Below are 108,766 nucleotides of genomic sequence, written 5' to 3'. Positions count from 1 at the left end.
GGCTCCCCCGCGGCGGCCCGGGCGCTGGGGGGTGGCCGGTGCGGGGGGGGGGGGCCCCCCCCGGCGGGGGGGGCCCCCCGCCCCCCCGGGGGGGCGCCCCCCCCCCCCCCCGCTCCGGGTTTGACCACTCTGTACCATGAAAGCCCAACCGCACCACGAGGAGTCGTCCTTGCCCGACGAGGTTGTGCCCCCGGCGCCCGCCGCGCCCAAGCCATCGGCCACCGGCGGCATGCGGGCCCGCCTCGCCCGCCTCGGCGGTCAGCGCTCCACCGTGCTCAATCCGGTGCTGGAGCCGCTGTTCCGGACCATCCGGGCGCAGGACCCGAAGGCCGACCCGGCGCTGCTGCGCGACATCGAGCGCGCCTACGCGGTGGCCGAGAAGTGGCACCGCGGCCAGAAGCGCAAGAGCGGCGACCCGTACATCACCCACCCGCTCGCGGTGGCCACCATCCTGGCCGAACTCGGGATGGACGCGCCCACCCTGATGGCGGGTCTGCTGCACGACACCGTCGAGGACACCGACTACGGCCTGGAGACCCTGCGCCGGGACTTCGGCGACTCGGTGGCCCTGCTGGTGGACGGCGTCACCAAGCTGGACCGGGTGAAGTTCGGCGAGGCCGCGCAGGCCGAGACGGTCCGCAAGATGGTGGTCGCGATGGCCAAGGACCCCCGGGTCCTGGTGATCAAGCTGGCCGACCGGCTGCACAACATGCGGACCATGCGCTACCTCAAGCGGGAGAAGCAGGAGAAGAAGGCCCGCGAGACGCTGGAGATCTACGCCCCGCTGGCGCACCGGCTGGGCATGAACACCATCAAGTGGGAGCTGGAGGACCTCGCCTTCGCGATCCTCTACCCCAAGATGTACGACGAGATCGTCCGGCTGGTGGCCGAGCGGGCGCCCAAGCGGGACGAGTACCTGGCGACCGTGATCGACCAGGTCCAGGGCGACCTGCGGAGCGCCCGGATCACCGCGCAGGTGACGGGCCGTCCGAAGCACTACTACTCGGTCTACCAGAAGATGATCGTGCGCGGCCGCGACTTCGCCGAGATCTACGACCTGGTCGGCATCCGGGTCCTGGTGGACACCGTCCGCGACTGCTACGCGGCGCTCGGCACCATCCACGCGCGGTGGAACCCGGTCCCCGGCCGGTTCAAGGACTACATCGCGATGCCGAAGTTCAACATGTACCAGTCGCTGCACACCACGGTGATCGGTCCGGGCGGCAAGCCGGTCGAGCTGCAGATCCGCACCTTCGACATGCACCGGCGGGCCGAGTACGGCATCGCCGCGCACTGGAAGTACAAGCAGCGCGCGGTGGCCGGCGCCTCCAAGGTGCGCACCGACACGCCGACCCAGGTCCGCAAGGACGACAAGGCCGGGGCCGTCAACGAGATGGCCTGGCTGCGGCAGCTGCTGGACTGGCAGAAGGAGACCGAGGACCCGAGCGAGTTCCTGGAGTCGCTGCGCTTCGACCTCTCCAACAACGAGACCTTCGTCTTCACCCCCAAGGGTGACGTGATAGCGCTGCCGGCCGGGGCCACCCCGGTGGACTTCGCCTTCGCGGTGCACACCGAGGTCGGGTACCGCTGCATAGGAGCACGGGTCAACGGCCGGCTGGTGCCGCTGGAGTCGACGCTGGAGAACGGCGACACCGTGGAGGTCTTCACCTCCAAGGCGGAGAACGCCGGCCCGTCCCGGGACTGGCTCGGCTTCGTCAAGTCTCCGCGCGCCCGGAACAAGATCAAGGCCTGGTTCTCCAAGGAGCGCCGCGAGGAGGCGATCGAGCAGGGCAAGGAGGCGATCGTCCGGGCGATGCGCAAGCAGGGCCTGCCGATCCAGCGGATCCTGACCGGCGACTCGCTGGTGACGCTGGCGCACGAGATGCGCTACCCGGACATCTCCTCGTTCTACGCGGCGATCGGCGAGGGCCACGTCGCGGCGCAGAACATCGTCCAGAAGCTGGTCCAGGCGCTCGGCGGCGAGGAGGGCGCGACCGACGACCTGGCCGAGACCGCCACTCCGACGGCCCATCAGAACCGGGCCACCCGGCGCCGGGCCAAGGGCGACCCGGGGATCATCGTCAAGGGCGTGGACGACGTCTGGGTGAAGCTGTCCCGCTGCTGCACCCCGGTGCCGGGCGACCCGATCGTCGGCTTCGTCACCCGGGGCAACGGCGTCTCGGTGCACCGGGCGGACTGCGTCAACGTGGACGCGCTCAACCAGCAGCCCGAGCGGATGATCGAGGTCGAGTGGGCCGCGACCCAGTCCTCGGTCTTCCTGGTGGCCATCCAGGTGGAGGCGCTGGACCGCTCCCGCCTGCTCTCGGACGTCACCCGGGTGCTCTCCGACCAGCACGTCAACATCCTGTCGGCGGCGGTGCAGACCTCCCGGGACCGGGTGGCGATGAGCCGCTTCACCTTCGAGATGGGCGACCCGAAGCACCTCGGGCACGTGCTCAAGGCGGTGCGCGGCGTGGAGGGCGTCTACGACGTCTACCGGGTCACCTCGGCCCGCCGGTAGCAGCCGGCCGGAGCGACGGGAAGGGCCCCACCGCCTCGGCGGTGGGGCCCTTCCCGTCGTGCGCGGTTCGGCGGGATCAGCCGCTGAACTCCTCCAGGCTCTTCTGGGCCTGGTCGAGCAGGGCCTGACGGCCCGCCAGCTCGTTCTCCAGCTTGGTGACCTTGGATGCGTTGCCGGCCGCGCGGGCCTTGTCCAGGTCGGCCTGCAGCTTGTCCACGGCGGCCTGCAGCAGGGTGGTCATGCCGGTGGCCCGGGCCTTGGCCTCCGGGTTGGAGCGCTGCCACTCGGCGTCCTCGGCCTCGCGGACCGCGCGCTCGACCGTGTTCAGCCGGGCGTCCAGGCGCGGCTTGGCGTCGCGCGGGACGTGGCCGATCGCCTCCCAGCGCTCGGAGACCTCGCGCAGCGCGGCCTTGGCGGCCTTCAGGTCGGTGATCGGCAGGATCGCCTCGGCCTCGACCAGCAGGGCCTCCTTGAGCTTCTGGTTCTCGCCCTGCTCGGCGTCCCGCTCGCTGAAGGTGGCCGAACGCGCCTGGAAGAACACGTCCTGGGCGCCCCGGAAGCGCGCCCACAGCTCCTCCTCGGCGTCCCGCTGGGCCCGGCCGGCCGCCTTCCAACGGGCCATCAGGTCCCGGTAGGCGGCGGCGGTGTCGCCCCAGTCGGTGGAGTTGGAGAGCGCCTCGGCCTCGGCGACCAGGCGCTCCTTGACCGCCTTGGCCTGGTCGCGCTCGGCGTCCAGGGTGGCGAAGTGCGCCTTGCGGTGCTTGGAGAACACCGAGCGGGCGTGCGAGAAGCGGTGCCACAGCTCGTCGTCGCTCTTGCGGTCCAGCCGGGGCAGCGCCTTCCAGCTGTCCACCAGGGCGCGCAGCCGGTCACCGGCCTCCCGCCACTGGGTGGACTCGGCGAGCTGCTCGGCCTCGGTGACCAGCTTCTCCTTGGCCGCCCGGGTCTCCTCCTGGGCCTTGGCCTTGGCGGCCCTGCGCTCGCCCTGACGGGTCTCGATCTCCCCGGCCAGGGTCTCCAGCCGCTGGCCGAGCGCCGCCAGGTCGCCGACCGCGTGCGCCTCGGCGACCTGCTCGCGCAGGTGGTCCAGGGTGGTCTGGGCGTCCTTGGCGGCCAGGTCGGTCTTGCGGACCCGGTGCTCCAGCAGGCCGATCTCGGCCGACAGGCCCTGGTACTTGCGCTCGAAGTAGGCGAGGGCCTCCTCGGGGGAGCCCGCCTGCCAGGAGCCGACGACGCGCTCGCCCTCGGCCGTCCTGACGTAGACGGTCCCCTGCTCGTCGACACGGCCCCACGGGTCGCTGCTCACGGCGCGCCTCCTCCACATGACGCCGCACCCCTTCCGGGGGCGGTACGTCGTCCACAGTTGATGTGCGGCGGACCGATGGAGTCCGCCGTCCGGACCGTCGTGGTTCTCGGTGCCGAGGGTGACGGCCGACGGTCAGGGCACCCTATACAACAAGCAAGATAGGCGACCAGCACCGGCGTTGTCCGTCATCCGGGCCGGGTGCCTCGTACGGGTGCCGCACCCGGTGGCCGGGGGCAGCACCCGAGGGGGGCTCAGGACTTGACGGTGGTCACCGAGTTGAGCACCACGTTCGCGTTCGGCGGGCCGTCGGGAAGGCCGCCCTGCGCACCGCCGGCGGCGATGTTGGTGAGCACGTCCAGGCCACCGGTGATCTTCCCGAACGGGGTGTAGTTCGGGCCGAGCTGGGTGTCCTTGTAGACCAGGAAGAACTGGCTGCCGTTGGTGTTCGGGCCGGAGTTGGCCATCGCCAGGGTGCCGGCCGGGTAGGTGGCGCCGGTGAGGTTCTCGTCCTCGAACTTGTAGCCCGGGCCGCCGCTGCCGGTGCCGGTCGGGTCGCCGCACTGGAGCACGAAGATGCCGTCGGTGGTGAGGCGGTGGCACGTCACGTGGTCGAAGAACTGCTCGTTCGACAGGAAGGCGAAGGAGTTGACGGTCTTCGGTGCCTTGGCGGCGTCGAGGGCGACCGTCACGTCACCGCAGCTGGTCTTCAGCGTGGCGGTGTAGGCGGCCTTGGTGTCGATCGACATGGCCGGCGCGGCCTGCCACTGCTTGCCGTTCGGCTTGCCCTCGGCCGGCGGGGTGCAGCCCTTGACCTCCACCGGGGTGGGCGTCGGCTTGGCGCTGGGCGCGGCCTGCGCGGAGGGCTCCTTCTTCGGGTCGGAGTCGAAGAGGCCGCCGGCCCAGGCACCGCCGGCCGCGATCAGCACGACGGCCAGCGAGCCGCCGATGACCGCGTTGCGCTGACGGGCCTTCTTCTGGGCCTCGGCCCGACGCTCCGCCTGGCGCTCGTACTTCTCGCGGGCGAGCTGCCGCCGCCGCTGTTCGCTGGTGACCACCGGGCGTGTCTCCTGAGGAATGGACGTCATGGTTCGGATGCCGGAACGGATCATCGCATCCACTGGCGGCCAAGTGTAGGGACCTCGTGTGTAAGTACGAGATCAGCCGTGAAAGCGGCGGGTCACGATTTCACCGTCGAGGCACCGGGGGGACTCGCGAGAACCGGTTAGGAACCCGTGGCGCCGCGCCGGTAGGCTGCGCGTGGAAACGTCCATGCACCACCTGCCGACCGAAACCCGATGGAGAGGAATCACGTTGTTCGTCGCCGGATTTCCCGCCGGAGCCTGGGGCACCAATTGCTACCTGGTCGCACCGGCTGCCGGTGAGGAGTGCGTGATCGTCGACCCCGGGCACGAGGCGGCGCAGGGGGTCGAGGACCTGATCCGGGAGCACCGGCTGAAGCCCGTCGCCGTGCTGCTCACCCACGGGCACATCGACCACATCGCCTCGGTGGTGCCGGTCTGCGGCGCGCGCGACGTGCCCGCCTGGATCCACCCCGAGGACCGCTACATGATGACCGACCCGGCGCGCGGCCTGGGCCGCGCGCTCGGGCAGCAGATCATGGGCTCGATCACGGTCGGCGAGCCGGACGACGTCCGGGAGTTGACCGACGGCGCGCTCCTGGAGCTGGCCGGGCTCCAGCTGACGGTCGATCATGCGCCCGGGCATACCAAGGGGTCGGTGACCTTCCGGACGCCCTCGACCGAAGACGTGCCGCCGGTGCTCTTCTCGGGTGACCTGCTGTTCGCCGGCTCGGTAGGGCGTACCGACCTCCCGGGGGGAGACGGCGAGGCGATCATGCGCTCGCTGGCCCGGGTGTGCCTGCCCCTCGACGACTCCACCGTGGTCCTCTCCGGCCACGGCGGCCAGACCACCATCGGTCGTGAGCGCGCGACGAACCCCTACCTCAGGCAGGCGGCGGGAGCGCACGACGCTCCGGCCTTCCCGCGACGAGGAATGTGACGGAAGAGAAGTTGAGCACCTTCACCGCCCCCAAGGGCACCTACGACCTGCTGCCGGGCACCAACTCCGCCCAGTACCTGGCGATCCGCGAGCAGTTGAGCGCGCCGCTGCGCCGGGCCGGCTACGGCTACGTCGAGACCCCGGTCTTCGAGGACATCAAGCTGTTCTCCCGGGGCGTCGGCGAGTCGACCGACATCGTCTCCAAGGAGATGTACACCCTCACCACCAAGGGCGGCGACGAGCTCGGGCTGCGCCCCGAGGGCACCGCCTCGGTGGTCCGTGCCACCCTCCAGGCCAACCTGCACAAGCTGGGCAACCTGCCGGTCAAGCTCTGGTACTCCGGCAACTTCTACCGCTACGAGCGGGCCCAGAAGGGCCGCTACCGCCAGTTCTCGCAGATCGGCGCCGAGGCGATCGGGGCCGAGGACCCGGCGCTGGACGCCGAGCTGATCATCCTGGCCGACGACGCCTTCAAGGCGCTCGGGCTGAGCAACTACGAGCTGCTGATCAACTCGCTCGGCGACAAGCAGTGCCGCCCGGTCTACCGCGCCGCGCTGGTGGACTTCCTGTCCGGGCTCGACCTGGACGAGGAGACCCGCCGCCGCGCCGAGATCAACCCGCTCCGGGTGCTCGACGACAAGCGCGAGTCCGTGCAGGCCCAGCTGACCGGTGCGCCGATGCTCCGCGACTACCTGTGCGAGGACTGCACGTCCTACGACGAGCAGGTCCGCGCGCTGCTGACCGCAGCCGGCGTCGCGTACGTCCAGGACCCCAAGCTGGTCCGCGGCCTGGACTACTACACCCGCACCACCTTCGAGTTCGTGCACTCCGGCCTCGGCGCGCAGTCCGCGATCGGCGGCGGCGGCCGGTACGACGGCCTCTCCGAGATGCTCGGCGGCCCGGCCCTGCCGTCCGTCGGCTGGGGCCTCGGCGTCGACCGCACCTACCTGGCGCTGGAGGCCGAGGGCCTGACCCTCGACCTGCCGGTGACCACCGAGGTGTACGCCGTGGCGCTCGGCGAGGAGGCCAAGGCCGTGCTGTTCGGCAAGGTCGTCGAGCTGCGCCGGGCGGGCGTCGCCACCGACCTCGCCTTCGGTGTGAAGAGCATCAAGAACGCCATGAAGTCCGCCGACCGTAGCGGCGCCCGCTTCGCCCTGGTCGCCGGGGACCGCGATCTCGCCGAGGGCGTCGTCCAGTTGAAGGACATGACCTCGGGCGAGCAGACCCCCGTCGCCCTCGAAGCACTCGTCACCACCCTGAAGGAGAAGCAGCTGTGATCCGCACGCATGACGCGGGCACGCTCCGCGCGGAGCACGCCGGCACCACCGTCACCCTGGCCGGCTGGGTCGCCCGCCGCCGCGACCACGGCGGTGTGGCCTTCATCGACCTCCGCGACGCCTCCGGCACCGTGCAGATCGTGGCCCGCGACCTGGAGGCGATCGGGGACCTGCGCTCCGAGTACTGCGTCAAGGTGGTCGGTGAGGTCCGGGTCCGCCCGGAGGGCAACGAGAACCCGGAGATCCCGACCGGCGGGATCGAGGTCGTGGTCGGCGCCCTGGAGGTGCTCTCCGAGGCCGCCGCGCTGCCGTTCCAGGTCGCCGAGTACGAGCCCGGCACGGTCAACGAGGAGGTCCGCCTCCGCTACCGCTACCTGGACCTGCGCCGCGAGGGCCCGGCCCGCGCGCTGCGGCTGCGCTCGAAGGTCAACCACATCATCCGCACGGTGATGGAGGAGAACGACTTCCTCGACATCGAGACCCCGTACCTGACCCGCTCCACCCCGGAGGGCGCCCGCGACTTCCTGGTGCCCGTCCGGCTCCAGCCGGGTCACTGGTACGCCCTGCCGCAGTCGCCGCAGCTCTTCAAGCAGCTGCTGATGGTGGCCGGCATGGAGCGGTACTACCAGATCGCCCGCTGCTTCCGGGACGAGGACTTCCGCGCCGACCGCCAGCCGGAGTTCACCCAGCTGGACATCGAGGCCTCGTTCGTCGACCAGGAGGACATCCTGGCCCTCGGCGAGAAGGTCGTCTCCCGGATCTGGTCCGAGGTGCACGGCTACGAGCTCCCGAACCCGCTGCCCCGGATGACCTACGCCGACGCGATGAACCGCTACGGCTCGGACAAGCCGGACGTCCGCTTCGGCCAGGAGCTCACCGACCTCACCGAGTACTTCGCGGGCACCGAGTTCCGGGTCTTCCAGGCCCCGTACGTCGGCGCCGTGGTGATGCCCGGTGGCGCCTCCCAGCCGCGCAAGCAGCTGGACGCCTGGCAGGACTGGGCCAAGGCGCGCGGCGCCCGCGGCCTGGCCTACGTGCTGGTGGACGCCGAGACCGGCGAGCTGCGCGGCCCGGTGGCCAAGAACCTGTCCGAGGAGCACCTGGCCGGTCTGGCCGCCGCGGCCGGCGCCAAGCCGGGCGACGCGGTGTTCTTCGCGGCCGGCAAGAAGACCGCCTCGCAGGAGCTGCTCGGCGCGGCCCGGCTGGAGATCGGCCGCCGCTGCGAGCTGATCGACGAGTCGCAGTGGGCCTTCCTCTGGGTGGTCGACTTCCCGATGTTCGAGCCGATCGAGGACGACAAGGGCGAGTTCCAGGGCTGGCACGCGGTGCACCACCCCTTCACCGCGCCGACCGCCGAGTCGCTGGCCACCTTCGACACCGACCCGGGCTCGGCGCTCTCCAACGCCTACGACCTGGTGCTCAACGGCTCGGAGCTGGGCGGCGGTTCGATCCGTATCCACCAGCGGGACGTGCAGAAGCGCGCGTTCGACGCGATCGGCCTCAGCGAGGAGGAGGCCCAGTCGCAGTTCGGCTTCCTGCTGGACGCCTTCAACTACGGCCCGCCGCCGCACGGTGGTGTCGCCTTCGGCCTGGACCGTATCGTCACCCTGCTCGGTGGGTACGACACCATCCGTGACGTCATCGCCTTCCCGAAGACCTCGACCGGCGGTGACCCGCTGACCGGCGCCCCGACCCCGATCACCCCGGCCCAGCGCCGGGAGGCCGGTGTCGACGCCAAGCCGAAGTCCGAGGTCGCCGCCGCGGCCGCCGCCAAGTCGGAGGCCCCGAAGGAGTCCTGACGAGGCTTCAGTAGCATCGTGGCCCCGGTGGATGCGAGATCGTCGCAACCGCCGGGGCCGCTCTCTCGTCCACCAAGGCGTGGGTCCACAAAGGCGTGGAAGGAACAACGATGACCGTCAGCACCAGAGTCGAGCTCCCCGAGGACGCCCCCGCGACCAGACGGGTGCACATGGCCGCCTTCCCGGGCCCGGACGAGGCCGACCTGGTCGACGCGCTGCGCCGGGACCGGTGTTGGCTGCCGGACCTCTCGGTGGTGGCGGTGGACGAGCGCAACCTGGTGGTCGGGCACGCGTTGCTCACCCGGCTGGAGGTCGGCGAGGGCGCGGCGCTCGCGCTGGCCCCGGTGGCGGTCGCGCCCGAGTGGCAGCGGCAGGGGGTCGGGCAGCAGCTGGTGCAGGCCGTGCTGGACGCCGCCACAGCCGCGGGGGAGCAGCTGGTGGTGGTGCTCGGGGACCCGGAGTACTACGGTCAGTTCGGCTTCACGCCGGCCACCGAGCACCAGGTGACCGGGCCCTTCGAGGTGCCCGACGGATACTTCCAGGCGCTCCGCCTCCCGGGCGCCAACGGCTCCACCCCGACCGGTCACTGCCGCTACCCGGAGCCGTTCGGCGCGCTCTGACGCCGGGCCCGGGTGGCCCCGCGCCGCGCGGGCCGGGGCCCGGCCGGTCCCGCTCCGAGCAAGCCCGGCGCGGCGGCCGTCAGCCCGAGCGCGGTCTCGGGAAGGACCAGCGCCAGCAGCAGGAGCAGCGGCACCGTCCACCCTCCGGTGGCGCCGTGCAGCAGACCCACCGTCAGCGGGCCGAGCGCGGCCAGCCCGTAGCCCGCCGACTGGGCCAGTGCGGAGAGCCGGGCGGCGGTGGCCGGGTCCGGGGTGCGCAGGCCCAGCAGCGTGACGGCGAGCGGGAAGCCGAGACCGTTGGCCACCCCGAGCAGCACCACCCAGAGCCAGGCCGCCTGCGGCACCAGCAGCAGCCCGGCCAGCCCGAGGCCGGTGGCGGCCCCGACGGCCGCCGCCAGCGGGCGCTGGTCCGGCAGCCGGGCGGCGAGGACGGGGGTGCCCAGGCCCAGCGGGATGCCGACCAGTAGGAAGACCGAGACCATCAGCCCGGCCCGGGCCGGGTCGTGGCCCTGATCCCGCATCAGCTGCGGCAGCCAGGCGGTCAGCACGTAGAACACCAGGGAGACCAGCCCGAGGAAGCCGGCGACGGCGAGGGCGAGCGGCTCGCGGAGCAGGGACGGCGCGGCGTCGGCGGTCTGCTCGGTGGCGCTGCCCTTCGGTCGGACCGGTGCTCGGTGGCGGCTGCCCGATCTTCCGGCCGGGAGGTCCGCCGCCCGTCCGGTGGCAGGGCTGCCGCCCGTCCGGCCCGGTGCGGTGGCGCCGCCGGGGTGGTGCCCGGTGCCCTCGTCCGGTGACCGGGTGCGGGCGCTCGGGAACAGCGCGGCCGCCAGGGCCGGGGCGGCCCAGAGGGCGAGGGCCGGGCCGGGGCCGGCGGCGTGGGCGAGCGGGACGCTCAGGGCGGCGGCCAGCGCGGCGGTGGCGGTCATCGCGGTCATCGCGAGGCCGGTGGCGGGGCCGGTCCGGGCGGGGAAGCGCTGCTTGACCACGGCGGGCAGCAGCACGTTGCCGATCGCGATGCCCGCGCCCGCCAGGGCGGTGCCGGCGTACAGCGCCGGGGCCCCGGGGGCGGCCCGCAGGAGCTGGCCGGCCGTCAGGAGCGCCATCGCCCCGGTGAGGGCGGAGCCGGTGCCGAAGCGGTCGGCCAGCGGGACGGCGCAGGGGGCGAGCAGGGCCAGGCAGAGCACCGGCAGGGTGGTCAGGACGCTCGCGGCGGCCCCGGTCACGCCGAGGTCGGGCAGCAGCGGCGGCAGGACGGTGACGGCCGCGCGGAGGTTGGCCGCGAGCAGGGCCAGGGCGGCGGCGGCCGCCCACGGGTTCATGCGGCCCGGCCCCGGTACGGGCAGGAGAGCTGCTCCAGGATGGTGTCGGAGAGCAGGTCCTGCCGGCCCTTGAGGGCGTCGGCGACCGCCTGGTCGACCGGGAAGACCAGCTCGGCCGCCACGTTGTCCTGGACGATCCTGGCCAGGTTGTCCAGCGCGGTGGCGACCGGATCGGCGGGCAGCTGTGCGGTCGGCACGTCCAGCAGGTGGGTGGCGACCTGGGCCGGGTCCATGAAGCGGCGGATGATGATCGTGTTCTGGTTGAGCACGGCGGTGGTCCAGATCGACAGCACCACCACGTACAGGTCGGACCACTCCCGCTCGCCGATCCGCCGCCGCCAGCGGGGCAGCAGCTCGCCGACCCCGGCGATCTGGGCCCGGGCGGCGTGCGTCATGTTGGTGCGGATGTCGGTGTACACCGAGCCGCTGAAGTCGGTGAAGGACGCGACGGTGAAGCCGCCCGCCGCCACCGAGCGATCGGCGAAGGCCAGGGCCGCGTCCAGGATCCGCCCCGAGGAGGCCGCCAACTCGGCGGGCAGGCCCGCCTGGTGGAGCTCGCGGCGGGCGGTGGCGAGGGTCTCCGCGTACCCCCGCAGCGGGGCCGCCCAGGCATCGGTGCCGGCCGCGCCGGTCAGGTAGGGGGCGAGCAGCGAGAACAGGCCGAGCGGCACGTGCGCGACGGACTTGGCCAGCGCGAACTCCTCGGCCACCGGGTGCAGGCTCTCCCGCTCGTCCCGGTGCACCAGGGTGTAGCGCCCGCCCCGGGCGTCGTTCTCCACCACGATCACCGGGCCGAGCCGTGGGGTCAGCTCGGCCTTGAGGGCTGCGTAGCCGCTCCGCATGCCCGAGTTGACGGCGAGCAGGCAGTCGCGGGCCCGGCGGGCGGGGTCGGAGCGGAAGGCGACCATCGCCAGGTCGTGCGGGTCGACGTCCGTGCCGTGGTCGTTGGTGGTGGGCGGGGCGGCGGTCATGGTGATCCTCCGTCAGCTTCGGATGCCCCCACCCTGGCCGTCCCGAGGTCCCACCCGGCAGGGCCCGCTGTCCCGTCCACGTCCCGGACCCCTGGGCGAACCGGCGGGGCCGCTTGGGCAAGTGGGCCACCAGGCAGCGACGCAGGGCGCGGGGAACTGCGCGCAGTGGGGGCGACTTCCCGATTGCCGGGTGCGAACGCTCACTTGCAGGTGGTTGTCCGTGCCCGGCACACGGGTCGCCGTCTTCCGCTTCGCGCAGTTCCTCGCGCCCCTGGGCACCTGCCTGGTTCCGTTGGCGCGAAGCGCCGGGGCCCGCGCGACTACAGCGCGAAGGTGCTGCGGCAGCTCTCGACGAAGGCGGCCATCGCCGGTGTGCACGGCCGCTCGCGCAGCCAGTACAGCCCGACGTGGCTCGGTGCGAGGCCGTCGACGTCGCGGTAGACCACGTCGGGGCGCGGGGCCAGCCGCCGCATCGCCTCGGGGGCGAGGCCGATGCCCTGCCCGCAGGCCACGGCCGCCAGCCACTCGTCGGCGTTGTGCACGACGGCGCCGATCCGGGCCGGGTGGCCGGCCCGTTCGGGGGCGCCGAGCCAGTAGTCGCGCCAGAAGCCGGCCTCGGCGGGGATGGCGACGAAGGGGTCGTCGAAGAGCTCGGTGACGTCGATCCGCTCGCGCCCGGCCAGCGGGTGGGCGGCGGACAGGACCGCGATCCGGGGCGAGACGCCGAGCAGCTCGCCGGTGAACTCGGGGGCGAGCTCGGCGGGGGCGTGCCAGAGGGCGAGGTCGATCTCGCCGCCGGCCAGGCCGGAGCTGACGTCGAACCAGTTGTTCTGCCGCATCCGGGCCTGCCAGCCGGGCATCCGCCGTTCGAACTCGGTCATGGTGGCCAGCCCGACCAGGTTGACGGTGGCGCCCTCGAAGCCGACCCGGAGCAGCCCCTCCGCCTCGGTGGCCGCGTGCCGGACGCCCCGGACGGCGGCGTCCCAGTCGCCCAGCAGGCCGGGGGCGCGGCGGGCCAGCTCCCGGCCGGCCGGGGTGGGCGTGACGCCGGTCCGGGTGCGCTCGAAGAGCCGGACGCCCAGCAGGGCCTCCAACTGGCGGACCTGCTTGGTCAGGGCGGGCTGCGAGATCAGCAGCCGGGAGGCGGCGGCGGTGAGCTGCCCCTCCTCGTGGACCACGGCGAAGGAGCGGAGCAGCCGGGTGTCGATGTCCATGCCACCAGGTTATGGAGGCGGGAATTGGACCGGTGCCCGGGGGCTGGTGCAGAGTGGGCCACCCGTCGCGGGGCCCGGTACCGGCAGCACAGGGGACGGCCGGTCCCCGGCACCCGCGACGCGCCCGCCTCCCGCCCCGGCCGACCTGCGGCCCCGCCTGATCCGCCGTAACGTGAGTGCCCATCAGCACCCGTGAGCGGAGGGCCGGATGGCGCCGAAGTCCCCCAAGCCGAAGAGCACGACGAGGCTCCCCAAGAAGCCGTACGAGCGCGAGCTGCTCCACCTCCAGGGCGAGCTGGTGAAGCTCCAGGAGTGGGTGCGGGCCGAGGGCGTCCGGCTGGTGGTGGTCTTCGAGGGGCGGGACGCGGCCGGCAAGGGCGGCGCGATCAAGCGGGTCACCGAGTACCTGAACCCCCGGGTGGCCCGGATCGCCGCCCTGCCGGCGCCGACCGAGCGCCAGCGCAGCCAGTGGTACTTCCAGCGGTACGTGGAGCAGCTGCCGGCCGCCGGGGAGATCGTGCTGTTCGACCGGAGCTGGTACAACCGGGCCGGGGTGGAGAAGGTGATGGGCTTCTGCACGCCGGAGGAGTACTGGCAGTTCCTGCACCAGTGCCCGACCTTCGAGCGGATGCTGATCGAGGCCGGGATCATGCTGCGCAAGTACTGGTTCTCGGTCAGCGACACCGAGCAGGAGAAGCGCTTCCGGGACCGGCTGGAGGACCCGATGCGGCGCTGGAAGCTCTCGCCGATGGACACCGAGTCGATCTCCCGCTGGGAGGAGTACTCCCGGGCCAAGGACGAGATGTTCGTCTACACCGACATCCCGGAGTCCCCCTGGCACGTGGTGGAGAGCGACGACAAGCGCCGGGCCCGGATCAACATGATCGCCCACCTGCTCTCCACCGTCCCGTACCACGAGGTCAGCCCGCCGTCCGTGCAGCTGCCGCCCCGCCCGCCGGGCCAGGGGTACCAGCGGCCTCCGCGCGACCTGCAGAAGTACGTGCCCGACCACGCCGCCAAGCTGACCGACTGAACTGTCCGCCGGCTGGCATACGCTTCACAGCGTGGAACCGGACCTCTTCACCGCCGCCGCCGAGGAACGCCAGGCCCAGGAGCCCGGCCGGGCCCCGCTCGCCGTGCGGATGCGCCCGCGCACCATCGACGAGGTGGCCGGCCAGCGGCAGCTGCTCAGGGACGGCTCCCCGCTGCGCCGCCTGGTGGCCAACTCGCGCGGCCCGGCGGCCACCAGCTCGGTGATCCTCTGGGGCCCGCCCGGCACCGGCAAGACCACCCTGGCGCACGTGATCAGCCAGGCGGTGGAGGGCCGGTTCGTCGAGCTCTCGGCGATCACCGCGGGGGTCAAGGAGGTCCGGGCGGTGATCGACGGCGCCCGGCGCGCGGTCGGGATGTCCGGCCGGGAGACGGTGCTCTTCCTGGACGAGATCCACCGCTTCTCCAAGGCCCAGCAGGACTCGCTGCTCCCGGCGGTGGAGAACCGCTGGGTCACCCTGATCGCCGCCACCACCGAGAACCCGTACTTCTCGGTGATCTCCCCGCTGCTCTCCCGCTCGCTGCTGCTCACCCTGGAGTCGCTGACCGACGAGGACGTCCGGGCGCTGCTGCGCCGGGCGGTGACGGACGAGCGCGGCCTGGGCGGCGAGGTGACGCTCGGTCAGGAGGCCGAGGACCACCTGGTCCGGCTGGCCGGGGGAGACGCCCGGCGGGCGCTGACCACCTTGGAGGCGGCGGCCGGGGCGGCGCTGGAGAAGGGCGAGGCCGAGATCACCCTGGCCACCACCGAGACGGCGGTGAACCAGGCGGCGGTCCGCTACGACAAGGACGGCGACCAGCACTACGACGTGGCCAGCGCCCTGATCAAGTCGATCCGGGGCAGCGACGTGGACGCCACCCTGCACTACCTGGCCCGGATGATCGAGGCCGGCGAGGACCCGCGCTTCATCGCCCGGCGGCTGATGATCTCGGCCAGCGAGGACGTCGGCCTGGCCGACCCGACCGCGCTCCAGACCGCCGTCGCGGCGGCCCAGGCGGTGGCCCTGATCGGCTTCCCGGAGGCCCGGATCATCCTCAGCCAGGCCGCCATCGCGCTGGCCCTGGCCCCCAAGTCGAACGCGGCCTACCTGGCCATCGACGCGGCACTGGCCGACGTGCGGGCCGGTCTGGCCGGCGCGGTGCCGCCGCACCTGCGGGACGGCCACTACAAGGGGGCGGCCAAGCTCGGCCACGCCCAGGGGTACACCTACCCGCACGACCGGCCCGAGGGCATCGCCAGGCAGCAGTACGCACCGGACGCGGTGCACGGCAAGGAGTACTACCAGCCCACCAGGCGCGGTGGCGAGGCCCGCTACGCGGACACCGTGGAGTGGACCCGGGCCCGGCTCAGGGGCGATCAGTAGTCCTGTACAGTTACCCGGAGTGCCCTGTCCCGGGCCCGGCGGTGAGCTCCGGCTGACCGACCGGCCGCACCAGCGGGACGGTGGCCCGGAGTCCCTCGTGGACTCCCAGGAGCGTTGCGCACCGGTTTCGGTGTCGCGGGTGGCCCATCATCTTCCCGGCGGTGGGCCGAACGTGTGCAAGCACAGTAGTGCCCGGCTGCGGAGAGCGGCTGACCGTCCGTCACGCGGGCGGTTTTTCTCCGGGTCGCGAGGAGCAACCTCCGTCAACACCTGGTGAAGCCGTATTCGCACACTGAAAGAGGTAATGGTCGCCATGGCGAACCAGAAGCGTCCCAAGGTCAAGATCGCGCGTGCCCTTGGCATCCCGCTGACCCCGAAGTCCGTCAAGTACTTCGAGGCTCGTCCGTACCCGCCCGGCCAGCACGGCCGTGGCCGCAAGCAGAACTCTGACTACAAGGTCCGTCTGACCGAGAAGCAGCGTCTGCGCGCCCAGTACGACCTGAGCGAGAAGCAGATGGCCCGGGCGTTCGACCGTGCCAAGAAGACCGAGGGCAAGACCGGTGAGGCGCTGATCGCCGAGCTCGAGACCCGTCTCGACTCGCTGGTCCTGCGTTCGGGCATCGCCCGCACCATCTACCAGGCCCGTCAGATGGTCGTCCACGGCCACATCGAGGTCAACGGTGGCAAGGTCAACAAGCCGTCGTTCCAGCTGAAGCCGGGCTACGTCGTCACCGTGCGTGACCGTAGCAAGGAGAAGACCCCGTTCGTCGTCGCCCGTGAGGGTGGCAACGCGGGTGAGGGTCAGACCCCGAAGTACCTCGAGGTCAACCTCCGCGCCCTGGCCTTCCGCCTGGACCGCGCCCCGCAGCGTCGTGAGGTCCCCGTGATCTGCGACGAGCAGCTGGTCGTCGAGTACTACTCGCGCTGACCTGCCGCAGGCAGAGCCGAGCCCCGCAGCCTTCCGGCTGCGGGGCTCGGCCCGTTCCCGGCCCGGCGGGCGGTGCGGCGGGCGGCCACCCGGGCCGCCGCCCGGTCGAGGTCGAGGGCCGCGCCCAGCTCGAACGCCCCGGTGAACTCCTGCTCGGTCAGGGCGGCCCGGGCCCGCTCCAGGCCGGTGCGGTGCGGGGTGTTGAAGGTGACGGAGCCGCAGAACGGCTTGCCCACCGCCCGCCAGGTCCGGTGCGCCGCGCCGAGCAGCACGGCGGCCTCGTACGGGTCCGGGTCCGGGCCCTCGGTCTCCAGCACCGCCAGCACGTCCAGCGCCAGCACCACGCCGAGCAGGTCGCGGAACAGGTGGTTCAGCCGGACGCACTCACGGGCGTGCGCCCGCGCCTGCCGCAGGTCGCCGGCGAGCCAGGCCGCGTAGGCCATCGCGTAGCGGCCGTAGGCGTAGGCCCACTGCTCGCCGTACTCCTCGCAGACCTCCCGGACCTTCTCCAGCCAGATGGTGCCGCGCTCGGTCTCGCCCTGGAAGAGGTGGGCCACGCCGAGCTCGAACATCGCCATCAGCACGTTGCTGTTCAGCTCGCCGATCGTCTCGTAGTGCCACAGCGCCTCCTCGAACAGCTCGGTGGCGCGGGCGAGTTCGTCACCGATCAGGGCGGCGCAGCCCTGCCGGTGGACCGCGTAGGCGAGCGCCCGGTCGTCCCCGGTCTCCACCGCCTGGCGGTGGCACTCGGCCAGCGCCGGGCGGGCCCGGTGCAGATCGCCCTGGAGGGTGGCCAGGTAGCCCGTCACCCAGAGCGCCTTGGCCCGGGCCTCGGTCGGCTCGGGGGCCAGCGCCAGGGCGCGGTCCAGCCAGTGCCGGCCCTCGCCCAGGTGGCCGGAGCCGACCCAGTAGAACCACAGGGTGCCGGCCAGCAGCAGGGCGAGCTGCTCCTCGCCCGGCTCGGAGAGGCAGAACTCCAGCGCGCCGCGGAGGTTGGAGTGGGCCGCCCTGGTCCGCTCGGCGGTCTCCGGCTGCCGGGGGCCGAACCACTCCAGCTCGCCCCAGGTGGCCACCCCGAGGTACCAGTCCCGGTGGCGGCGGCGCAGCCGCTGCTCCTCGCCGCTGGCCCGCAGCCACTGGGCGCCGTACTCGCGCAGGGTGTCCAGCAGCCGGTACCGGACGCCGAGCGGGCCGTGCTCCCGCAACAGCACCGACTTGGCGATCAACTCGCCGACCAGGTCCAGGAGTTCGTCACCCACCAGGCCCTCCCCGGCGCACACGTACTCCACCGCCTCCAGGTCGAAGCCGCCGGTGAAGACGGAGAGCCGGGCCCAGAGCAAACGTTCCTGCGAGGAGCAGAGTTCATGGCTCCAGCCGATCGTGGTGCGCAGCGTCCGGTGCCGCTCCGGGCCGGAGCGCGAACCGCCGACCAGCAGCTTGAAGCGGTCGTCCAGCCGGGTGGTGATCTGCTCCACCGAGAGCGCCCGCAGCCGACCGGCGGCCAGCTCCACCGCCAGCGGGATGCCGTCCAGCCGGCGGCAGAGCCGGGCCACCTCGGCGAGGTTGCGGTCGTCCACCTCGAAACCCGGCACCACCGCGCCGGCCCGGTCGGCGAACAGCCGCACCGCCGCCGGGAGCCGGCCCGGACCCTCGTGACCGTCCCGTCCGTCCAGCACCGGCAGCGGGGCCAGCGGGTGGAGCCGCTCGCCCGCCACCCCGAGCACCTCCCGGCCGGTGGCCAGCACCCGCAGGCCGGGCGCGGCCCGCAGCAGGCGGTCGGTCAGCGCCGCGCAGGCCTCGACCAGGTGCTCGCAGCCGTCCAGCACCAGCAGCAGCTCGCGGTCGGCCAGCTCCTCGGCCAGCACGTCCTCCGGGGCGCGGGTGGTGGAGTCCGGCAGCCGCAGCGCCTCCAGCACCGCGTGGCCGAGCAGCTGCGGGCCGCGCACCCCGGCCAGCTCCACCAGCCGCACGCCGTCGGCGTACCGGTGGGACGCGGCTGCCGCCGCGCGCAGCGCCAGCCGGGTCTTGCCCACCCCGCCCGGGCCGGTCACGGTGACCAGCCGGGCGTGCGTCAGCAGCTCGGCCAGCTCGGCGAGTTCGGCCTCCCGGCCGACGAAGCTGGTCAGCTCGGCGGGCAGCCGGTGGCCGGGTGAGTCACTGCACGTCGATCCGGTGCGCACCGCGCCGCCCCCGTGGCCAGGTCAAGGCCCGCACCCTGCGGACCACCCGCTCAACGAGGTGACGGGGTGACGGGTTACTGGCCCGTGGACCCGGGCCGGGCCCGGGTCGAGCCCAGGTCGGGCCCGGGTCGAGCCGGGTGCCGCAGGCAATCCGTCCGGCGAATCGCGGTAGGGTTCAACCCGGAGAAGTGGGGCTGACGGCGAGGGAGCGCGCAAGGTGTCCGTGGGAGAGCTGGTCGGCTTGCTGGTCGCCGTGTTCTGGGCGGTCCTGGTCACCCTGCTCGCGGTCGTCCTGGTACGGCTCTCCAAGGTGCTCCGGGAGGCGACCGTACTGGTGGCCGCCGTCACCGAGCAGGCCGTGCCCCTGCTGACCGACGCCGGCACCGCCGTGCGCAGCGCCAACGAGCAGCTGGAGCGGGTGGACGAGATCACCGCCAACGTGCAGGACGCCGCCGCCAACGCCAACGCGCTCTCCTCCACGGTGGCCGCCACCCTCGGCGGCCCGCTGGTGAAGATGGCCGCCTTCTCCTACGGCGTGCGCAAGGCGGTCTCCCGCCAGCAGGCCGGCCTGACGGTGCCCCAGCAGTCCGGCGAGCGCGAGGAGCTGGCCCGGCTGATCCGGGCCGAGGTCCGGGCCGCCACCGCCCCCCGCCGGGGCGGGCTGGTCGGCCGGCTGCGCCGCGCGGTGAAGGGCTGACGGCGATGGTGCGACGGATCTTCTGGATGGCGGTCGGCGCGGGCGCCACCGTCTGGGCGATGAACAAGGCCAACGAGGCCGTGCACCGGATGACCCCGGACAGCCTCTCCGGCACCGCTGCCCGTGGCGCGCTCCAACTCGGCGACGCCGCCAAGCAGTTCGCCGCCGACGTGCGGGCCGGCATGACCGAGCGGGAGCGGCAGCTCCGCGACGACCTGGGCCTGGACGGCACCGCCGTGGTCGAGCCCCCGCGCCGCCGGGCGCTGCGCGGCGCGGCGGCGGACCCGGCGATCGGCGCGGCGCGAGCTATCAAGGCGGCACCGGGCTCCCCGGCCGCCGCCCAGCGCCCCCGTCCCGGCAGTGCCCGCACCACCCCCTCAGACATGGATTCGACGCCGCGTCAGCTCCCGGAGCTGCCCGGCGGCCCCAACCGGAAGGACCAATGATGGAGTCGGCAGAGATCCGCCGCCGGTGGCTGCGCTTCTTCGAGGAGCGCGGCCACACCGTCGTGCCGTCGGCCTCCCTGGTCGCCGACGACCCCACCCTGCTGCTGGTCCCGGCCGGCATGGTGCCGTTCAAGCCCTACTTCCTCGGCGAGGTCAAGCCGCCCTTCCCGCGCGCCACCAGCGTGCAGAAGTGCGTCCGGACCCCGGACATCGAGGAGGTCGGCAAGACCACCCGGCACGGCACCTTCTTCCAGATGTGCGGCAACTTCTCCTTCGGCGACTACTTCAAGGAGGGGGCCATCAGCTACGCGTGGGAGCTGCTGACCACCTCCGTCGCCGACGGCGGCTACGGCCTGGAGCCGGAGAAGCTCTGGATCACCGTCTACCAGGACGACGACGAGGCCGAGGCGATCTGGCGGGACAAGATCGGCGTCCCGGCCGAGCGCATCCAGCGCCTGGGCAAGGCCGACAACTTCTGGTCGATGGGCGTCCCCGGCCCGTGCGGCCCGTGCTCGGAGATCAACTACGACCGCGGCCCCGCCTACGGCGAGGAGGGCGGCCCGGCGGTCAACGGCGAGCGCTACATGGAGATCTGGAACCTGGTCTTCATGCAGTACGAGCGCGGCGCCGGCTCGGGCAAGGACGACTTCCCGATCCTCGGTGACCTGCCCAGCCAGAACATCGACACCGGCCTCGGCCTGGAGCGCCTGGCCACCATCCTGCAGGGCGTCGACAACCTCTTCGAGATCGACACCACCCGGCACATCCTGGACCGCGCCGCCGAGCTGACCGGCCACACCTACGGTGCGGCCGAGCGCTCCGACGTCTCGCTCCGGGTGGTCGCCGACCACATCCGCACCTCGGTGATGCTGGTCTCCGACGGCGTGACCCCGGGCAACGAGGGCCGCGGCTACGTGCTGCGCCGCATCCTGCGCCGCGCGATCCGCAACATGCGCCTGCTCGGTGCCACCGACCCGGTCGCCAAGCGCCTGACCGACGTCACCATCGAGGCGATGGCCCCGCAGTACCCGGAGCTGGAGAAGGAGCGCGAGCGGATCACCACCGTGATCGTCGCCGAGGAGGTCTCCTTCCTCCAGACGCTGCGCTCGGGCACCACGATCCTGGACGGCGCGGTCGCCGAGACCAAGTCGGCCGGCTCCGCCGTGCTCTCCGGTGACAAGGCCTTCCAGCTGCACGACACCTACGGCTTCCCGATCGACCTCACCCTGGAGATGGCCGCCGAGCAGGGCCTCTCGGTGGACGAGGACGGCTTCCGCCGCCTGATGAAGGAGCAGCGGGACCGGGCCAAGGCCGACGCCAAGGCGAAGAAGCACGGCCACGCCGACGTCTCCGCCTACCGCGAGGTGGCCGACCGCTCCGGCGCGACCGTCTTCACCGGCTACACCGACTCGCACGGCGAGTCGACCGTGGTCGGCCTGCTGGTCGACGGCGTCTCCGCGCCGGCCGCGCACGAGGGCGACGAGGTCGAGGTCGTGCTCGACCGCACCCCGTTCTACGCCGAGGGCGGTGGCCAGCTGGCCGACCAGGGCCGGATCCGGCTGGACTCCGGCGCGGTGATCGAGGTCCGCGACGTGCAGGCCCCGGTGCCGGGCGTCACGGTGCACAAGGGCACGGTCGTGGTCGGCGAGGTGGTGCTCGGCGCCGCCGCGTACACCCAGATCGACCTGGACCGCCGCCGGGCCATCGCCCGCGCGCACTCGGCCACCCACCTGACCCACCAGGCGCTGCGCGACGCGCTCGGCCCGACCGCCGCGCAGGCCGGTTCGGAGAACGCCCCGGGCCGCTTCCGCTTCGACTTCGGCTCGCCGGCCGCCGTGCCGGGCTCGGTGCTGGTGGACGTCGAGCAGAAGATCAACGACGTGCTGACCCGGGAACTCGAGGTCACCGCCGAGGTCATGACGATGGACCAGGCCCGCAAGGCCGGCGCCATCGCGATGTTCGGCGAGAAGTACGGCGACTCGGTGCGCGTGGTCACCATCGGGGACTTCTCCAAGGAGCTCTGCGGTGGCACCCACGTCGGCAACACCGCCCAGCTGGGCCTGGTGAAGCTGCTCGGCGAGTCCTCGATCGGTGCGGGTGTCCGCCGGGTCGAGGCGCTGGTCGGCGCCGACGCGTACAAGTTCCTGGCCAAGGAGCACACCGTGGTGGCCCAGCTCACCGAGCTGGTCAAGGGCCGCCCGGAGGAGCTGCCGGAGAAGATCTCCGGGATGCTCGCCAAGCTCAAGGACGCCGAGAAGGAGATCGAGCGCTTCCGCGCCGAGAAGGTGCTGGCGCTGGCCGCCGGCCTCGCCTCGGGCGCCGAGGACGTGCAGGGCGTCTCGGTGGTCGCGGCCCGGGTGGCCGACGGCACCGGCGCCGACGACCTGCGCAAGCTGGTCCTGGACGTCCGGGCCCGGCTCGGCGCCCGCCCGGCCGTGGTCGCCGCCTTCACGGTGGCCAACGACCGCCCGCTGACCGTGATCGCCACCAACGAGGACGCCCGCTCGCGCGGCGTCAAGGCCGGTGAGCTGGTCAAGGTCGCCGCCAAGACCCTCGGCGGCGGCGGTGGCGGCAAGGACGACGTCGCCCAGGGCGGTGGCACCAACCCGGCCGCCCTGGACGAGGCGATCGCCGCCGTCAAGGGCCTGGTCGCGGAGCGCGCCCGCTGATGGAGCCTCAGGAGGAGAAGGTCTTCCGCCGGGGCCGTCGGATCGCCGTGGACGTGGGGGACGCCCGGATCGGGGTCGCGAGCTGCGACCCGGACGGGCTGATCGCCACCCCGGTGGAGACGGTCCCGGCGGGGGGCCGGTCCCAGGCCAGGCTGAAGGCGATCGTGGACGAGTACGACGCCATCGAGGTGGTGGTCGGCCTGCCGCGCTCGCTGAGCGGCAAGGAGGGCCCGGCCGCCGCCAAGGTCCGCGAGTACGCGGACCGGCTGGCCGTGCTGGTCTACCCGGTGACGGTCCGTCTGGTGGACGAGCGGATGACCACCGTCACCGCCGCCCAGGGCCTGCGGGCCTCCGGCCGGAACTCCAAGAAGGGCCGCTCGGTGATCGACCAGGCAGCCGCCGTGGTGATCCTGCAGAACGCCCTGGAGACCGAACGGGTGAGCGGCCGGCCCCCTGGTGAGAGCGTCGTGCCGGTCGGCTGATGATCGTGCAATAGCGTCCCGGACGGGGCACCCGCAGTACGCCGCGGGTGTCCCGTTCCGCATTTGCCGGGGACCAGCCGGAGGGGACGAGGCCGTGACCGATCCGTACACCGCGCCGGGCCTGACGGGCGGTCTGACGCCCGGTCACCTGGGCGCGCCGGTGCAGGAGCCCGAGGGCGGGGTGCCGGGCCCCGGGCCCGGCGGGGAGCCGTACGACCCGCGCCGGCTGCGCTCCGGCCTGGCCTGCTGCCTGAGCGTGCTGGCGCTGGCGGGGGTGCTCGGCGCGGCCGTGCTGGCCGGCTACCTGTGGTGGCCCCGGAACGAACCCGTCCGGGCGGCCGACTTCGGCGGCTCCGGCAGCGGGAGCGTCCAGGTCTCGGTGGTGCAGGGCGCCACCCTGACCCAGATCGGCCAGGTGCTGGTGAAGCAGGGCGTGGTGGCCAGCACCCGGGCCTTCACCGAGGCGGCCGCCAAGAGCCCGGCGGGCAACACCATCCAGCCCGGCACCTACACCCTGCGCCAACGGCTGCCGGCCGCCTCCGCACTGAACGTGCTGCTGGACCCGGGCAACGCCAACGCGCTGACCATCCCCGAGGGCTGGCGGGCCGAGCGGATCTACACCGCGGTGGACCAGAAGCTCAACCTCGCCGAGGGGACGACCCGGGGGGTGGCCGAGCAGCAGGCCGGTGAGCTGGGCCTGCCGCCCGAGGCCAAGGGGAACCCGGAGGGCTACCTCTTCCCCTCCACCTACCCCGTCACCGGGGAGACCGGTGCGCTCGGCCTGCTCCAGCAGATGGTCCGGCAGGCCGCCAAGGCCCAGCAGGCGGACGAGCTGGAGACGGTGGCCGGTGCGCTCGGGCGCAGCCCGTACGAGCTGGTCACCATCGCCAGCCTGGTGCAGGGCGAGGCGGACAACGCGGAGGACATGGCCAAGGTCGCGCGGGTGGTGCTCAACCGGCTGGCGAAGCAGATGCCGCTGCAGTTCGACTCGACCATCAACTACGCGCTGGGCCGATCCACCCTGACCACCACCGCCACCGACACCAAGCTGGACTCGCCCTTCAACACCTACCTGCACCAGGGCCTGCCGCCGACCCCGATCGCCAACCCCGGCCGGGACGGCCTCCAGGCGGCCGTCCAGCCCGCCGAGGGGGACTGGCTCTACTTCGTCACGGTGGCCAAGGGGGACACCCGCTTCACCGACAGCTTCGAGCAGCACCAGCGCAACGTCGCGGAGTTCAACACCCGTCAGGCGGCGCGCGCCGCCGACCGGTCTCCGGCCGCCGGGGGCGGTTGAGGGGGAGCCGGGCCAATCGGGACGTACTCTGCGGTACGGTAACGTCTCCCTCCGGGCGTGCCGCTAGCACGCCGGTTCGAGAGACTTGCCGGATCGGCTTAAGGGGATCGATGACTGACCTGGGCGGGGGCTACCAGCCCCAGGGCGCGCAGCCGTGGCAGCCGGGTGACCCCGGGTACGACGGCTACGCCCAGGGCCAGCAGGGTTATCCGCAGCAGCAGATGCCCCAGCAGGTGCAGTACGGCCAGCAGCCGCAGCCCCAGCAGGTCCAGCCGCAACAGCCGCAGCAGGCCGGCGGGTACGGCTACGCCCAGGGTCAGCAGGGCTATCCGCAGCAGCAGATGCCGCAGCAGGTGCAGTACGGCCAGCCGCGGCAGCCCCAGCAGATGCAGCCCCAGCAGATGCAGTACGGGCAGCAGCCGTACCAGCAGCAGCCCGGCCAGGGCCAGCCGTTCCAGCAGCAGGGCCACCCGCAGCAGCAGGGCTTCCAGCAGCAGGTCCCGTACCAGCAGCAGCCGTTCCAGCAGCAGGCGCCGCCGCCCCAGCAGCAGATGCCCCAGCAGCAGATGCCGCAGCAGGTGCCGCCGCCGCAGGGCGGGCAGCCCCAGCCGCCGGTGAACCGCCGCCGCCGGTCGGAGCCGGTCTCAGGCCCCGGGCCGGACGGCATCGACTGGGAGGCCGAGGCGGCCGCGCTGGAGTCACCGGCCGCGGCCGAGTCGGTGGCCGAGCCGGAGCCCGAGGAGTGGACCGAGGACCGGTACGAGGAGTCGGACGAGGAGGCCGAGTCCTTCTTCGGCGAGCCGGACGACTCCCGGTCGGCCGAGAAGCGCCGCAAGGAGAAGGGCAAGAAGGCCGGCCGCAAGAACAGCGGCGCCTGCCTGGTGGTCGCCCTGGTGCTGCTCGGTGCCACGGGTGGCGCGGGCTGGTGGGGCTACGGCTTCTACCAGAAGCACTTCGGCCCGCCGCCGGACTTCACCGGCGACGGCAAGGGCACCGTCCAGGTCGAGATCAAGCCCGGTCCGGGCGAGGCTATGGGCAAGACGCTCAAGGACGCCGGCGTGGTGAAGAGCATCGACGCCTTCACCGCCGCCTTCAACAAGAACCCGAAGGCCGGCGGCATCCAGCCCGGCTTCTTCACCATGCACCACGAGATGTCCGGCGAGGCCGCCGTCAAGATGCTGGTGGAGTCCCTCGGCGGCGCGGCGATCATCTTCCCCGAGGGCCGCAAGGCCACCGACACCTACAAGCTGATCGACGAGAAGCTGAAGCAGGCGCCCGGCACCACCGCCGGGGTGGCCCAGAGCAAGCTCGGCGAGCTGGGCCTGCCCGCCTACGCCAACAACAACCTCGAAGGCTTCCTCTGGCCGACGAAGTACCCGATCAGCGAGGGCATGAAGCCCGAGGACCTGCTCAAGCAGATGGTGAAGACGGCCGCCGACAAGTACCAGGAGCTCGGCCTGGACGCGAGCGCCCAGAAGGCCGGCTACAAGAACGGCTACGAGGTCGTCATCGCGGCCAGCATCCTGCAGGCCGAGGGCAACAACTCGGCCGACTTCGGCAAGATCGCCCGGGTGATCAGCAACCGCCTGAACACCCCCGCCACCCAGGGCAAGCTCCAGCTCGACACCACCCTGCAGTACAAGCTCGGCCGCACCAAGTTCACCAAGGCGGAGAAGGACGGCGACAAGAGCCCGTACAACACGTACGTGAACAAGGGCCTGCCGCCGGCCCCGATCTCCAACCCGGGCGAGGACGCCATCAAGGCGGTGCTCGACCCGACGCCGGGCGACTGGGTCTACTTCGTCGCGCTCACCCCGCAGGAGACCCGGTTCGCGGCGACCTTCGACGCCTTCAAGAAGGACGTGAAGGAGTACTGCAAGATCAACGGCCAGGGCTTCAACGAGACCGAGGGCATGTGCGCCTGAGTCGACGGGTGCTCGGCACTTGACGGCCGCCGCCGGGGGCGGCGGCCGGGGGCGTTAGGGTGGCCGCGTCGTCCAGCCTCCAGGAAGGTGCCTCCTCGTGACCACCCAGCACCGGGCCGCCGTGCTCGGCTCGCCGATCGCCCACTCGCTCTCCCCGGTGCTGCACCGGGCCGGGTACGAGGCGCTGGGGCTCGCCCGGTGGAGCTACGGGCGGCACGAGGTGGACGAGGCCGGACTGGCCTCCTTCGTCGCCGGGCTGGACCGGGCGGAGTGGGCCGGGCTGTCGCTCACCATGCCGCTGAAGCGGGCGGTCATGCCGCTGCTGGACGGGATCAGCGCGACCGCGCTCGCGGTGGACGCGGTGAACACCGTGGTGTTCGGCCCGGACGGCGACCTGCGCGGCGACAACACCGACGTCCCGGGGCTGGTGAACGCGCTGCGCGAGCGCGGCGTCGAGCGGGTCGAGGCCGCCTCGGTGCTGGGCGCCGGGGCCACCGCCTCGTCCGCGCTGGCCGCGCTGGCCCAGGTCTGCGACGGCCCGGTGACGGTCTACGTGCGCAGCCCGGAGCGGGCCGCCGAGATGCGGGAGCTGGGCGAGCGGCTCGGCCTGACGCTCCGTACGGCGCCCTGGGCGGACGGGGCCGCCGCGCTGGAGGCCCCGCTGACCGTCTCCACCACCCCGGCCGGGGCCACCGACGGCTTCGCGGCCGCGGTGCCCCCCGCGCCCGGGGCGCTGTTCGACGTGCTGTACCACCCGTGGCCGACGGCCCTGGTGGCGGCGGTGGCGGAGCGCGGGGCGACGGTGCTGGGCGGCCTGGACCTGTTGGTGCATCAGGCGGTGCTGCAGTTCGAGCAGTTCACCGGGACGGCCGCCGGACCGCTGGACGCGATGCGCGTCGCGGGGGAGAAGGCGCTGGCCGCGGGGGCTCCGGGGAACTGACAAGGTTCGGACCGTTCCTGTCCGCAACGCGGACCGTGCGTCCGGGAGCTTTCCCGGCATGAAAGGATCGAGGGGAACGAAGACCCGGCCCCCGGGCCGCTGACGAAGGAGCTCCGTTGGGTACGTTGCGCTGGCTGACGGCGGGGGAGTCGCACGGTCCCGCACTGGTCGCGACGCTGGAGGGCCTGCCGGCCGGGGTGCCGGTCACCACCGAGCTGGTGGCCGACGCGCTGGCCCGCCGTCGGCTCGGCTACGGCCGGGGCGCCCGGATGAAGTTCGAGCAGGACGTGGTGACCTTCCTCGGCGGCGTCCGGCACGGCGAGACCATGGGCAGCCCGGTGGCGATCATGGTCGGCAACACCGAGTGGCCCAAGTGGGAGCAGGTCATGTCGGCCGACCCCATCGACCCGGAGGTCCTCGCGGGCCTGGCCCGGAACGAGCCGCTGACCCGGCCCCGCCCCGGCCACGCCGACCTGGCCGGCATGCAGAAGTACTCGATCGAGGAGGCCCGGCCGATCCTGGAGCGCGCCTCCGCCCGGGAGACCGCCGCCCGGGTCGCGCTCGGCGCCGTGGCCCGCTCCTACCTCAAGGCCACCTGCGGCATCGAGATCGTCTCGCACGTGGTCGAGCTGGCCGCCGCCAAGGCCCCGGCCGGCGTGCTCCCGCTGCCCTCCGACGAGGCCCGCCTGGACGAGGACCCGGTGCGCTGCCTGGACGCCGACGCGTCCAAGGCGATGGTGGCCGAGATCGACCAGGCCCACAAGGACGGCGACACCCTGGGCGGTGTGGTCGAGGTGCTGGCCTACGGGGTGCCGGTCGGGCTCGGCTCGCACGTGCACTGGGACCGTCGCCTGGACGCCCGCCTCGCCGCCGCCCTGATGGGCATTCAGGCCATCAAGGGCGTCGAGGTCGGCGACGGCTTCGACCTGGCCCGGGTGCCCGGCTCCAAGGCGCACGACGAGATCGTGCCGACCCCCGAGGGCGTCAAGCGCACCTCCGGCCGCTCCGGCGGCACCGAGGGCGGCCTGTCCACCGGTGAGCTGCTGCGCGTGCGCGCCGCGATGAAGCCGATCGCCACCGTGCCGCGCGCGCTCCAGACCCTGGACGTGCGCACCGGCGAGCCGGCCAAGGCGCACCACCAGCGCTCCGACGTCTGCGCCGTCCCGGCGGCCGGCATCGTCGCCGAGGCGATGGTCGCGCTGGTGCTGGCCGACGCGGTGGCGGAGAAGTTCGGCGGCGACAACGTCTCCGAGACCCGCCGCAACGTGCAGGGCTACCTCGACAACCTGATCGTCCGGTGACCGCACCGGTGGTGGTGCTGGTCGGCCCGCCCGGGGCCGGCAAGAGCACCGTGGGGCGGCTGCTGGCCGAGCGGCTCGGGGTCACCTTCCGGGACACCGACGCCGACGTCGAGCGGACGGCCGGCAAGCCGATCCCGGAGATCTTCGTGGACGAGGGCGAGCCGCACTTCCGCGCCCTGGAGGCGGCGGCCGTCGAGGCCGCCGCCACCGGGCACCCCGGAGTGCTCTCGCTCGGCGGCGGCGCGGTGATGGCGGACGCCAGCCGCGCGCTGCTGCGCGAGCTCCCGGTGGTCTTCCTGGAGGTGGCGCTCGGCGACGCGGTCAAGCGGGTCGGCCTGGACGCCCCCCGCCCGCTGCTGGCGATCAACCCCCGGGCCCGCTGGCGCGAGCTGATGGAGGCCCGCCGCCCGCTGTACCTGGAGGTGGCGACGGCCGTGGTGGACACCGAGGGCCGCACCCCCGAGCAGGTCGCGGACGCCGTACTGGAAGCACTGGAGTTGAAGGCATGAGCGACACCGTCACCATCCACGTGGGCGGCAGCGCCGGCCACGACCCGTACGACGTGCTGATCGGGCATCAGCTGCTGGGCGAGCTGAGCGGCCTGATCGGCACCAGGGCCAAGCGGGTCGCGATCATCCACCCGGAGGCCCTGGAAGCCACCGGCGAGGCGATCCGCGAGGACCTGGCGGCCGAGGGCTACGAGGCGATCGCCCTCCAGGTGCCGAACGCCGAGGAGGCCAAGAGCGCCGAGGTGGCCGCGTACTGCTGGTCGGTGCTGGGCCAGACCGGCTTCACCCGCAGCGACGTGATCGTCGGCCTCGGCGGCGGTGCCACCACCGACCTGGCCGGCTTCGTGGCGGCCACCTGGCTGCGCGGGGTGCGCTGGGTCTCGATGCCCACCACGCTGCTCGGCATGGTGGACGCGGCGGTCGGCGGTAAGACCGGGATCAACATCGCCGAGGGCAAGAACATGGTCGGCGCCTTCCACCCGCCGGTGGGCGTGCTGGCCGACCTGGCCACCCTGGAGACGGTACCCAGGCACGACTACGTCTCCGGCCTGGCCGAGGTGATCAAGTGCGGCTTCATCGCCGACCCGGCCATCCTCGACCTGATCGAGGCCGACCCGGAGGGCGCCAAGACCCCGGCCGGCCCGCACACCGTGGAGCTGATCCGGCGCGCCATCCAGGTCAAGGCCGACGTGGTCTCCGGCGACCTCAAGGAGTCGGGCCTGCGGGAGATCCTGAACTACGGCCACACCCTCGGCCACGCCATCGAGCGGAACGAGCGGTACAAGTGGCGGCACGGCGCCGCGATCTCCATCGGCATGGTCTTCGCTGCCGAACTCGCCCGGCTGGCCGGGCGGTTGGACGACGAGACGGCCGACCGGCACCGCTCGGTGCTGGCCTCCGTCGGCCTGCCGCTGAGCTACCGTGCGGACGCCTGGCCGAAGCTGCTGGACGCCATGCGGATCGACAAGAAGTCGCGCGGCGACCTGCTGCGCTTCATCGTGCTGGACGGCCTGGGCAAGACCTCCGTGCTGGAGGGCCCGGACCCGCAGGTGCTGGTCGCCGCCTACGCGGAGGTCTCCTCGTGACGAAGGTGCTGGTGCTCAACGGCCCCAACCTCGGCCGCCTCGGCAGCCGGGAGCCGGACGTCTACGGCGCCACCTCCTACGCGGGCCTGGTCGAGCGCTGCACCGCGCTCGGCAAGGAGCTCGGCCTGGAGGTCGAGGTCCGGGAGACCAACTCCGAGCAGCAGATGATCGAGTGGCTGCACGGGGCGGCGGACCGGAAGACCCCCGTGGTGATCAACCCGGGCGCCTTCACCCACTACTCGTACGGCATGCGGGACGCCGCCGCGCAGCGGACCGCGCCGCTGATCGAGGTGCACATCTCCAACCCGTACGCCCGGGAGACCTTCCGGCACACCTCGGTGATCGCCGCGGTGGCCTCCGGCACGGTGGCGGGCTTCGGCATCGGCTCCTACGAGCTGGCGCTGCGCGCGCTCGCCGACCAGCTGGTCACCAAGTGACCGCGTACTGACGGACGATCAGTTGCCTGGTGGCGGGCTTGTGCCCGCCACCAGGGCGCCGTGTAGTCTCCCGGACGGGAGGTGCAAGTGACGCAGTACGCAGGGGCTTCGGGGGGCCAGGTGCCGCCACCGGGTCACCCGTTCGCGGCGCAGGCCGGGCGGCCGCCGTACCCGGTGGCGCCGCCCCCACCGGCGCGCCCGCCGTACCCCGTGGCGCCGCCCCCGCAGACCGGCCACTTCCCGATGCCGCACCCGCAGCCGCACGGACCGCAGCCCCATCCCCAGCAGCCGCACGCCCAGCCGCATGCCCAGCCCCATCCGGGCCCGGTGCCCCCGCACCCGGCACAGCCCACCCTGGCGGTGCTGCTGATCGGCCCGGCCGGGGCCGGCAAGACCACGGTGGCCCGGTACTGGGCCGAGCGCCGCCCCACCCCGACCGCGCACATCTCGCTGGACGACGTCCGCGAGTGGGTGCAGGCGGGCTTCGCCGACCCGCAGTCCGGGTGGAACGACGCCTCCGAGGCGCAGTACCGGCTGGCCCGCCGCACCTGCGGCTTCGCCTGCCGCAACTACCTGGCCAACGGCATCTCCTGCATCATCGACGACGCCGTCTTCCCCGATCAGCCCGCCGTCGGCCTGGGCGGCTGGAAGCGGCACATCGGCCCCGGCATGATCCCGGTGGTGCTGCTCCCCGGGCTGGACTCGGTGCTGGCCCGCAACGCCCGCCGCAGCGGGAACCGCCGGCTCTCCGACGAGGAGGTGGCCCGGATCCACGGCCGGATGGCCGGCTGGTACAGCACCGGACTGCCGATCATCGACAACTCCCAGCTGGACGTGCCGAGCACGGCCGCCGCGCTGGACCGCGTGATAGCGGCCCGGCTGGCCGCCCTCGCGGGCGGCCGGCCGGGCCACTGACGGGCCGTCAGCCTTCGGCCCGGGTCCTTCGGCGGGCCGTCACGCTCAGGCCGGGTTGCCGACCAGCTGGACCGGGCCGTTCAGCACGTTCGGAGTGCAGCCGGGGGCGGTCAGGGTGAGCTTGTCCTTGGTGTACAGCACGCTCAGCGGGCCGGTCAGCACGGTGCCGCAGAGCTGCACGGTGCCGGCCGAGACGGCCTGCACCGGGCCGGTGATGTCGGAGCCCCGGACCACCAGGCTCGCGCCCGGACGGACCACCACGGGGCCGAACTGCTGGGCACCGGTCAGGCAGGTGGTGCCGGAGTTGACCACCAGCGGGCCGGTCTGACGGCCGGTCAGGGTGGTGGTGCAGGCCGGGCCGGTCGGCACCTTGGCGCGGAAGTCCAGCGCGTAGGCGATCTTGCCGGGCTTGGCGTCGGTGATCGGGGCGCTGAGCTTGCCGAACTCGCCGCCGGTGGGCTTCTTGCCGTTGTTCCAGGAGGCCATCCGGCCGAGCTGGTCGGCGGTCCGGCCGTCCGGGGTGACCACGGTGGAGCCGGGCACGGCGGTCATCGCCTGCGAGGCGGTGCGCACCGCGTTCAGGTACGAGGCGGAGTCACGCGGGTCGTAGGAGCCGGGCAGCCCGACGCCCTGGCCGCGCAGCCAGTCGCCCCAGGCGAACTCCAGGTACTCGGCCGCGTCGTCCGGCACCGCGTAGCCGATGTCCCGGGTGAAGTAGACCAGGCTGCGGTACGGGTCGTCCTGGAAGCCGGCCAGGCCGAGGCGGGCGGGCAGCCGGTCGACGGTGATCGCCTTGTTGTCCGCGTCCAGCAGGCGGACCCACTTCTGCTCCTGCATCTTCTGCCAGAAGGCGGCCGGCGAGAGCTTGCTGTAGTTGGCCTGCACGATCAGCCGGATGTGCAGCTTCGGACCGCCGTCCGGGGCCTCCAGGAAGGAGGTCAGGGTGTGGTGGCCGTCCGTCAGGTAGAGGGCGCCGCCCGGGCCCACCACCACGGTCTTCATCTCGGTGCGGCTCTCCTCGGTCTCCTGCCCCACGGCTATGGTGCAGGTGAAGGAGGCCGGGTCGGAGATCCGCGCGCCGGGCTGCACGGTGGCCGCCACGCCCTGGCCGTTGGTCTCGCACCAGTCGTCGAAGCGCTTGTTGAGGTTGCCGTTGGCCTCGTCCTTGGTGGCGGTGTAGCGGCCGAGCTTGTAGTAGACCTCGTCGTAGCCGATGGCCGGCTGGGTCGGCTTCAGCTGGTCCAGCGTCACGTCCAGCAGGTCGCCCGGCTGGGCCTTGAGCGCGGGGTTCGGCGCGGCCGAGGCGGGGGAGGCGACGGTGGCCAGGCCGGTGACCGCGAGCAGACCGGCGGCGGCGAGGGCGGTGCGGCGGCGGCCGGGGCGCTGCGGGGCGGCGGGGGCGGGGCTCATGGGGCGACTCCTGCGGTGGGTGGCCGATGTGCGACGGGTGCTGGCGGATATCCACCCACTGACGACGGCTCAACCGGTGGCCGCAGGGTGGTGCCCGGGTGACGGGCAAGTGAACCCTGTGCCACGCACCCCTGGGAAGTGCCTGGGTACGGGCCCTGCGGCCCGTCCGGGGTGTCGGTCCCGAGTGGGAGAATGGGGCCATCGCCGCCACCGTCCGAGGGGGACAGCCTTGCCCGAAGGCCACATCATCCACCGTCTCGCCACCGAGCACGCCAAGGGTTTCGCGCACCGCCCGGTCGCCGTCAGCAGCCCGCAGGGCCGCTTCGCGGAGGGTGCCCGGCTGATCGACGGTCAGGTCCTGACGGAGGCCCAGGCCCACGGGAAGCACCTGTTCCTCGGCTTCTCCGGGGACCGCTGGCTGCACGTCCACCTCGGCCTGTACGGGGAGTTCACCTTCGGGCCGGCCCCCGCGCCCGCCCCGGTCGGCCTGGTCCGGCTGCGGCTGGAGAACGACGAGCTCTTCTCCGACCTGCGCGGGCCGAACACCTGCGAGCTGCTCACCGGGGCCGAGAAGGCCGCCGTGCACGCCCGGCTCGGCCCCGATCCGCTGCGCCCCGGGGCCTCCTCCGAGGACGCCTGGCGGTACGTCACCCGCAGCCGGACCACCATCGCCGCGCTGCTGATGGACCAGAAGGTGCTGGCGGGGGTCGGGAACGTCTACCGGGCCGAGGTGCTGTTCCGGCTCGGCATCGACCCGCACCGCGCCGGCCGGGACGTCACCCGGGAGGAGTGGGACGCGATCTGGGCCGACCTGGTGGTGCTGATGGCCGACGGCGCCCTGATCGGCCGGATCGACACCGTCCGCCCCGAGCACACCCCCGAGGCGATGGGGCGGCCCCCGCGGGTGGACGACCACGGCGGCGAGGTCTACGTCTACCGGCGGGCCGGGATGCCCTGCCTGGTCTGCGGCACCGAGGTCCGGACGGAGGCGCACGCGGCGCGCAACCTGTTCTGGTGCCCGGCCTGCCAGCGCGGCTGAGCGCCCCCCGGTCGGGTGAATCCGGACGGCCCGTCGGTGATCCGGCGGGCCGTTCTGGCACGATCCTTCCAAGTACTCGTCAGTGGAGGGGTCCTGATGCACCGGAAGTTCACCCGAGCCCTGACCGCCGTGGCCGTGGGCGCCGTGCTCGCCCTGGCGCCCGCCGCCGGGGCGGCGGCCGAGGCCACGCCCCGGAGCTGGTCGTCCTGTCCCGACGGCTGGATCTGCTTCTTCTCCGAGCGGGACGGCGGCGGCCAGCTCTGCAAGTGGTCGCAGAACTCGACCGACACCCGCTCGCAGTGCTCCTGGATGCGCGCGGGCACCAACACCCGCTCGGTCTGGAACCGCACCTCCAAGCGCTACCACTACTACCACCGCACCTCCTACGTCGACCGGATCGGCTCCACCACGGCGGGGGACCGGGGGAACCTGGCCGGCACCTACACCATCGGCTCCCTCTGCGGCGGCAGCTGCCCCGGCTGACCCGCCGGCCCGCCCGCACCCGAGCCGTCTCCCCGCCATCGCCCTCCGGGCTCTCCGGCGCTCCCGGCTCTCCGGCTCTCCCGGCCCGTCCGTCCGCCTCCGTGGCCTCCCGGTGATTGACAGGTTCATCTCACCAGCGGAAGGATGCCCGGTGCCTTGACGATCCGTCAGCACCGTCCGCCCGGAGGCCGCCTTGCCCGCACCCTCGACCCTCCGCCGCCGCGCGGCCCGCGCGTTCGGCGCCGCCGTGCTGGCCCTGGCCGCCGTCCTGACCGGCGGCGGCCCCGCGCACGCCGACTTCGGCGACGACTACCACGACCCGTTCACGGCGGCGAAGCCGCTGACCCGACCGGACACCCGCTCGTGCACCGTGGAGGTGATGCACGAGCGGGCCTTCCGCGCGGGCTACGGCAATCCGCCGGACACCCCGTACACCGCCACCCTCACCGTGCCGCCCGCCTGTGCCGGACCCTGGTCGATGGTGGTGCTGGACCTGCACGGCAGCGTGGCCGGGCGGCAGTACGACCGGCTGTTCACCGTCCGGGTGGGCGGGGTCGAGGTGCTGCTCTCCTCCACCCCCGAGCCCTCCAAGCAGGGCATCGAGTGGAGCCTGGCGCGCGACCTCACCCGCTACGCCCCGGTGCTGACGGGCACCCAGCCGTTCGAGTTCGACCTGGCCAACGTCACCGACGAGACCTACACCGGCGTCTTCGTGATCTCCGCCTCGGTCACCTTCTACACCCCCTCGGCGGCCTGGCCGGCCGCCCGCACCGCCGACCGGGTGCTCACCTCCGGCCCGTTCGCGCTGGACCGGAGCCGGCTGACCGCCGCCCGCGAGTACAGCTTCCCGCCGAACCTGGAGGCGCTCACCGCCGAGCTGTACGTGCGCGGCGGCGGGGCCTGTGAGGAGTTCGCCTACGCCTCCGCCCCCGAGGAGTTCGTCCGGGCCAACCCGGGCCGGGGGTACTGCGGGCAGGGCCCGTTCCGTGAGCTCCGGCTCGCGGTGGACGGCCGGGTGGCGGGCGCGGTCTGGCCCTACCCCGTGATCTACACCGGCGGCTGGGACCCGCTGCTCTGGCGGCCCACCCCGGGCCTGTTCGCCTTCGAGCTGCCCGCCTACCGGCTGGACCTCACCCCGTACGTCGGCCTGCTGCTGGACGGCCGCCCGCACACCGTCTCGATCACCCTCAACCAGGCCGAGCAGCAGAGCAACGACTCCTGGACCGGCCAGCTCAACCTCTTCGCCGACCTGGACGAGGGGAGCGCCCGCACCACCGGCGCCCTGACCCGCCACCAGGTGGCCGCCGCCGTCGAGCCGGTGACGGCGCTGACCGACCTCGGCGGCGGCAGCGGCGACTGGACCGTGACGGCCCGGCGGCAGGACCTCGCCGAGGGCTGGGTGCAGACTTCGCACGGGCGGGTCCGCACCGAGGTGAGCAGCAGTCAGGACTTCCGCTCCACCCAGCGGTTGCGGGAGGAGGGTGCCGCGCTGAAGCTGGCGAACCAACTGTCGCAGAGCTGGACCACCCACCGCCGGGGCGGCGGTCCGCAGCGGGTGGAGACGGTGACCGAGAGCGTGCCGCTGACGGTCGACTACCGGTACGGCACCGACGGCCAGCGCACCGCGATGGTGATGGGCCGGCACCGCACCGAGACCCTGGACGGTGTCCGCCGCACCCTCGACCACACCTACGCCCCGACCGCCCGGCGCAGCGACGGCGCCACCCCGGTCCGCACCGCCACGGCCGTCGAGACCTACCGCTCCACCGGCCCGGAGGGCCCGTACTCCCGCACCGTCAGCACCCGCGACGGCTGGCCGCTCTGACGGTCCCTCGAACCGCTGCCCGCCCGGAGGCCTGCACCCCCGGGCGGGCAGCACCAGCCGGAGCCCCGGCCGACCGCGCTCCGTCCTGCCGGGCGGGGCGAGCCGTCAGAAGGTCAGCGTCCGGCCCTCCTGCTTGGCCTGCTTGGCGGTGTACGAGACGCCGTGCACCTTCAGCCCCGCCGGGTCGAGCAGGGTGATCGCCCCGCCCTTGTTGTCCAGCTCGAAGCCGCCGCTGCCCCCCGGCACCGCCAGGCTCGCGCCGGCCTCCAGCCGCTGCGCGGGCAGCGGCAGCCGCCGCTTGGCACGGTCGAGCAACTGCCAGCCCGTCAGGTCGACCGGGGCGGCCGAGGTGTTGAGCACGGTGACCTTCTCCCGGCCCCGGTCCGGGCCGACCGGGTTGACCAGGGCGGAGACGATCCGCAGGCCGGCCGGGGTGTGCTCGTCCGGGCGGCCGGGGGTGCCGGGCAGCGGGTGGCCGGTGGCGTCGTCGGTGTGCCAGGCCTGCGACTGGAAGGCCAGGAAGACCGCGATCCAGCGGTCCTCGGCGGGCAGGTGTACCAGCAGGGCGCCGTCCTGGTAGACCCCGTTGTCGTCCTTGAACCGGCCGCTGTTGCCCTGGTTCATGTGGACGTCGTGCACCCCGTTGCCCGGTTCGAAGCCGAAGACCTTGTCGGGCTTCCCCGGCTCGGGGCCGAACCGCTCGCCGACCACGTGCAGCAGCGCCGCCGGATCGGCGATCGCCCGCAGTACGAAGTGGTCCAGCAGGTCGGCCAGGTCGTTGTCCACGCCCGGCAGGTCCGGCGGCAGGGTGCGCAGCACCGCCGGGTCGAACAGGTTGCCCCGGATGAAGTCGACGGCGGCGGTGCCGGGCGCGGAGCGCAGCGGTGTCCAGCCGGTGCCGGTGGCCGGCAGCAGGGCGGTGAGCGGGTGCCGGAAGTCGTCCACCACCGCGTAGAGCAGCTCCGAAGGGGCCTGCTGGGACAGGACGTTGACGGCCGCCCGGTAGTCGGTGCCGTGGGTGTCGCGCAGGTGGATCTGGTAGTGCGGGGTGTCGGTGGCGCCCTCGCGGCGGCGGGCGACGGCGCGGGCGGAGAGCACGCCGTAGTTCTTCAGCGGCATGGTGACGGGTCCTTCGAGGGTGTGGACGGGCGACGGGCCTGGACGGGCACCGTTATCCCGCAGTGCGACGTCGGGTGTGCGGGTTATCACCACCTGTTCACCCGATGGTGGCCGTCCCGATCCGGGCGTGGATCACCCTTCCGGGTAAGCGAGTTGGCCCGGCGCCCGGTAGCCGGTGTCAGCGCCGCCGGTGCCGGAGGATCGAGTGCACCGTGAAGGCCACCAGGCCGAGGGTGAGCAGGCCGGCCACCCAGAGCGAGAACGGGTCGGGGCCGCTGGCGGCGGCCGGGGCGGTGACCGGCGCGGTCAGCGGGGTGGCGGTGGGGGAGGGGGCCTGGCCGGTGGGGGTGGTGGACGGCCGGGCGCTGGGGGTGGCCGGGGCGGAGCTGCGGCCGGAGCGGCTGGGGGAGGGGCTCGGGGTGGGCGGGCCGTAGTGGAAGGCGGCCTGGGCCGGCTGCTGGTCGTCGTCCTCCAGGCCGCCACCGGCCAGGTCCTCGCCGACGCTGATCAGCCGGGGGCTCTCCACCCCGCTGCTGCTGACGCGGTAACCGCCCTTGGCGGCCTTGGCGTTGAGGGTGATCCTGGCCCGCACGGTGAGCGTCCCGCGCGGCTGGATGGTGACGGCTCCGGGCGCCTCCAGCAGGTGCCAGCGGCCACCCGGGTCCACCCGGTCGGAGGGGCGCCAGCTGCCGTTCGCCGGGTCCTGCCAGAGCACCGTGATGCCGTCGGTGGGGGTGCCGGTGGTCCGGGCGTCGTTGGTCAGGGCGAGCGCGAACCCGCCGGGCTGGACGCGGTGCGGGGAGGTCGAGGTGAGGGTCATCGACAGCTCGAAGGTGCCGCCCACGGCGAGGGTGGCGGGCAGCCCGGTCAGGGTGGTGCTGATCTTGCCGTTGCGCGGCTCGGCGGCCCGTGCGGCTCCGGCGCCGAAGCCGACCTGAACGGCCGTCAGCAGCACCAGCACGGCCGGCAGTGCGCCGACCGGCGGACGACGTGCCATTCCTGCCCCCTCCGAGGAACCCGGCCGAGCTGCGCCGGAGACCGGATGCTAGCAACCGGGCCCGGTACCCCCGTCGACCGGCCCGCAGCTGTTGACGTGCCGTGCAGCTCGGGTGGTTCCCGGCACGGCGGGGCGGGTGGGGTCGGGCGGGGGCGGAGACGATCGGCCGGGGGCGGAGGAGCGCGGTCGGGGGCGGGCGGGGCGCATCGCGGTGCGCCCCGCCGGGGTCAGCGCTCCTCGCGGAAGAGCACGTGCTCGCGCGCCACCGGGTCGAACTTCCGCAGGGTCATCCGGTCCGGGTCGTTCCGCCGGCTCTTCCTGGTCACGTAGGTGTAGCCCGTCCCGGCCGTGGACTTCAGCTTCACGATCGGGCGCAGCTCGCTGCTCGCCATCTTGTCCTCCTCGGTGCGGGGCTCCCGGCCTCTGCTGACTGGAAACCGTTTTCATCGGGCCTCAACGCGGCCCCACCCCGGTCCATTCCCCCGCCGCCGGCAGCGCGGTGCCCGGCCCGGCCCGCTGCGCCGAGAGCGCGGCCAGCTCGCGGCGCAGCGCGCGGACCTCGTCGGTGAGTTCGAGGATCGCCTGGTGGTTGACCCGGTCCAGCCGCTCCTCGGCGTCGAAGCGGGAGATGAACCAGGCGGCGATGTTCGCCGTCACCACACCGAGCAGCGCGATGCCGGAGAGCATCAGCCCGACCGCCAGCAGCCGGCCCAGCCCGGTGGTCGGGGTGTGGTCGCCGTACCCGACCGTGGTCATGGTGGTGAAGGACCACCAGAGCGCGTCGTCCAGGGTGCGGATGTTGGCCGTCGGGGAGGAGCGTTCGATGTCCAGCACCGCCAGCGAGCCGAACACCAGCAGCCCGACCACCGCACCCACCACGTAGGTGGTCAGCCGCACCTGCGCGGCCATCCGCACCCGCTGGCCGGCCAGCAGCACGGTGGAGACCAGCCGCAGCAGCCGCAGCGGCTGGGCCAGCGGCAGCACCACGGCCAGCAGCGAGAGCGGCTGGGAGCGGATGAACTGCCAGCGCCGCTCCGCCAGGTGGAGCCGGGCGAGGTAGTCGGCCGTGAAGGCGGCCCACACCACCCACTCGGTCCACCACGCGGCGTGCAGCACCGGCGGTGCTGCCTCGGGGTGCAGGATCGGCACGGCGTACGCGACCGCGAAGACCACCGAGAGGACGATCAGCGGAAGCTGGGTGAGGCGCTCCCAGCGTTCGAGGCGGGTCATCCGCGGCTACCTCCAGGACGGTGCGGGGCGGCATGACCATCTCACACCCGGCCGGCCCGCCAACCCGCTCCGACGGGGTCCGTCAACTCCCGCTGACGACGCCGCGTGGTGCCGCCGGGGCCGTCCGGAGCTGACGCGGGCTCAGGCGCCTTCGAGCGCCCCGGTCCCCGCACCGGCCGCCGCCGGCTGCGGGGACCGGGAGCGGAGGGGGCGGGTGGAGGCCAGCAGGACGGCCGCGCCCGCGAGGGTGCCGGCCACCGCGCAGACCGGCCACAGCAGGCCGGGGGCCGCGTCGTAGAGCGCGCCGCCGAGGGCCGGGGCGAGCACCGAGCCGCTGATCGAGGCCCCGGCGTAGAGGCTCTGGAAGCGGCCCTGGAGGTGGAGCGGCGCGCAGTCGGCGACGTAGGCGGTGGCCGGGGTCTTGTAGAGGATCTCGCCCAGGGTCAGCAGGGCCATGGTGGCGACCGCGAGCCGGACCGAGGCGCCGAGCACCAGCAGCCCGTAGCCGAGGCCCACCAGCACCAGCCCGGCGCCGATGATCCGGAGCGGGGAGCGCTCGCGCAGGGCCAGCGCGGCGGGCAGTTCGAGACAGAGGATCAGCCCGCCGTTGACCGCCATCAGCGCGCCGTAGACCTCGGTGCCGATGCCGTGGTCGCCGAGGAAGACCGGCAGGGTGCCGTACTGCTGGCGGTAGACGGTGTCGATCACCACGATGGCCGGCAGCAGCACCAGCAGGGCGGGCCGGGCCCGCAGCGCGCGCCACAGCGGCTCGCCCCCGGCGGCCACGGCGGCCCGCTCGGCCCGGCCGGGATCGGCGGTGAGCACCCGGGCGGCGTACCCGGCGAACAGCAGCGAGCCGATCCCGTCGGCCAGGAAGAGCCAGCCGTACGAGACCTGAGTCGCGATCAGCCCGCCGAGCGGTGCGCCCACGGCCAGGCCCGCGTTCGAGGCGAACCGCATCACCGCGACCCCCTGCCGCCGGGCGCCCGCCGGGACGGCGGCGGTGACCAGGGTGGCGTTGGCCGCCCGGGCCGCGCCGGAGGCGTACATCGACAGCGGCAGGACCACCAGCAGCCCGGCCGCCGGCAGCACCGGCAGCGCGATCAGCCCCGCGCCGGAGACCGCCGAACTGGCCAGCAGCACCCGACGGTGCCCGAAGTGGTCACCGAACCAGCCCCCGGTGAAGTTCCCCGCCACCGAGCCGATCCCGCCCGCACCCGCGATCAGGCCGGCCCCGGCGACGCCGATGCCGCGCTCGGTGGTCAGGAAGAGGAACAGGTAGACGAAGGTGAAGGCGGTCACGGTGTTGACGAAGATCCCCGCCGACAGCAGCCAGACGGCCTTCGGTACTGCTCGCACGTGCTTGCCCCCGTAGTGAGTTCCTTTAGGGAACGGACTATGCCAGCATGGCAGGGTGGGGGTCAACGGCGATGTGGTGGAGGAGGTCGGGTGCCCAGACGAGGCGGGCCGGGCGACGAGAACTGCGCCGTCGCGCAGTCCCTGGACGTGGTCGGCGACGCGTGGACGCTGCTGATCGTCCGGGACGTGGCGCGCGGCCAGTACCGCTTCGACGGCCTCCAGCACGAACTCGGGCTGTCCCGCAAGGTCCTGACGGAGCGTCTGGCCCTGCTGGTGGACGCCGGGGTGCTCAGCCGCGAGCCCTACCAGAGCCGCCCGCCCCGGTACGAGTACCGCCTCACCGACCGGGGCCGGGGCCTGCTGCCGGTGCTGGTCGCCCTCCAGGACTGGGGCGACACCTGGCTGCTCGGCGAGGGCGCGTACACCGCCACCGCCGAGGAGCACTCCCGGGAGGCCGAGCGGGTGCACGCCCTGCTCGGCACCACCGTCCCCGAGCTGAGCCTCCCCGCCGGGGACGCCCGGCTCGATCCGGTCGACGGCCTCACCGTGCTCTACTGCTTCCCCGGCGCCTTCGCCCGTCCCGAGCTCTACCCGCCCGGCTGGGGCACCGTCCCCGGCGCGGCCGGCTGCACCCTGGAGTCCCGGGGCTACCAGGCCCGGCTGCCCGAGTTCACCGCCGCCGGGGCCACCGTGCACGGCGTCTCCACCCAGCGCACCGACGAGCAGCGCGCCTTCGCCGAGGCGGAGGGCCTGGCCTTCCCGCTGCTCTCCGACGCCGGCCTGGAGCTGGCCGCCGCGCTGCGCCTGCCCACCCTCCGGGCCGGCGGCACCACCCGGCTCAAGCGCCTCACCCTGGTGATCGGCCCGGACCGGACGATCCGTCAGGTCCAGTACCCGGTCACCGACATCGCCGAGAGCATCGAGGCGGCCCTGCGCGGCGTGACCACCGGCTGACCGGCCCCCGCTGCTGCGGGAACGTCACGGGCGTGTTGCCCCTGATGGCCTTTCCGGTCCGACCCTTGATCACCCGACCGCCCCCGTGTGAGTGTGGCCGGGCGCCCGGTGACCGGCCGGGCCCCGCCAGCCGAACCGCGCCGCACCCGTCCGGCCCGTCGCGGAGATACGGAGGACCCCGGTGCCCTCGCCTTCGCAGCCCCTCCGCAAGCTGGGCTTCCTGACCATCGGACTGTTCGACCCGGCCGACCCCGCGAAGGGGCACGAGTCGACGCTGCAGATCATCGAGCTCGGCGAGCAGCTGGGCTTCGACGGCGCCTGGGTGCGCCACCGCCACCTCCAGCACGGCATCTCCTCGCCCGTCGCCGTCCTCGCGGCGGCCACCCAGCGCACCCGGCGGATCGAGCTGGGCACCGCCGTCATCCCGCTCGGCTGGGAGAACCCGCTCCGCCTGGCCGAGGACCTGGCCACCGTCGACCTGCTCTCCGGCGGCCGGCTCAACCCCGGCCTCAGCGTCGGCCGCCCCGGCCACTGGGACCGGATCGCCCCCGCGCTCTACCCGGACACCGCCGAGGCCGAGGACTTCGACTACCGGCGGGTCTCGCGCCTGCTGGGCTTCCTCAAGGGCGAGCCCGCCACCGACTTCAGCGGCGTCGAGGGCATCGAGGTCTACTCCGACCGCGTCCAGCCCGTCGCACCCGGCCTGGCCGACCGCGTCTGGTACGGCGGCGGGAGCCTGCGCTCGGCCCGCTGGGCGGGCGGCCAGGGCCTCAACCTGCTGACCAGCAACGTGGTGCGGGCGGAGGAGTCCGAGGACTTCGCCTCGATCCAGCGCTCGCAGATCGACGCCTTCCGCGCCCACCACCCCGAGGGCCCGCGCGCCCGGGTCTCCCAGGGCCTGGTGGTCGTCCCCACCGACAGCGCCTCGCCCGCGCAGCGCGCCAAGTACGGCGAGTACGCCCGCGCCCGGCTGCCCCGCACGGCCACCCCGCAGGGGCCGGCCCGGATGATGTTCGCCCCGGACCTGGTGGGGACCTCCGCCGAGATCGCCGAGCGGCTGTACGCGCACGCCGGGTTCCAGGCGGTCGACGAGGTGGTCTTCGCCCTGCCCTTCAGCTTCGACCACCAGGACTACGTACAGATCCTCACCGACATCGCCACCCACCTCGCCCCCACCCTCGGCTGGCGGCCCACCCCCTGACCCCACCACCCTCGGACCGCCCTCCGGACCGCCCTCGCACCACCCTCCGGACCGCCTGCGGACCGCCCGGAGGGCGGTCAGGGGCGCGAGGAACTGCGCGAGACGGAAGACGAAGACCCGCCTGCCGGGTACGGAGAACCACCTGCACGTGAGCGTCCGTACCCGGCACACGGGTCGTTGCGTCCCCCTTCGCGCCGGGGCTGCCCGCAGGGCGGTCAGGGGCGCGGGGAACTGCGCGAGGCGGAAGACAGAGACCCGTCTGCCGGGTACGGAGAACCACCTGCACGTGAGCGTCCGTACCCGGCAGACGGCTCAGTGCGTTCCCCCGCGCGCAGTTCCTCGCGCCCCTGGGTCGCTGCATGGCTCAGGCCCTGCGGGAGCGTGGGGGAGCTGCGTGGTTCAGGCCCTGCGGGAGCGTGCGGGAGCTGCGTGGTCCTGGCCTCCGGGCGGTAGGGCGGCAGCCCACCTTCGGCGGCGCTCGGCGGGCGGGGGTGGGCCGGGGTTCTTAGGCTCGGGGCATGGTTGACGCACACGCGGCCCGGCGGGAACGGCTCAGGCAGCACTGCAGCGCCTCCGGCGCCGACGCGGCGCTGATCACCCGGCCGGCCAACGTCCGCTACCTCACCGGCTGCGCCCCCTGCGGCGCCAGCCTGCTGCTCACCCGGGACCGGGCCCTGCTCGCGCTGCCCGACGACCTGCCCCCGGACGACAGCGGCGAGCACCTGGTGCCGGACGACCCGGAGCTGTCGCTGGTGCCCGTCCCCGCCGAGCGGGACACCGCGCTGGCCGTGGCCGAGGACGCGGCCCGGCTGAGGGTGCGTGACCTGGCCGTGGAGGAGCACGACCTGACGGTCAGCCGGCACCGTGCGGTGGCCGGGCTGGCCAAGGGGGTCAACCTGCTGGACCTGGCCCGTGCGGTGGAGCGCCAGCGGGTGGTCAAGGACGAGCACGAGATCGCCGACCTGCGGATCGCCGCCGAGATCGCCGACCAGGCGCTCGGCGAGCTGCTGGAGTCGATCCTGGTCGGCCGCACCGAGCGCCACCTCGCCATGGAGCTGGAGCGCCGGATGATCGACCACGGCGCGGACCGGGCCGCCTTCCCGGTCTCGGTCGGCACCGGCAGCCACTCCGGCCAGGAGGCCCACCTGCCCACCGACCGCCGGGTGGAGGAGGGCGACTTCCTCACCGTGGTGCTCGGCGCCCAGTACCGGGGCTACCGGATCTCCACCGCCCGGACCTTCGTGATCGGTGCCGCCCCGGCGCCCTGGCAGGTCGAGCTGCACCGGCTGGTCTTCCGCGCCCAGCGGGCCGGCCGGGAGGCCCTCGGCCCCGGCGTCCCGGAGCACGCGCCGGACCTGGCGGCCCGCGAGATCCTCCGCACCGGGGGCCACGTCGGCAGCACTGCGCACCCGCTCGGTCACGGCATCGGACTCGAGATCCGGGAGGCGCCGCGTCTCGGCCCCTCGGACATGGGTAAACTGGACAATCGCGTGCCGGTCACCGTCGGCCCCGGGGTGCACATCCCCGGTAAGGGCGGGGTCCGGATCGAGGACACGCTCGTCGTACGCCCCCTTGAAGAGGGCGGGCCCGAGCTGCTCACCATCACCACCAAGGAGCTCCTCGCGCTGTAGCCGCCCCGGCGGCTGCGGAACGCGCAATCCCTTGGTTCCTTGACAGCTATATCCAGGAGTAAGTGCGCCCGTGGCTTCCACGAACGATCTCAAGAACGGCATGGTCCTCAACATCGACGGCAAGCTGTGGTCCGTCGTCGAGTTCCAGCACGTGAAGCCCGGCAAGGGCCCGGCCTTCGTGCGCACCAAGCTCAAGGAGGTCCTGAGCGGCAAGGTCGTCGACAAGACCTTCAACGCCGGCGTGAAGGTGGAGACCGCCAACGTCGACAAGCGCACGATGCAGTTCTCGTACAAGGACGGGGACAACTTCGTGTTCATGGACATGGACACCTACGACCAGCTCACCATCGAGCCGTCGGTCGTCGGCGACGCCGCCAAGTACCTGCTCGAGGGCTTCGAGGCCCTGGTCGCGCAGAACGAGGGCTCCCCGCTGTACGTCGAGCTCCCGGCCGCCGTCGAGCTCGTGATCGCCGAGACCGAGCCGGGCGTCCAGGGCGACCGCTCCACCGGTGGCACCAAGCCGGCCACCCTGGAGACCGGCACCGAGATCCAGGTGCCGCTCTTCGTCACCACCGGCGAGAAGGTCAAGGTCGACACCCGCGACGGCAGCTACCTGGGCCGGGTCAAGTAACCGTGTCCGCTGCGCGCACCAAGGCCCGCACCCGGGCGTTCCAGATCCTCTTCGAGGCCGATCACCGCGGCGTCGACCCGCAGCGGGTGCTTGCCGACTGGATCGCGCGGGCGCGCGACCCCAAGCCGGACGAGGGCATTCCGCAGGTCGGCGAGTACACCATGCAGCTGATCGAGGGGTACGTCCAGCACGCCCGCAAGATCGACGAGCTGATCTCGACCTACGCCGTGGGCTGGACCCTCGACCGGATGCCGATCGCGGACCGCAACGTCCTGCGGCTCGGTGCCTACGAGCTGATCTGGGAGGACGGCGTCCCGGACGCGGTCGTCCTGGACGAGGCCGTCGAGATCGCCAAGGAGTACTCCACGGACGACTCCCCGGCCTTCGTCAACGGCCTGCTCGCCCGCTTCCTGGAGCTCAAGCCGACCCTGCGTCGCGACTGAGCCCCACCCGCGGAGCCGCCTGACCCCCTCGGGGTCCGGCGGCTCTGTTCGTTCCGGGGGCGGCTGCCGTATGTTGGCTACCGACGGGTAACTCCTCAGTGAAGGCGGCTCCACCGATGACCACCGCGATCCGCAGCGAGTTCGACCAGGGCATCGCCCTAGCCCCCGACGGCCCCGGGCGGTACGCGGCCGAGCTGGGCGAGGGCTGGCAGATCGGCGGCGGGGTGAACGGCGGGTTGCTGCTCGCGGTGGCCGGGCACGCGCTCTCGCTGGAGCACCCCGAGCACCCGGACCCGGTCTCGATCAGCGGGTACTACCTGTCCGCCTCGGTGCCGGGCGCGGCCGAGGTGCGGACCGAGTCGGTGCGGCGGGGGCGCTCGCTCTCCACCGGGACGGCCGTGCTGAGCCAGGGCGGCGAGGAGCGGCTGCGGGTGCTGGCCACCTACGGGGACCTGAGCACTCATCAGGGGGAGGTGCGGACCACCGCCACGCCGCCGCAGCTGCCGCCGGTGGAGCAGTGCATCGGGGTCGAGCACGCGCCGCCGCAGCTGATCTCCCAGGCCGCGCTGCTGGAGCGGTTCGACCTGCGGCTGGACCCGGCCAGTGTCGGCTGGGCGCTCGGGCAGCCGGCCGGGCGGGGGCTGATCCAGGGCTGGTTCAGGCTGGCGGACGGCCGGGAGCCGGATCCGCTGGCGCTGCTGCTGGTGGCGGACGCGCTGCCGCCGGTCACCTTCGACCTCGGGATGCCGGGTTGGGCGCCCACCATCGAGCTGACGGTCCATCTGCGGGCCCGGCCGGTGCCCGGCTGGCTGCGGGTGGTGCACTCCACCCGCAACCTGGCGGCCGGCCACTTCGAGGAGGACTGCGAGGTCTGGGACGCCTCGGGCCGCCTGGTGGCCCAGTCCCGGCAGCTCGCCAGGGCGCCGCGCCCGGCCGCCTGACGGTCGGTCAGACCACCACCCACCAGAGCAGCAGCAGGGTGGTGGCGGTGGCCAGGGCGCCGCGCACGGCAGGGCCCTGGCGGCCTGGTAGGGCGATGGCGGCGGGCAGGGCGTAGGCGGTGGCTCCGAGCAGGAACAGCAGGGCGAACCAGGCGGCCGGCGGCGGTGCCAGCCGGTTGATCGTGTCGAGTCCGGCCCAGGCCAGCACCGGGGCGGGCACCGCCACCCGCCAGGCGGGCCGGAGGTCCAGCCGGTGCAGGGCGCGCCAGCTCAGGACGGCGTATCCGACCGCCAGTGCCGCGCCGCCGAAGAAGATCCAGACGAACCCCGCCATGCCGCGCCCGACCTGGGCGGCGAAGAGCAGCCACAGCGAGGCGAGCAGTGCGCCGGTGGCTGCCAACCCGACCGCTCCCGCCCGTAGTACCGGTGAACCGAACACGTTCCCACCCCCAGGGTCCGCCGGCCGGGCCGGCGCGGCGCCGGGGATGCCTACCCACGGCGCCCTCCGGTAGTCGGCCCGGTCGGTGGCGGTCAGGTCACGGACGGTTACAGGCTTGTGACGTGCGGTACGTGTGCGCAGTCCGAGGAGGGGGAGGTAAGGGGGCAGCGGCACACCGCCGCTGACGAACCATCAGGAGCCTCCGATGAGCCGTAACGGTCGCCCGGCCCGCAGCCCCCGTTGCACCTCCCAGCACGCCGCCCGCCACGAGGAGCAGGCGTTCGTGACCGGCATCCTGGCCGGTCCGGAGGACTTCGAGCGGGTGCGCGAGTGGCGGCTGACCGAGGCCCGGGACTACGAGGCCTACCTGCTGGACACCGCGGTGCTGCTGGAGGAGGCGCGGCGCAGCTTCGGGGTGGTGCAGGCGCGGGTGTTCCACCCGCAGGACTTCGCCGAGTTCTGCCTGCTGCACGGGCTGGACCCGGCCGAGCCCGCCTCCCGGGACCGCTACCTGGTGCACCCGCCGCTGCAGACCCAGCTGCTGGCCTACCAGGGCGAGGAGCTGACTGGGGACTTCCTGCCGCGCCTGGTCCGGGCCCGGGAGAACGGGCTGACGCTCCGCCACGCGGACCTGCTGGTGGACGGCGGGCTGTACGCGGCCGAGGAGGACGCCGACCCGGCGGTGCGGCGGGCCTACCAGGCGGGGGCCGAGGTGTTCCGCCGGATGCTGGTGGGGGCCGGGCCGGGGACGTACGAGTTCCGCTGCGTGGTGCGGGCGCCGGACGGGCCGCTGCCGGCCGAGGCGCGGATCCTGCACTGGGAGGACGGCGTGGTGCGGATCAACGACGAGGACCTGGACCTGGTCTGCGCGGTGCTGTGCGCCGGCCTGCACCGGGAGCTGCCGGGGGAGGCGGTGCTGCGCGGCACCCAGGGCTCGGGCTGCGGGGAGTACCGGCAGGTGGCCTGGGGCTGGCGGAGCGAGGGGTACGGGTACGCACCGGCCGCGCTGGAGCCGGACGGCGTGGCGGCGGTGCCGGGCTTCAGCCTGGGGACGGTGTGCTGACCGGGGCCGGCGGACGTGCGAACGGCGGAGCGACCCCGGGAGGGGTCGCTCCGCCGTGACGTTTCTGCGCCTGGAATCAGGTCAGTTCGCGTCCTCTTCCCGCACCGCGCGGCGCGCGTCCGGGTTGAGCACGCCCCAGCTGATCAGCTTCTCGGTGAGGATCGAGGGGGACTGGTCGTAGATCACGGCGAGGGTGCGCAGGTCGTCCTGACGGATCGACAGCACCTTCCCGTTGTAGTCGCCGCGCTGGCTCTGGATGGTGGCCGCGTAGCGCTGCAGCGGGCCGGCGTTCTCCGACGGCACCTGGGTCAGTCTCTCCAGGTCGAGCACCAGGCGCGGCGGCGGCTCGGCCGCGCCGCCGGGCGTGCCGCCGGGCAGCAGCTCCTGCACCGGGACGCCGTAGAACTCCGCCAGCTCGGCGAGGCGCTGCACCGTCACCGCGCGGTCGCCGCGCTCGTACGAGCCGACCACGACGGCCTTCCAGCGCCCCTGGGACTTCTCCTCGACGCCGTGCAGGGAGAGCCCCTGCTGAGTGCGGATCGCCCGGAGCTTGGCCCCGAGCTGCTTCGCGTAGTCGCTGGACATTGGTCTCCCCGGACGAGATTGCTTCGCGTTGAAGGGTGAGCACGAGCGGGCTGGTGGTTCGGCCGCCTGACCCGGCTGCGTTACCGGTGGGTTCGGCGGCCGTCTCGTAACTCACTGTGAGGTTACGTAGAGTGAGGTAGTTGCGTCAAGCCGAATGGTGCACTCGTGCGATTGCGGTCCCGGCGCGGCCCCGCCGCGGCTGCGGTGGAGCTCCGAGGGGGCCCTGACCAGGCAGACATGATCGCCCTGTTACGATGGCGGCGGCTTCCGGCGCAGCCCGGAGCCGTTCCACAGACATCCTTTAAAGCCCGTCCTGTGAGGCGGGGAAGGAGGTCGGCTTCGGCATGACCGCACGCACTGACACAGCGCGTCCACCGCACCAGGTGCTGGACGCCACCGACGTGGCCCGGGTGATCACCCGGATCGCACACGAGATCGTCGAGCGCGCCAAGGGCGCGGAGGACGTCGTGCTGCTCGGCATCCACACCCGCGGGGTGCACCTCGCCCGCCGTCTGCAGGCCAGGCTCGCGCAGATCACCGGCCGCGAGATACCGATGGGCACCCTGGACATCACCATGTACCGGGACGACCTGCGGCTGAAGCCGGCCCGGGCCGCCGAGCACACCGAGGTCCCGGCCGACGGGATCGAGGGCAAGCTGGTCATCCTGGTGGACGACGTCCTGTTCTCCGGCCGCACCATCCGCGCCGCGCTCGACGCGCTCAGCGACATCGGCCGCCCGCGCGCCGTGCAGCTGGCCGTGCTGGTCGACCGGGGCCACCGCGAACTGCCGATCCGCGCCGACTACGTGGGCAAGAACCTGCCGACCTCGCTGCGCGAGGCGGTCCAGGTGCGGCTGGCCGACGTGGACGGCCTGGACGCCGTGCTGGTCGGCGACCGCGACTACGCGGCCCGCTCCTCGCAGGCCATCGCCGCCCAGCCCTCCGGGGAGTAGCGGCCGGGCGGTGCCCCGCACCGCCGCGCGCCGCTCCGCCTCGTACCCCCGTACCGCAACCCCCGGAGCTCAGCCATGACCACCTACCTGATCCGCAACGCCCAGATCCTGGGCGGCACCCCGCAGGACCTGTACCTCGCCGAGGGCGTCATCCAGCAGATCGGCACCGACCTGGCGGTCGCGGCGGACGTCGAGATCGACGCCCGCGGCCTGCTGGTGCTGCCCGGCCTGGTCGACCTGCACACCCACCTGCGCCAGCCCGGCAAGGAGGAGGCCGAGACCGTCCTGACGGGCACTCAGGCCGCCGCCATGGGCGGCTTCACCGCCGTGCACGCGATGGCCAACACCACCCCGACCGCCGACACCGCCGAGGTGGTCGAGCAGGTGCACCGCCTCGCGCTGGAGGCCGGCTACTGCGACGTGCACCCCGTCGGCGCCGTCACCGTCGGTCTGGACGGCAAGGAGAAGGCCGACTGGGAGGGCATGCACCGCTCGGCCGCCGCCGTCCGGGTCTTCTCCGACGACGGCAAGTGCGTGGACGACGCCGTGATGATGCGGGCCGCGCTGGAGTACGCCAAGTCGATCGACGGCGTGGTGGCCCAGCACGCCCAGGAGCCGCGCCTCACCGAGGGCGCCCAGATGAACGAGGGCCTCGTCTCGGCCGAGCTGGGCCTGCCCGGCTGGCCCGCCGTCGCGGAGGAGGCGATCATCGCCCGCGACGTGGCGCTGGCCGCCTCGACCGGTGGCCGGCTGCACGTCTGCCACCTCTCCACCAAGGGCTCGGTGGAGATCGTCCGCTGGGCCAAGGCCCGCGGCCTGGACGTGACCGCCGAGGTGACGCCGCACCACCTGCTGCTCACCGACGAGCTGGTCCGCACCGGCGACGCGGTCTACAAGGTGAACCCGCCGCTGCGCACCGAGGAGGACGTGCACGCGCTGCGCGCCGCGCTGGCCGACGGCACCATCGACGCGGTCGGCACCGACCACGCGCCGCACCCCGAGGCGGACAAGACCTGCGCCTGGGCGGTGGCCGCGATGGGCATGGTCGGCCTGGAGACCGCGCTCTCGGTGGTCCAGCAGACCATGGTGGACACCGGCCTGATGAACTGGCAGGGCGTGGCCGACCGGATGTCGCACCGCCCGGCCCGGATCGGCCGGCTGACCGGCCAGGGCCGCCCGGTCTCGGTCGGTGAGCCCGCGAACCTGGTGCTGTTCGATCCCGCGTACCGTGGGACCGTGACCCCCGACGCCTTCGCCACCCGCAGCCGGAACACCCCCTTCAAGGGCCTCGACCTGCCCGGGAAGGTGCACGCCACCTTCCTGCGCGGCACCGCCACCGTGCTGGCCGGCGCCCTGACCGAGCTGGGGGCGGCCTCGTGACGACCCCTCAGCTCGCCCAGGCCGCGCAGCTCGCCCAGGAGAAGGCGAAGGTCGGCGACTGGACCCCGTACCTGGGGTGGATGGGCGGCCTGGCCGTCCTGGTCGGCCTCGTCTACTGGCTGATGCGCCAGGGCTGGAACTGGCGCCGCACGCTCCAGTCCGACCTGGCCGCGCTGCCGGAGGTGCCCGCCGACCCGGGCACCCCGCTGCTGGAGACCAAGGGCCGCTACCACGGCTCGACCACCGCCGGGAACTGGCTGGACCGGGTCGTCGCGCACGGCCTCGGCACCCGCAGCCTGGCCGAACTCACGCTCACCGAGCGGGGCCTGCTGGTCCGCCGGCCCGGTGACGTGGACCTCTGGATCCCTGCGGGCAGCCTGCGGGCCGCCCGGACGGACTCCGGGATCGCGGGCAAGGTCGTGCCCGCCGGAATCCTCGTGGTGACCTGGGACAACCAGGGTGTCGCGCTGGATTCCGGCTTCCGGGCCGACCACCCTGAGGAGCACGCCGCCTGGGTCGAGGCGGTCGAGGCCCTCGTGACACCACGTACGACGAAGAAGACGGAAGAAGAGGCCGCCAAATGACCGCACCTGCCCCCACCACCACGCGCCACAGGCGGGAGCGCATCCCCGCCGTGCTCGTCCTGGAGGACGGCCGGGTGTTCCGCGGCCAGGCCTACGGCGCGGTCGGCGAGACCTTCGGCGAGGCGGTCTTCAACACCGGCATGTCCGGCTACCAGGAGACCCTGACCGACCCGTCCTACCACCGCCAGGTGGTGGTCATGACGGCCCCTCAGATCGGCAACACCGGCTGGAACGACGAGGACGACGAGTCCTCGCGGATCTGGGTGGCCGGCTACGTGGTCCGCGACCCCTCCCGGGTCACCTCCAACTGGCGCTCGGAGCGCTCGCTGGACGAGGAGCTGGTCCGCCAGGGCATCGTCGGGATCTCCGGCGTGGACACCCGGGCGCTCACCCGCCACCTGCGCGAGCGCGGGGCGATGCGGGTCGGCATCTTCTCCGGCGAGGCGCTGGCCGACGAGGCCGAGCTGCTGGCCCGGGTCGGCCGCGCGCCCGAGATGAAGGGCGCCGACCTGTGCGCCGAGGTCGCCACCAAGGAGACCTACGTCGTCCCGGCGATCGGCGAGAAGAAGTACACCGTCGCCGCGCTGGACCTCGGCATCAAGGGCATGACCCCGCACCGGATGGCCGAGCGCGGCATCGAGGTGCACGTCTTCCCGGCCAACTCCACCGCCGAGGAGCTGTACGCGGTGGACCCGGACGGCGTGTTCTTCTCGAACGGCCCCGGTGACCCGGCCACCGCCGACCACCAGGTCGCGGTCGCCCGCGAGGTGCTGGCGAGGAAGACCCCGTTCTTCGGCATCTGCTTCGGCAACCAGATCCTCGGCCGGGCACTCGGCTTCGGCACCTACAAGCTGAAGTACGGCCACCGCGGCATCAACCAGCCGGTGCAGGACCGCACCACCGGCAAGGTCGAGGTCACCGCGCACAACCACGGCTTCGCCGTGCAGGCGCCGCTGGACCAGGTGAGCGACACCCCGTTCGGCCGCGCCGAGGTCTCCCACGTCTGCCTGAACGACGACGTGGTCGAGGGCCTCCAGTGCCTGGACACCCCGGCCTTCTCGGTCCAGTACCACCCCGAAGCGGCAGCGGGCCCGCACGACGCGGCCTACCTCTTCGATCGCTTTGTCGACCTGATGGCCGGTGCACCGGCCCGCACCACCGCAGGGAGCTGACCCGTGCCGAAGCGCACTGACATCAAGTCCGTCCTGGTGATCGGCTCCGGCCCGATCGTCATCGGCCAGGCCGCCGAGTTCGACTACTCCGGCACCCAGGCCTGCCGGGTGCTCCGCTCGGAGGGCCTGCGGGTCGTCCTGGTGAACTCCAACCCGGCGACCATCATGACCGACCCGGAGATCGCCGACGCGACCTACGTCGAGCCGATCACCCCGGAGTTCGTCGAGAAGATCATCGCCAAGGAGCGCCCCGACGTGCTCCTGCCGACCCTCGGCGGGCAGACCGCGCTGAACACCGCGATCTCGCTGCACGAGAACGGCACGCTGGCCAAGTACGGCGTGGAGCTGATCGGCGCCAACGTCGAGGCGATCCACAAGGGCGAGGACCGCCAGCTCTTCAAGGGCGTGGTCGAGGCGGTCAACGCCAAGATCGGCCACGGCGAGTCGGCCCGCTCGGTGATCTGCCACTCGATGGACGACGTCATCAAGGGCGTGGACACGCTCGGCGGCTACCCCGTCGTCGTGCGTCCCTCCTTCACCATGGGCGGGGCCGGCTCCGGCTTCGCGCACGACGAGGAGGACCTGCGCCGGATCGCCGGCCAGGGCCTGGCCCTCTCGCCGACCACCGAGGTGCTCCTGGAGGAGTCCATCCTCGGCTGGAAGGAGTACGAGCTGGAGCTGATGCGCGACAAGAACGACAACGTCGTGGTGGTCTGCTCGATCGAGAACTTCGACCCGATGGGCGTGCACACCGGTGACTCGATCACCGTCGCCCCGGCGATGACCCTCACCGACCGTGAGTACCAGACGCTGCGCGACATCGGCATCGCGATCATCCGCGAGGTCGGCGTCGACACCGGCGGCTGCAACATCCAGTTCGCGATCAACCCGGTGGACGGCCGGGTCATCGTGATCGAGATGAACCCGCGGGTCTCCCGCTCCTCGGCGCTGGCCTCCAAGGCCACCGGCTTCCCGATCGCCAAGATCGCGGCCAAGCTGGCGGTCGGCTACACCCTGGACGAGATCCCGAACGACATCACCGAGAAGACCCCGGCCTCCTTCGAGCCCTCGCTCGACTACGTCGTGGTCAAGGTGCCCCGGTTCGCGTTCGAGAAGTTCCCGAGCGCCGACGCCACGCTGACCACGACCATGAAGTCGGTCGGCGAGGCCATGGCGATGGGCCGCAACTTCCCCGAGGCGCTGAACAAGGCGCTGCGCTCGCTGGAGAAGAAGGGCTCGCAGTTCTCCTGGACCGGCGAGCCCGGCGACAAGGCCGAGCTGCTGACGAAGAGCCAGGTCCCGACCGACGGCCGGATCAACACGGTCATGGACGCCATCCGGGCCGGTGCCACCCCCGAGGAGGTCTTCGACAACACGAAGATCGACCCGTGGTTCGTCGACCAGCTGTTCCTGATCAACGAGATCGCGGTGGAGCTCGCCGAGGCCGAGAAGCTCGACCCCGAGCTGCTCCGGCACGCCAAGCGGCACGGCTTCTCCGACCAGCAGATCGGCGAGATCCGCGGCCTGCGCACCGACGTGGTCCGCGAGGTCCGGCACGCGCTCGGCATCCGCCCGGTCTTCAAGACCGTGGACACCTGCGCCGCCGAGTTCGCCGCCAGGACCCCGTACTTCTACTCCTCGTATGACGAGGAGACCGAGGTCGCCCCGCGCACCAAGCCCGCCGTGATCATCCTGGGCTCCGGCCCGAACCGGATCGGCCAGGGCATCGAGTTCGACTACTCCTGCGTGCACGCCTCCTTCGCGCTCAGCGAGGCCGGCTTCGAGACCGTCATGGTCAACTGCAACCCGGAGACCGTCTCCACCGACTACGACACCTCCGACCGGCTCTACTTCGAGCCGCTCACCCTGGAGGACGTGCTGGAGATCGTGCACGCCGAGCAGCAGGCCGGCCCGGTGGCCGGGGTACTGGTCCAGCTCGGCGGGCAGACCCCGCTCGGCCTGGCCCAGGCGCTCAAGGACAACGGCGTGCCGATCGTCGGCACCCAGCCCGAGGCCATCGACCTGGCCGAGGAGCGCGGCGCCTTCGGCCGGGTGCTGCGCGACGCGGGCCTGCCGGCCCCCAAGCACGGCACCGCCTTCTCCTTCGACGAGGCCAAGGCGATCGCCGACGAGATCGGCTACCCCGTGCTGGCCCGCCCGTCCTACGTGCTCGGCGGCCGGGGCATGGAGATCGTCTACGACGAGCCCTCGCTGGCCTCCTACCTGGAGCGGCACGCCGGTCTGATCTCCGAGCACCCGGTGCTGATCGACCGCTTCCTGGACGACGCGGTCGAGATCGACGTGGACGCGCTCTACGACGGCCAGGAGCTCTACCTCGGCGGCGTGATGGAGCACATCGAGGAGGCCGGCATCCACTCCGGCGACTCGGCGTGCGCGCTGCCCCCGATCACCCTCGGCGGCTACGACATCAAGCGCCTGCGGGTCTCCACCGAGGCCATCGCCAAGGGCGTCGGCGTGCGCGGCCTGATCAACATCCAGTTCGCGCTGGCCGGCGACATCCTCTACGTCCTGGAGGCCAACCCGCGCGCCTCCCGCACCGTGCCGTTCACCTCCAAGGCCACTGCGGTGCCGCTGGCCAAGGCGGCGGCCCGGATCTCGCTCGGCGCCACCATCGCCGAGCTGCGCAAGGAGGGTCTGCTGCCGGCCGAGGGCGACGGCGGCACGCTGCCGGCCGACTGCCCGATCTCGGTCAAGGAGGCCGTGATGCCGTGGAGCCGCTTCCGCGACATCCACGGCCGGGGCGTGGACACCGTGCTCGGCCCGGAGATGCGCTCCACCGGCGAGGTCATGGGCATCGACCGGGTCTTCGGCACCGCCTACGCCAAGGCCCAGGCCGGCGCCTACGGCGCGCTGCCGACCAAGGGCAAGGTCTTCGTCTCGGTCGCCAACCGCGACAAGCGCAACCTGGTCTTCCCGGCCCGCGCGCTGGTCGAGCTGGGCTTCGAGGTGCTCGCCACCTCCGGCACCGCCGAGGTGCTCCAGCGCGGCGGCATCCCGTCCACCGTGGTGCGCAAGCACAGCGAGGGCGAGGGCCCGAACGGCGAGAAGACCATCGTCCAGCTGATCCACGACGGTGAGGTGGACCTCATCATCAACACCCCGTACGGCACCGGTGGCCGCCTCGACGGCTACGAGATCCGCACCGCCGCCGTGTCGCGCGGCGTCCCGTGCCTGACCACCGTCCAGGCGATGGGCGCGGCGGTGCAGGGCAGCGCGGCGCTGGTGCGCGGCGACATCGGCGTGATGTCGCTCCAGGAGCACGCGGCCCTGATCAACGCCGGCCGTCAGTAGCCCGTCCCGTGGGGGGCACGCCGCAGGTTGGGGTGCCCCCCACACCCATGTCCGAACCCGACACCCAGAAGGGCGCAACCCCGCCGTGTACAAGCTCCTGTTCGACCTGGTCTTCAAGAAGATGGATCCGGAGAAGGCGCACCACCTGGCGTTCTTCTGGATCCGCCTGGCGGCCTCGGTCCCGGGGCTGCGGCAGCTGGTGAAGCTGGTGCTGGCGCCGCGTCAGGCCGCGCTGCGGACCACGGCGCTGGGCCTCGACCTGCCGGGCCCGTTCGGGCTGGGGGCCGGCTTCGACAAGAACGGGATCGGGATCGACGGGCTGTCGATGCTCGGCTTCGACTACGTCGAGATCGGCACCGTGACCGGCGAGCCGCAGCCGGGCAACCCGGCGCCGAGGCTGTTCCGCCTGGTCGAGGACCGGGCGCTGATCAACCGGATGGGCTTCAACAACCAGGGCTCGGCCCGGGTCGCGGCGCGGCTGGCGGGGCGGCCCCGGACCGGGCTGACCCCGGTGGTCGGGGTGAACATCGGCAAGACCAAGCTGGTCGAGGAGGCCGACGCCACCGCCGACTACGTGAAGAGCACCGAGCGGCTCGCGGAGCACGCCGACTACCTGGTGGTCAACGTGAGTTCGCCGAACACGCCGGGCCTGCGCAACCTCCAGACGGTCTCCACCCTGGCCCCGCTGCTGGTGGACGTGCGGCGGGCGGCCGACCGCTCGGTGCCGCACCACGTGCCGCTGCTGGTGAAGATCGCGCCCGACCTGGCCGACGAGGACATCGACGCGATCGCCGACATGGCGATGGAGATCGGCCTGGACGGCATCATCGCGACCAACACCACGATCGGGCGGGACGGGCTGAAGGAGCCGGCCGCCCGGGTGGAGGAGATCGGGATGGGCGGGCTCTCCGGCGCCCCGCTGAAGGAGCGCTCGCTGGAGGTGCTGGCCCGGCTGCGGGCCCGGACCGAGGGCCGGCTGGTGCTGATCGCGGTGGGCGGCATCGAGACCGCCGACGACGCGTGGGAGCGGATCACCCACGGGGCCGACCTGGTGCAGGGGTACAGCGCCTTCATCTACCAGGGGCCGTTCTGGATGCGCCGGATGCACAAGGGGCTGGCGGCGCGGCTGAAGGCGAGCGGGTACCGGTCGATCGCCGAGGCGGTCGGCACGGCGAAGGCCTGAGCCCGGGGCCGGCTGCGCGCGGCGGAGCACGCCAACTGCCGTGCTCCCTCGCGCAGTTCCCCGCGCCCCCGGCCGGGCGCGTCCTCCGGCCCGCCGCGGTCGTTCTAGCTTCGTTGGCGAGGACGTCCTGACGAAGGTGAGATCTGATGGCCCATCCAGTGGTGACCGAGGCCGAGGTGGTGGAGTCCGCCCCCGCCGGGGCGTACCGGCGGCTGGTGCTGCGGGCGCCGGAGGTGGCGCGGCGGATGAGCCCCGGGCACTTCGCCACCGTCGGGCCGGGTGGGGAGCGGGTGCTGCGCCGGGCGTTCTGGCTGCACCGGGCGGACCCGGCGGCGGGCACCGTCGAGCTGGTGGTGGCCGAACGGGGGCCGGGGACACGGGAGTTGGTGCACAGCTTGGTGGGGGAGCGGCTGAGCCTGATCGCTCCGCTCGGCACGCCGTTCCCGCTGCCGGAGGGCCCGGTGAGCGCGCTGCTGGTGGCAGAGGGGCACGGGAGCGCGGCGCTGTTCGGGCTGGCGGAGGAGATCCGGCGGCGCGGCGGGCAGGTCGGCTTCATCCTCGGGGCGGCGAGCGCGGCCGGGCTGTTCGGGGAGGCGGCCGCCCGGGAGCTGACCCCGGACGTGCTGGTGGTGACGGCGGACGGCTCGGCCGGGCTGGCCGGGACGGTGACCGAGGTGGTGGCGCAGGCGGTGCGGGCGATCGACGCGACCGTGGTCTACGCCTGCGGCCCGGCCCCGGTGCTGGCCGCCGTGGCGGCGACCGCCGTGGAGCTGGCGGCCCGGTGCTGGACGGCGGTGGAGGAGCCGATGGCCTGCGGGACGGGCATCTGCCGCGGCTGCGTGCTGCCGGTGGCCGGGGCGGACGGGGTGGTCCGCGAGGTCCGGTGCTGCGTGGAGGGGCCGGTCTTCGACGGCTCCCGGGTGCGCTGGGCCGAGCCGGTGGTGAGCGTCTGATGCGCCCGCAGGAGGTGGACCTGACCGCGCCGCTGGGCGGCCGTACGGTGCCCAACCCGCTGTCCACGGCGGCCGGTTGCGCAGGGTACGGGCGGGAGCTGGCCGCCTACGTGCCGCTGGACGCGCTGGGCACGCTCACCACCCGGACGGTCGGACCGGCGCCGCGGCCGGCCGGCCCCGGGCCGAGGATCGCCGAGACCCCGTCCGGGATGCTGAGCGCGATCGGCCGGGCGGGCGACGGCGTGGCCCGGTTCGTCCGCGAGGAGCTGCCCTGGCTGGCCGAGCGCGGGGCCCGGGTCCTGGTCTCGGTCGCGGGGGAGCGGCTGGAGGAGTACGCCGAGGTCGCGGCGGAGCTGGACGGACGGCCCGGGGTGGCCGGTCTGGAGCTCGACCTCTCCGGGCCGAACGCCGCCGACCGGGGCCGGCCCTTCGCCCACAACCCCGCCACCTCGTACGACGTGGTCCGGGCGGTCCGGCACGCGGTCGGCGCCGAACTCCCGGTCTACCCGAAGCTCTCCCCGGACCTCGCCGCCGTCACCGGGGTCGCCGCCGCCTGCGTGCAGGCCGGCGCCGACGGACTGTCGATGATCAGCGCCCCGCTCGGGATGGCCGTCGACCCGGTCACCCTGCGCCCCGCCCTGGCCGCGGGGATCGGCGGCCTGTCCGGCCCGGCGATCCGGCCGCTGGCCGTGCGCTGCGTGTACCAGGTGCACGCCGAGATGCTGGCCGGGCGCATCCCGAGGGTGCCGATCCTCGCCATGGGCGGGCTCAGGACCGGCCTGGACGCCCTGGAGTTCACCCTGGCCGGCGCCTCCGGCGTCGCCGTCGGCAGCACACTGTTCCATGACCCGACCGCCCCGCTGCGCATCCTCGACGAGCTGCGCACCGAGCTGGCGGCCCGGGGTTTCGCCCGGTACACCGACGCGGTGGGATACGCCCACCGCGCTGTCCCCACCTGAAAGGCCGTCATGACGCTCGCTCCCTTCGGTACCCGCCTCGCCGCCGCCCTGGACGCCCGGGGCCGGCTCTGCGTGGGCATCGACCCGCACGCCGCGCTGCTCACCGCCTGGGGCCTGAATGACGACCTCGCGGGCCTGGAGACCTTCAGCCGCACCGTGGTCGAGGCGCTGGCCGGCGAGGTGGCGGTGCTCAAGCCGCAGGCCGCGTTCTTCGAGCGGTTCGGCTCCCGGGGCATCGCGGTGCTGGAGCGGACCGTCACCGAGGCCCGCCAGGCCGGTGCGCTGGTGCTGATGGACGCCAAGCGCGGCGACATCGGCTCCACCATGGCCGCCTACGCGGAGAGCTTCCTCTCCCCGGACCGGGCGCTGTTCTCGGACGCGCTGACCGTCTCGCCGTACCTGGGCTTCGGCTCCCTCCAGCCGGCCGTGGACCTGGCGAAGGCCAACGGCTGCGGCCTGTTCGCCCTGGCGCTGACCTCGAACCCGGAGGGTCACGAGGTGCAGCGCGCGATCGGTGCGGACGGTCTGACGGTGGCTCAGGGGGTGCTGAACCGCCTGAAGGCGGAGAACGGCGACGCCGAGCCGCTCGGCTCCTTCGGCGCGGTGGTCGGCGCCACCCTGGCCGAGGCCGGCGCGGACCTGGCGATCAACGGCGCGCTGCTGGCCCCCGGGGTCGGCGCCCAGGGCGCCACTGCGGCCGACCTGCCCCGGGTGTTCGGCGACTCGGTGGGCCACGTGCTGCCCAGCGTGAGCCGGGACGTGCTCAAGCACGGCCCCTCGGTGGCGGCCCTGCGGGCGGCCTCGGAGCGCTTCGTCGAGGAGATCGCGGCCGTGGTGAAGTGACCCGCCAGGTGACGGGCCTGCTGTGAGGCGCGTCACAGCGGCCCGGCGGACGGGCCGCCGGTGCGGATGATTTGCCCGGAAAAGTCCTGGTCGACCTTGGCTGACCAGGACTTTTCGTGTTCTTTTCCTGACGCGCGGCCCCAAGTTGGGTAGTGTCCGGCGAGAGGTCACCGAGGGGCGGCGGAACCGTTGCTCTCGCAGGTCAGAGCCGTCAGGTTCTGCGTTTCGGTGCGCTTCGAAGGCACCACCCAGTCATAGCTCATTTCCTTCCATCTACACCTGAGGTGAACGGCGTGGCTCTTCCGCCCCTGACCCCTGAACAGCGCACCGCCGCGCTCGCGAAGGCTGCCGAAGCCCGTCGGAAGCGCGCCGATGTCAAGAACAAGCTGAAGCACTCCGGTGCCTCGCTGCACGACGTGATCAAGGCGGGCAAGGCCGATGACGAGGTCATCGGCAAGATGAAGGTCTCCGCACTGCTGGAGTCCATGCCCGGCGTCGGCAAGGTCCGCGCCAAGCAGATCATGGAGCGCCTGGGGATCTCCGAGAGCCGCCGCGTGCGCGGGCTCGGGACGAACCAGATCGCGTCCCTGGAGCGGGAGTTCGGTTCCACCGCCTCCTGACCTCGGCCAGCAGCCGACCCGGTGGTCCCCGGATCGTCCGCGATCCGGGATAATCGGGGCATGAGTGAACGTCCGCGGCTGACCGTGCTCTCCGGCCCTTCGGGGGTCGGCAAGAGCACGGTCGTCGCTCATCTGAGGAAGCAGCACCCCGAGCTCTGGCTCTCGGTGTCGGTCACCACCCGGCACCCGAGGCCCGGCGAGAAGAACGGGGTCCACTACTACTTCGTCGACAACGACGAGTTCGAGAAGCTGGTCGCCAACGGCGAACTGCTGGAGTGGGCCGTGTTCGCCGGGAACCGCTACGGCACCCCGCGCGCGGCCGTGCTGGAGAAGCTGGAGAGCGGCAAGCCGGTGCTGCTGGAGATCGACCTCCAGGGCGCCCGGCAGGTCCGGGAGTCGATGCCCGAGGCGCAGCTGGTCTTCCTCGGCCCGCCGAGCTGGGAGGAGCTGGTCCGCCGGCTCACCGGCCGGGGCACCGAGCCGCAGGACGTGATCGACCGCCGGCTGGAGGCCGCCAAGGTGGAGCTCGCGGCCGAGCCGGAGTTCGACACCACGCTGGTCAACCACTCCGTCGAGCAGGTGTCCGCCGAACTGCTAAGGTTGCTCGGTGTAGCCTGAGCGGATATTTCCGCTCAGGATTTGTTTCTTCTTTCGGAAGGTTTTCGCGTGTCCTCTTCCATGACCGCGCCCGAGGGCATCATCAACCCGCCGATCGACGAGCTGCTCGAGGCGACCGACTCGAAGTACAGCCTGGTCATCTACGCCGCCAAGCGCGCGCGTCAGATCAACGCGTACTACTCGCAGCTCGGTGAGGGCCTGCTGGAGTACGTCGGCCCGCTCGTCGACACCCACGTGCACGAGAAGCCGCTGTCGATCGCGCTGCGCGAGATCAACGCCGGCATGCTGACGGCCGAGGCCGTCGAGGCCGCCTGAGTCTCCCGGTACGTGACCGCAGGGCCCGTCCGAGCATCCGCTCGGACGGGCCCTGCGGCGTTCCCGGAGGCGGCCGGCGGTGTGTCGCGGGCCATGGTGCGACGGCCGACTGACGGGTCGTAGGGTGGGGCTCGTCCCGACCGCCCGGCAGAGAGAGCCACCGCGATGAACGCCAGCCCGCCCAATGTCGTCCTCGGCGTGAGCGGCGGCATCGCCGCGTACAAGGCGTGCGAGCTGCTGCGCCGGCTCACCGAGTCCGGGCACGCGGTCACCGTGGTGCCGACCGCCGCCGCGCTGCACTTCGTCGGCGAGGCGACCTGGGCCGCGCTCTCCGGCCGGCCGGCCGCCACCGAGACCTGGGAGCGGGTGCACGAGGTCCCGCACGTGCGGATCGGGCAGCAGGCCGACCTGGTGGTGGTCGCCCCGGCCACCGCGGACCTGATGGCCAAGGCGGCCCACGGGCTGGCCGACGACCTGCTCACCAACACCCTGCTCACCGCCCGCTGTCCGGTGGTGCTGGCCCCGGCCATGCACACCGAGATGTGGGAGCACCCGGCCACCCGGGAGAACGTGGCCACCCTGCGCCGCCGGGGCGTGATCGTGCTGGAGCCCGCCGTCGGGCGGCTGACCGGCAAGGACACCGGCAAGGGCCGGCTGCCCGAGCCCGGCGCGATCTTCGAGGCCTGCCGCCGGGTGCTGGAGCGCGGCGGCCTGGACGCCGACCTGACCGGCCGTCACGTGGTGGTCTCGGCCGGCGGCACCCGCGAGCCGCTGGACCCGGTGCGCTACCTGGGCAACCTCTCCTCCGGCAAGCAGGGCTACGCGCTGGCCACCACCGCCGCCGCGCGCGGGGCCCGGGTCACCCTGCTCTCGGCCAACGCCACCCTGCCGGACCCGGCCGGGGTGGACGTGGTGCACGTCTCCACCGCGCTGGAGCTGCGGGAGGCCGCGCTGACGGCGGTGGCGGACGCGGACGCGGTGGTGATGGCGGCCGCGGTGGCCGACTTCCGCCCGGCCGAGTACGCCACCGGGAAGATCAAGAAGGTGGACGGGCAGGACCCGGCCCCGGTCGCCCTGGTGCGCAACCCCGACATCCTGGCCGAGCTCTCCGCGCACCGGGCCCGGCCCGGCCAGCTGGTGGTGGGCTTCGCCGCCGAGACCGACGACGTGCTCGCCAACGGCCGGGCCAAGCTGGCCCGGAAGGGCTGCGATCTGCTGGTCGTCAACGAGGTGGGCGGCGGTAAGGCTTTCGGGCGGGACACCAATGCGGCGGTGCTGCTGAGCGCCGACGGCGGCGAGACCGAGATCGCCGACGGCCCCAAGGAATCGCTGGCAGACGCGATCTGGGACGCGGTGGCGAGCCGTCTCGGCTGAGGTCGGGGAGCGGTGCATTCCGTCTCGAACTTCGAGGGGGGATTCCCCCGGCCTGGTAGCCGACCGTTACACTCGCGGAATCAAAGTCTTTCCGGATGCCCGGATCGCCGGGCATTCAGTCAGCAGCCGCTGCAACCCCAGGGAGCGCTGTGTCTCGCCGCCTGTTCACCTCGGAGTCCGTCACCGAGGGGCACCCCGACAAGATCGCTGACCAGATCAGCGACACCATCCTGGACGCGCTCCTCGCGGCCGACCCCACCTCGCGGGTCGCCGTCGAGACGCTGATCACCACCGGCCTCGTGCACATCGCCGGTGAGGTCACCACCAAGGCGTACGCGCCGATCGCGCAGCTGGTCCGGGAGAAGATCCTGGAGATCGGCTACGACTCCTCGAAGAAGGGCTTCGACGGCGCGTCCTGCGGCGTCTCGGTCTCGATCGGGGCGCAGTCGCCCGACATCGCGCAGGGCGTCGACACCGCCTACGAGGCCCGGGTCGAGGGTGACGAGGACGACCTCGACAAGCAGGGCGCCGGCGACCAGGGTCTGATGTTCGGTTACGCGAGCGACGAGACCCCCGAGCTGATGCCGCTGCCGATCACCCTGGCGCACCGCCTCTCCAAGCGGCTGTCCGAGGTCCGCAAGAACGGCCAGATCCCGTACCTGCGCCCCGACGGCAAGACCCAGGTCACCATCGAGTACGACGGTGACAAGGCCGTCCGCCTGGACACCGTGGTGGTCTCCTCGCAGCACGCCAGCGACATCGACCTGGACTCGCTGCTCACCCCGGACATCCGCGAGTTCGTCGTCGAGCCGGAGCTCAAGCGCCTCGCCGACGACGGCATCAAGCTGGTGACCGAGGGCTACCGCCTGCTGGTGAACCCGACCGGGCGCTTCGAGATCGGCGGCCCGATGGGCGACGCCGGCCTCACCGGCCGCAAGATCATCATCGACACCTACGGCGGCATGGCCCGTCACGGTGGCGGCGCCTTCTCCGGCAAGGACCCGTCCAAGGTGGACCGCTCGGCCGCCTACGCGATGCGCTGGGTGGCCAAGAACATCGTCGCCGCGGGCCTGGCCTCGCGCGCCGAGGTGCAGGTCGCGTACGCGATCGGCAAGGCCGAGCCGGTCGGCCTGTTCGTGGAGACCTTCGGCACCGAGACCGTCCCGGTGCTGAAGATCCAGGCCGCGGTCTCCGAGGTCTTCGACCTCCGCCCGGCCGCGATCATCCGCGACCTCGACCTGCTCCGCCCGATCTACGCGAAGACCGCCGCGTACGGCCACTTCGGCCGCGACGACGCGGACTTCACCTGGGAGCGGACCGACCGCACCGAGCAGCTGAAGAAGGCCGTCCAGGCCTGAGCGTCCTGACGGAGCGGCGGTCACCCCTCGGGGGTGGCCGCCGCTTCGTCGTGTCGTCGGTGCCGTCTGGTAGATGTGGGGAGCGATGAGCAGCACAGACGACGGCGGTACGGCCGACACCGGGGAACAGCTGGCCTTCATCCGGGACACGGTCCGCCGGGCCAAGCCCCGGACCTGGCGCGGCGCGCAGCTGGCCGAGCAGCTGCCGGTGGCCCGGGTGGTGGTGGACAAGGGGCTGCTCAGCCTGGACAAGTTCTTCGACTACGCGGTGCCCGCCAATCTCGCGGACGAGGCCCAGCCCGGCGTCCGGGTCCGGGTGCGGTTCGGCGCCCGGGTCGGCACCAACGGGCGGCGCGAGGGCGGCGAGCTGCACGACGGCTTCGTGGTGGCCCGGCTGGAGCACTCCGACTTCCCCGGGGTGCTGGCCCCGCTGGCCCAGGTGCTGTCCCCGGAGCGGGTGCTGACGCCCCCTCTGCTGCGGCTGTGCCGCACCGTCGCCGACCGGTACGCGGGCTCGCTGGCCGACGTGCTCCAGCTGGCCGTGCCGCCGCGGCACGCCCAGGCCGAGGCGGAGCCCTCGCCCGAGCCGCTGCCGGCGCCGGCCTTCCCCGAGGCCGGCAGCTGGACCCGCTACGAGCAGGGGCCCGCGTACCTGACGGCCCTTCGGGACGGGCTGGCGCCGCGCGCGGTCTGGACGGCGCTGCCCGGACCTGACTGGCCGTCGGAGATCGCCCGCGCGGTGGCCGCCACCCTGGCGGGCGGGCGGGGTGCGCTGGTGGTGCTGCCGGAGGGACGCTCGGTGGGCCGGCTCGACGAGGCGCTGACCGGGCTGCTCGGCGAGGGGCGGCACGTCGCGCTGGCCGCCGACCTCGGACCGCGCGAGCGGTACCGGCGCTGGCTGTCGGTCAGCCGGGGCTCGGTGCGGGCGGTGATCGGCACCCGGGCCGCGATGTTCGCCCCCGTCCGGGACCTCGGGCTGGTGGTGGTCTGGAACGACGGGGACGGCAGCCACAGCGACCCGCGCGCCCCGCACCCGCACGTGCGCGAGGTGGCGCTGCTGCGGGCGGCCGAGGAGAAGGCCGGGGTGCTGCTCGGCGGCCTGTCCATGACGGTGGAGGCGGCGCAGCTGCTCTCCACCGGCTGGGCCCGGCCACTGGCCGCGCCCCGCGCGGTGGTCCGGGCGGTGGCCCCCCGGGTCCGCACCGTGACCGACCAGGACCAGGGGCGGGACGAGGCCGCGCAGTACGCCAGGCTGCCCCGGCCGGCCTGGGAGGCGGCCCGGGACGCGCTGGCCACCGGACCGGTGCTGATCCAGGTGCCCCGGCGCGGCTACGTGCCGAGGCTGGCCTGCGGCCGGTGCCGGACTCCGGCGCGCTGCCGGACGTGTGAGGGACCGTTGGCCTCCGGCGCGGCCGGATCGGTGCTGAGCTGCGCCTGGTGCGGGCGGGAGGAGCCGGACTGGCACTGCGTGGAGTGCGGCTCGTTCCGGCTGCGGGCCCAGGTGGTGGGGGCCCGGCGGACGGCGGAGGAGCTGGGCAAGGCCTTCCCCCGGGTGCCGGTGCGCACCTCGGGGCGGGAGTCGGTGCTCTCGGTGGTGTCGGGCGAGCCGGCGTTGGTGATCTCCACGCCGGGTGCCGAGCCGGTGGCCGAGGGCGGCTACGCGGCGGCGCTGCTGCTGGACGGCTGGGCGCTGCTGGGCCGGCCCGACCTGCGGGCCGGTGAGGAGGCGCTGCGGCTGTGGATGGCGGCGGCCGGGCTGGTGCGGCCGGCCGAGCAGGGCGGCACGGTGGTGGTGGTCGCCGAGCCGACCGCCCGGCCGGTGCAGGCGCTGGTGCGCTGGGATCCGGCCGGGCACGCCGGGCTGGAGCTGTCGGAGCGGGCCCAGCTGCACTTCCCGCCGGTCTCCCGGATGGCCTCGGTGACCGGCTCGGCGCAGGCGGTCGAGGACCTGCTCGGGCTGATCCGGCTGCCGGAGGGGGCCGACGTGCTGGGCCCGGTGCCGGCCTCCGGCGGGCGCGGGGTCGAGCTGGAGCGGGCGCTGCTGCGGGTGGCGCCCGGTCAGGGGGCGGCACTGGCGGCGTCCCTGAAGGCGGCTCAGATCGCCCGGGTGGCGCTCCGGCCACCGGATTCGGTGAAGATCCGGGTCGATCCGCTGGACATCGGCTGACCGGTCGTCAGCGGTCCGGGGCCGGAGGGCTTCGCGGCGACGTCACCGGGGCTGGCGGGGGCCGGGCCTGACGAGGACGAGCTCGCCATCACCGCCGAGACGGTCGGGCCCGATCAACTCGCCTACCGGCGCGCCGACTTGCTGCGTTCGGGCCCGCCGTCGGACCCGTTCCACCTGGGCGGCCGGCGCATGCGCAGGGACCGCGACCGTCGAGTCCGAGGACGCCTTCCGGGGCCTTCGCTCGGGTCCTTCGGGAGCACGGCCGGGGCGCGGTCGGCGACGTGGCGTGGGCCTGGGCGGTGTTCGGCGCGTTCGTGCAGCTGCTCCCGCCCGGCCCGGTCTCAACGGGTCGAGGGGGAGCGGGGCTTGCCGAACTCGGCGATCAGGCGGCGGTAGGTGGCGAAGGCCGGCTTGGGGGTGTGGTCGTCGCGCAGGAGGCCGAAGTGGTGGAACAGCCCGTCGGCCGAGCTGTCGGCGTCCCGGAGGCCGAAGTAGGAGTAGCCGTCGATGGTGAGTTCGCCGGCCAGGGCGGTGACGGTCCGGACCACGGTGTCGAGGACGGCGGCCTGCCGCTGCCCGCTCCGGCCCGGGGGAGTGGGCCAGCCGTTCTCGCAGACCCGGATCGGGACGGTGGCGGGGATGCCGGCCTGCGGCAGGCTGGTGCGACGGAAGGCGGTGAGGACGGCGGCGACGGCGTCCGCCAGCTGCTCCCCGGGGATCGGCCGGAAGACGTCGGGGAAGAAGTCCAGGCCCACGTAGTCCAGGCTCTGACGGAACGTCGGCCCGGCCAGGGCGCCGAGGTCGGCCCAGAAGGTGTCGGCCGGGTCGAAGACCGGGACGGCGTTGAAGCCGACGGCGACGTCGAGGCCGAGGGTGCTGGCCTCCTGCTTGGCGGCGATGACGCCTTGGACGAGCGCGTGCAGGACGTTGGGGGTGCTGCCGTCGACGGCGGGGAGGTCGAGGTTGGGCTCCTCGCAGATCTGCACCGAGGCGAGCCGGGGCCCGCCGGTCCGGACGGCCTCCCGGACGAAGTCGGTCCATCCCGTCAACTCGCCCGACGGCTCGCGGAACTGGAGCACCAGGTCCAGGGTGCGGCCCCGTCGCAGGTACGCGTGCGGGTCGGCGGGGGTGGGAGGGGTGTGGGGTGTCGCGACGCGGGCGAAGGAGCGGTAGGCACGGACCGCCAGGGTGCCCGCTTCGCCCTGGAGCGCGTCCAGTGCCTCGTTGGCGCGGTCCGGGTCGTCCGGGCTGACCGGGTGGATGATCCCCCGGTCGTCGCCGAGGATGCCGCCGGGATAGATGCCGAAGGTGAAGGTCATGGCCGCCCCTGAAATCTTGGTGTCACACCAAAGTTTCACTGACACTATCATTCGCCGCATGGGCCTTCGAGAGACCAAGAAGCAGCAGACCCGCACCGCGATCGCCGATGCGGCCCTGCGGCTCTTCCTGGAGCACGGCTTCGACCGGGTCACGGTGGCGGAGGTGGCCCGGCACGCGGGCGTCTCCACCAACACGGTGTTCAACTACTTCCCGGCGAAGGAGGACCTGTTCTTCGACCGCCAGGCGGAGGTGGAGGGGCACCTCGCGGCGGTGGTCCGGGGTCGGGCGGCGGGTGCCTGCCCCGTCGAGGCCGTCCGGGACGACCTGCTGACCGCACTGCGGCAGGACCACCCGATGCTCGGGCTCCAGCCGGGGGCACCGGCGTTCTGGCGGGTTATCGACGACAGTCCCGCACTGCGGGCGCGCGAGCGGGAGATCGGCGAACGGATCGAGGCCGCACTGGCGGTCGCCCTGACGGAGGATCAGCCGGGGGAGGCGCCGTTCGGGGAGCTGCTGGCGGGGGCGATCGTGGGGGTGCACCGGGCGGCGCTGCGGGAGCTGCGGCGCCGGATCACGGCGGGGGAGCCGCCCGGGCCGGTTCGGGACGCCGTCGCCCCGGCGGCCGGCCGGGCCTTCGGCCTGCTCTGCGCCGGGCTGCACGCGGGTGCCGGGCGGTTCAGGGATTCAGGTCGATGACTCGGACGGCTTCTCCCTTCCAGCGGGACGGGTCGATGGTGGCGATCACCGCACCGTCGGGCCGGTCCGGGGTGGGAGCGGCGGCGTAGCGGGTGTGGGCCTGGGCCCAGGTGGTGTCCCGGGCGATGGCCAGGGCTGCGGGAAGGTCGAGTTCGAGCACGGTGACGGCGGGCAGGGCGGCGAGGTGCTCGGCGGTACCGGGGCGCTCGCGATCGGCCTCGACCAAGGCACAAGCAGGGGCGTAGAGGTACCAGCCGGGTTCGGTGTGGGCCCGGTAGATGAGCCGCGACGCGAGGAGATTGCCGCGTCCGGCCGCGACCATGGCTGAGTCGTCGAGGACGACGTGCAGCCCGGTCACCGAGGCTCGGCCTGTGCCAGGCGGCGGTCGAGCTCGGCGTCCAGGGCCTTGTTGTCGACTGCGTCCGGGTCGTAGCCGTTCCAGGCGCTGAGTTGCCGGCGAGCCTGCTCGGCGCGTTCGGCCCGCTCGCTCGGTGTCAGGACGGTCTCGGCCAAGCGGGCCAGGTAGGCGCGCAGGGAGAGGTGTTCGGCTGCCGCGACCTCGGCGAGCCGGTCGCGGGCCTCGGCGGGGATGCGGACGTTGGCGTCGGCCACGGGACCTCCTGGTGGTTGGGGCGGTGCGGTGATGCGGCCCCTGCCTGGAGGCATTCTAGCGAATGAGGGTACGGATGCGTACCCGTACCCGTACCGGTGGTGTCAGGTGATCGCGTACGCCGCGTAGCGGACCGCGTCCGGGGTGCGGGTGGCGGTGGCGACGGCGAGGGTGTGGGTGAGCCACTGGTAGCGCGGGTCGCCGGACTCGAAGCGGCAGAAGAGGCGGAAGTAGTAGGCGCTGGAGGGGACTTGACGGCCGGCGGCGAGGTCGCGGAGGACCTCGGGCGGGCCGTGGCGCAGGCCGGTGGTGGTGAGGTGCAGGTGGGCGTCGTCGGCGGTGCGCAGGGTGTAGCGGGTGTCGATGGCGATGGTGCCGTCGGGGTGGAGCACCTGCCAGTCGGCGCCGCCGGGGAGGACGGTGCCGGAGAGGCGGGGGCCGCTGAAGTGGCCGCCGGTGACCGGGACGATGCGGCGGTGGCCCTGGGGGGAGGGGCCGAGGTCGAGCGGGTCGCCGACCTCGATGCTGAAGTCGGCGAGGGGTTCGAGGTTCACGGTGGGGTGCTCCGGGATCGGCGCGGACGGGACTCGAGGTGGTCTCAGCGCGGGACGGACCAGGACGGGCGGGAGTTGAGCACGGCCGGGTCGAAGCCGGCGGTGCGCTTGTAGGCCTCGGCGATGGCGGTGCGTTCGGCGAGCGGCACGACGGCTTCGATGTCGGTGAAGCCGAGCGGGGCGCGTTCGTGGGCGAGCCGCATGACGACCTCGGGGCCCTGCTGCCGGTTGGCGAGTTGCAGGGCGGTGGTGGCGGGGCGGCGGCTCTCCTCGTACGCGGCGGTGGCGCCGGTGGTGGCCAGGGAGTGGGCGAGGGCGCGGGCGTCCAGGATGGCCTGCGAGGCGCCGTTGGAGCCGACGGGGTACATCGCGTGGGCGGCGTCGCCGAGCAGCACGACGCCGTCGGCGCTCCAGCAGGAGAGCGGCTCGCGGTCGACCATCGGGTACTCGTAGACCGCCTCGGCGGCGGTGATCAGGCCGGGCACGTCCAACCAGTCGTACCGCCAGTCGGCGAAGTGCGCGGCGACGGCGGCCGGTTCGGCGGGACGGTTCCAGTTGCCGCAGTCCGGGGCCTCGCCGGGGAGGGGCTGCTCGGCGATCCAGTTGATCCGGGTGCCGTCGCCGATCGGGTAGGCGACGAACTTCCGGGTGCCGTCGCCCGCCATGATCATCGAACGGCCGGTCAGGAACGGCGGGGCGACGGTGGTGCCGCGCCAGAGCACCAGGCCGTTCCACGGCGGTGCGCCCTCGCCGGGGTGGAGGGCGGCCCGGACGGCGGAGTGGATGCCGTCGGCGCCGATCAGCAGCTCGCCGTCGTGGTCGAGGCCGGTGATCCGGCTCCCGGTGCGGACGGCCTGGGGGCCGAGCCGTTCCAGGACGGCTTCCAGCAGCAGGAGTTGGAGCTCGCCCCGGTGCACGGAATACTGCGGCCAGCGGTAGCCGGCCGCCAGGCCGCGCGGCTCGGACCAGATGGGCTGGCCGAAGCGGTTGAAGTAGGCGAGCTCGGCGGTGGGGACCGCGATCGCGGCGAGGCGGTCGGCGAGGCCCAGCTCGGTCAGCTCACGGACCGCGTGCGGCAGGAGGTTGATGCCGACGCCGAGCGGGCGGATCTCGGGGGCGGCCTCGTGGACGGTGAGGTCGGTGAGGCCGGCGGCGTGCAGGCTGAGGGCGGTGGCGAGGCCGCCGATGCCGGCGCCGGCGATGGTGATGCGCATGGGGCGCCTCCTAGGGAAAATGTTATGGCCGTAACAATCTCCTGTCGGGGTCGCTTGCGCAAGACCCTTCGGGACAGCGGGAGGGGTGGGGTGCCCGGCGGGGGTGTCGGACCGGCCGTGCATGATCGGGTGAGGAGGTGGTGGCCGGTGGACGACGCTGGTGAGGGGCTGATCGCGGACGGGCTGGCGGTGTTGCGGGCGTTCGAGCGGGTGCTGGGCCGGCGGTACTCCGACCGGACGCCGGACTGGGCGCAGCTGGGCTTCCCGGTGGTCGACCGGGGCCGGTACGCGATCTTCCCGCTCGGGGTGCTGCCGCTGGTGGAGGGCGGTGGGCCCGGGGCGGTGCTGCGGTTGGCGGAGCCGAGGCACGCGCTGCAGCGCGCCTGTGTCCACTTCTACGGCGGTGACGACTTCCACGGGGAGCTGGAGCTCGACCGCGACGAGGGGTACGGGCGGCGGCTGGCCGAGGCCGGCGCGATCGCGGCTGGGCCGTGCCTGTGGCGCATCGAGCAGTTCGGGGTGGTGCTGGCGCACTCGGTCGACCGGTCGGCCGGGGTGGAGTCGCTGGCGCTGCACCTCGTCCCCGGTGACTGGGTGCACTACCGTCCGGTCAACGCCGGGACCAAGCGCGAGGCGTCACGGTACCGACGGATCGTCAGGGAGCGTGACGCCGCCGATGTGGTGTGGTCGTGGCCGATCCCGGCCGCGGGCTGAACGAGGACGAGCAGGACGAGCAGGACGACGAGGACGAGGGCGACGATGAGAGCACTGATCTTCAGCGACGACCGGGGCACCGTGCTGGAGTGGCACCCCGGTGACCCCGGGTCGGTCAACGAGGCGTGCCGGGAGTTCCTGGAGTCGAGGCGGGAGACCGGCAGTGCCACGCTCCGCATCGAGGACGCGGAGACCGGGGAGGCGCTGGTCTTCCTGTTCGAGGACGGGCTGGTCAGCCGGGTCGGGGGCGGAGCGGACCCCAGGACCCAGTACGGGCTGGCCGGTCAGGACGGCAAGCACCTGATCCGCGCGATGAACTTCGCCCGCGGCGGCTTCACCGCCCTGGAGCGCCACGGCCCTTGGCACCCCGACCTGGCCTCGGTGGGGCGGGCGCGCCTGCGGACCGAGTTCGACGGATCGGTCCTGCGGCGGACCCACCCGCGTGAGCTGCGCCGCCGCCTGGAGGTCCTGACCCGGGTGGACGGCCGCGAGCCGGTGACGGTCGGCGGGGTCACCCACCTCGGCTACGTCGACGGCGCCGGACGGACCGTCAACGCCTGGCTGACCGCCGGGGGTCGGGGCCTGCTGGTGACCTTCGAAGGGGAGGCGGACCCGGACCCCCGGGCTCGGGCGGCGCGGTACGACGGCGTGCCCGAGGACCTGCTCGCCCTGGTGCGGGACCTGCCCGCCACCGGGACCACCGCCAACGTCCCGCACCCCGACGGCGGGACGCTGGTGGCCGCCACCGGCGTGTTCCACCTCTCCGGCCCCTGGGCGCCGGCGGACGGCCTGGTGGTCCGGCTGGAGCAGGACGGGGCCGGTATCGAGGCCACGGGGGTGGACCGGCTGCTGGCGGGCTTCCTCGACCCGGCGGACCTCACACCCGCCGTGGTCGCCGAGGCGGCGCCGTGGTGGAGCGGAGAGCAGATCGCGCGCGGGTTCGCGGCGAGTGCCGGGCCCGGGGCTGAGCCGGCCGAGGGCGAGCCGCTCGACCCGGCGGCGGTGGACCGCTTCTGCCGGATCTGGGCCGACTCCGGCTACAACGACCCCTGGGACGTGCACTACGTCCTCTTCGACGGTGACACGGTGGCGGACGCGGGGGAGGCCCGGGGTCAACTCCTGGAGGCGGTGCGGACCTTGGGTCTGGTGCTGGTCGACTCCCCGCCGGGAGCGCCGGACGGTGAGGTGTGGGTGCGCACCGACCCCCGGATCGACGCCGAGCTCGACCGGTGGGCGTGACCGGCCGTCGGGGTGCACCGGAGGCGGGCGGGATGGGCGAGACTCTCGGGGTGGAGAGCAGCGCAGACCGTCCGGACCTCAGGTACGCCGAGTACGCCCGGGACAGGGTGGCGGCCATGCCGTCGCCGGCCGACCCGGAGGCGTTCGCCCTGGCGCACCACCTGTTGCACCTGTCGTACCTGGTGGTGGCCGATCTGGAGAGCCGCATCCACCGGCCGCGCGGCTGGACGCTGCCCGGCTTCCGGCTGATGTTCAAGCTCTGGCTGCTCGGGCCCACCCAGCCGGCCCGGCTGGCCGAGCTGTCGGCGATGTCACGCTCGGCGGTCACCAACGCCGTCAACACCCTGGAGCGGGACGGCCTGGTGGAGCGCCGGCCCCTGCCGGAGGACCGGCGGGCGGTGGCGGTGGCGCTGACGGAGGCCGGGGAGGCGGCGGTGCGGGAGGCGTTCGCGGAGCAGACCCGGCGGGAGCAGCAGTGGTTCGCCGGGCTGGACGGGGAGGAACGGGCGGTGCTGACGGGGCTGTTGGGCCGCATCCTGGCCGCCCGTCCGGAGGGGGCCTGAGGCAGCGTCACCAGTCGCGGACGGACTCCGCGCCCGCGAGCAGTGCCGTGCGGGCGGTCGAGAGGTCGCGGCCGAGGGCGGTGCGGATCTCGTCGTGTCACCCGGTCAGCGGTCGAGGAGTTCGGCCCGGCGGGCCAGGGCCCAGGTGCGTTCGGCCTCGATGTCCGGGACGAACGCGCGGTGCAGGAAGGTGGCCCAGGGGTCGGCGCCGGTGGGGCCGAGGCGGGTGATGCGGTCGGTCTCCTCGCGCTGGAGGGCGGCCAGGGTGTCGAGGACGGTGGCCGGGTCGGCGCCGTAGGCGGTGCAGAGCAGGTGGAGGCGGCGGGCCAGCGGGGCGCCGGAGGGGCCGAAGCCGGCGCGGAGTTGGCGCTCTGGGTAGCGCAACGGGACGGCGTACCAAGCCAGTTGGGCAAGGTCCTGGAGCGGGGTGCCCGGGATGGCGAGGTCCCAGTCGATGACGCCGGCGAGGTGGTCGTCGGCCCAGACCGTGTTCCACGGGGTGAGGTCGCCGTGCCGGATGATCAGACCAGGGCGCCAGTGCGCGTCCGGGTCGCACCAGAGCGCGTCCGCCGGTGGGCGGAAGTCGCGGACGGCCTCGTGGTAGCGGCGCAGCCAGCGCCCGAGGGCGGTGACGCCGTGGTCGGAGCGGAGGGCCGACGGCCAGCGGCCGAGGCCGACCTCGCCGGGGAGCAGTGAGAGCACCTCCTCGCCGGAGGCCGCGCTGCCGCCGAGCACCCGGGGCACGCCGGTCAGGCCGGCCCGCTCCAGCTGGCGCAGCAGCCCGTGCACGGCCGGGGTCCAACTCCGCCAGGGGCGGCGGATGGTGTCGCCCTCGCGGCGGACCAGGGAGAGGCCGCCCTGCATCGACTCGCCGTCCTGGATCATGGTGCGATCGTACGGGGGCGCGCGTGCTCGGGTGCGCGTGCTCGGGTGCGCGGACCCGGGGTCGGTGGTGCGGGCGTGCCGGGCCCGGCCGCTGACGGACGCGGTGTCATCTCCCGTGCTCCGTGGCCGGGTTCGTATGATCGTGCAGTGCAGACCTGGACGGAGCGCCCCGCCGAGCAGGACGTCGAAGCCGTCGTCCGCCGGTACTTCGGCCTGCTCCGGGCCGGGCGCCTTCCCGAGGCGGTGCAGCTCGTCGACCATCATCCGGTCCGTCACGTGCTCAAGGCGCTGTGGACCGCGTCCGTCGGAGCGGGCTCCGACGGTACGGAGCAGGGCGGAGGGTGCACGGCCGAGGCCCTGGAGCAGGATCTCCGCTGGCTCGGTGAGCTGGATCTCGCGGACTTCCGCTGGGGCCACACCGGCGACACCTTCCAGGTGGACGTCACCCACCGGACGCGGTTGACGGAGTTGGCGCTGGGGTTCTGGCTCAGGCCCACCGAGGACGGCCTGGTCCTCACGGGGCCGGCCACGTACTGGTAGCGGCGACGCCCCGCCCGATCCGTGCGCGGCGCCGGTCGGTTCCGGTCGACTGACGGGGCGGCCGTCGGCCCGGCCGGCCGTCGGGGATGCGGGTCGCCGTGCCGGAGTGCCGGAGTGCCGGGCCGGGGCGAACCGGCCGGATCGCGGTGTGAGCGTACGGGCGCGCGGAACCGGGATCGGTGGTGCGGGCGTCTCCGGGCGCAGCGGGTGATCTTGGTCGGAGTGGGCAACGGGGAGCGGAGCGTCATGGCGAGCGTGGTGGCGGAGCGGGTGGCCGGCGGCGCGGAGGCGACTCCGGGTGAGCGGCGGCGCGCGGTGTGGTGGCGGGTCGGGTACGTGGTGGCGGGGCTGGCCGTGGTGCCGGCCCTGGTGCTCGCGGTGGTGCGGGTCGGCGGGTTCGACGACGGCACCCTCTGGGCTGTGCCGATCGCCACGCTGCCGTACGCCGCGCTGGGTGCGCTGCTGGGAGCGGCCGGGCTGCTGGCGCTGCGGGCCTGGCGCACCGCGCTGCCGGCGGTGCTGCTGGTGGCGGTGCACCTGGCCTGGCTGCTGCCGAGGGTGGTGGCGGATGCCGGTGCGGTGCCGGCCGAAGCGCCCCGGCTCCGGGTGGCGGTCAGCAACGCGTACATGGGCCAGGTGCAGCCGGCCGCGCTGGTGGCTCTGGTGCGGGAGCAGCGGGTGGACGTGCTGGCGGCGGTGGAGCTGTACCCCGCGGCGGCCCGGCGCCTGGAGGCGGCCGGGCTGGCCGAGCTGATGCCCCATCGGATCGCCACCGGGGACACCGTGCTGTACTCCCGGACGCCGCTGGCGCCGGTCGGGGTCGGGACCACCGCCGGAGCGGCGGCGGCCGGAGAGGTGACGGTGGGCGGGAAGACCGTCCGGGTGGTGCCGGTGCACACCTTCTACCCGGTCGGTGACGCGGCCGAGTGGGCGGACGGCATGCGGGAGTTGACGTCCGAGGCGGCGCGCTCTCCCCGGAACACGGTGATGCTGGGAGACTTCAACGCGACCCTGGACCACGCGCCGATGCGCGAGCTGCTCGGTGCCGGACTGGCCGACACCCACGAGGAGTTGGGCCGGGGCCTGGTGCCGACCTGGCCGGAGGGCTACCACGACCTGCCCTGGCTGCCGCCGGTGATCCAGATCGACCACGTGCTGCACGGGGAGGCGCTGCGGCCGGTGGCGGTCTCCGAGCACGAGCTGACCGGGACGGATCACCGGGCGGTGGTGGCGGAGCTGGCCCTGACGGGCTGAGGAGGGGCCGGGGAGAGGACGGAGAACACTCTTCTGGCCACTACCAACTTATAGCGTGAGGGGGGCCTTGCCGCAAGGCCCCCCTGATGCCGCACAATCGCAGGCCGACGTCAGTACCTGCGCAATTGGGAGATTCGCGAGTTGCACACCTCTATGTCCGCATCCGCTCCGCGCGCCACCCAGAGCGCCTTCGACCTGCCGGCCCGGCTGGCGGCCAAGGCCGACCCGGCCCTGATCTCCGACGACGAGCGGCACTTCGCGGCCATCGCCCGCAGTCTGGAGCTCACCGTCGCCGATCTGACCGAGCAGTTGGACACCGCCCGCAAGGCACCCGGCGGGGCCGGCCGGGCCGCCATGGACCGCGACATCGAGGTGCACCGGCTGGCCGGGCGGCTGCGCGCGCTGGGCCGCTTCGGCATCGACCTCTGCCTCGGCCACGTGGTGGACGCGGCCAGCGGCGAGCGGGTCCACATCGGCCGTCTCGGCCTGACCGACGCCGACGGCACCCGGCTGCTGGTGGACTGGCGCTCGCCCGCCGCCGAGCCGTTCTTCGCCGCCACCCACGCGCAGCCGATGGGCCTGGCCAGCCGCCGCCGCTACCGCTGGACCCGGGGCCGGATCACCGACTACTGGGACGAGGTCTTCACCCCCGACGGCCTGGAGGGGCGGGCCGCGCTGGACGACCAGTCGGCCTTCATCGCCAGCCTCGGCAGCAGCCGCTCGCCGAAGATGCGGGACGTGCTGGCCACCATCCAGTCCGACCAGGACGCGGTGATCCGGGCCGGCTCGCGCGGCGCCCTGGTGGTGGACGGCGGCCCCGGCACCGGCAAGACCGTGGTCGCCCTGCACCGCGCCGCCTACCTGCTGTACGCCGACCCGAGGCTCGGCCACCGCCGGGGCGGGGTGCTGTTCGTCGGCCCGCACCAGCCCTACCTGAACTACGTCGCGGACGTGCTGCCCAGCCTGGGCGAGGAGGGCGTGCGGACCTGCACCCTGCGCGACCTGGTGCCCGAGGGCGCCGCCGCGCCGGCCGAGCGGGACCCGGAGGTGGCCCGGCTGAAGTCCTCGGTGGAGATGGTCGGCGCGATCGAGTCGGCCGTCCGGATCTACGAGGAGCCGCCCACCGAGGGCATCAAGGTCACCACCGAGTGGGGCGACTTCGGGCTGAACGCGCGGGACTGGGCGCAGGCCTTCGAGGCGGTCGAGCCGGGCACTGCGCACAACGAGGCGCGCGGGCAGATCTGGGACGAGCTGGTCGCCATCGTGCACGAGCAGCTCGACGAGGAGGCCGGGATCACGGTCGAGCTGCTCTCCCGCTCGATGCGCCGGGACACCGAGCTGGTCGCGGCCTTCCGCAAGGCCTGGCCGCTGATCGAGGCGACCGACCTGGTCGGCGACCTCTGGGAGGTGCCGGCCTACCTGCGGCTGTGCGCGCCGTGGCTGACCCCGGAGGAGGTCCGGACGCTCCGCCGGGCCGACCCGGGGGCCTGGACCACCGCCGACCTGCCGCTGCTGGACGCCGCCCGGCACCGGCTGGGGGACCCGCAGTCCGAGCGGCTGAAGCAGCGTCAGAAGGCCGCCGTGGCGAGCGAGCGGGCCCGGATGGACGACGTGATCCGGGAGATGGCCGGGGCCGACGACGACGGCGAGGGCGCCGTCACCATGCTGATGGGCCGTGACCTCCAGGACTCGCTGCTGGATGCGGGCGCGGTGCCGACGGCGGCCGCCGAGCCGCTGGCCGGCCCGTTCGCCCACGTGGTGGTGGACGAGGCGCAGGAGCTCACCGACGCGGAGTGGCACATGCTGCTGCTGCGCTGCCCGTCCCGCAGCTTCACCGTGGTCGGCGACCGGGCCCAGGCCCGGAACGGCTTCGCCGAGAGCTGGCAGGAGCGGCTGGACCGGATCGGCCTGGACCGTGCCACGGTCACCTCACTGACCGTCAACTACCGCACCCCGGAAGAGGTGATGGCCGAGGCCGAGCCGCAGATCCGGGCCGCCCTGCCGGACGCCAACGTGCCGGTCTCGATCCGCAGCAGCGGGGTGCCGGTCCGGCGCGGGGCGGTGGCCGAACTGGACGGCATCCTGGCCGAGTGGCTGGACGAGCACGAGGAGGGCACCGCCTGCGTGATCGGTGCACCGCGCTACCGGCCGGAGGACCCCCGGGTCCGCTCGCTCACCCCGTCGCTGGCCAAGGGTCTGGAGTTCGACCTGGTGGTGGTGGTCGACCCGGCCTCGTTCGGGGCCGGGGTCGAGGGTGCGGTGGACCGCTACGTGGCGATGACCCGGGCGACCCGGGAGCTGGTGGTGCTGGGCGGCTGACGCCCGGGGCCCGCAGGTCGGTCGGGCCCGTGGGCCGGTGGGCCGGTGAGGTCTGTGCGGGGCCGGTGCCCCGCACAGACCCGGTGGGTCGGACGGCCCCCTCGGACGCCCCCCTCGGACGCCCCCCTCGGACGCCCCCTGAGCGGTCGTCAGCGGCCGTCGGTGCTGCTGGTCCGGAGCCGGCGCTCCGGGTGGTTCGGTGGTCAGCCGCGCAGCGGGACGCCCGGGTGCTCGGGGTGCCGGGCGGGCGGGATGGCGGGCGGCAGGCTCCGGGTGGCCGGGACGCCGTCGGCGGGGCGCGCGGGGCGGGGCACCGGGAGCTCGTCGGCCGGACGCTCCGCGCGAGTCATCGACAACTCCTCGGCGGGGCGGCTCGGGGCCGGCACGGAGGGCGGGAGCAGCTCGCCGTTCGGCCGCCGCATGCCGTAACGGCGGTGCACCGCCTGCTTGGTGACCCCGAGGGCGGAGCCGACCGAATCCCAGGAGAAGCCCAGCGCGCGGTCGAACTCGACGGCCGCCGCGACCAGCGTCTCGACACTCTCGCGCAGCTCCTGCGCCAGCCGGACGGTCGGTGCGGGCGCCCGTCCGTAGACCACGAACCCGGCCGAGGTGGAGGGCCGCCGGGGGCGGTAGACGTTGCCCAGCTGGGCGGTGAGGGTGCGCAGCGCGTCCACCTGGCGCCGGACCCGTTCGATGTCCCGCACCAGCAGGTGCAGGCTGGCCCGCGCTCGGGCATCGTGGTTGATCTGCTCGGCCATGGCCTCTGCTGCCACCTCTCCGTACGTGCCGCTTACGGCTGTTGTCCGGGTGCTGGTCCCGGCCCGGGCTTTTCGGTGGCCCGGTCAATCCCACTTGACCAACGCCCGAGGGCTCCGCTGGTCACGCGACCGGTGCAGACGGGATATGCCAGAAACGCCGCTGAACGGGTGCTCCGCGATTGCATAGACTGGCCGCTGCCCCCGTACGGAAAGGCTTCACCCGCATGCGCCTCGTCTTCGCCGGCACCCCCGAGGTCGCCGTCCCCGCCCTGGACGCCCTGATCGCCTCGGACCGCCACGAGGTGGTCGCCGTGGTCACCCGTCCGGACGCGGTCTCCGGGCGCGGGCGCAAGCTGGTCGCCAGCCCGGTCGCGCAGCGGGCCGAGGAGGCGGGCATCGAGGTGCTCAAGCCGGCCAAGCCGAGTGACCCGGACTTCCTGGCCCGGCTGGCCGAACTCGCCCCGGACTGCTGCCCGGTGGTGGCCTACGGCGCACTGATCCGCCCCGGCGCGCTGGAGCTCCCCAAGCACGGCTGGGTCAACCTGCACTTCTCGCTGCTGCCCGCCTGGCGCGGCGCCGCGCCCGTCCAGCACGCGGTGCTGGCCGGTGACGAGGTGACCGGTGCCTCCACCTTCCTGATCGAGCAGGGCCTCGACTCCGGCCCGGTCTACGGCGTGCTGACCGAGGAGATCCGCCCGTCCGACACCAGCGGCGAGCTGCTCGGCCGGCTCGCGGTCTCCGGCGCCCGCCTGCTGGTCGCCACCATGGACGGCCTGGAGGACGGCACCCTGCACGGCGTGCCGCAGCCCGCCGAGGGCGTCACCCTGGCCCCCAAGATCAACGTCGAGGACGCCCGGATCGAGTGGACCCACCCCGCCCTGCGGGTCGACCGCCTGGTCCGCGGCTGCGCCCCCAACCCCGGCGCCTGGACCACCTTCCGGGGCGAGCGCCTGAAGCTCTCCGGCCCGGTCAGGCTCCTGACGGACAGTACGGAGCTGGCCCCCGGCGAGATCGCCGCCGTCGGCAAGAACTCCGTCCGGGTCGGCACCGGCTCGCATGACATCGAGCTCGGCGAGGTCCAGCCGCAGGGCAAGAAGCCGATGCGCGGCGCCGACTGGGCACGCGGCGTCCGCCTGGAGCCGGGCGAGCGCCTCGGGCTCTGAGCCTCGGGCTCTCAGCCCCGGGCTCGGGGACTCGGGAGGACCGGCTCCGACATCCGATGGAGGCCGGCCGCCGGCCCGGGGCATGATCCGGTTCGTGGACAGGGTCGTGGATCTCGACGAGGTGGCTGCGGAGGTGGCCGGCCGGGTCGCCGGGTGGCGGGCGGCCGGGCTGACGGTGGGTCCGCTGACCTGGCGGGACCACGTGCTCCGGTGGCCGCAGGTGCTGGAGACGGACCGGGCGCGGGTGGACGATCCCGATGCGGCGGGTGTGGTCCTTCGCGCCGGGACGGAGGCGGAGCTGTCGGTGGTGATGTTCCGGGGCGGGTGGGCGGACGTGGACCACTTCGACGGCCTGGACGCGTGCCGGGCCCTCCCGGCCTCCGGTATCGCCTCCGCTGCGGATTTCGGCTCTCGCCTGGACGGGTGGGTGAGCCTGCTCCTCGGGGGCCCGGCGGTCCGCCCGGAGGCCTGAGCCGGCGGGCACTTGCGTTCGGAGGCCGATGCCTGGTCGGATGACCGATCGTGTCCTCGAACGGTCTCCGGCCCCTGCCCGCCCGCCGCTCCGCCGTACCCGCCCGACGGTCCGCCTGGCAGCGGTTCCTGCGGCCCGGGGTGGATTCGGGGTGGGTGCCGCTGTCGGCGCACTTCGGGCTGTTCCTCTTCCTGGCGCTGCGCGCGTTCGTCGGGGTGCTGCAGGGGTCGGGGCTGTTCGGCCTGCTGGCCCTGGGCTTCGCCGGGGTGGCCGCGCGGACCGGGTACCTGCTGTGGCGGCTCGCCGGGCGGGGCCGGACCGGCACGTAGACTGGCCGCTCTGAGATCCGCAGCACCTTGAGAGGCCCGCACGTGAGCACCCCCGCACCCGGCGCCAAGCGCCCCCCGCGTCCGCACCGCCGTCCGAAGAAGGACCCGGCCCGGATCGTCGCCTTCAAGGCGCTGCGGGCGGTGGACGAGCGGGACGCGTACGCCAACCTGATCCTGCCCTCGCTGCTGCGCGAGGCGGAGCAGAAGGGGATGGACCGCCGGGACGCCGCGCTGGCCACCGAGCTGGTCTACGGGACGCTGCGGATGCAGGGCACCTACGACGCGGTGATCTCGGCCTGCATCGACCGGCCGCTGCGCGAGGTGGACCCGCCGGTGCTGGACGTGCTCTCGCTGGGCGCGCACCAGCTGCTGACGACCCGCATCCCCAGCCACGCCGCCGTCTCGGCGACGGTGGAGCTGGCCCGGGTGGTGCTCGGCGACGGGCGGGCGAAGTTCGTCAACGCGGTGCTGCGGAAGATCAGCGCGCAGGACCTGGACGCCTGGGTCGGGCAGATCGCGCCGCCCTACGAGGAGGACGCCGAGGACCACCTCGCGGTGGTGCACTCGCACCCGCGCTGGGTGGTCTCGGCGCTCTGGGACTCGCTCGGGCGCTGGCAGCCGCAGGCGAGTGGCCGGGCGGCGGTGGAGGAGCTGCTGGCGGCGGACAATGTCCGCCCCGCGGTGACCCTGGTGGCCCGGCCCGGCCGGTCCACGGCGGCCGAACTCCGGGACGCCAGGCCGGAGTCGGAGGCCGGCCGGTGGTCGCCGTACGCGGTCCGGCTGGCCGAGGGCGGCGAGCCGGGTGGCATCGAGGCGGTCCGCGAGGGCCGGGCCGGGGTGCAGGACGAGGGCAGCCAGCTGGTCGCGTTGGCATTGGCCGCCGCGCCGGTCGAGGGCCGGGACGCGCTCTGGCTGGACGGCTGCGCCGGCCCCGGCGGCAAGGCCGCGCTGCTGGGCGCGCTGGCCGCCGAGCGCGGGGCCGCGCTGGTGGCCTCCGAGAAGCAGCCGCACCGGGCCCGCCTGGTGGCCCGCGCGCTGGACGGGAACCCCGGCCCGTACAGCGTGATCGTCGCGGACGGCACCCGGGCCGCCTGGGGCGAGGGCAGCTTCGACCGGGTGCTGGTGGACGTGCCGTGCTCCGGTCTGGGCGCGCTGCGCCGCCGTCCGGAGGCGCGCTGGCGCCGCCGTCCGGAGGACATCGCGGGCTTCGGCCCGCTCCAGCGGGACCTGCTGCGCGGGGCGATCCGGGCCACCCGTCCCGGCGGTGTGGTCGGCTACGCGACCTGCTCGCCGCACCTGGCGGAGACCCGTGCGGTGGTGGACGACGTGCTCCGCGAGGGCCTGGGCGTGGAGTGGATCGACGCCCGCCCGCTGCTGCCGGAGATGCCGGGCCTGGGCGAGGGCCCGGACGTCCAGCTCTGGCCGCACCTGCACGGCACGGACGCGATGTACCTGGCGCTGTTCCGCAGGACCGGCTGACGCCGGAGCCGGCCGGATCACCCGTTGGTGGGGCGGAGTTGACGCTTCGCCGGTTTCGGCCGGAAAGAGCTGGACAGCGGTGGCGGCCGGGCTGGAGGGTGGCCGGTATGGAGTACACCCAGCTCGGCCGCACCGGCCTGTCCGTCTCCCGCCTCTGCCTCGGCACGATGAACTTCGGCCCGCACACCACGGAGCCGGACTCGCACGCGATCATGGACACCGCCCACGAGGTGGGCATCAACTTCTTCGACACCGCGAACGTCTACGGTGGCCCGGGCCACCGGGGCCGCACCGAGGAGATCCTCGGCAGCTGGTTCGCCCAGGGCGGTGGCCGCCGGGAGAAGACCGTGCTGGCCACCAAGCTCTACGGCCAGACCGGCGACTGGCCGAACGAGGGCCGGCTCTCCGCGCTGCACGTGCGGCGCGCGGTGGAGGACAGCCTGCGGCGGCTCGGCACCGACCACATCGACCTCTACCAGATGCACCACGTGGACCGGGCCACGCCGTGGGAGGAGATCTGGCAGGCGATGGAGGTGCTGGTCGCCCAGGGCAAGGTGCTCTACGTGGGCTCCAGCAACTTCGGCGGCTGGCACCTGGCGCAGGCCCAGGAGGCGGCCAGGGCCCGGCACTTCCTCGGCCTGGTCAGCGAGCAGTCCATCTACAACCTCGCGGTGCGCAGCGTGGAGCTGGAGGTGGCCCCGGCCGCCGAGCACTACGGCATCGGCCTGATCCCGTGGTCGCCGCTGTTCAGCGGCATCCTGGGTGGGGTGCTGCGCAAGGAGCGCGAGGGGGTGCGGCGGCTCGCCGACGGCTGGGTGGCCGAGGAGGTGGCCAAGCGGCGCGAGCAGCTGGAGGCGTACGAGGACTTCGCGGCCGAGCTGGGCGAGGAGCCCGGCGACATCGCGCTGGCCTGGCTGCTCAGCCGCCCGGCGGTCACCGCGCCGATCGTCGGCCCGCGCACCCTGGAGCAGCTGCACGCGGCGGTCCGGGCGCTGGACCTGACGCTGGACCAGAAGTCGCTGGACCGGCTGGACGAGATCTTCCCGGGCTTCAAGCCCGCCCCGGAGGCCTACGCCTGGTGACCTGCGGTCGCCCGTCGGGTCCGGCCCGCCCCCCCGTCGGGTCCGGCCTGACCGGCCGTCACCCCGGTGGGTGGCGGCCGGTCGGCGGCTCACTGCTTGGGGCAGCGGCTGGGGTCGGGGACGCAGGCGAAGTCGCCGTGCGAGCGGTCCTTGATCTTGCAGCGCAGCCGGACGTCGGCCGGGCCGCCCTTGCGCTGCTGCTCCTGCTCGGAGCGGCCCGCGCCGTCCCGGGCGGGTGCGGTCTGCTGGGTCTGGTCGCGTTCCATGGTCGGGGTCCTTCCGCCGGGCGCCGCCGGTCGGGCGGCGCCTTCCACACGCTACGGTCCGGCCGGGTCGGTCGCACGGGGCGCTGGTCCCGTTCGTGTCCCGGGTGTTCGGGCCGGTGCGGGTGAGGTCAGGGTGGGTCCGGTCCGTCTGCTCGGGGTGGGTCGGGGCAGGGGCTCGGGCCGGGCGGGGTCGAGGGCGAGGGCAGCGGGAGGACGGCACGGGCGGCGGTGCCGCCGGCCGCTGCGGGGGTGAGCGAGAACCGGCCACCGAGCTCCTCGGCCCGGTCGGCCATCGAGCGCAGGCCGATCCCGCCGCCGTCCCTGCCCGCCGCCGGCGGGGTGAAGCCGCACCCGTCGTCCGTCACCTCCGCCTCCACCTGCCCCTCCCGCACGGTGAGGGCGAGCCGGATCCGGCTCGCCCGGGCGTGCCGGACGGCGTTGTGCAGCGCCTCGGCGCAGATCCGGTACGCGGCCACCTCGACGGCGGCGGGCAGGGCCGGCAGCGGATCAGGTGTCAGGACGAGGGTGAGATCCGGCCCGGCCCCGGCCAGCCGGCCGACCAGGGTGGTCAGCGCACTGCCCAGCCCGTGCCGGTCCAGGGCGGCCGGGGCCAGCCCGTCGGTGATGTGCCGCAGCTCGGTGATGGCCTGGCCGATGCCGGTCGAGACCTCGGTCAGCGGCCGGTCGGCGGGGCCGCCCGGGCCGCCGGGGAGCTCGGTCGCCCGGATCGCGTCCACCCGCAGCCGCAGGCCCGAGAGCATCGGGCCGAGCCCGTCGTGGAGGTCGTGCCGCAGCCGCCGCCGGGCCTCCTCGCGGGCCAGCACGATCCGCTCCCGGCTGGCCTGGAGCTGCTCGTAGAGCCGGAGGGTGGCGATCGCCGGGGCGGCGTGCGCGGCCAGGGTGGCCAGCACGTCGGTGTCCTGCCGGTCGAGCGCGGACTGGCCCGGCCGGGGCGGCACCAGCAGCCGCCCGATCTCCTCGTCCTGATGGGTCATCGGGAACGGCACCGCCGTCCCGGGGTCGAAGCCGCCGAGGGCGGCCAGCTCCCGTTCGCCGTCCCTGGTCCGGGTGACCACCCGGGCCCCGGGCAGCCGGAGCGTCTCCACCACGGCGGCGCAGAGCAGCACGGGCAGCTCGGCCGGGGAGACCGCCCGGCCGAGCCGGTCGCTCAGGCCGCGCACCACCTGGTACGGCTCGGAGCGGTCGCCGTAGTAGTAGCGCTCCACCAGCCGGGTGGCCCGGCGCGCGGTCGGGCGCAGCAGGGTGCCGATCAGCAGGGCGACCGCGACCGGAAGCGGGCCGTTGGCGGTCGAGCCGTCGGGTCGCAGGCGGTAGGAGAGCAGCACCGCGAGGCCGTAGACGGTGATCAGCGCGGTGGCGGTGAGCAGCCCGGCGAGGGTGCGCAGGGCGGGGCGGTCCAGGTGGAGCGAGCGGTCCCGGACGCAGGAGAGCGCGGTGGCGACCGGCCAGCCGGCCGCGGTGAGGTACCAGAGCAGCTCGGTGGTGGTGGCACCCAGGCCGAGCAGCGAGCCGAGCAGCACCACCACGATCCACAGCAGGTACGGCAGCAGGATCGCCACCCCGGACACCCGCTGCCGCCCGCGAGACCGGGCCCAACGGACCGTCATCACCAGCAGGTTGACCCCGACCACCGCATCGCCGAGCCAGACCGCGTACGGCCAGTCGAGCGTCCACTCGTACGGGCGGGAGAGCAACTCACCGTCCAGCGGCAGGGGTTGGCCGTACCACGGGTCGAAGGCCGCCGCGCCGACGCCGGTCTGCACGGCGGCCAGCAGGGTGAGCAGCAGCAGGTACGGCGGGCCCCAGCGGCGGGGCAGCCGACCGCCGGGGAGGAACAGCGGGAGGGCGAACAGGCCGAGCAGGAAGAGGGTGCGGCCGATCAGTGCGAGCCCGCAGGCGAGGGTGAACAGCGGTGTGCCGGGCAGGAGTTCGGCGGTGACGGCGGGCAGTGCCTCGGCCAGCACCGCACCCGCACCGCCGGCCAGCAGCAGCCGGCCCAGCCCGACCGCCGGGTGCTGGGTGGCGAACAGCACCCCGGCCAGCGCCATCCCGGTGCCGGTCACCACCTGGACGGCGCCGTAGCCGGTGGCGAAGGCGCGCAGCTCCGCGCTGTCGCTGCCGAGTGCCACCAGTACCCAGGCGAGCGTGCCCAGCAGGGTGACGGCGAAGACCGCGTAGGCGGGCAGCAGGCTCGGGCGGGTGACGGTGGGCTTGCCGTCGGGGGAGCCGTCGGGGTCTCCGAGCGGGGTGGCGGTGGGCGCGGCGGCGCTCCCGGACGCGGCGCCCACGGGTGCGGCCACCTCGGGTGTGGTCATGCGGGCTTCCTGCCCGGCGGGTGTCGCCGTGCACCCGGCCCGGCGGGTGTTTCACCCGTCCGGTCCCGTCCGCAGTGGTCCTGGTCAGACGGCCTGCGGGAAGTCGAAGGTGCGGTCCGGGTCGTAGGCCGCCTTGACGGCCCGGAGGCGGGGGAGGTGCTCGCCGTAGTAGGCGATGCGCCAGTCGGTGAGGGTGGGGTCCCGGTAGTTCTGGTAGGCGTGGCCGTTGGCGTACGGGGCGAGTGCGGTCCGGGCGTCGGCGACCCAGCGCAGGCGCGGGGCCGGATCGGCGTCGGCCGGCCACTCGGCGATCAGCTGGGCGAGCAGCACCGAACTCCGGTGGCGGAAGGCGGTGTCGGCGGCCGGGACGCGGTTGACCGCGCCGCCGAGGGCGGTGAAGGAGATCGACGCCTCGACCGAGTCGCGGCGTTCGGCGAAGCGGCGCAGCTCGGTCAGCGCCCGGTCGGGGAGGAAGTCGTCGAAGAAGTGCGAGGCGGCGGCGAAGGCCCGGCGCTCCTGGTCGAGGCACTCCCGCGCGGTCGGGATGCGGTCGGCCGGGTCCCCGTCGGCCGGGGTCGGGCCGGCCGGGGTCGGGTCGGTGGAGCAGCCCGCGTACGCCAGCATGGTGTCCAGGTAGGGGCGGGTGACGACCCGTTCGGAGGTGGTCCGTCCGGTGCGGGCGAGCAGCGGGGCGGTCAGCTGCCGCAACTCCTCGGCCGGCCCGAGCAGGATGCCGCCCGCGTCCACCGACGGCCCGTCCGGGCGGGTCCAGACGTGGAAGTTCGACCAGAGCCGGTCCGGCGCCGCGTACGCCCAGCGCTGCCACTCGGCCAGTGCCCGGCCGGCCTCCGGCCAGTCCCAGGAGTACTGGAAGACGGTGCAGTCCGGCGCCGGGTGGGTGCGCAGGCGCAGCGAGGTGACGATGCCGAAGTTCCCGTTCCCGCCGCCGCGCAGGGCCCAGAACAGCTCCGGCTCGTGGTCGGGGTCGCACCGCACGGTGCGGCCGTCGGCCAGCACCACCTCGGCGGACAGCAGGCTGTCGCAGGTCAGCCCGTACGCACGGCTGGTGACACCGTGTCCGCCGCCGAGCGCCAAGCCCGCCAGGCCGACGGTCGGGCAGCTTCCGGCCGGGATGGTCACGCCGTGCCGGGCCAGGGCGGCGTAGACGGTCATCAGCGGTGTGCCGGGGCCGAGTTCGGCCTGACCCTCCGTCACCCGGACGGAGTCCAGCGCGGCGAGGTCGATCACCAGCGGCGCGTCGCTGGACCAGCCGCCGTAGCAGTGGCCGCCGCTGCGCACCGCCGGGCGCAGGCCGTGGCGGCGGGAGAACCGCAGGCATTCCGCGACGTCGGCGGCGTCGGCACAGCGGGCCACCGCCTCGGGGCGGGCGGCGTCGGCGAAGCGGAGGTTGCGGGGGAGGCGGGCGGCGTCGTAGCCGGGGGCGGCGGGGCGGAGCAACTCGCCGCGGAGCGCCGTGGCGAGGCCGGTCCAGTCGGGGCCGGCGGTGGCGGCGGCGCGGGGGGCGGAGGAGGGCAGTGCGGCGCCGAGGCCGAGGGTGAGAAGGGTGCGACGGCTGGGTGCGGTCATGGGGACACGGTAGGCGCGGGGCTGCTTCGTGGACAGAGGGCGCGCAGGGGGTGGACGGGGCTGTCGGGGCAGGTGGGGAGGGGCGGCACCAGTGTGACCAAGAGTGCCGCTCATGGTCGGCAGGACCCCCGGCGATGAGTGAGGATTATCAGATGAAGCCGATCACTCATCAGGTCCCCTACCACGCACAGTGGGAGTCACCCGAGCTGGTGCCCGGGATTCTGGCCGGGACGGCGCTCGCGGTGGACGATCCGCTGTGGGCCCGCTCGGGGGCGGCCGACGAGGAGGAGTACGAGTACTGGTCGTGGCGGCTGTGCGGGGTGGCCTGCCTGCGGATGGCTCTCGACTACTGGTGGGGCGTCAGCCCGCCCGCCGTCCGGCTCGCCGAGGAGTGCCTGGCGGCCGGGGCGTACGTCCGGCACCCGGACGGACGGCTCGACGGGCTGATCCACCGGCCGTTCGCCGAGTACGTCCGCACCCGCTGGGGCCTCTACGCCGACGCGAGGTCGCCGCTCCCGGAGTCCGGCATCCAGGAGGAACTGGCGGCCGGGCGGCTGGTCATGCTGTCGGTGCACCCCTCCATCCGCACCCTGGACCCGGACCCGCCGCGGCAGGGCGGCCACCTGGTGCTCGCGGTGGGCGGCTCGGACCGGGAACTGCTGATCCACAACCCCTCCGGCTATCCGGACGGCTCGCAGAGCTACGCCCGGGTGCCGTGGGAGGCGCTGCCGCTGTACTACGCGGGGCGCGGCATCGTGCTCGGCAGCCCGTCGGTCTGAGGACCCTCCGACCCGGGGTCGGAGGGTGTCCGCCGCCCCGCCCGGGCCGCGGGCGGGACGACGGACGGTCCGGTGGTCAGCGGTGCACCTCGTGCCGGTGGCTCCCGGTCTTCGACTTCGTGATCGTGACTCCGTCCTCCCGCCACCACCGGGAGAGGCCCCCGATCACGGAGTAGAGTCCGGCCGCCGCGCAGACGAGGTCGAAGACGACCGCGGTCCCCGATCCGCCGAGCGCGTCCAGCGTCTGGTCCACGCGGAACACGCAGAGGAAGATGGCGGTCGCCCCGGCCAGCGCGAGCAGGAGCCACAGTGCCCGCCGCACCCGGGTGGGCAGGGTGCCCCGGATCCGGTACGGGACCGCCTCATTGCAGACCCCGCAGACCAGGACCGTCCGCGCCTCGCCCCGGGTCGGCCGGGATCGGATAGGTCATCATCCTCGTCTTGATCTTCCCGCCGGTGACGGTGGTGTCGAGGACGTGCGCGTGCCTCGCGTGAATCGACGTGCCCAGACTCCTGCTGCCCATTCCACCCCCCCAGGATGCTCTCGGACGACAGCACGCTATCCGCCTCGACGGCGGCGCGTGGCACCTTCGGGAGAAGGCGGACCGGGTGAGATCGCGGCCCGGCGCGCGTCGCCTCCTGAATCCTTCACTCCCGTCCCACTGGTGCTCAACTGCACCTGTGGGAAGGGGGGTTGACGGAATCCGACCGGGTCGGCCGGGCTCGCAGATCGCCGTTCAGCCGGAGGGCGCGTCCTGGGTGCGGGCGGCGTACGCCCGGACCGCGTGGGCGAGGCCGGAGCGGTGGAGCACATGGCCGGTGACGTCCACCACGGCGAGCGCGAGCAGGAGCAGGGCCGTCCCGGAGACCTGGTCGGAGGCGCCGGTCAGAGCGGCGGCCAGGGCGGGCAGGGTGGCGACCACCGCGCCGAGGAGGGCCCCGGCCCAGGCCACCCGGCGGCCGACGTAGGAGACGTACTCGGCGGTCGGCCGTCCCGGGCGGATGCCGGGGACGAAGGCGCCCTGGCGGGCCAGCCGGTCGGCGTGACCGTCCGCGTCGACGGCGTGGGCGGAAGCGATCAGGGCGAACAGCAGGACCAGTAGCGGAAGGGCCGTCAGGTAGACCGGGCCGTCCTCCCGCAGCCGCAGGCCGACGGCGGCCGGCAGGTGGAGCAGCAGCAGCGCGAGGAGGGCGGCCGACGGCCACGCCGGCCCGAGGCCGAAGGGCAGGTAGGCGGAGCGGCCACCGGGCGGGCGGACGCCGACCATCCGTTTCGCCCACTGGACCGGCACCCGCCGCTCGGCGGTCCGGCCGACGGCCAGCGCGCCGATCACCAGCAGGGTGACCGGGACCAGGACGGCCGCCGCCGGGCCGCCCGCCGCGCGCAGCAGGCCGGGGACCACGGCGAGGAGCTGGACCAGCAGCAGGACCGACGCCCCGTCGGCGATGCCGCGCCGGGTGAGCAACTCGGCCAGCAGGACGGTCAGTCCGGTGCCGACGGTCAGGGAGAGGACGAGCAGCGGCACCCGGGCCGCCGGGGTGGTGAGGGCGACGGGCACGGCGAGCAGGGCGCCGAGGCCGACGGCGGTGAGGCGCGGCGGCCAGGCGGAGCGTGGCCGGTCGCCGTCGCGCCGCAGCAGGAGCAGGAGCCCGGGCACGAGCAGCAGGGGTGCCACCCCCAGGCCGAGCAGGGCGAGCCGGTGCAGGCCGCCGCCGGTCAGCAGGTCGAGCAGCCCGTCGATCCGCCGGCCCCCGCGCGGGGCCCCTGGCGCGGGGAGCGTCTGGCCGAGGCGGAACAGCACGACCACCCCGAGCGTCCACAGCCAACGGCTCCGCATCTCCGGTCCCACCAGTGCGCGCATCCCCGCCCCCTCCGGTCCGTGTGGGGTGGAGGACGCCGGAGGGGGCGGGGCGGAGCGCTCGGTTTCGGCCAGAGCGGGGCACCGCGGCTCGGGTCAGCCCGCGAGGACGCCGGTGAGGTAAGCCTCCAGACGGGCCGTCAGGAGCTCGGGGGTGAGGTCGGTGCGGCCCAGCTCGCGCCAGGGGACGGCGACCTTCTCGGCGTCGGGGGCGAAGGCGAGCGCGTCCAGCAGCTGCCAGTAGCGGCGGGCCTCGCGGGACGGGGCCAGTTCGCCGCCGGCCGCGCGGTAGTGGTCGGGGAAGCGCAGGCCCGCCGGGGCGCCGTGCAGCAGGGCGAGGGCGGTCGAGCAGTGGGCGACGTCCAGGTCGGCCGGGCCCCAGGAGGTCTCGACCCAGTCCACCACGCCGCTGATCCGCAGTGCCGCGTCGGTGCCGGTGCCGGTGCTCGTGCCAGTGCTCGTGCCCGTGAAGAGGACGTTGCCCGGGTGGTAGTCCCGGTGCAGGAAACGGCCGGTGTAGGGCGGCGGGTCCTGACGGAGTACGTCGATCGCCTGCTGCCAGAGCTCGGGGCGGGTGGTCAGCTCGGGCACCCGGACGCGTTCGGGAGCGGTCCAGGCCTGGTAAACGCGAGGGCGCTGACGGTCGGTCACCCCGGTCCGGTGGATCGCGGCCAGCTGGACGGCGAGCAGCTCGGCCCGCTCGGCCGCCTCCGCGTCGTCCAGCCGAACGGTGCCGGGCAGCAGGGTCATCAGGAGGGACGGGTGGTCGCAGTGCGCTCCGGTGGCGTCCACCGCCACCAGCTCCGCCGCCGGGACGGGCCCCGGGCCGAGCAGGGTGAGGATGTCCGCCTCCCGGGTGAGCAGGCCGTCCGCGTGCTCCAGGAAGAACGGCTGCACGAAGGAGCGCAGTACCAGCGCACGCCCGCCGCCCGGGCCCCCGGTGTGCAGCCGCCGCATCTCGGACGTCCAGCCACCGCGCAGCCGCTCGGCCGCCACGACCCGCTCCCCGGATGGTAGTTGACTCTCCACCCAGGTCCGGGTGCGGGCCCAGCCGTGGTCGTCGATGGCCGGTGTTCCGTGCTCAGCATGATCCATGCCGGGCAGCCTAGGCACACGCGGGCCGCCGGTGCGGGGCAATTACCTTCGGGGGAGGACCCGCCTTCGACAACGGGTGGGCGCCGCGCCGCTGGTCGCGCTGGCGGTGTCCGTCCCGGTGCGGGCGGCCTAGCCGATCAGGCGGCGGTGCCAGTCCAGTGGGGTGACGGTGACGGGCTGGTCGGGGCTGCCGTCCCACACGGTGTGCAGGCCCGCCGCGTGGAGGGCGGCCACCAGCCGGTGGCCGACGGCGGTGGAGGTCTCGGCCGAGCCGTCGAAGGCGCCGTGACGGAGGGTCAGACCGGCACCGGCCACGGCCTGCGCGGTGTTCTGGTAGTGGAAGTGGACGAAGCCCCGTGCGCCGGGGGTGGCTCCGGGGTCGGTCTCGGTCCGGCAGCGGTCGGCGACACAGGGGCAGTGCTCGCGGGTGCTGAGGCCGTCGCGCTCCAGGGCTTCGAAGGCCCGGGTCAGCCGTTCCGGGTCGGTCTCGCCCTGCCAGGCGGCCTGCTCCGTGATGCGCTCCAGCCAGAGCCGCCGGGCCAGGACCTCGGCCTGGGCGGGCGATACCGGACGGCCCTCGGCGGTCACCAGGTAGTCCTCGGCGAGCTCGGCGAGGCGGGCCAGGTCGGTGTAGCCGAAGGCGAGTTCGAGGCGGAGCCGGTCCTCCAGGTCGGTCAGGTCCACCGTGCTCAGGTCCAGCGGCGGCACCTCGGGTGCGGGTGGGAAGACCAGCCGGGACCACTCCTTCCCCGCGTCCCAGCCCGGCTCCTCGCGGGCCCAGCCGGTCAGTGCGGCGGCCACCGCCCCGGGGTCGTCGAACAGCGTCCCGAAGTGCCGCTCGACCGAGCCGTCGCGGTGCTCCACCGCGTAGACGTCCCCCGACCGGTGCCAGGTCTGGGCGAACACGTCGGGCAGGTCGGGTGCCCGCTGGAGGATCAGGAAGCGGTCCCCGTCCGCGCCGATCCGCGCCACCAGTGCGGCCAACTCCTCGGGGGTCGGACGGACCAGCCGCTCGCCGTCCGCCGTCCGTACCGTGATCTCCAGCATGCGCAGACTCTGGCACGTCCCACTGACGTGCGGTCGGGCGGCCCCGTTGCCGGGGGAAGCGACGGTCCGTCAGGCGGACACCGGTCGGGTGGAGGTCGCCCGGGGCCGTCCGGTGGTGTCCTGCGGGGCGGTGGTCCCGAGGGGGTTGTCGGTGACGTACCGCCGGCAGCCGTCCGGGCTGCGTCGGGTGACCCCGAACCCGGGGCCCGGGCGCCGGTCGGGCAAGCTGCTGTGCACCGGACCGCGAAGCTGGGAGGACGACAGGTGCTCGACTACGACGACGAGGCCCGTGGCTACGACCGGACCAGGGGCGGCGAGCCGAGGGCGCTGGCCGCCGCCGCCGGCCTGGAGCGGCTGCTGCCCCAGGGGCCGGCCACGGTGCTGGACCTCGCGTGCGGGACGGGCATCGTGACGGAGCGTCTGGTGCGCCCCGGGCGGCGGGTGCTGGGGGCGGACCTCTCGCCCGGGATGCTCCGGGTGGCGGCCGGGCGGTTGCCCGGTGCGGTGGTGCGGGCGGATGCCGGGCGGCTCCCGCTGGCGGCGGACAGCGTGGACGCCGTGGTGATGGTCTGGCTGCTCCATCTGCTCCCGGAGCCGGACGCGGTGCTGGCGGAGGCGGCCCGGGTGGTGCGGCCCGGAGGAGTGGTCGTCTGCACCGTGGACAAGAACGCCGCGGCGTTCGCGGTGGAGAGCGACATCGGCCGGGTCAGCGCGGAGCTGCGCGGGCGCCACCGGCGGCCCGCCTCGGACGCGGCGGGCCGCGTGCTCGGTTGGGCGGCGGCGCACGGGATGGAGGTGGTGGGGGAGTCGGTCTTCCCGGGGACGGGTCAGGGCCGGAGCCCCCGCGAGTGGTGCGAGGCCATCGCAGCCGGGCGGGTTCCATGGTGCGTGGACGCGTCCCCGGCGGAAGTGGCCGAGGTGACCCGGCGGTTGGCTGCGTTGCCCGCTCAGGACACGGCACGCCCGGACCCGCTGTACCGGATGCTGGCTCTGTCGGTCTGACGGCCAGTCGACCCGCCCCCACCCCCGCCCCCGCCCCCGCGACCGGGGCCGGGGCGACGGGGGGTCAGATCGGGCGGAGGTCGCGCCGCAGGTCGGCGTAGCGGCGGGTCTCGGCGGAGGCGACGGCCGCCAGCACCAGCACCACGCCCGCCAGGCCGGCCACCGGGGAGAGGGTGGCGGCGACCGGGCTCCAGGCGAGCAGCGGGATCAGGGCGCCGAGCCGGACGGGGCTCCAGGAGCGGTGCATGATGCGGCCGAACAGGACCAGACCGGTGAGGTAGACGGCGGGCCCGCCGCACAGCGCGGCGGCGTAGAAGCCGCCGAGCGGCTCGCCGCCGTCGGCGTGCGCCACCACGCCCTCCACGCCGAGGGCGGTGAGCACCACGCCCGCCACGATCGGGAAGTGGGCGTAGCCGTACGCCCGGACGGCCAGGCCGAGCCGCTCGGAGTCCGCCGCGCCGCGCAGCCGGTGCTCGCCATGCAGGGCGGCCACGTCGAAGTAGAGCCACCAGAGCCCGAGGGCGACCGCCACGCCGAGCACGGCGGCGGCCAGCAGGGGGCCGGTGACGGCCTGGTCGGCGGCGCCCGCGCCCATCGCCAGCAGGGACTCCCCGATGGCGATGATCATGAAGAGTTCGTGCCGCTCGGCGAACCAACCCGCGTCGTGGATGCGCCAGTTGCCGCGCCGGGAGGTCAGGTAGACGCCGCCCCAGTCGACCAGGATGGCCACCGCCACGAAGACCGTCTGCACCTCGCCGCCGACCAGTGCCCCGGTGAGCAGCAGCCCGGCCCCGGCCAGCACCGGAGCCGACGAGACGGCGACCTGCCGCACCAGGTCGTGGTCACCCCGGGCCAGCACGCTGTACAGCACCAGGTGCACGCAGCGCACGGACAGGTACGCCGCCGCCAGCACCACCGGCCCGGACAGCCCGCCGGGGGTGTCGTGCCACGCCTCGGGGACGGCGAGGGCCACCACAAACATCCCGGCCATCGCCAGGGTCATCCCGGCCCGCACCACCCCAGGGTCGGCCCTGGCCTGGTTGCCCAGCCAGGCGTACGCCGACCAGGAGAACCAGACCAGGGCGAGCAGCAGCAGTCCGCGCAGCACGCTGACCGCGTCGTGGTGGTGGGCCATCGCCCCGGTCACCTTGGTCAGCACGAAGACGTACACCAGGTCGAAGAACAACTCGAAGGTGGTCACCCGGTTCCCGGCCAGGACGGAGCCCGCCAGGGTCGCCTGGCCGCCGCCGCTCCGGGGTCGTGCCGGCACGGTCCGCACGTCTCGTCCTCCTCCGCTGTCGGGCGCGCCCGGCGGGCGCTGGTGACGGGGGCAGCCTGGCACGGGCGGGCCGCCGGGCGGCCGGTGCCGACTGTCGTGATGGGTGTGAACAGGATTGCCCGGTGGGGGAGTTGACGGTGCGAGGGGAGGGGTGGCGGACCGGACTCCGCGAGGTCGGTGCGGGTACTCCGCAGAGTCCGGCCCCGCCGGGGTCACCAGGCGTGGGCCGGGCTCCCGGGCCCGGGGGCGTCGGTGCCGTGGTCGGCCCGGGCCGCGCTCCCGGCAGCCGGACGGCCGAATGGTGCAAAGGCCGCTGCCGGAGCCGTTCGAGGCGACGCCGTCGATGTCCGGGCACCGACGGCTCTTCGCACTCACCGTCGTGGGGCTCGCCCCGGTGGGCGTGCCGGCCGTCGGACGTCCGGTTCATCGTCAACTCCGTTCCCTGGAGGGGGGGGTGGTCCGACGCGCAACGGATGTCCGGCAGGTGCCCGGCCCGTGCCCTGCCCGTCGCGATCCCTGCCCGGGTGTTCCGCGCTCCGCAGCCGGTGGCGCGGGGCCGGTCGGGTGGCCTGGCGCGGCGGGTCGGGGCGCGGAGCCCGGTGGCCCGCATGATGGAGGCTCGGGCCACGTCGAGGGCGGAGGAGCGGCCGGTGCTGCTGGAACGGTTGGCGTTGACCTCGCGGGCGGTGGCCGCCGAGCCGGCCCGCAATGCCAAGGTGGCGCTGATCGCCGCCTGCCTGGAGGAGTTGGGGCCGGCCGAGATCCCGGCCGCGGTGGCGCTGCTCTCCGGCGAGGCCCGCCGGGCCGGGGTCGGCTGGGCGGGGCTGCGGGAGCTGCCGGAGCCGGCCGGGGCGCCGAGCCTGGGGGTCGCCGAGGCGGAGGACCTGCTGGTGCGGCTCGGCGAGGTGCACGGGGCGGGTTCGCGGGCTGAACGGGCCCGGCTGCTCGGCGAGCTGTTCGGGCGGGCCACGGCGGTCGAGCAGGAGTTCCTCCGGGCCGTGCTGGTGGGGGAGTTGAGGCAGGGAGCGTTGGACGCGCTGATGGGCGACGCGGTGGCGAAGGCGGCCGGCGTGCCGGTGGCGGCGGTGCGGCGGGCCCTGATGCTGCGCGGTTCGGCCCGGGTGGTGGCGGAGGCGGCGTTGACCGGTGGGGTGGCGGCGCTGCGGGCGTTCGGGCTGGAGGTGGGGCGGCCGGTCCGGCCGATGCTGGCCGCCTCCGCACCGGACGTGGCCGCAGCGCTGGAGAAGGCGGGCGCGGGGGAGGACGCGGGGGTCGAGGTGGGGGTGGAGTGGAAGCTGGACGGGATCCGGGTGCAGGTGCACCGGGACGGCGAGCGGGTCTCGGTCTTCACCCGCAGCCTGGAGGAGATCACCGACCGGGTACCCGAAGTGGTCGAGGCCGCCCGGTCGTTGGCGGCCCGCCGGGTGGTGCTGGACGGCGAGGCGATCGCACTCGGTCCGGGCGGGCGGCCCAGGCCGTTCCAGGAGACCGCCGCCCGGACCGCCTCACGGCAGGACCCGGCGGCCCTGCGGGCCGAGACCCCGCTGAGCGTGCTCTTCTTCGACCTGCTGCACCGCGACGGCACCGACCTGCTGGACCGCCCGGCCGCCGAGCGCTGGGCCGCGCTGGCGGCGGTGGCGCCAGAGGGGCTACGGGTGCCGAGGACCGTCACGGCGGTGGCCGGGGAGGCGGAGCGGTTCTTCGCGGACGCGCTGGCGCACGGCCACGAGGGCGTGGTGGTCAAGGAGTTGGCGGCGCCGTACGCCGCCGGGCGGCGCGGGGCCGGCTGGATCAAGGTCAAGCCCCGGCACACCCTGGACCTGGTGGTGACCGCCGCCGAGTGGGGCAGCGGCAGGCGGCAGGGGTGGCTGAGCAACCTGCACCTGGCCGCCCGCAATCCGGACGAGGCCGGGCTGGAGCCCTGGGTGATGCTCGGCAAGACCTTCAAGGGCCTGACGGACCGGCTGCTGACCTGGCAGACCGAGCAGTTGCTCGCCCGGGAGACCCACCGGGACGGGTACACGGTGCACGTCCGGCCGGAGCTGGTGGTGGAGATCGCCTTCGACGGACTGCAGCGCAGCCCGCGCTACCCGGCCGGGCTGGCCCTGCGGTTCGCCCGGGTGCTGCGGTACCGGGAGGACAAGCGGCCGGAGGAGGCGGACACCATCGCGGCGGTCCGGGCCCTGGCCGCTCCGTAGGGGTGACTCGGGGGAGGGTCGGGGGCCGGTCGGGGCGGTGCCCTGATGACGGGGCGTCAGCGGGAGCCCAGGATGGGCGGCATGACCACTTCGCAGCGGGCTCTCGGCCGACGCATCCTGACCCTCCTCGCCGGTACGGCCATCGGGGTGGCCACCCTGTTCGGAGGCGGGTACGTGCCTTGCCCGGGCTGACCGGCCCGGGAAGGGAGCCGCCGTCCGGGCGTCGGGCCACCGGACTGCCCGACTGTCGGCCCGGTGGGCGGTCGGTGGGCCGGGTGACCGACGGCACCGCCGGCCTGGTGAACAGGTGACCTGGTGGCCGGGTACGGAGGCTCACGCGCGCGTGGCCGCCCGTACCCGGCGATCGGTGTGCCTCGTCCGGCCCGCTCCGCTCCCGCGCGCTCCACGGCCCCGGCGGGGTCGTACGCGTGCGCGGAGCCGGACGGCCGGCTCGGGGTCAGCTGCTGACGGGGAGTCCGATCGGGTTGAGCTGGGGCAGTTCGGCCCGACACGCGGTGGCGATCGGCGTGAGGGCGCTGGCGAGCTGGTCCAGCTCGGAGCGGTGGAAGGAGACGGACCAGACCCGGGCGGCGGCCAGGTCGGTGGCGGCCTCCAGCGCCTGGTGCCGGTGGCGGCCGTCCGGGGAGACGGTGCCGTCGGGGTTGAGCCAACCCCTGGTCACCAGCCGGGCGGTGGCCTCGTCCCACTCCTCGTCCGTCCAGCCCCGGAACGGCTGGAGCTGCTCGCGCCGGGTGTCCAGCGCGCAGCGCAGCACCAGGGCCTCGCAGCCGTCCAGGCCCTCCGCGACCAGGGCGGCCATGTGCCCGTCGCCCCGGTGCTCGCGCAGCACGGTGGTGGCGTGCCAGAGCCGGGCGAGCCGGCCCTCCGGCCGGGGCAGCGCGGCGTTCGCGGCGGCCAGCACCCGGCCGGAACAGTCCAGCCCGGCCACCCCGCGCTCCAGCAGCTCCACCGAACGGTCGATCAGATCCGGCTTCACCTCGACCAGCACGCGCTCCAGCGCGGCGACCGCCCCGTCCAGCCTGGCCGCCAGCGCGGCCTCCGGCGTCGCCCTGGTCCAGACGTCCGGCAGGGCCCGCTCCACCATCTGCGGGGCGAAGTTGAAGAACGCCGCCACCACCGGGGGCGCGTCCACCGGGCCGAGCGGTGCGGCCCGCCCGGCGAAGTACCCGCGCCAGCTGCCGCGCAGCCCGACGGCCTCGGTAGCAGCTCGGCCTTCGGGGGTGAAGTAGGTGAGGGCGTGCACGGGCTCGAAGAGCCACCACAGCGCACGGGCGGGGTGGACCGGCTGGGCCATCGAAGGACCTTTCGGGTCGTCGGCGGGCCGGTGCGGCCGGGCTGTCCCGGCCGGGTGCCACGGCCCGGGCGCCGCTCCCGGGGGCTGCTTCCCCACGGCGGAGTCTCGGGTGGTGCCACGACCCGGGGCGCTGCTGTGACACGGGTCACCCGGCCCCCCGGGCTCTCACCGCCCGCCTCGGGCAGGGGAGATGATGGAGCCGGGCAGCTGCTCCGGCCGCCCCGCACCGAGTCTGAAGGTTCCCTCATATGGCCCAGATCAACCCCAGCATCCTGTCCGCCGATTTCGCCCGTCTGGCCGAGGAGGCGGAGGCCGTCCGAGGCGCGGACTGGCTGCACGTGGACGTGATGGACAACCACTTCGTCCCCAACCTCACGCTGGGCGTCCCGATCGTGGAGTCGCTGGCCCGGGCCACCGACATCCCGCTCGACTGCCACCTGATGATCGAGCAGCCCGACCGCTGGGCCCCGCAGTACGTCGAGGCCGGGGCCGGCTCGGTGACCTTCCACGCCGAGGCCGCCGCCGCGCCCGTCCGGCTGGCCCGGGAGATCCGCGCCAAGGGTGCCCGCGCCTCGATGGCCCTCAAGCCGGCCACCCCGATCGAGCAGTACGAGGACCTGCTGCCCGAGCTGGACATGGTTCTGATCATGACGGTGGAGCCCGGCTTCGGCGGACAGGCGTTCCTCGACATCATGCTGCCGAAGATCCGCCGGACCCGGGAGCTGATCTCCAAGCACGGGCTCGACCTCTGGCTCCAGGTGGACGGCGGCGTCGCGGCCTCCACCATCGAGCGGTGCGCCGAGGCGGGCGCGGACGTCTTCGTGGCCGGCTCGGCGGTGTACGGGGCGGGCGACCCGGCCGAGGCGGTCCGCGCGCTGCGGGCGCAGGCCGAGGCGGCCACGGCGGGCGCGGCCTGGGCCTGCGCGCACTGAGCCGTCGCGGTGGCAGGACCTGACAAGGGCGGGGAGCAATCCCCGCCCTTCGGTTTGCTGCGGACCCGAACTGACGGATGATCGGATGCGACCTGCCGTGCCGCCTTCCTGCCGTCCTGTTGTCCTGCTGTCCTCTCGTCCCTTCACCGCCGAACCGGATGGAGTGCTCCCGCGATGAGCAACCTCGACCTCAAGCCGACCCCGACCCCCTGCGGTGGCGAGGCCGACTCCGGACCGATCAAGCAGCTGCTGACGGGGCGTGCGGTCCAGCTCGGCGAGTCGACCGAGGTCCGCCGGCTGCTCCCCAACCTCGGACGGCGGATGGTCGGCGCCTGGTGCTTCGTCGACCACTACGGCCCCGACGACATCACCGACGAGCCCGGCATGCAGGTGCCGCCCCACCCGCACGCCGGCCTGCAGACCGTCAGCTGGCTGCACGAGGGCTCCATCCTGCACCGCGACAGCCTGGGCAGCCTCCAGCCCGTCCGGGCCCGCGAGCTCGGCCTGATGACCTCCGGCCGGGGCATCACCCACTCCGAGGAGTCCCCGCGCCCGCACGCCCGCTACCTGCACGGCGCCCAGCTCTGGGTCGCCCTCCCCGACGCCCACCGGCACATGGCCCCCGCCTTCGAGCACCACGCCGAGCTCCCGAGGGTCACCGCCGCAGGACTGGACGCCACCGTCATCCTCGGCGCGCTGGACGGCGCCACCTCCCCGGGCACCACGTACTCGCCGCTGGTCGGGGCGGACCTGACGCTCCGTGAGGGAGCTTCCCAGCAGGTGCCGCTGGAGGAGCAGTTCGAGTACGCCGTGCTCTCCATGAGCGGCTCGGTCGACGTGGACGGCGTCCGGGTCGAGCCCGGCTCGATCCTCTACCTGGGCACCGGCCGCCGAGCCCTCCCGCTGCTGGCCCGTACCGACGCCTCGGTCCTGCTGCTGGGCGGGGTGCCCTTCGAGGAGCACCTGGTGATGTGGTGGAACTTCATCGCCCGCACCGGGGAGGAGATCGCGCAGGCCCGCACGGAGTGGATGGCGGGGGCGCCGGTCTTCGGCGAGGTGCACGGCTACGACGGCGCCCGGCTGGCCGCGCCCGAGCTGCCGCCGGTGCCGCTGAAGCCGCGCGGCCGGGTGCGCTGACCGGAGGACGAACGGAGCCCGTGCCGGGGCTGCGCCCTGCGCGGACGGTTCACGCTCGCAGCGGGACCGTCCGGGACGGCATCCGGGTGAGCGGGTGGGCTGCGGACGGGCCGGAGCTCACCCGGGCGTCCCGTCGGACGATCGGACTCGTCAGGGGCGCTCCGTGGCCCCGGGCCTTCGCGGGGCCGGGGCGGCCTCGGCGGCACGCTCCAGCATCGGCGGCCGGTCGAGCACTTCGATGTACATGATCCGACCGTCGACGACGTCCAGGGTCAGCATGCCGTCGGCAGGCGAGAGCGGCAGGCACCGATGGCCGGCTCCGTACGGCTGCCCCCGCGGATGGTCGGCCGTACGGATGCTCTGACAGAGATCGTCGCCGCAGCCGCACTCGCCCACCAGCCGAACGTCCCGTACGCCGATCGCGAGGTCGTGTTCGCCCGCACCTTCCAGGAGGGTGGCCAACTCGGTGACGAGATCGGGGAAGACGTCACGGACGAGGGGGTGGTGCTGCTCCATGGGCCGAAGGTATTCGACGGTGGGCGCCACACCTCACCCGGTCCGTGCGGTCCTCGTCCCGTCACGGGCCCGCCGAGGGGCCGGTCGAGAACGGCCCGGGCCGCTGCTCGGGTCAGCCGGGGGAGAGGAGGCAGAACTCGTTGCCCTCCGGGTCGGTCAGGACCGTCCAGGAGATCGCGGACTGGTCGATGCCGGGGTCGGCGGCGCCCAGTCCGCGCAGGCGGGCTTCCTCCGCTGCCGGGTCGTCGCCGGGGTAGGGGCGGACGTCGAGGTGGACGCGGTTCCAGCCGCTCTTGGTGTCAGGGGTTCGGAGGAACTCCAGGTACGGGCCGACGCCTTGGGCCGAGCGCATGGTCGCGTGGTCGTCGGTGACCTCGTGCAGCGTCCAGTCCGTCGCCTCGCCCCAGAACCGGGCCATCGCGCGCGGGTCGGTGCAGTCGACCACCACCGCAGCGACCGGCCCGGTGTCCCGGTAGACCGGGCGGGGCTCCAGGACGCAGAACTCGTTGCCCTCCGGGTCGGCCATGACCGTCCAGGGGACGTCGCCCTGACCCACGTCGACGAGCGTCGCGCCGAGACCCTTCAGGCGCGCGACCAACTCCGCCTGATGGGCCGTCGAGGTGGTGGCCAGGTCGAGGTGCACCCGGTTCTTCACCGTCTTGGGCTCCGGGCCGGCGACGATGTCGATGCAGACCGCCACGGGGTCGGGGTAGACGAAGCCCACGGGTTCGAGGTTGGTCACGCCGGGCCCCTCGCTGTCGACACCCCAGCCGAGCGCCTCCGCCCAGAACCGGCCGAGCGCGGCGTCGTCCCGGGCCTTCATGTTGATCTGCACGAGTCTCGTTGCCATGCGACCGATCCTAGGATCTTCGTCCTGGTGGGGAGCGTGCGGGGCCTCGTGCACGGGGGCGAGGCGGGGTCAGGCGAGGCAGAACTCGTTGCCCTCGACGTCCTGCATCGTGATGCAGGACTCGTTGACGCCGTCGGCGCGCTGCGTCAGCACGTGCTTCGCGCCGAGCGCCGTCAGCCGTGCGCATTCGGCTTCGAGGGTGGCCAGGCGCTCGTCACCCACGAGCCCGACGCCGGCCCGCACGTCGAGGTGGACCCGGTTCTTGACGACCTTGCCTTCCGGCACGCGCTGGAAGAGCAGGCGCGGGGCGACACCCGAGGGATCGACGCACGCGAAGTAGACCGTGTCCTCGGGCGGCAGCGAGTCGAAGCACTCCTCCCAGGTGGCGAAGCCCTCCGGGACGGGCGGCAGGACGTACCCCAGCACCTCGCACCAGAAGGTGGCGAGACGCACCGGGTCCGCGCAGTCGAAGGCCACCTGGAACTGCTTGATCGTTGACATGGGCGCACGATAGCAGGGGATCTGCTCATCTCCGCAGGTCAGGGGGTTCGGAGGCGGTCGGGAGGAGGGTGACCGACCCGCTGCCGAAGGGCTGCCGGTCGGGTGCGGCAGCGGGAGCGGGCCATGCGGACGTCCACTTCGCCGCCCCCTTCCGCCGGTGCCGGAGGGGCGCCATGCTCGGTGCGTGGCCGAGCGCGAGAGCGGTGACGTCTTCCGCTGGGAGACGTACGAGTGCGGGAACGAGAAGGTCTCCGATCCCGGCAGGTGGGTGGGGTTCACGTTGCTGCACGCGTTCTTCGTCGGGGCGGTGCTCGTCGTCCGGCCGGTGGCGGGCCTGCTGTTCGGTGCGGCCCTCGCGGTGTTCTGGGGTGTGCTGCTGCTGCCGACCTGGTGGCAGGAGCGCCGCGCCGTTGAGTGGGCGGAGATCCGCCCGGGCGCCTCGCCGGTGCTCGTGCTGGGCCGGGTCGGCGGGGCCCAACGCACCCATCCCCTCGGGGCGGTGAGCAGGATTCAGCTGCTGCGCACCGGCTACCGCTCGGCGGCCCACCCGGACGGCGGTCAGCACGTGCTGGAGCTGTCCGCCGGCGGCAGCGCCTACCGCACGCAGGCCGGCTACGCCCCGCCCGCGAACAACCCCGCGCTGCTGGCGGAGGCACTGCGCCTCGCCTGCCCGCAGGCGACGGTGGAGCCGTACCAGGACCGGACGACCTGGACCTCCGACGGCGACTGAGCCCGGGGACGGGCCGCACCCGGGGCGCGGCGCGGACCGCCCGCAGCACCCGGGGGCGGCGGGCGGTGAGCCGACGTCAGGTCCGAGGGCTCGAACCTGTCGGCCCGGTCGACAGCGGAGCGGCGTGCAGGAGTTCGCGCAGCCAGATCCCCGTGGCGGCGAAGGCGGCGACCGCGAGGGCGATGACGGCCGTGGCGAGGGTCTGGCCGGTGAGGTGCCAGACGGCCGGGGCGGTGACGGCTCCCGCGACGCCGGCGGTGGCGGCGCACCGGAGCTGCCAGCCCTTGCGCGGCGGCGGTGGAGTGCCGAGCGGGGAAGGGAGGAGGGGGCGTCGTCCCAGTGCTGTGGCCGCGCGGACAGCAGACGGCCGTCCGGTTCGAGCGGGCTGCCGTCCGGCAGGACGAGGAGCAGACGGCCGCCGGCGGTCAACTGGCGGACCAGCACCGGCGTTCCGTCGGCCGTCGCAGCGGCGTGCAGGGAGCTCTCGGCCCGTCCACGCTTGACGGGCTGCCACCCCTCGACCGGATGGCCGGCTCCGTTGTGCCACCGCACGTGGACCACCGGACGCGACGCGGTGCGGCCCAGTGTGGCCCGCCCGGCCCGGGCGGTGCCGGGCCGGGCCGGGCACCGCCGGGTCAGCAGATCCAGCGAGGTCCGGCCGACCGCGTAGGCGGCCACCGCCGCGCCGGCTACCGCCGACAAGCCCAGCGGGACGCGGGCCTGGTCCCGCAGCGCGGTGAGGTCGTCGGCCGTCGCGGGCAGAGCCTGCGGAGCGGCGGTGCCGGGGTCGTAGCGCAGCCGGTACGCGTCGCCGGTGCGGTAGTGGTCCGGGTCGGACAGGACGAACCGTTCGGTGCGCCGGGCCCCTTGCGGGTCGGTCCAGGTGACCACGGCGGCGGAGCCCCTGCCGCGCTCCACGCGCTCGACCTCGCCGACGGCGCTCGCCGTGGCCCGCTCGATCGCGTCGTCCGTGCGGGCCAGCAGGACGACGAACACGGCGGGCACCACGGCGCACAGCGCCAGGACGAGGGCCAGCCGACCGAGCCGGGCCAGGACGTTCGAGCGCGGGACGGTCGGCTCCTCCACGGGAAGTCGCATCCGAGAAGTCTCCACCAGTCGCACTCTCCTTCGGGCAGCGCCCCCGTGGTCGGCAGGGACGTGCCGGGCTGCCTCCGGGCGGTGTCGGCCGCGCGAGTGGGGACCCACGGTGCGAGAGGCTTCGGACTCGGTCGGCGAACGGACCGTCAGTTCGCGCCCACCGGGCGGCTGCGCCGTTCGCCGGAGAGCGGCGCGGCCCCGGAGCAGCGGGCCCGTCAAGATCGAGGGGCGAGCCGTCAAGAGCCCGTCAAAGGGGCTGGCGGTGCGGAGGCTCAGGAGCGTCCACTGAAGGGGACAGGTCTCCGGCCGCGCCAGGGCTGGCAGGCCGGAGGGCTGAGAAGCGTCCGGTGCGGTCCGCCGTGCCGGACCACCGACGTGAGGAAGTGGACCGACATGAGCGCTGCTCTCCAGTGCGCCGCACCCACCGCCGGAGCCCCGGTCGGCATCCCGGCCGGTCCGGCCCGCCCGCTCACCGGGCCGCCCGTCCTCGCCCCAGAGGGCCTGCTGCCTCCGGTGGAACCGGCGGTCTCCACGGGCTCGCTGGACCCGGCCGGCGGAGGCGAGAGCTGGGTGGGTCGGGAGGTTGCGCCGGAGGAGCGCCGCCGGATGGCCGGAGCGCACTGCCGTGCCTCGATGGAGTACCTGGACTGAGGTCCCGCCCCGCCGGGTCGGCGCTCCGCCACGTCAGCGGCTCGATGCTCGGCCCGCCTTGGAAGCCCGCTCACGACGGACCGGGAGAATGGTGGCTGGCGGCGCTGACGGGAGGTCAGGGGCCGGGCGTGGGGGCACGGTGCGGCGGACGGTGCGCGTCAGGCCGGGCGGCGGCGCCGAGGGCCGGGCCGAAGGTGCCGGGCCGGAGTACGCGATGGAGAAGGTGGCGTCGGAGAAGCCGTCGGTCTCGCATGTGAGGACGCCAGGGGGACCCGCTGTCATCCGGTGGCCGGGGCGGTCGGGACTGCGGTCGGTGGGGATGACACCCGTCCCCCGCGCGGGGGAGACGGTGGTGCGGAGATCCTGCCGAGGGCGGCCGTGCGGCCCGTTCGCGGGGACGACGCCCTAGCGGCAACGCGCCGCAACGATGGTGTGCATGACGACCACTCAGCTCCACCGACCCCCGCTCGCACCCCCGCCGCGCTGGGCCGTCCGGGCCGCGCACGTCACCGCACTGCTCACCCTGCCGTCCGGGATCTGGCGCCTGCTGCTCGCTGCGGGCTTCACGGCCGGGTACACCGAGGCAGGCTACGAGGCGATGGGCTTCACCGGCTGGGGAGCGGTCTACGTGGTCGCGCTCAGCGCGTTGGGCGAACTGCTGGCCCTGCTCACGCTCGGGCTGGTCCGGCCGTGGGGCGAGGTGCTGCCGCCGTGGATTCCCCTGGTCGGCGGGCGCCGGCCGAACCCGCGCGCGGTCACCCTGGCGGCGGGCCTCGGCGCCGGGGCGCTGACGCTGATCCTCTCCCAGCTCGCCCTCTGGTGGGCCTTCCCCGCCCCGGACATGACCCCGCTCGGCCACACCGTGGTCGGAGTCCTCTACCTGCCGCTGGTCGCCTGGGGACCGCTCCTCGCCGCCGTGACCGTCGACCACCACCGGCGCCGGCGCGCAGGACGCGGGCGGCGGCCCTCGACGGGCGGAGCAGCGGCCGGACTTGACGGCCGGTGAGCAGCTGGGCGAGCATTCCACTAGATCCCTAGTGAAATAGATTTATGAGTGCGCGCCAGTGCAGTCGAGGAGCCCGGGTGAGCCGTTCCGCCGAAGAGCAACTCCCGCAGGACGTACCGGCCCTGAGGGCCCGTCGCCTCGGGGTGAGGTACCGACGGGGCTGGGTGTTGAGCGGCTGTGAGCTGAGCCTGCCGGCCAGCCGGATCTGCGCCCTGGTCGGGCCGAACGGCGCCGGCAAGTCGACCCTGATGGCACTGGCCGCCGGAGTGCTGGCCCCGACCGAGGGCACCGTCGAGGTGTTCGGTCACGCCCCTGACTCGGCCGAGGGACGGCGCCGGATCGCGCTGCTCGCCCAGGACAGGCCGCTCCACCCGCGGCTGTCGATCGCCGACACCCTCCGGATGGGGCGGGAGCTGAACCCGGCCTGGGACCAGGCCGCCGCCGAACGCGTGCTGGCGGCAGCCGACGTGGACCCGAAGACCCGGGTCGGCCGGCTCTCCGGCGGCCAGCGCACCCGGGTCGCGCTGGCGCTGGCCCTCGGCAAGCGGCCCGACCTGCTGCTGCTGGACGAGCCGCTGGCGGACCTCGATCCGGTGGCCCGGCACGAGCTGACCGGGCTGCTGCTGGCCGAGGCGGCGGAGCACGGCACCACCGTGCTGATCTCCTCGCACGTGCCGGCCGAGCTGGCGGGCGTCTGCGACCACCTGCTGGTCCTGGGGGAGGGGTACGTCCGGCTGGCGGGTGAGGTGGACGAGCTGCTGTCGGCGCACCGCAAGGTGGCCGGCGCCCACGAGGGTGTCGGCACGCCGCCCGTGCTGGCCGGCCACGAGGTGGTGGAGCTGCGCCGGACGGGTCGTCAGGCCACCGCGCTGATCCGCACCACCGGCCCGGTGCACCCGGACTGGGACCTGGGCGAACCCACCCTGGAGGAACTCCTGCTCGGCTACCTGCGCGCGCCCGGCGCCGCCGACCCGCAGCCCACCCCGTCCGGGATGGTGTTCGTCATGGAAGAGGTGGCCTCCTCGTGAGTACCGTCGTCCTTCGCCCGGGCGGCTCGCTGCGCGGCGCCGCCTGGCTGAGCCTGCGTCAGGACCGGACCGCCCTGCTGGCCGGCGCGGTGGTCCTCCTGGCGCTCTGCGGCTGGCTGCTGTTCCTCGGCGGGCAGATCGACTCCTGGATCGCGGCCAACGGCGTGCGCGAGTGCAACGCGCGCGAGTACACCCCCGCCTGTCAGAGCCTCTGGGCAAGGGCCACCGAGCAGCCCGGCTGGTGGTCGCTCGCGGTCACCGTCACCGGATGGGTGCTGTACGCGCTTCCGGTGCTGCTCGGGCTGCTGGTCGGAGCGCCCCTGCTGGCCCGGGAGTTCGAGTCGGGCACCTACCGCCTGGCCTGGACGCAGTCGGTCTCCCGCACCGGCTGGCTGGTCAGGCGGCTGGCTGCCCCGTTGCTGCTGACCCTGGTCGGGGCGTCGGCGCTCGCGGTGGTCTCCGGCTGGTTCGCGCGGGTGGTCGAAGGGCATCTGGGCGCCCTCGACTACGCGGACTGGTTCAGCCTGATGCCGCGCGCCACCACAGGGCCGGCGATGGCCGGACAGTGTGTGCTGGCGGTGGCCCTCGGGGTGGTGGTGGGCCTGTTGGTACGCCGGGTGGTCGCCGCGATGGCCGTCACCGCCCTGCTGGCGGCAGCCGCACGGGTGCTGACGGACCGGCTGCGCTACCTGGCCGTCCCGGCCCGGGAGGTGGTCGTGCCGGTGGGACCACCGGTGGACCGGTTCCACACCCGGCTCTCGGGCGTGGACCTGAACGCCATCCCCGTACCGTCGCAGGCCCACGTCGTGGAGACCGGGTTCCGGACCGTGGGCGGGGTCGACATGCCGCTCGATGCGGACAGGGTGGTGACCCTGGCGGACGGGTCCACCCGGTGCGAGCTGATGGTCTGTACGCGGGAGCAGGTCGACGCCTTCGCCCAGGTCTACTCCGCCTACCATCCGCGTTCGCAGGAGTGGCTCGTGACGTGGACGCAGGCGGGGATCTGCCTGACCGTCACCACCGTGCTCCTCGGCTTCTGCCTGTACTGGTGCCGTGCGGCGGTGCTGCGCGATCCGTGGACGGTGCCGGGGTGGTGGCGGCGGGGGTGAGGGCCGCCCGGCGGCCGTTGTTGCAAAGGTGAGACGCTGTCAGGACTGTCAATCGGTCAGGTTTATGGTCTGATGAACGGGGCTGGCTGGGGTGGACCGAGTTGGCGCCTTGACCAGGGACGACGGGGGCGGTTGTGGCACAGCGCATTGTGGTGGACTCGTACAGCCTTCGGGGAGAAGGCCAGAGCATGGCGGCGGTCGGTGAGGATTTCCAGGCCGCTGTGAAGAACCTGTCGGGAAGGCTCGAAGCCCTTGAGAAGGGTGACACTCCACCCTGGGGCGACGACGAATTGGGTGAGAAGTTCGGAGTGGTCTACGAGGGTCTCCGGGACGGGATGAAGGAGTCCATGGAGTCGCTCGGGAAGCGGATCGGCGAGATCGGCCAGAAGCTGCAGTCGATGGCGGCCGAGCACGAGGCGAACGAGGCGGCGACCGACGGCTCGATCCGCACCATGGAGGGCCGGCAGGACATGGTGGGCAGCCGGATCCAGGCGATCCAGCGGCCCCAGGTGATCTGACCGGCCTCTGCCACCCGGCCGGGTGCCCGCGTTCCGTTCCCGGTCCGTCCCGTCGTTGTCCGTAGTGAAGTGCCAGTTGTGAAGTACCAGTGTCTTCAGGGGGTTTGGCGAAGTGTCGCTGATGTTGCCGGACAGCGTCGAGTGGGTCCTGGAGATGCTGGGCTTCGATTGGCCGACGGCGGACGAGGACAAGCTGCGGGAGTCGGCGCAGGTGTGGCGGGACTTCGCCGATCAGGTGGAGGAGTTGCACTACCGGGCGGCGGGTGCGGCGAGCAATGTGCTGGCGTCGAACGCGGGTGATTCGATCGATGCGTTCGGGAAGTC

Annotated in this window: 100 protein-coding genes and 2 pseudogenes; 69 read left to right on the top strand and 33 right to left on the bottom strand. The window is 73.8% G+C overall.

Annotated features, from left to right (window positions below; genetic code table 11):
- Positions 1-229: 229 nt before the first annotated feature.
- Positions 230-2,521, top strand: a pseudogene (locus tag ACIRBX_RS35705) (RelA/SpoT family protein); the annotation flags it as partial.
- Positions 2,522-2,597: 76 nt separating this feature from the next.
- Here the strand turns inward: ACIRBX_RS35705 and ACIRBX_RS35700 are convergent.
- Positions 2,598-3,827: a DUF349 domain-containing protein gene (locus tag ACIRBX_RS35700; RefSeq protein WP_402303963.1), complete on the bottom strand. Its 1,230-nt coding sequence runs from the start codon at positions 3,825-3,827 to the stop codon at positions 2,598-2,600.
- A gap of 251 nt (positions 3,828-4,078) precedes the next feature.
- Positions 4,079-4,882: a peptidylprolyl isomerase gene (locus tag ACIRBX_RS35695; RefSeq protein ID WP_402303962.1), complete on the bottom strand. Its 804-nt coding sequence runs from the start codon at positions 4,880-4,882 to the stop codon at positions 4,079-4,081.
- A 256-nt stretch (positions 4,883-5,138) separates the two neighbouring features.
- Between ACIRBX_RS35695 and ACIRBX_RS35690 the strand changes: the two genes are divergently transcribed.
- The 4 genes from ACIRBX_RS35690 (at position 5,139) to ACIRBX_RS35675 (ending at position 9,542) form a co-directional block, all read left to right on the top strand.
- Entirely contained in the window at positions 5,139-5,846 is a 708-nt protein-coding gene (locus ACIRBX_RS35690) for an MBL fold metallo-hydrolase (protein WP_402303960.1), read from the top strand.
- 11 nt (positions 5,847-5,857) lie between these two features.
- On the top strand, positions 5,858-7,123 hold the full coding sequence (hisS, locus tag ACIRBX_RS35685; protein ID WP_402303958.1) for a histidine--tRNA ligase: 1,266 nt from the start codon (positions 5,858-5,860) through the stop codon (positions 7,121-7,123).
- Positions 7,120-8,922 (top strand): aspartate--tRNA ligase, encoded by a 1,803-nt coding sequence (gene aspS / locus ACIRBX_RS35680; protein ID WP_402303956.1) that lies wholly within the window; start codon positions 7,120-7,122, stop codon positions 8,920-8,922. Before hisS ends, aspS begins: the two co-directional genes overlap by 4 nt.
- Before the next feature lie 110 nt (positions 8,923-9,032).
- Positions 9,033-9,542: a GNAT family N-acetyltransferase gene (locus ACIRBX_RS35675; protein ID WP_402303955.1), complete on the top strand. Its 510-nt coding sequence runs from the start codon at positions 9,033-9,035 to the stop codon at positions 9,540-9,542.
- Here ACIRBX_RS35675 and ACIRBX_RS35670 read toward each other — a convergent pair.
- From ACIRBX_RS35670 to ACIRBX_RS35660, 3 genes are all read right to left on the bottom strand, one after another.
- Complete coding sequence (locus ACIRBX_RS35670) at positions 9,515-10,861, bottom strand: MFS transporter (protein WP_402303953.1); 1,347 nt, start codon at positions 10,859-10,861, stop codon at positions 9,515-9,517. The genes ACIRBX_RS35675 and ACIRBX_RS35670 overlap by 28 nt on opposite strands.
- On the bottom strand, positions 10,858-11,832 hold the full coding sequence (locus ACIRBX_RS35665) for a hypothetical protein (RefSeq protein WP_402303950.1): 975 nt from the start codon (positions 11,830-11,832) through the stop codon (positions 10,858-10,860). Before ACIRBX_RS35665 ends, ACIRBX_RS35670 begins: the two co-directional genes overlap by 4 nt.
- Before the next feature lie 320 nt (positions 11,833-12,152).
- On the bottom strand, positions 12,153-13,046 hold the full coding sequence (locus ACIRBX_RS35660; protein ID WP_402303949.1) for a LysR family transcriptional regulator: 894 nt from the start codon (positions 13,044-13,046) through the stop codon (positions 12,153-12,155).
- Positions 13,047-13,254: 208 nt separating this feature from the next.
- On the opposite strand from ACIRBX_RS35660, the gene ppk2 reads away from it, so the two are divergent.
- The 3 genes from ppk2 to rpsD all read left to right on the top strand — a co-directional run bounded on the left by ppk2 (position 13,255) and on the right by rpsD (position 16,388).
- Positions 13,255-14,079, top strand: a complete 825-nt coding sequence (gene ppk2, locus ACIRBX_RS35655; RefSeq protein WP_402303948.1) for a polyphosphate kinase 2 — start codon at positions 13,255-13,257, stop codon at positions 14,077-14,079.
- 31 nt (positions 14,080-14,110) lie between these two features.
- Positions 14,111-15,460: a replication-associated recombination protein A gene (locus ACIRBX_RS35650; RefSeq protein ID WP_402303945.1), complete on the top strand. Its 1,350-nt coding sequence runs from the start codon at positions 14,111-14,113 to the stop codon at positions 15,458-15,460.
- A gap of 313 nt (positions 15,461-15,773) precedes the next feature.
- Positions 15,774-16,388 carry a 30S ribosomal protein S4 gene (gene rpsD / locus ACIRBX_RS35645; RefSeq protein ID WP_402303943.1) on the top strand — a complete coding sequence of 205 codons (615 nt, stop codon included), beginning with the start codon at positions 15,774-15,776 and terminating at the stop codon, positions 16,386-16,388.
- Here the strand turns inward: rpsD and ACIRBX_RS35640 are convergent.
- Positions 16,376-18,568 carry an ATP-binding protein gene (locus ACIRBX_RS35640; protein ID WP_402303941.1) on the bottom strand — a complete coding sequence of 731 codons (2,193 nt, stop codon included), beginning with the start codon at positions 18,566-18,568 and terminating at the stop codon, positions 16,376-16,378. The genes rpsD and ACIRBX_RS35640 overlap by 13 nt on opposite strands.
- Before the next feature lie 217 nt (positions 18,569-18,785).
- Between ACIRBX_RS35640 and ACIRBX_RS35635 the strand changes: the two genes are divergently transcribed.
- From ACIRBX_RS35635 to ACIRBX_RS35580, 12 genes are all read left to right on the top strand, one after another.
- Positions 18,786-19,265, top strand: a complete 480-nt coding sequence (locus ACIRBX_RS35635) for a DUF948 domain-containing protein (RefSeq protein ID WP_402303938.1) — start codon at positions 18,786-18,788, stop codon at positions 19,263-19,265.
- Between the two features lie 5 nt (positions 19,266-19,270).
- Entirely contained in the window at positions 19,271-19,711 is a 441-nt protein-coding gene (locus ACIRBX_RS35630; protein ID WP_402303937.1) for a DUF6167 family protein, read from the top strand.
- A complete protein-coding gene (gene alaS, locus ACIRBX_RS35625; protein WP_402303934.1) occupies positions 19,711-22,380 on the top strand; it encodes an alanine--tRNA ligase in 2,670 nt (889 codons plus the stop codon). Before ACIRBX_RS35630 ends, alaS begins: the two co-directional genes overlap by 1 nt.
- Positions 22,380-22,862: a Holliday junction resolvase RuvX gene (gene ruvX, locus ACIRBX_RS35620; protein ID WP_402303931.1), complete on the top strand. Its 483-nt coding sequence runs from the start codon at positions 22,380-22,382 to the stop codon at positions 22,860-22,862. Before alaS ends, ruvX begins: the two co-directional genes overlap by 1 nt.
- 94 nt (positions 22,863-22,956) lie before the next feature.
- Positions 22,957-24,159, top strand: a complete 1,203-nt coding sequence (mltG, locus tag ACIRBX_RS35615; protein ID WP_402303929.1) for an endolytic transglycosylase MltG — start codon at positions 22,957-22,959, stop codon at positions 24,157-24,159.
- Between the two features lie 110 nt (positions 24,160-24,269).
- The gene (gene mltG / locus ACIRBX_RS35610; RefSeq protein WP_402303928.1) at positions 24,270-26,084 is read left to right on the top strand and encodes an endolytic transglycosylase MltG; all 1,815 of its coding nucleotides are present in this window, start codon (positions 24,270-24,272) and stop codon (positions 26,082-26,084) included.
- A 97-nt stretch (positions 26,085-26,181) separates the two neighbouring features.
- Positions 26,182-27,024, top strand: a complete 843-nt coding sequence (locus tag ACIRBX_RS35605; protein WP_402303926.1) for a shikimate dehydrogenase — start codon at positions 26,182-26,184, stop codon at positions 27,022-27,024.
- Between the two features lie 116 nt (positions 27,025-27,140).
- A complete protein-coding gene (aroC, locus tag ACIRBX_RS35600; protein WP_402303924.1) occupies positions 27,141-28,325 on the top strand; it encodes a chorismate synthase in 1,185 nt (394 codons plus the stop codon).
- On the top strand, positions 28,322-28,834 hold the full coding sequence (locus tag ACIRBX_RS35595; RefSeq protein ID WP_402303922.1) for a shikimate kinase: 513 nt from the start codon (positions 28,322-28,324) through the stop codon (positions 28,832-28,834). The genes aroC and ACIRBX_RS35595 overlap by 4 nt, the downstream gene beginning before the upstream one ends.
- Entirely contained in the window at positions 28,831-29,919 is a 1,089-nt protein-coding gene (aroB, locus tag ACIRBX_RS35590) for a 3-dehydroquinate synthase (protein WP_402303920.1), read from the top strand. Before ACIRBX_RS35595 ends, aroB begins: the two co-directional genes overlap by 4 nt.
- Complete coding sequence (aroQ, locus tag ACIRBX_RS35585) at positions 29,916-30,356, top strand: type II 3-dehydroquinate dehydratase (RefSeq protein WP_402303918.1); 441 nt, start codon at positions 29,916-29,918, stop codon at positions 30,354-30,356. The genes aroB and aroQ overlap by 4 nt, the downstream gene beginning before the upstream one ends.
- Before the next feature lie 81 nt (positions 30,357-30,437).
- Entirely contained in the window at positions 30,438-31,271 is an 834-nt protein-coding gene (locus tag ACIRBX_RS35580) for an AAA family ATPase (protein ID WP_402303915.1), read from the top strand.
- Between the two features lie 45 nt (positions 31,272-31,316).
- On the opposite strand, the gene ACIRBX_RS35575 is transcribed toward ACIRBX_RS35580, so the two are convergent.
- Positions 31,317-32,681 (bottom strand): ParB/Srx family N-terminal domain-containing protein, encoded by a 1,365-nt coding sequence (locus ACIRBX_RS35575; protein WP_402303912.1) that lies wholly within the window; start codon positions 32,679-32,681, stop codon positions 31,317-31,319.
- A gap of 229 nt (positions 32,682-32,910) precedes the next feature.
- Here ACIRBX_RS35575 and ACIRBX_RS35570 point away from each other — a divergent pair, with 229 nt between their 5' ends.
- The 3 genes from ACIRBX_RS35570 (at position 32,911) to ACIRBX_RS35560 (ending at position 36,028) form a co-directional block, all read left to right on the top strand.
- On the top strand, positions 32,911-33,720 hold the full coding sequence (locus ACIRBX_RS35570) for an Fpg/Nei family DNA glycosylase (protein WP_402303911.1): 810 nt from the start codon (positions 32,911-32,913) through the stop codon (positions 33,718-33,720).
- 96 nt (positions 33,721-33,816) lie between these two features.
- Complete coding sequence (locus ACIRBX_RS35565) at positions 33,817-34,203, top strand: peptidase inhibitor family I36 protein (RefSeq protein ID WP_402303910.1); 387 nt, start codon at positions 33,817-33,819, stop codon at positions 34,201-34,203.
- 193 nt (positions 34,204-34,396) lie between these two features.
- Positions 34,397-36,028, top strand: coding sequence for a peptide-N4-asparagine amidase (locus tag ACIRBX_RS35560; protein WP_402303909.1), 1,632 nt, complete (start codon positions 34,397-34,399; stop codon positions 36,026-36,028).
- Between the two features lie 105 nt (positions 36,029-36,133).
- On the opposite strand, the gene ACIRBX_RS35555 is transcribed toward ACIRBX_RS35560, so the two are convergent.
- The 5 genes from ACIRBX_RS35555 to ACIRBX_RS35535 all read right to left on the bottom strand — a co-directional run bounded on the left by ACIRBX_RS35555 (position 36,134) and on the right by ACIRBX_RS35535 (position 40,733).
- Positions 36,134-37,147, bottom strand: coding sequence for a DUF2278 family protein (locus tag ACIRBX_RS35555; protein ID WP_402303906.1), 1,014 nt, complete (start codon positions 37,145-37,147; stop codon positions 36,134-36,136).
- Between the two features lie 178 nt (positions 37,148-37,325).
- Complete coding sequence (locus ACIRBX_RS35550; protein WP_402303904.1) at positions 37,326-38,144, bottom strand: hypothetical protein; 819 nt, start codon at positions 38,142-38,144, stop codon at positions 37,326-37,328.
- Between the two features lie 227 nt (positions 38,145-38,371).
- The gene (rpmG, locus tag ACIRBX_RS35545; protein WP_402303901.1) at positions 38,372-38,536 is read right to left on the bottom strand and encodes a 50S ribosomal protein L33; all 165 of its coding nucleotides are present in this window, start codon (positions 38,534-38,536) and stop codon (positions 38,372-38,374) included.
- Between the two features lie 61 nt (positions 38,537-38,597).
- Entirely contained in the window at positions 38,598-39,374 is a 777-nt protein-coding gene (locus tag ACIRBX_RS35540) for a potassium channel family protein (protein WP_402303899.1), read from the bottom strand.
- Between the two features lie 141 nt (positions 39,375-39,515).
- Positions 39,516-40,733, bottom strand: a complete 1,218-nt coding sequence (locus tag ACIRBX_RS35535) for an MFS transporter (RefSeq protein WP_402303898.1) — start codon at positions 40,731-40,733, stop codon at positions 39,516-39,518.
- Between the two features lie 90 nt (positions 40,734-40,823).
- On the opposite strand from ACIRBX_RS35535, the gene ACIRBX_RS35530 reads away from it, so the two are divergent.
- From ACIRBX_RS35530 to ACIRBX_RS35505, 6 genes are all read left to right on the top strand, one after another.
- Positions 40,824-41,687, top strand: coding sequence for a winged helix-turn-helix transcriptional regulator (locus tag ACIRBX_RS35530; RefSeq protein ID WP_402303896.1), 864 nt, complete (start codon positions 40,824-40,826; stop codon positions 41,685-41,687).
- Between the two features lie 181 nt (positions 41,688-41,868).
- Positions 41,869-42,888 carry an LLM class flavin-dependent oxidoreductase gene (locus ACIRBX_RS35525; protein WP_402303895.1) on the top strand — a complete coding sequence of 340 codons (1,020 nt, stop codon included), beginning with the start codon at positions 41,869-41,871 and terminating at the stop codon, positions 42,886-42,888.
- A gap of 518 nt (positions 42,889-43,406) precedes the next feature.
- Positions 43,407-44,519: a M24 family metallopeptidase gene (locus tag ACIRBX_RS35520; protein WP_402303894.1), complete on the top strand. Its 1,113-nt coding sequence runs from the start codon at positions 43,407-43,409 to the stop codon at positions 44,517-44,519.
- A gap of 70 nt (positions 44,520-44,589) precedes the next feature.
- The gene (gene efp, locus ACIRBX_RS35515) at positions 44,590-45,150 is read left to right on the top strand and encodes an elongation factor P (RefSeq protein WP_402303891.1); all 561 of its coding nucleotides are present in this window, start codon (positions 44,590-44,592) and stop codon (positions 45,148-45,150) included.
- A 2-nt stretch (positions 45,151-45,152) separates the two neighbouring features.
- Entirely contained in the window at positions 45,153-45,593 is a 441-nt protein-coding gene (nusB, locus tag ACIRBX_RS35510) for a transcription antitermination factor NusB (protein ID WP_345283287.1), read from the top strand.
- A gap of 116 nt (positions 45,594-45,709) precedes the next feature.
- On the top strand, positions 45,710-46,534 hold the full coding sequence (locus tag ACIRBX_RS35505) for a thioesterase family protein (protein ID WP_402303889.1): 825 nt from the start codon (positions 45,710-45,712) through the stop codon (positions 46,532-46,534).
- Positions 46,535-46,541: 7 nt separating this feature from the next.
- Here ACIRBX_RS35505 and ACIRBX_RS35500 read toward each other — a convergent pair whose 3' ends face one another.
- Positions 46,542-46,934 (bottom strand): hypothetical protein, encoded by a 393-nt coding sequence (locus ACIRBX_RS35500; RefSeq protein WP_402303886.1) that lies wholly within the window; start codon positions 46,932-46,934, stop codon positions 46,542-46,544.
- A gap of 244 nt (positions 46,935-47,178) precedes the next feature.
- Here ACIRBX_RS35500 and ACIRBX_RS35495 point away from each other — a divergent pair, with 244 nt between their 5' ends.
- On the top strand, positions 47,179-48,036 hold the full coding sequence (locus ACIRBX_RS35495) for a hypothetical protein (protein WP_402303884.1): 858 nt from the start codon (positions 47,179-47,181) through the stop codon (positions 48,034-48,036).
- An 81-nt stretch (positions 48,037-48,117) separates the two neighbouring features.
- On the opposite strand, the gene ACIRBX_RS35490 is transcribed toward ACIRBX_RS35495, so the two are convergent.
- Positions 48,118-48,621 (bottom strand): transcriptional regulator, encoded by a 504-nt coding sequence (locus tag ACIRBX_RS35490; protein ID WP_402303882.1) that lies wholly within the window; start codon positions 48,619-48,621, stop codon positions 48,118-48,120.
- A 344-nt stretch (positions 48,622-48,965) separates the two neighbouring features.
- Between ACIRBX_RS35490 and pyrR the strand changes: the two genes are divergently transcribed.
- From pyrR to ACIRBX_RS35415, 15 genes are all read left to right on the top strand, one after another.
- On the top strand, positions 48,966-49,574 hold the full coding sequence (pyrR, locus tag ACIRBX_RS35485; protein WP_402303880.1) for a bifunctional pyr operon transcriptional regulator/uracil phosphoribosyltransferase PyrR: 609 nt from the start codon (positions 48,966-48,968) through the stop codon (positions 49,572-49,574).
- Between the two features lie 75 nt (positions 49,575-49,649).
- A complete protein-coding gene (locus ACIRBX_RS35480; protein ID WP_402303878.1) occupies positions 49,650-50,954 on the top strand; it encodes a dihydroorotase in 1,305 nt (434 codons plus the stop codon).
- On the top strand, positions 50,951-51,538 hold the full coding sequence (locus ACIRBX_RS35475; protein ID WP_402303877.1) for a hypothetical protein: 588 nt from the start codon (positions 50,951-50,953) through the stop codon (positions 51,536-51,538). Before ACIRBX_RS35480 ends, ACIRBX_RS35475 begins: the two co-directional genes overlap by 4 nt.
- Positions 51,535-52,710 (top strand): glutamine-hydrolyzing carbamoyl-phosphate synthase small subunit, encoded by a 1,176-nt coding sequence (gene carA, locus ACIRBX_RS35470; protein ID WP_402303876.1) that lies wholly within the window; start codon positions 51,535-51,537, stop codon positions 52,708-52,710. The genes ACIRBX_RS35475 and carA overlap by 4 nt, the downstream gene beginning before the upstream one ends.
- Before the next feature lie 3 nt (positions 52,711-52,713).
- Positions 52,714-56,022, top strand: a complete 3,309-nt coding sequence (carB, locus tag ACIRBX_RS35465; protein WP_402303874.1) for a carbamoyl-phosphate synthase large subunit — start codon at positions 52,714-52,716, stop codon at positions 56,020-56,022.
- An 85-nt stretch (positions 56,023-56,107) separates the two neighbouring features.
- The gene (locus ACIRBX_RS35460; RefSeq protein ID WP_402303872.1) at positions 56,108-57,205 is read left to right on the top strand and encodes a quinone-dependent dihydroorotate dehydrogenase; all 1,098 of its coding nucleotides are present in this window, start codon (positions 56,108-56,110) and stop codon (positions 57,203-57,205) included.
- A 146-nt stretch (positions 57,206-57,351) separates the two neighbouring features.
- Entirely contained in the window at positions 57,352-58,158 is an 807-nt protein-coding gene (locus ACIRBX_RS35455; RefSeq protein WP_402303871.1) for a dihydroorotate dehydrogenase electron transfer subunit, read from the top strand.
- Positions 58,158-59,117 (top strand): dihydroorotate dehydrogenase, encoded by a 960-nt coding sequence (locus ACIRBX_RS35450; RefSeq protein ID WP_402303869.1) that lies wholly within the window; start codon positions 58,158-58,160, stop codon positions 59,115-59,117. The genes ACIRBX_RS35455 and ACIRBX_RS35450 overlap by 1 nt, the downstream gene beginning before the upstream one ends.
- Positions 59,118-59,126: 9 nt before the next feature.
- Positions 59,127-59,960: an orotidine-5'-phosphate decarboxylase gene (gene pyrF / locus ACIRBX_RS35445; protein ID WP_402303866.1), complete on the top strand. Its 834-nt coding sequence runs from the start codon at positions 59,127-59,129 to the stop codon at positions 59,958-59,960.
- Positions 59,961-60,253: 293 nt separating this feature from the next.
- A complete protein-coding gene (mihF, locus tag ACIRBX_RS35440) occupies positions 60,254-60,580 on the top strand; it encodes an integration host factor, actinobacterial type (RefSeq protein WP_345283306.1) in 327 nt (108 codons plus the stop codon).
- A 60-nt stretch (positions 60,581-60,640) separates the two neighbouring features.
- The gene (gene gmk, locus ACIRBX_RS35435) at positions 60,641-61,198 is read left to right on the top strand and encodes a guanylate kinase (RefSeq protein WP_396295628.1); all 558 of its coding nucleotides are present in this window, start codon (positions 60,641-60,643) and stop codon (positions 61,196-61,198) included.
- A gap of 48 nt (positions 61,199-61,246) precedes the next feature.
- Entirely contained in the window at positions 61,247-61,513 is a 267-nt protein-coding gene (rpoZ, locus tag ACIRBX_RS35430; protein ID WP_030056185.1) for a DNA-directed RNA polymerase subunit omega, read from the top strand.
- Between the two features lie 165 nt (positions 61,514-61,678).
- Positions 61,679-62,887: a bifunctional phosphopantothenoylcysteine decarboxylase/phosphopantothenate--cysteine ligase CoaBC gene (gene coaBC, locus ACIRBX_RS35425; protein WP_402303863.1), complete on the top strand. Its 1,209-nt coding sequence runs from the start codon at positions 61,679-61,681 to the stop codon at positions 62,885-62,887.
- Positions 62,888-63,036: 149 nt separating this feature from the next.
- Positions 63,037-64,245 (top strand): methionine adenosyltransferase, encoded by a 1,209-nt coding sequence (gene metK / locus ACIRBX_RS35420; RefSeq protein WP_402303860.1) that lies wholly within the window; start codon positions 63,037-63,039, stop codon positions 64,243-64,245.
- A gap of 85 nt (positions 64,246-64,330) precedes the next feature.
- Positions 64,331-66,412 (top strand): primosomal protein N', encoded by a 2,082-nt coding sequence (locus ACIRBX_RS35415; RefSeq protein ID WP_402303857.1) that lies wholly within the window; start codon positions 64,331-64,333, stop codon positions 66,410-66,412.
- 341 nt (positions 66,413-66,753) lie between these two features.
- On the opposite strand, the gene ACIRBX_RS35410 is transcribed toward ACIRBX_RS35415, so the two are convergent.
- Positions 66,754-67,731, bottom strand: coding sequence for a hypothetical protein (locus tag ACIRBX_RS35410; RefSeq protein ID WP_402303855.1), 978 nt, complete (start codon positions 67,729-67,731; stop codon positions 66,754-66,756).
- A gap of 58 nt (positions 67,732-67,789) precedes the next feature.
- Between ACIRBX_RS35410 and ACIRBX_RS35405 the strand changes: the two genes are divergently transcribed.
- Positions 67,790-68,428 (top strand): TetR/AcrR family transcriptional regulator, encoded by a 639-nt coding sequence (locus ACIRBX_RS35405; RefSeq protein ID WP_402303852.1) that lies wholly within the window; start codon positions 67,790-67,792, stop codon positions 68,426-68,428.
- Here the strand turns inward: ACIRBX_RS35405 and ACIRBX_RS35400 are convergent.
- From ACIRBX_RS35400 to ACIRBX_RS35385, 4 genes are all read right to left on the bottom strand, one after another.
- Entirely contained in the window at positions 68,409-68,777 is a 369-nt protein-coding gene (locus ACIRBX_RS35400) for a hypothetical protein (protein WP_402303978.1), read from the bottom strand. The genes ACIRBX_RS35405 and ACIRBX_RS35400 overlap by 20 nt on opposite strands.
- A gap of 5 nt (positions 68,778-68,782) precedes the next feature.
- Positions 68,783-69,040 (bottom strand): hypothetical protein, encoded by a 258-nt coding sequence (locus ACIRBX_RS35395; protein WP_402303850.1) that lies wholly within the window; start codon positions 69,038-69,040, stop codon positions 68,783-68,785.
- 102 nt (positions 69,041-69,142) lie between these two features.
- A complete protein-coding gene (locus ACIRBX_RS35390) occupies positions 69,143-69,592 on the bottom strand; it encodes a DUF3237 domain-containing protein (protein WP_402303848.1) in 450 nt (149 codons plus the stop codon).
- Positions 69,593-69,636: 44 nt separating this feature from the next.
- Positions 69,637-70,806 carry a flavin-dependent oxidoreductase gene (locus ACIRBX_RS35385; protein WP_402303846.1) on the bottom strand — a complete coding sequence of 390 codons (1,170 nt, stop codon included), beginning with the start codon at positions 70,804-70,806 and terminating at the stop codon, positions 69,637-69,639.
- Between the two features lie 147 nt (positions 70,807-70,953).
- Between ACIRBX_RS35385 and ACIRBX_RS35380 the strand changes: the two genes are divergently transcribed.
- From ACIRBX_RS35380 to ACIRBX_RS35370, 3 genes are read left to right on the top strand one after another with little or no spacing between them, the layout of a single operon-like run.
- Positions 70,954-71,520, top strand: coding sequence for a hypothetical protein (locus ACIRBX_RS35380; RefSeq protein WP_402303844.1), 567 nt, complete (start codon positions 70,954-70,956; stop codon positions 71,518-71,520).
- A 45-nt stretch (positions 71,521-71,565) separates the two neighbouring features.
- On the top strand, positions 71,566-72,759 hold the full coding sequence (locus ACIRBX_RS35375; RefSeq protein ID WP_402303841.1) for a DUF6357 family protein: 1,194 nt from the start codon (positions 71,566-71,568) through the stop codon (positions 72,757-72,759).
- A gap of 32 nt (positions 72,760-72,791) precedes the next feature.
- A complete protein-coding gene (locus ACIRBX_RS35370) occupies positions 72,792-73,322 on the top strand; it encodes a MarR family winged helix-turn-helix transcriptional regulator (RefSeq protein WP_402303840.1) in 531 nt (176 codons plus the stop codon).
- 105 nt (positions 73,323-73,427) lie between these two features.
- Here the strand turns inward: ACIRBX_RS35370 and ACIRBX_RS35365 are convergent, their stop codons facing one another.
- Positions 73,428-74,207 carry a phosphotransferase enzyme family protein gene (locus ACIRBX_RS35365; RefSeq protein ID WP_402303839.1) on the bottom strand — a complete coding sequence of 260 codons (780 nt, stop codon included), beginning with the start codon at positions 74,205-74,207 and terminating at the stop codon, positions 73,428-73,430.
- A 147-nt stretch (positions 74,208-74,354) separates the two neighbouring features.
- On the opposite strand from ACIRBX_RS35365, the gene ACIRBX_RS35360 reads away from it, so the two are divergent.
- The 3 genes from ACIRBX_RS35360 to helR all read left to right on the top strand — a co-directional run bounded on the left by ACIRBX_RS35360 (position 74,355) and on the right by helR (position 78,320).
- Positions 74,355-74,747 carry a hypothetical protein gene (locus tag ACIRBX_RS35360; RefSeq protein WP_402303838.1) on the top strand — a complete coding sequence of 131 codons (393 nt, stop codon included), beginning with the start codon at positions 74,355-74,357 and terminating at the stop codon, positions 74,745-74,747.
- Positions 74,748-74,993: 246 nt separating this feature from the next.
- On the top strand, positions 74,994-76,001 hold the full coding sequence (locus tag ACIRBX_RS35355) for an endonuclease/exonuclease/phosphatase family protein (RefSeq protein ID WP_402303837.1): 1,008 nt from the start codon (positions 74,994-74,996) through the stop codon (positions 75,999-76,001).
- A gap of 153 nt (positions 76,002-76,154) precedes the next feature.
- Positions 76,155-78,320 carry an RNA polymerase recycling motor ATPase HelR gene (gene helR / locus ACIRBX_RS35350; RefSeq protein WP_402303835.1) on the top strand — a complete coding sequence of 722 codons (2,166 nt, stop codon included), beginning with the start codon at positions 76,155-76,157 and terminating at the stop codon, positions 78,318-78,320.
- A gap of 203 nt (positions 78,321-78,523) precedes the next feature.
- Here the strand turns inward: helR and ACIRBX_RS35345 are convergent, their stop codons facing one another.
- The gene (locus ACIRBX_RS35345) at positions 78,524-79,078 is read right to left on the bottom strand and encodes a hypothetical protein (protein ID WP_402303833.1); all 555 of its coding nucleotides are present in this window, start codon (positions 79,076-79,078) and stop codon (positions 78,524-78,526) included.
- Positions 79,079-79,302: 224 nt separating this feature from the next.
- Here ACIRBX_RS35345 and fmt point away from each other — a divergent pair, with 224 nt between their 5' ends.
- The 5 genes from fmt to ACIRBX_RS35320 all read left to right on the top strand — a co-directional run bounded on the left by fmt (position 79,303) and on the right by ACIRBX_RS35320 (position 83,603).
- Positions 79,303-80,241, top strand: a complete 939-nt coding sequence (gene fmt, locus ACIRBX_RS35340; RefSeq protein WP_402303831.1) for a methionyl-tRNA formyltransferase — start codon at positions 79,303-79,305, stop codon at positions 80,239-80,241.
- A gap of 94 nt (positions 80,242-80,335) precedes the next feature.
- Positions 80,336-80,713, top strand: a complete 378-nt coding sequence (locus ACIRBX_RS35335; RefSeq protein WP_402303830.1) for a hypothetical protein — start codon at positions 80,336-80,338, stop codon at positions 80,711-80,713.
- 50 nt (positions 80,714-80,763) lie between these two features.
- Entirely contained in the window at positions 80,764-81,042 is a 279-nt protein-coding gene (locus tag ACIRBX_RS35330; RefSeq protein ID WP_402303828.1) for a hypothetical protein, read from the top strand.
- A gap of 42 nt (positions 81,043-81,084) precedes the next feature.
- Entirely contained in the window at positions 81,085-82,521 is a 1,437-nt protein-coding gene (locus tag ACIRBX_RS35325) for an RsmB/NOP family class I SAM-dependent RNA methyltransferase (protein WP_402303826.1), read from the top strand.
- Positions 82,522-82,628: 107 nt separating this feature from the next.
- Complete coding sequence (locus tag ACIRBX_RS35320) at positions 82,629-83,603, top strand: aldo/keto reductase (protein ID WP_402303824.1); 975 nt, start codon at positions 82,629-82,631, stop codon at positions 83,601-83,603.
- Positions 83,604-83,692: 89 nt separating this feature from the next.
- Here ACIRBX_RS35320 and ACIRBX_RS35315 read toward each other — a convergent pair whose 3' ends face one another.
- The 3 genes from ACIRBX_RS35315 to ACIRBX_RS35305 all read right to left on the bottom strand — a co-directional run bounded on the left by ACIRBX_RS35315 (position 83,693) and on the right by ACIRBX_RS35305 (position 87,792).
- Complete coding sequence (locus ACIRBX_RS35315; protein ID WP_402303821.1) at positions 83,693-83,869, bottom strand: hypothetical protein; 177 nt, start codon at positions 83,867-83,869, stop codon at positions 83,693-83,695.
- A gap of 128 nt (positions 83,870-83,997) precedes the next feature.
- Positions 83,998-86,205, bottom strand: a complete 2,208-nt coding sequence (locus tag ACIRBX_RS35310) for a sensor histidine kinase (RefSeq protein WP_402303820.1) — start codon at positions 86,203-86,205, stop codon at positions 83,998-84,000.
- A gap of 84 nt (positions 86,206-86,289) precedes the next feature.
- A complete protein-coding gene (locus ACIRBX_RS35305; RefSeq protein ID WP_402303819.1) occupies positions 86,290-87,792 on the bottom strand; it encodes an FAD-binding oxidoreductase in 1,503 nt (500 codons plus the stop codon).
- A 152-nt stretch (positions 87,793-87,944) separates the two neighbouring features.
- Here ACIRBX_RS35305 and ACIRBX_RS35300 point away from each other — a divergent pair, with 152 nt between their 5' ends.
- Entirely contained in the window at positions 87,945-88,571 is a 627-nt protein-coding gene (locus ACIRBX_RS35300; protein ID WP_402303818.1) for a C39 family peptidase, read from the top strand.
- A gap of 76 nt (positions 88,572-88,647) precedes the next feature.
- On the opposite strand, the gene ACIRBX_RS35295 is transcribed toward ACIRBX_RS35300, so the two are convergent.
- From ACIRBX_RS35295 to ACIRBX_RS35280, 4 genes are all read right to left on the bottom strand, one after another.
- Positions 88,648-88,893 (bottom strand): hypothetical protein, encoded by a 246-nt coding sequence (locus ACIRBX_RS35295; RefSeq protein WP_402303816.1) that lies wholly within the window; start codon positions 88,891-88,893, stop codon positions 88,648-88,650.
- A gap of 415 nt (positions 88,894-89,308) precedes the next feature.
- Positions 89,309-90,433: a hypothetical protein gene (locus ACIRBX_RS35290; protein WP_402303813.1), complete on the bottom strand. Its 1,125-nt coding sequence runs from the start codon at positions 90,431-90,433 to the stop codon at positions 89,309-89,311.
- Between the two features lie 93 nt (positions 90,434-90,526).
- Positions 90,527-91,525: a phosphotransferase family protein gene (locus tag ACIRBX_RS35285; RefSeq protein ID WP_402303812.1), complete on the bottom strand. Its 999-nt coding sequence runs from the start codon at positions 91,523-91,525 to the stop codon at positions 90,527-90,529.
- Between the two features lie 129 nt (positions 91,526-91,654).
- The gene (locus tag ACIRBX_RS35280) at positions 91,655-92,572 is read right to left on the bottom strand and encodes a DUF6891 domain-containing protein (RefSeq protein ID WP_402303809.1); all 918 of its coding nucleotides are present in this window, start codon (positions 92,570-92,572) and stop codon (positions 91,655-91,657) included.
- Between the two features lie 264 nt (positions 92,573-92,836).
- Between ACIRBX_RS35280 and ACIRBX_RS35275 the strand changes: the two genes are divergently transcribed.
- Positions 92,837-93,574, top strand: a complete 738-nt coding sequence (locus ACIRBX_RS35275; protein ID WP_402303807.1) for a class I SAM-dependent methyltransferase — start codon at positions 92,837-92,839, stop codon at positions 93,572-93,574.
- Between the two features lie 64 nt (positions 93,575-93,638).
- Here the strand turns inward: ACIRBX_RS35275 and ACIRBX_RS35270 are convergent, their stop codons facing one another.
- Positions 93,639-94,853, bottom strand: a complete 1,215-nt coding sequence (locus ACIRBX_RS35270) for a low temperature requirement protein A (RefSeq protein ID WP_402303805.1) — start codon at positions 94,851-94,853, stop codon at positions 93,639-93,641.
- Between the two features lie 650 nt (positions 94,854-95,503).
- Between ACIRBX_RS35270 and ACIRBX_RS35265 the strand changes: the two genes are divergently transcribed.
- The gene (locus tag ACIRBX_RS35265) at positions 95,504-97,051 is read left to right on the top strand and encodes an ATP-dependent DNA ligase (protein ID WP_402303803.1); all 1,548 of its coding nucleotides are present in this window, start codon (positions 95,504-95,506) and stop codon (positions 97,049-97,051) included.
- Between the two features lie 457 nt (positions 97,052-97,508).
- Here ACIRBX_RS35265 and ACIRBX_RS35260 read toward each other — a convergent pair whose 3' ends face one another.
- Complete coding sequence (locus ACIRBX_RS35260) at positions 97,509-98,366, bottom strand: hypothetical protein (protein ID WP_402303801.1); 858 nt, start codon at positions 98,364-98,366, stop codon at positions 97,509-97,511.
- Positions 98,367-98,614: 248 nt separating this feature from the next.
- Between ACIRBX_RS35260 and rpe the strand changes: the two genes are divergently transcribed.
- Together rpe and ACIRBX_RS35250 are read left to right on the top strand one after the other, a co-directional pair.
- On the top strand, positions 98,615-99,298 hold the full coding sequence (gene rpe, locus ACIRBX_RS35255; protein WP_402303799.1) for a ribulose-phosphate 3-epimerase: 684 nt from the start codon (positions 98,615-98,617) through the stop codon (positions 99,296-99,298).
- Positions 99,299-99,472: 174 nt separating this feature from the next.
- Positions 99,473-100,435 carry a pirin family protein gene (locus tag ACIRBX_RS35250; protein ID WP_402303796.1) on the top strand — a complete coding sequence of 321 codons (963 nt, stop codon included), beginning with the start codon at positions 99,473-99,475 and terminating at the stop codon, positions 100,433-100,435.
- Between the two features lie 150 nt (positions 100,436-100,585).
- Here ACIRBX_RS35250 and ACIRBX_RS35245 read toward each other — a convergent pair whose 3' ends face one another.
- The 3 genes from ACIRBX_RS35245 to ACIRBX_RS35235 all read right to left on the bottom strand — a co-directional run bounded on the left by ACIRBX_RS35245 (position 100,586) and on the right by ACIRBX_RS35235 (position 102,302).
- Positions 100,586-100,951: a hypothetical protein gene (locus tag ACIRBX_RS35245; RefSeq protein WP_402303794.1), complete on the bottom strand. Its 366-nt coding sequence runs from the start codon at positions 100,949-100,951 to the stop codon at positions 100,586-100,588.
- A 112-nt stretch (positions 100,952-101,063) separates the two neighbouring features.
- Positions 101,064-101,801 carry a VOC family protein gene (locus ACIRBX_RS35240; RefSeq protein WP_402303793.1) on the bottom strand — a complete coding sequence of 246 codons (738 nt, stop codon included), beginning with the start codon at positions 101,799-101,801 and terminating at the stop codon, positions 101,064-101,066.
- A 69-nt stretch (positions 101,802-101,870) separates the two neighbouring features.
- Positions 101,871-102,302 (bottom strand): VOC family protein, encoded by a 432-nt coding sequence (locus ACIRBX_RS35235; RefSeq protein ID WP_402303792.1) that lies wholly within the window; start codon positions 102,300-102,302, stop codon positions 101,871-101,873.
- A gap of 184 nt (positions 102,303-102,486) precedes the next feature.
- Between ACIRBX_RS35235 and ACIRBX_RS35230 the strand changes: the two genes are divergently transcribed.
- The 7 genes and pseudogenes from ACIRBX_RS35230 to ACIRBX_RS35200 all read left to right on the top strand — a co-directional run.
- Positions 102,487-103,032, top strand: coding sequence for a hypothetical protein (locus ACIRBX_RS35230; RefSeq protein ID WP_402303791.1), 546 nt, complete (start codon positions 102,487-102,489; stop codon positions 103,030-103,032).
- A 1,491-nt stretch (positions 103,033-104,523) separates the two neighbouring features.
- The gene (locus tag ACIRBX_RS35225) at positions 104,524-104,781 is read left to right on the top strand and encodes a hypothetical protein (protein ID WP_402303790.1); all 258 of its coding nucleotides are present in this window, start codon (positions 104,524-104,526) and stop codon (positions 104,779-104,781) included.
- A gap of 436 nt (positions 104,782-105,217) precedes the next feature.
- Positions 105,218-105,787, top strand: coding sequence for a hypothetical protein (locus ACIRBX_RS35220; protein ID WP_402303787.1), 570 nt, complete (start codon positions 105,218-105,220; stop codon positions 105,785-105,787).
- Positions 105,788-105,864: 77 nt separating this feature from the next.
- On the top strand, positions 105,865-106,815 hold the full coding sequence (locus ACIRBX_RS35215; RefSeq protein WP_402303785.1) for an ATP-binding cassette domain-containing protein: 951 nt from the start codon (positions 105,865-105,867) through the stop codon (positions 106,813-106,815).
- On the top strand, positions 106,812-107,924 hold the full coding sequence (locus ACIRBX_RS35210; RefSeq protein WP_402303782.1) for a hypothetical protein: 1,113 nt from the start codon (positions 106,812-106,814) through the stop codon (positions 107,922-107,924). Before ACIRBX_RS35215 ends, ACIRBX_RS35210 begins: the two co-directional genes overlap by 4 nt.
- 134 nt (positions 107,925-108,058) lie before the next feature.
- The gene (locus ACIRBX_RS35205) at positions 108,059-108,442 is read left to right on the top strand and encodes a hypothetical protein (protein ID WP_402303779.1); all 384 of its coding nucleotides are present in this window, start codon (positions 108,059-108,061) and stop codon (positions 108,440-108,442) included.
- Between the two features lie 112 nt (positions 108,443-108,554).
- A pseudogene (locus ACIRBX_RS35200) lies at positions 108,555-108,766 on the top strand (PE-PGRS family protein); the annotation flags it as partial.

It is taken from the genome of Kitasatospora sp. NPDC096147 (genome assembly GCF_044763225.1).
Taxonomy (GTDB): domain Bacteria; phylum Actinomycetota; class Actinomycetes; order Streptomycetales; family Streptomycetaceae; genus Kitasatospora.
This window is presented reverse-complemented; position numbering and strand designations above follow the sequence as displayed.

Bases quoted from the DNA above. Each gene is read 5' to 3' on its own strand.
- ACIRBX_RS35455 (WP_402303871.1), top strand. From the start codon at position 57,352: ATGGCCCATCCAGTGGTGACCGAGGCCGAGGTGGTGGAGTCCGCCCCC.
- ACIRBX_RS35345 (WP_402303833.1), bottom strand. From the start codon at position 79,078: ATGGCCGAGCAGATCAACCACGATGCCCGAGCGCGGGCCAGCCTGCAC.
- ACIRBX_RS35300 (WP_402303818.1), top strand. From the start codon at position 87,945: ATGAAGCCGATCACTCATCAGGTCCCCTACCACGCACAGTGGGAGTCA.
- helR (WP_402303835.1), top strand. From the start codon at position 76,155: ATGTCCGCATCCGCTCCGCGCGCCACCCAGAGCGCCTTCGACCTGCCG.
- ACIRBX_RS35675 (WP_402303955.1), top strand. From the start codon at position 9,033: ATGACCGTCAGCACCAGAGTCGAGCTCCCCGAGGACGCCCCCGCGACC.
- fmt (WP_402303831.1), top strand. From the start codon at position 79,303: ATGCGCCTCGTCTTCGCCGGCACCCCCGAGGTCGCCGTCCCCGCCCTG.
- ACIRBX_RS35320 (WP_402303824.1), top strand. From the start codon at position 82,629: ATGGAGTACACCCAGCTCGGCCGCACCGGCCTGTCCGTCTCCCGCCTC.
- ACIRBX_RS35505 (WP_402303889.1), top strand. From the start codon at position 45,710: ATGACCACCGCGATCCGCAGCGAGTTCGACCAGGGCATCGCCCTAGCC.
- ACIRBX_RS35670 (WP_402303953.1), bottom strand. From the start codon at position 10,861: ATGAACCCGTGGGCGGCCGCCGCCGCCCTGGCCCTGCTCGCGGCCAAC.
- rpmG (WP_402303901.1), bottom strand. From the start codon at position 38,536: ATGGCGAGCAGCGAGCTGCGCCCGATCGTGAAGCTGAAGTCCACGGCC.
- ACIRBX_RS35415 (WP_402303857.1), top strand. From the start codon at position 64,331: ATGAGCAGCACAGACGACGGCGGTACGGCCGACACCGGGGAACAGCTG.
- ACIRBX_RS35290 (WP_402303813.1), bottom strand. From the start codon at position 90,433: ATGCGCGCACTGGTGGGACCGGAGATGCGGAGCCGTTGGCTGTGGACG.
- ACIRBX_RS35250 (WP_402303796.1), top strand. From the start codon at position 99,473: ATGAGCAACCTCGACCTCAAGCCGACCCCGACCCCCTGCGGTGGCGAG.
- pyrR (WP_402303880.1), top strand. From the start codon at position 48,966: ATGACCGCACGCACTGACACAGCGCGTCCACCGCACCAGGTGCTGGAC.
- alaS (WP_402303934.1), top strand. From the start codon at position 19,711: ATGGAGTCGGCAGAGATCCGCCGCCGGTGGCTGCGCTTCTTCGAGGAG.
- ACIRBX_RS35310 (WP_402303820.1), bottom strand. From the start codon at position 86,205: ATGACCACACCCGAGGTGGCCGCACCCGTGGGCGCCGCGTCCGGGAGC.
- ACIRBX_RS35405 (WP_402303852.1), top strand. From the start codon at position 67,790: ATGGGCCTTCGAGAGACCAAGAAGCAGCAGACCCGCACCGCGATCGCC.
- ACIRBX_RS35630 (WP_402303937.1), top strand. From the start codon at position 19,271: ATGGTGCGACGGATCTTCTGGATGGCGGTCGGCGCGGGCGCCACCGTC.
- pyrF (WP_402303866.1), top strand. From the start codon at position 59,127: ATGACGCTCGCTCCCTTCGGTACCCGCCTCGCCGCCGCCCTGGACGCC.
- ACIRBX_RS35375 (WP_402303841.1), top strand. From the start codon at position 71,566: ATGAGAGCACTGATCTTCAGCGACGACCGGGGCACCGTGCTGGAGTGG.
- mltG (WP_402303928.1), top strand. From the start codon at position 24,270: ATGACTGACCTGGGCGGGGGCTACCAGCCCCAGGGCGCGCAGCCGTGG.
- ACIRBX_RS35365 (WP_402303839.1), bottom strand. From the start codon at position 74,207: ATGATCCAGGACGGCGAGTCGATGCAGGGCGGCCTCTCCCTGGTCCGC.
- aroB (WP_402303920.1), top strand. From the start codon at position 28,831: ATGAGCGACACCGTCACCATCCACGTGGGCGGCAGCGCCGGCCACGAC.
- ACIRBX_RS35240 (WP_402303793.1), bottom strand. From the start codon at position 101,801: ATGGCAACGAGACTCGTGCAGATCAACATGAAGGCCCGGGACGACGCC.
- ACIRBX_RS35550 (WP_402303904.1), bottom strand. From the start codon at position 38,144: ATGGCACGTCGTCCGCCGGTCGGCGCACTGCCGGCCGTGCTGGTGCTG.
- rpsD (WP_402303943.1), top strand. From the start codon at position 15,774: ATGGCGAACCAGAAGCGTCCCAAGGTCAAGATCGCGCGTGCCCTTGGC.
- ACIRBX_RS35370 (WP_402303840.1), top strand. From the start codon at position 72,792: ATGGGCGAGACTCTCGGGGTGGAGAGCAGCGCAGACCGTCCGGACCTC.
- ACIRBX_RS35280 (WP_402303809.1), bottom strand. From the start codon at position 92,572: ATGCTGGAGATCACGGTACGGACGGCGGACGGCGAGCGGCTGGTCCGT.
- ACIRBX_RS35665 (WP_402303950.1), bottom strand. From the start codon at position 11,832: ATGACCGCCGCCCCGCCCACCACCAACGACCACGGCACGGACGTCGAC.
- ACIRBX_RS35220 (WP_402303787.1), top strand. From the start codon at position 105,218: ATGACGACCACTCAGCTCCACCGACCCCCGCTCGCACCCCCGCCGCGC.
- ACIRBX_RS35355 (WP_402303837.1), top strand. From the start codon at position 74,994: ATGGCGAGCGTGGTGGCGGAGCGGGTGGCCGGCGGCGCGGAGGCGACT.
- ppk2 (WP_402303948.1), top strand. From the start codon at position 13,255: ATGGCGCCGAAGTCCCCCAAGCCGAAGAGCACGACGAGGCTCCCCAAG.
- gmk (WP_396295628.1), top strand. From the start codon at position 60,641: ATGAGTGAACGTCCGCGGCTGACCGTGCTCTCCGGCCCTTCGGGGGTC.
- coaBC (WP_402303863.1), top strand. From the start codon at position 61,679: ATGAACGCCAGCCCGCCCAATGTCGTCCTCGGCGTGAGCGGCGGCATC.
- ACIRBX_RS35490 (WP_402303882.1), bottom strand. From the start codon at position 48,621: ATGTCCAGCGACTACGCGAAGCAGCTCGGGGCCAAGCTCCGGGCGATC.
- ACIRBX_RS35285 (WP_402303812.1), bottom strand. From the start codon at position 91,525: ATGGATCATGCTGAGCACGGAACACCGGCCATCGACGACCACGGCTGG.
- ACIRBX_RS35225 (WP_402303790.1), top strand. From the start codon at position 104,524: ATGAGCGCTGCTCTCCAGTGCGCCGCACCCACCGCCGGAGCCCCGGTC.
- ACIRBX_RS35480 (WP_402303878.1), top strand. From the start codon at position 49,650: ATGACCACCTACCTGATCCGCAACGCCCAGATCCTGGGCGGCACCCCG.
- ACIRBX_RS35450 (WP_402303869.1), top strand. From the start codon at position 58,158: ATGCGCCCGCAGGAGGTGGACCTGACCGCGCCGCTGGGCGGCCGTACG.
- ACIRBX_RS35235 (WP_402303792.1), bottom strand. From the start codon at position 102,302: ATGTCAACGATCAAGCAGTTCCAGGTGGCCTTCGACTGCGCGGACCCG.
- ACIRBX_RS35315 (WP_402303821.1), bottom strand. From the start codon at position 83,869: ATGGAACGCGACCAGACCCAGCAGACCGCACCCGCCCGGGACGGCGCG.
- ACIRBX_RS35385 (WP_402303846.1), bottom strand. From the start codon at position 70,806: ATGCGCATCACCATCGCCGGCGCCGGCATCGGCGGCCTCGCCACCGCC.
- ACIRBX_RS35565 (WP_402303910.1), top strand. From the start codon at position 33,817: ATGCACCGGAAGTTCACCCGAGCCCTGACCGCCGTGGCCGTGGGCGCC.
- ACIRBX_RS35260 (WP_402303801.1), bottom strand. From the start codon at position 98,366: ATGGCCCAGCCGGTCCACCCCGCCCGTGCGCTGTGGTGGCTCTTCGAG.
- rpe (WP_402303799.1), top strand. From the start codon at position 98,615: ATGGCCCAGATCAACCCCAGCATCCTGTCCGCCGATTTCGCCCGTCTG.
- carA (WP_402303876.1), top strand. From the start codon at position 51,535: ATGACCGCACCTGCCCCCACCACCACGCGCCACAGGCGGGAGCGCATC.
- ACIRBX_RS35660 (WP_402303949.1), bottom strand. From the start codon at position 13,046: ATGGACATCGACACCCGGCTGCTCCGCTCCTTCGCCGTGGTCCACGAG.
- ACIRBX_RS35575 (WP_402303912.1), bottom strand. From the start codon at position 32,681: ATGAGCCCCGCCCCCGCCGCCCCGCAGCGCCCCGGCCGCCGCCGCACC.
- ACIRBX_RS35305 (WP_402303819.1), bottom strand. From the start codon at position 87,792: ATGACCGCACCCAGCCGTCGCACCCTTCTCACCCTCGGCCTCGGCGCC.
- ACIRBX_RS35540 (WP_402303899.1), bottom strand. From the start codon at position 39,374: ATGACCCGCCTCGAACGCTGGGAGCGCCTCACCCAGCTTCCGCTGATC.
- ACIRBX_RS35495 (WP_402303884.1), top strand. From the start codon at position 47,179: ATGAGCCGTAACGGTCGCCCGGCCCGCAGCCCCCGTTGCACCTCCCAG.
- ACIRBX_RS35245 (WP_402303794.1), bottom strand. From the start codon at position 100,951: ATGGAGCAGCACCACCCCCTCGTCCGTGACGTCTTCCCCGATCTCGTC.
- ACIRBX_RS35410 (WP_402303855.1), bottom strand. From the start codon at position 67,731: ATGACCTTCACCTTCGGCATCTATCCCGGCGGCATCCTCGGCGACGAC.
- ACIRBX_RS35520 (WP_402303894.1), top strand. From the start codon at position 43,407: ATGGTTGACGCACACGCGGCCCGGCGGGAACGGCTCAGGCAGCACTGC.
- ruvX (WP_402303931.1), top strand. From the start codon at position 22,380: ATGGAGCCTCAGGAGGAGAAGGTCTTCCGCCGGGGCCGTCGGATCGCC.
- ACIRBX_RS35555 (WP_402303906.1), bottom strand. From the start codon at position 37,147: ATGCCGCTGAAGAACTACGGCGTGCTCTCCGCCCGCGCCGTCGCCCGC.